Raw genomic sequence first — 115,343 nt, forward strand, 5'->3', positions numbered from 1 at the left:
CGACCTTGGCAAGGTCGTGCTCTACCAACTGAGCTATTCTCGCATTAGCGGTGCAAATATATGTTTTTTTTCGCTTTCCAACAAACATCAGAGACATTTTTTTAGTTATTGCTCCTTACTTTGATTAATTTTTGATAATGTTTCTTTCGAAGCTTCTTGTTGAGATTTCTTCTTGGAAAGCCCTTCCCCTTCGCCAAAAGGCATATCATCTAGATAGACTTTCGTGTAAAAATAAGGTCGCCCATTTTTTTCAGTCTCATCAGTAGAAAAGACCAATTTCTTCTTCTCATGCTGTGCCCACTCTACCAGTTTGCTTTTATAATTTTTGTCATTCTTGATTAAGGCATCAAAGTCAACATATTTTTTGATAATTTGCCGAGAGATGATTTTCTTCGTTTTCTCGTAACCTAAATCTAAATAAATAGCACCAACAAGTGCTTCAATACAATTTCCTAAAACGTTTTCTGCCAAAGTACCATGATAAACCAAAAATTGTTGCACTCCAAGCAAAAAGCCTAATTGATTTAACTGTTTTCGACCCACTATTTTAGACCGCAATTTAGTAAGAAATCCTTCTTTTTGATTTGGATATTTTTCAAATAAAATATCAGCAATGATAGCACCGAGTACAGCATCTCCAAGATACTCTAACCTTTCGTTATTCAATTTCTGCCCCTCTATATACAATGATGCAGACTTATGACGAAATGCCAAAGCATACAGTTCTCTCTTTCGAGGCTTCTGCCCCAGTAATTGAATTAAAAAACCGTAAAAAGCATCTTTTTTAGATTTGCCCTTTACGGTTCTAAATATCTTATGAATTAACAAAACTTATGCTTTGAACTTTTTGAATAGAATTGATGCATTGTGTCCTCCGAAACCAAAAGTATTGCTAATAGCTACATCCACTGTACGTTTTTGTGCTTCATTTGGAGTAAAGTTAAGCTTATCATCAATTTCAGGATCTAAATTATCCAAATTGATGGTCGGTGGAACTATATCATTAGCCACTGCATAAATGGAAGCAATAGCTTCAATTGCTCCTGCACCTCCTAATAGATGACCTGTCATAGATTTTGTAGAACTGATGTTTAAATCATAAGCATGCTCACCAAATGCAAGCTTTATAGCCCGGGGTTCAGCAATATCTCCTAAACCTGTCGAAGTTCCATGCACATTGATATAATCAACCTCCTCAGGTTTCATTCCTGCATCCTCAACAGCTAAAAGCATTACGTCTTTAGCTCCTTCGCCATCAGGATGTGGTGCCGTCATGTGATAAGCATCTGCATTGATTCCTACTCCAGCAACTTCTCCATAAATCTTAGCACCTCTTGCTTTGGCATGCTCATAATCTTCAAGGATTAAAATCCCTGCACCTTCGCCTATAACAAAACCATCTCTATCAACATCGAATGGTCGAGATGCAGACTTAGGATCATCATTTCTTGTAGAAATAGCTTTCATGGAGTTAAAACCACCGACACCTGTTTCATTGATAGGTGCTTCTGCTCCACCAGTAACGATAACATCTGCCTTGCCTAAACGAATATAGTTTACTGCATCTACAATAGCATTTGCTGATGAAGTACATGCTGAAGTTGTTGTAAAATTTGGTCCTTTCAACCCATGTCTTATAGAAATCAAGCCTCCAGCGATATTCCCAATCATTTTAGGAATGAAAAATGGATTAAACTTCGGAGTGCCATCACCTTGAGCAAAATTAGAAACACCATCCATGAAAGTATCAATGCCTCCTAAACCAACACCAAGAATTACTCCTGCTCTTTTGAGATTTATTTTTTCTAAGTCTAACTGAGAATCTGCGATGGCTTCATCTGCTGCAACCATAGCATATTGTGAATAACGATCGTATTTTCGAACTTCTTTTTTATCAAAATAGTCTAAAGGATCGTAATTCTTTATCTCACATGCAAACTGAGTTTTAAATTTTGAAGCATCAAAACGTGTTATTTTTTGAGCGCCACTGACTCCTTTTATAAGATTCTCTGTGTATTCTTTCCAATTATTTCCAATTGGAGTAAGAGCTCCCATTCCTGTAACAACTACACGTTTTAATTCCATAGTTTTTAATTGTTAAATGTCCCTCACCGAACAGTGAGGGACATGAGTTTTCTTGTTTTTAATGACTATGCGTCGATAAAATTAAGCTTTTGCTTTTTCGATATGAGCAACTGCTTCACCTACAGTAGAGATATTCTCTGCTTGATCATCAGGAATTTCAATATCAAATGCTGATTCAAACTCCATGATTAACTCAACTGTATCCAATGAGTCAGCTCCCAAGTCATTGGTAAAGTTAGCATCGTTAGTTACTTCTGACTCATCAACGCCTAGTTTCTCTACGATGATTTCCTTTACTTTTTCTGCAATTTCAGACATAATTTAATTGTTTAGTTCAACTTCTAAAATTTGGGACAAAGATAAACTTTAAATTTTAAAGTCCAATTTTTGAACTTCATCCATAGTGCAAATTTAACTTTTTTTCAGGAAAAACGAAAGAATATTACCTGAATACTCTTAATTTGGACTCTGTAAGTCACTCGGTTTCTTATCAATTAGGTATAATAGGCTATCTCTAGTTTCCATAAAACGCTCTAACAGCTCCCCTTTCAACGGTTTTGAAGGAGGTAATTTCATTGACAATGGATTGATGTATTTCCCATTTTTAATGACACCATAATGCAAATGCGGTCCAGTGGCACTTCCCGTCATACCAACATAGCCGATAACATCCCCTTGGCTGACACGTTGTCCTACTTTTAAGCTTTTTACATGGCGTACAAAGTGCATATAAACCGTCGTAAACGTTTTGTTGTGCTTTATCTTCACATAATTTCCTGCGCCACCTCTTTGGTAAGCCTTTTTTATCACTGTTCCATTACCAACGCTTCTTACGGGTGTTCCTGTTGGTGCGGCATAATCAACGCCTCGGTGTGCTCTACGGTATTTTAATACTGGATGTAGTCGACTGCCTGAAAATTTGGAACTAATGCGTGTAAATTTTAATGGCGCTTTTAAAAATGCTTTGTGCAGACTTGCTCCATTTTCATCAAAATAGCCTTTTGTCTCTCCTTTTTGAAACCAAAAAGCATAATATGTAGAATCTTGATGAGTAAATGATGAGGCTATCGGTTTAATATTTCCAATTGGCTTACCTTCTACATAATCCTGTGTGTAAGCTATTTTATAGGAGTCGCCTTTTTTAATATTGTAGAAATCAATAGCCCACTGATAAACAGATGCCATTTCCATCGCTAGGGCAGGTGTCTCTCCGTTTTCAACAAATGAATGCCACAAACTTTTATTGATTGTATTCCCATAAACATCAGTGTGATTTTCTTTAGGATGTTGCTCTAAAGATACAGTGATAGAATCCGAAAAATCTATAACAGCATATTCGGATAAGCTTTTTTCATAAATCATATATTGAGGCATCGCTGTACTATCATCTGAGCAGAAAAGCAACGAATATTGTTTATCCGCACGGATATTTCTGACATTAAAGATATTCTCAGAACGTTCGACCAAACGATGAACAATAGCTGATGAAACATTATATCTGCCTAAAATATCTGATAAAGTCTCATTGGATCTTACGGTGTCTATCACTACACGATATTCATCTATTGGAAATCCGTATTTTATTCTTGACTGTGACTCTTCTTCAACAATTTCTTCTTTTACTTGACCTTGTTTATTGCAACTGCTTAAAACTGAAACAATTATTATTAGTATAATTGCGATTCGCCAATTTCTATTCATTCGTATTCTCTTTTTTACTATCTTATTAATTCAAATCCATTTCCATAAACTCCATTTACGATATTCATAGAAACAAAAGCTTTATCATCAACTTCCTTTACGACTCTAAAAATCTGTCGGTTCTCCACCTTTCGTGTCAATACCATCACAATCTTCTTGTCTTTTTTAGTGTACCAACCATAGGAATCAATTAAAGAAACTCCCCTACCAATTTCTTCACTAATTCGATTAGCCATCTCTTCATGTTTTTCGGTAAATATAAAAAATTGTACAGATTGTTTACGCCCTTCGATGACTAAATCGACAAAATAAGCCGTCATTGCTAAAGCAACAAATCCATAAATCACCGAAATTGGGTTCTCTACTACGAAAAATGATGAGGATACGATAAGTATATCTACGTATAATATCGTACGACCTAAGGGTACATTCCAGTAATGATTAGCAATAAGAGCAATAATATCTGTGCCTCCTGTACTTCCTCCTTGGGCAATAGCAATTCCCACTCCAGCACCGGTGCACATTCCGCCTATTATGGCAACCAAAAGTGGCTCTGTATTGGCTAAAGTCTGAAAAATCTCAGGCGTAGCAAACAACTGTCCAACAAATAAGAATACGAACGTAACTACGATGGCAAAAACTGTTTTAATGCCAAATTTAGGCCCAAAAAGTTTCATCCCAATTGCAACCAACACTCCGTTGATAATCACAAAAGGTATCGCTACAGGAATAGTTCCTCCGGAATAGAAATAAACGAGCGACGCGATACCCGTGACTCCACCACCAACCACCTCGGCAGGTATTAGGAAGAATATTACACCTGTGGTGTATAACAATAAGGAAAGTGTAATGACTACATAGTCCTTAATTTCTGTAAAGAGATTATTGCTCTTCATTTTCTAAAATACAATATTTATAATTTTTTTAGGCACATAAATGATTTTTTTAGGAGTTTTCCCACCTAGCCATTTTTGTGTTTCCTCATCTGCCAATATTATTGACTCCACATCATCTCTTGAAACTGAAACATCAAGCTCACGTTTAAAACGCATTTTCCCGTTAAATGATACTGGATAACTATAAGTGTCATCTTGTAAATACTTTTCTTCAAAAACAGGGAAAGTTGCATAACTAATAGAATCCTTATGCCCTAGCTTCTCCCAAAGTTCTTCTGCCAAGTGTGGAGCATAAGGCGATATGAGTATCGCTAAAGGCTCTAAAATTGCACGTTTATTACACTTCATTCGCGTAAATTCGTTAACAGCAATCATAAAATGGCTCACTGAAGTATTGAACGAAAAATGATCCATATCATCTTGCACTTTCTTGATCATTTGGTGAAGCACTTTCAATTCTTCTTTTGTAGGCTCAGCATCAGATACTTCAAACTGCTCATTGGTATGATATAATCTCCATAGCTTCCTTATGAATCCTGAAACACCACTCAACCCTTGTGTGTTCCAAGGCTTAGATTGCTCTAAGGGACCGAGAAACATTTCATACAGACGTAAAGCATCCGCTCCATAATCTTCACAGATATCATCTGGATTCACCACATTGTACCAGCGCTTTGACATCTTTTCCACCTCACGACCGACAATATATTTACCGTCCTCTAAAATAAACTCAGCATCTTCGAACTCAGGCATCCATTTTTTCAACCCTTCCACATCAAGAACATCTCCTTGCCCTACTAAGTTTACATCTACACGCAAAGGGTCGGTTTCATATTGCTCTTTTAATCCGTTCGATACATACTGATTCGTTCCCCTCACACGATATACCAATGCAGAAGTTCCTAAAATCATTCCTTGGTTGATTAATTTTTTCGCATATTCATCTTTAGGGACTAAACCACAATCGTACAAGAACTTTTGCCAAAAACGACTGTATAATAAATGCCCAGTGGCATGCTCACTACCTCCGAGATACAAATCAACATCTTTCCAATAATTCAAAGCCTCTTTTGATGCAAACTCTTGATCATTATTGGCATCCATATATCTAAGGAAATACCAAGAAGAACCTGCCCAGCCAGGCATGGTATTCAATTCCAAAGGGAAAACAGTTTTATCATCTATCAGGTCATTGCTAACCACCTTATTTTTATTGGTATCCCATGCCCAATTTTTCGCACGTCCTAATGGTGGATCTCCTGCCTCTGTGGGCAAGTATTCATCAATTTCCGGCAGTACTAAAGGTAAGCATTCTTCTGGGAGCATCTTCGGCATCCTATCAGCATAATAAACAGGAAAAGGCTCGCCCCAATAACGTTGGCGAGAAAAAACAGCATCACGCAGTCGGTAATTTGTTTTTTGTTCTCCAGCCCCTATTTCTTCAAGTTTAGCTATTACTTTTGGCATGGATTCAGTGACAGATAAACCATTTAAGAACTCTGAATTTGCTAAAGTCGCTTCTTTACTGTCACAAGCACCCTCACTTAGGTCTGCCCCTTCAAATATATTTGGAATAGGAATATTGAAATGCTTAGCAAAATCATAATCTCTTTGATCACCCGCAGGAACTGCCATTACTGCACCAGTACCATAACCGGCTAATACATAATCTCCAATCCAAATAGGCACTTCATCACCGGTAAGAGGGTGGATAGCATATGCCCCTGTAAACTGTCCTGTAATACGTTTAACCTCTGCCATTCGCTCTCTTTCAGAACGCTTTGAGGTCTCATAAATGTAGTTTTCTACATCTTCTTTGTACTCTGAGGTTGTTATCTCTCTTACTAGTTCATGTTCTGGAGCTAAAACCATAAAACTGACACCAAACAAAGTATCAGGTCGCGTGGTAAATACTTCTATAATTTCATCGCTACCTTTTATCGAGAAGTTGACGGATGCACCGTGTGATTTTCCAATCCAATTACGTTGTGCATCTTTTAAAGCATCAGTCCAGTCTATGGTTTCCAAGCCTTGCAACAGGCGTTCTGCATAAGCAGAAATTCGCATGCTCCATTGTTTCATTTTCTTGCGAACTACAGGATAACCACCACGCTCAGAAACACCATTTACGACTTCATCATTGGCTAAAACGGTTCCTAATTCTGGGCACCAGTTTACTTCAGTTTCTGCGAGGTATGTCAGTCTATACTGTAGCAAAATCTCTTCCTTCCTTTTTTCGGAGAAATTCTTCCATTCGTTTGCTGAAAATTGGGGAGTATCTGCATCACAGGCTGCATTGATTCTCAAATTTCCTTCTTTTGAAAAGATTTCTGCCAATTCGGCAATAGGACGTGCCTTTTGAGCATTATTATCAAAATAATGATTGTATAGTTGAATAAAAATCCATTGTGTCCATCGATAATATGATGGATCTGATGTCCGATATTTTCGTGACCAATCAAAGGAAAGTCCTAAGCGCTTGAGTTGTTTCTCATACCCCGGAATTTTATTTCCTGCTTTATCAACACCTCCATTAATATTCACCATAGTAGTGATTGCAGGATGTTGACCTGTTTGTATAGCGTATTGTTCTGCAGGAAGTCCAAAAGAATCGTAACCCATAGGATGCAAAACATTGAATCCATGCAGTCTTTTGTATCTTGCATAAATATCTGACGCAATATACCCTAAAGGATGTCCTACATGCAATCCAGCTCCTGATGGATAGGGAAACATATCTAACACATAATATTTAGGTTTTTCAGAATTATTTTCTGCTTGGAAAACTTGATGATTTTCCCAATACTTTTGCCACTTTTTTTCTACTTCAATAAAATTATATTCCATGATTTTCAAAAATATTTCTCATAGTTTCATGCAAAGGTACGTTATTTGTAATATATTTTGCGCTGGATTATGGATATTTAGAGTTTTATAATAATTTTGCAAAATAATAAGGCTCCGTAGTTCAGCTGAATAGAACGTCAGATTCCGGTTCTGAAGGTCACGGGTTTGAATCCCGTCGGAGTCTCACGTTAAACATAAAGTATAATAAAATCATTAATTATGAAAAGAAGTATTTTAATTGCAATTGCATTGTTCGCAGGTCTATCCTTTGCTATTGCACAAGACCAAAACACTAATAAGCCTGCACCAAAGTCAGAATCAAGCTTAGAATGGTTAAACCCTGTTGCTGATTTAGGTGAAATTCCAAGAGGCATTCCTGCTACTGCAACTTATGAATTTATCAATAATGGTGATAGGCCTGTAAGAATTACGAACGTAAGAACTTCATGTGGTTGTACTAGTAAAAAATATACTAAAGAGCCGGTAAAACCAGGTGAAAAAGGAGAGGTATTAGCAACTTACAATGCTGCTAGCTTAGGAACTTTCCAAAAAACAATCACTGTAACTACCAACGAAGGTTCTCAAAGAAAAGTTCTAAGAATCAAAGGAAAAGTAGTGAACAAAACAGACGAAGCTAAGAAGTAACAACTGTAAAATAATTTCGATTAAAGAGAGCATTAAGGTAATCCACTTTAATGCTTTTTTTATTCATAGAAATCAGCTATTTCTTGCAATAAGGAAGCATAAGCTGTACGCATTTTAAGGTTTTGATTCATCATTTGATAAACTTTTTTATCTCTCACTCCAACTTTTAGCAATACACGTTGCATACATTTTTCAAGATAGCTCCCTTTTCTAACCTCTATTCGCATGATGCTTTGTAAAATATGGGTAGAGAATAAGTTGGGCAAATAACCTAAGGATAAAATGGCAAAAATATGCAAGACCTCTTCATCATCATTCAACCACCGATGGATGTACGAATCAATATCAGGCAAACGCCTTAATAATTGTCGGGTAATCTGCTCCCACAGTTCAGGCGTATTCGCAACAAGGATATTAGCCTCCAATTCTTTAACCTCTACTTTATCTGGTTCTTCTAGCATAGCTGCCATAATGGTTTGTTCTCTTCCCCCAAATTCCCAAAATAATCGGGCTAACTCATGAGATGGCGCATAGTCAGATGCTATGGATTCTAAAAATACGATAGGTACTCCAAGTGACTTTTTATAAGTTGCACCATATTCTTTGTGCATTTCACGAATTTCACCATCTCTATGGTTAAAAATCCGTTTATTAATTTCCGTAAATAATTCTCGTAAAGGCTTCATAAGAAACAAAAATAATAAATTATTTGCTCAAAAAACAAGGATCTTTTAATCTATCTAAAGAAAAATATGTATATTTGCACCCGATAAAAATGGTAGGCGTAGCTCAGTTGGTTAGAGCGCTGGATTGTGGTTCCAGAGGTCGCCGGTTCGACCCCGGTCGCTTACCCTCAAAGCTTGTAGCAAAATGTTACAAGCTTTTTTTTATTTCTTTAGCATACTATTTTTTCTTTATTTTGCATTAACGTTTCATTTTTTAAGAAGGCTATGTTGAAATATTATTTTACGAAAAATAAATCCTTGTGGGGATTGTTTCTTCCCATCATACTTATCGGGCTTTATTCCTGTACAGATGATGATTTTGTTAAGGACTTTAACTATGTATCTATCCCTATAAATAGCGTTGACATTCCTGATACAATCTTTCTAGACCAGAAAACCACATTTACTGCGCACTCATTAATAAAGCAAGGTTGCCAGGTATATTTAACTATGGACTACGTAACTTTTGGGAAACAGATAATATCTACGGCTAAAGCAATAGAACATGAGGATCAAGATTGTGGAGAACTTACAGATCTTACGTTAAATATTGACTTCACGCCGAATAACATTGGATCATACACTTTTTTGTTTTGGGCTGGTGAGAATCCCACTACTGAAGTTGACAAGTACATCACTAAAGAAATTTTTGTGAAGGCTAAAAATACACAGGCTGTAGAATAATATTTATAGACTATCAATTCCGATATTTTTTCTGACTTTAGACGCAACCTTTTGCATTTTTTCACGTCTATACTATAGATTTTAATTTTAAAAGCTAAATGATATGAAAAAGTATTTGTTATTGGGAGTAGCTTTAGTAACGGCTACCCTTTTGTTACAGTCTTGTTTTGATGACGATGATGATTATATCAATTATGGTTACTTCGTAACCCCATTTGATAGCATCAGTATGCCTGATACTGCAGATTTTGGAGGAGTCATTAAAATCACTACCTACACTAAGTTAAAGGATAAGTGCCAAGCATTTTATACCTTTGACTACAAACCTCAAGATTCTATACGAACTGTATCAGCTATTGCAATTCAATATGATGAAGAGGAGGTTGCATGTGGTGAGGAAAAAACTATAGCTCCTGTATTGGATTTTAATCCTATACGCTCTGGAAATTACAAGTTTAAATTCTGGGCTGGGAAAGACACGACCACGAATACGGATATCTTTATAACAAAAGACATCCATATTAAAATGAAGTAAGTACAACTGGATCAAGATATAGACATACTCATTGCTCTTTGTTGTAAAAACGACAAAAAAGCACAGCAAGCATTGTACAATAAATATGCAAGTACAATGTTTGCTGTATGTATGAGATATTGTCATTCTAGGCAAGATGCTCAAGACGCCTTCCAAGACGGTTTTATCAAAGTCTTTCAACATATTCAATCTCATAAGAGGTCTGAGTCTATTGAAGGCTGGATACGACGCATTATGGTAAACACTTGTATTGACAAGCACCGTAAAGAAAACTGGATAGTGACAGACACCGTTGAACACCAATACAATGCACAGACTCTAAACCATGTGACTAAGGAAGATAGTCCCGTTACACTTCCGACAAACGAGAAACTTATTGAACTCATTCAGCAACTGCCTAAACAATATCGGACAGTCTTTAATATGTATGTGCTTGAGGAATATACGCACCAAGAAATAGCTAACCAATTGCAAATAAGTGTAAGCACCTCCAAGTCGAACCTCTATAGGGCTAGAAAGTGGTTGCAAAATGCAATAGCTGATGAAAATATATTGAATAATAAATAAAGATGGAAGATAATTTTTTTAATAACGTAAAAAAACAGCTGGGAGAGCATCAGGTTGCTCCGCCAGATACGGCGTGGGATGTCATTGAGACTAGCCTCGACCAAGGAAAATCATCGTCTTCTATCTTTTGGAAAAGATGGATGGGTGTTGCAGCTCTATTAGCGTTTCCAATAGGTATTGGGATAATTTTATTTTTATCTAAACCTAAGGAAGCAAAATACTACACTCAAACTCCTGAAAAACAAGTTTTTCAAAAACGAATCAAAGAAAAGAAAAGAACAGAAATTGCAACAGAAAATGAAGATGAGATTTCAAAACAAACTGATGTTAATAAAAGAACTATCTATCTAGCAAAAAAAAGTGAGCAAATTATTTCCTCCAATTCTATAACAGAAGACATTCCAGAAAAAGAACCCAAGAAGGAACTTCGTAACAAACCTGAAAACCAAAAGGATAATTCCAAAGTAACGCAAAAGAAGTGGAATGAAAATACTCATACAACTGTTGATAATAGAGAAAACATAAAGAAAACAAACAATCTGTCCCCACAGGAAAATGCTCCAAAGGAAATGTTCTCTAAGAAAAATAAAAAAATTCAAATTGAAATTTCACCTTATACTGGGATTACTAGCATTATGCCACTAAGTGATGCCAATCTAATCACAGCCAAAATGAATGATTTTTCTACAACCAATAGGGTGGCAATGACTTACGGATCTAATTTTAGTGTTCAAGTAAATTCTAAATTGAAAATTCGATCAGGTATAGGAGTGTTGAATATAGAACAGCAAACCCAAGATATTCCCCTTGCTTTGACCTATGGGAATGATGTTTCTATAGAAAACAATATAATTTCAGCTTCAAATTTGAAAGTTGCTCTACCTACATCTGGTCTTTATGAAGACATGGTTTACTCGAGTATGGAACTCAAAAACTCTCAACCTATTTACGAAACTTTGTCTTACGAATTACAATTTATAGAAATTCCGTTAGGCGTTGAATACAAATGGCTTGAAACTTCTTCGTTTGATTTGTTTACAACAACTGGAATCAGTACTTTATTAAGAAATAAAAACAATATTTATATTAATGAGAATCAACAATTCGCTGAAAGTACAAATATTAATAAAACATCATTTTCAGCAAATCTGGGTTTAAAATTCAACTACCAACTGAATTCTAAACTCTCTGTAAATCTAGAACCGCAAGTGAAATATTTGCTAAATACTGTTACGAATAATAACAACTTGAAACCATACACCTTGGGTGTTAATGTTGGCTTTTCTTGGAAATTATTTGACGAATGATTTTATATCTGCAAATACATAATAAATAGCTCCCATGAGGAAGTAAATATATTTTAAGAAAATAATTTTGAAACTCCCTTGATTTAAAATGTCTTTTAAAATACGAAAACCTTGTTTTTTGTTAGCGTTTTTACTGAAAAAAAAACGTTTCCCCAACTTCCCGACTTGCAACATATTTTTTTCAATTATCTTTCTATAGAGTTTCTTCTGATTAGATTCAACATGGAAATATCTTTTCTGCAAATAAGAAATAATCTTTTGATACGATTCTATCGATTTTAATGAAGCAGTTGTATGCACTATAGAATTTTCTCTCAATCTCCTTTGATAAAATTTCTTTGGCAAATAATAAATATTATCCAACAACGGCATCAATTGGTAGTGAAACAGAACATCCTCATGAAGTAGACCCTTTACAAAAAGAACTTCCACTAGTTTTTCCTTCTTTACGAAATAGAATGGAGCACTTACGACTACAGATTTTTGAAAAACTTCCCGTTTGAGAAACTCTTGTCCAGAGTAAATTTTTTCTTCTAATTTTTTACTTCTATCGAAATAGCCACCCTCTAATATTTCTTCTGTTCCATTTTTTTCTATAAAATCATAGCCATCAAAGGTGACCGCATCAAGATTATACTTTTCAATTAAGCTGTAGCACTTCTCTATAGTTTCTTTTTGTAATCGGTCATCACTATCTAAGAAAAGAACATACTTCCCCTCAGCCATTTTCACACCTTGGTTACGAGTAGCAGAAAGTCCTATATTTTCCTGGGTAAAGGATTTTATGCGAATATCATTAAACGTTCGTATTACTTCTAAAGTATCATCTGAAGAACCGTCATCGATAACTAAAGCCTCCCATGCAGAAAAGGTCTGTGCTAACACAGACCTTAAACACTCCGCAATGTATTTTTCAACATTGTATGCCGGAATAATTATAGAGACCTTGGGAGTCATTTTTTACAATTTCTCTAACAACGTTCGTAAGTTGACTTGCTTCCCAATAATCTTTTCTAAATCTTGAATTTTCACACGCTCTTGCTCCATCGTATCACGATAGCGTATCGTTACCGTATTATCTTCCATAGTATCATGGTCAACAGTTACACAAAATGGTGTTCCTATGGCATCTTGACGACGATAACGCTTACCAATAGAATCTTTTTCATCGTATTGACAATTGAAAGAATAACGTAATTCTTTGATAATTTCTTTTGCTTTCTCGGGCAAACCATCTTTCTTCACTAAAGGAAGAACTGCTAATTTTACAGGAGCTAAAGGTGCTGGAAGTTTCAATACTACACGCGTATCATTCTTTTCCTCATTTATTACTTCTTCCTCATAGGATGCTGACAAAACCTGTAAAAACATTCTATCCACTCCAATAGAAGTCTCAACTACGTAAGGAACATAACTTTCATTACGTTCAGGGTCAAAGTATTGGATTTTCTTTCCTGAAAATTTTTGATGCTGTGACAAATCAAAATCAGTGCGTGAATGAATTCCTTCTACTTCTTTAAATCCAAATGGAAATTGATATTCAACATCAGTAGCAGCATTGGCATAATGAGCCAACTTATCATGATCGTGATAACGGTAATCTTCATCATTAAAACCTAATGCCTTATGCCATTTCATTCGTGCCTCTTTCCAGTATTCAAACCACTTAATTTCTTCCCCCGGTTGTACGAAAAACTGCATTTCCATTTGTTCAAATTCACGCATGCGGAAAATAAACTGACGTGCCACTATTTCATTACGAAAGGCTTTACCTATTTGGGCAATACCAAAAGGCAATTTCATTCGTCCTGTTTTTTGAACATTCAAGTAGTTTACGAAAATACCTTGAGCCGTTTCCGGACGCAAATAAATAGTATTTGCTCCCTCAGCAGTTGAGCCCATTTCTGTAGAGAACATCAAATTAAATTGACGAACCTCTGTCCAATTTCGACTTCCAGATACCGGACAAGCAATATCACAATCAATAATTAATTGACGCAAGTCAGTTAAATTATTATCTTCCAAGGCTTTTACAAAACGACTGTGCGTTTCATCAATTTTTGCTTGGTTTGCTAAAACTCTTTGATTTGTTGATCGGAACTCTTCTTCATTAAAGGCATCGCCAAAACGTTTTTTTGCTTTATCGATTTCTTTATTAATCTTCCCCTCTATTTTCTGCAAATATTCTTCAATTAAAACATCAGCTCTGTAGCGTTTTTTACTGTCTTTGTTATCAATCAATGGGTCGCTGAATGCATCAAGATGACCAGAAGCTTCCCAAACCTTTGGGTGCATAAAAATAGCACTATCAAGTCCTACAACATTATCGTGCAAAAGCACCATGGCATCCCACCAATATTTCTTAATATTATTTTTTAGTTCTACACCGTATTGACCATAATCATACACAGCTCCCAATCCGTCATAAATTTCTGAGGATTGAAATACATAACCATACTCCTTACAATGTGCTACTACTTTTTTAAAAACGTCTTCTGATTTCATCTTCTTCTTTTTTCGATGCTACAAATGTACGAAAAACACCAATGTTTAGCTAAATTCAGTTTATAAAAAATGCCTCACTTTAAACAAAGCGAAGCATTTTAAAAATTACAAATGGTTTTTGTTTACTCTACAACATAACGAATTTCCATATCAATATTTTTTCCTTCTAACACTTCCCAGCTATCAGTCTCGGGTAATTTAAAATAAATAATATTACCTTTCTTATGTCTAATATCCACGTAAAAATTCCATTCAGTATCTTCATCTAATCTTTTTATTCCCACAAAGAAGTTATTATTTACCTTTAAATTCAGGGGAGATAGATCAATGGTCACTTTCCCATTTTCATTTTTCAACACTTTGAAGATTAATTTCGATTCTGTCAATTTCTCGTTTGGATTGCCGTTTTCATCTCTATCAAACAACAGCAATTCAAATTCAGTTTCTTTTGGATTCAAGCTACGTTGATTACTAAAGAAAAAAGACACATCTTTCAAAACACCTGAAAAACTCTTCTTAACCTCAACTTCTCCAACAAAAGAAATCCCCTGACTTATAGCATAATATCCATTCTGTCTTCCTCGTGTTTTTAATATCTTGTGACTGTCTTTATTGATTTTTTTAGCTACAACAACCTCCTCAAGATAAACTATTGTATCCTGTGCATACAAATTGAAACTTAAAAAGTATAGCACAACAAGCAATAATCCTTTTTTTATATAATACATATGAAAAATTTTATTAAAAAGGAGTCTTAACACCTCCTTTGTTTAATTAGAAAAGACTCTCCTCTTGATTCAGCGTGACAAAACTACTTTTATTTGCAGAGATATTATTTCACTTTTACCAACTCTACATCGAACAATAAGGTAGCATTCGGTGGAATAACGCCTCCAGCACCAGCAGAGCCATAGGCTAAATCTGAAGGAATTACTAATTTAGCTTTTCCTCCTTCGTTCAACAATGCAATACCTTCATCCCAACCTGTTATAACTTGGCCCATTCCAAGCAAGAATTCTATTGGTTGTTTTCTGCTATGTGACGAATCAAAAACACCTCCATCGGTAAACATGCCTGTGTAGTGTACAGCGACGGTTTGTCCCTTTATTGGCTTTTTACCCTCTCCTTGCTCTTCTATTTTGTAATAAAGTCCACTGCTTGTTTTATCAAATCCTTCAGTTAAATTCTTCAAAGCTTCTTCTTGTTCTTGCTTAGCTTTGGCTTCTCGCTCTGCTTTATCAGCATTAAACTTCTCAAAAGTAGCAACTGCATCAAATTTTTCTGCATCTTCGCCAACCCTAACAATTTCAACGCCCTCAATTGTATCCCCTTGGCTTATGGAGTTTACCACATCCATGCCTTCCACAACTTTACCAAAAACGGTGTGTTTATTATCTAACCAAGGTGTTGCTGTATGGGTTATAAAAAACTGGCTGCCATTGGTGCCTGGACCAGCATTTGCCATAGACAATATTCCAGGTCCTGTATGCTTTAATTCTACATGATATTCGTCATCAAATTGATAACCAGGACCACCAACACCAGTTCCTTGAGGACAACCTCCTTGAATCATAAAATCTTCAATTACTCTATGGAATTTCAATCCATTGTAGTATGGAGTACCTGCTTCTTTGGAAGTATTTTTAATTTTACCCTCAGCCAAACCAACAAAGTTTGCAACTGTTCCCGGTGTTTTTTGATATTCTAACTCTAATAAGATTTCACCTTTTGTCGTATTCAATTTCGCGTAAATTCCGTCTTTCATTCTTATTTATTTTAATTTGGTCTATTCTATTCAAAGGTACATTTTTTACGGTAAAATGTAAAAATCCGCTATTTTATCTGAATCCTTTTTTATACAGTAAAGGCAACAAATGCTTTAAAATTGCTGGATTTAAAGATGCTTTATAGAATGATAAAGCATCTTTCCAACGTTTTTGAGATGCAAAATAAAATATCCAGCGATACCAAAGAAAAGCGACAAACCGATGTTGATTAAAAACCTTTTGTTGTCTATTCCTTTGAATTAACTTTTCTATTGTTCCGTTAAGATTCTTCTTGAATATTTTTGAGTTTTCATTATTCTCTAAAAGATTGCCTATTACTATTAAATGAGTCACATCACCTTTTGTGAAATCTCCTCCGAATTCTTCTAGTTGCCTTCTTATGATACTGTCTCGTCTTTCAGCCATTAACTCAGCTTTCTCTTGAGATATATTTTCTGGATGACATCGGTAACCAACTAAATACTCTGGCAAGTTGTGTGCCTTCGGATTCCAGCGTTCGACAAAGTCATAATCTTCTGCTACGGAATAATCCTTATTGTACCTGGAAGCACCTAGAGCTGATTTTCGCATCATCAATGTAGAGTGAACAAAAGAAAATTGAAAAAGCATATTAATATAAATATCTTCATCATGGACTGGAGGTTGCAACTTTCCAATACGTTCATTGCTTTCAGTTATTTTATATGCCCAACTACCGCAAAGATTGCATTCTTTATTGTTGAGAAGATATTGTAACTGCTTTTCCAATCGTTTGGGGTAAGCAATATCATCACTATCTAAATTAGCCATAAAATCACCTTCCGCCAGATTCATTAGCCTATTACGAGTGTAAACAATTCCTTTGTTTTCTTCATTTTCAAAATATTTGATACGACTGTCTTGGAAAGACAACACTGCATTTTTTGAATTATCCGTAGAGCCGTCATTCACAATAAGCAACTCCCAATTCTGATACGTTTGCTGTAAAATGCTTTCAATCGATGCTCCAACATATTTTTCACTATTATAGAGAGGCATCAGCACTGAAACCAAAGGCTGTTTATTCATTATACGATCGATTTATGGGAATTTAGGGAAACGGTCAAAATTTGGCTTCCGTTTTTCCAAGAATGCTTCTTTACCTTCTTGTGCTTCCTCCATTAAATAAAACATCAAGGTTGCATCACCTGCCATTTCCATAAGTCCTCTCTGCCCGTCAAGCTCAGCATTTAAACCGCGCTTAACCATACGCAATGCCATAGGACTAAGTTCAATCATTCTCTGACACCATTCTATTGTTTCATCTTCTAGTCTCTCAAGTGACACAACTGTATTTACCAACCCCATTTCAAGTGCTTCTTTAGCAGAATATTGCTTGCATAGGAACCAAATCTCTCGGGCTTTCTTCTGTCCAACAATACGTGCCAAATATGAAGAACCAAAGCCAGCATCAAAAGATCCCACTTTAGGTCCTGTTTGACCAAAAATAGCATTTTCTGAAGCTATCGATAAATCACAAACTACATGCAATACATGTCCGCCTCCAATAGCATAACCATTAACCATTGCTACTACTGGCTTAGGAATAGAACGTATTTTCTTGTGCATCTCTAAAATATTCAACCGAGGAACACCATCGTCACCTACGTACCCACCAATTCCTTTTACGTTTTGGTCACCACCGCTACAGAATGCCTTATCTCCAGCACCAGTTAGTACGACAACTCTTACATCCGAATTCTCATGAGCTATATCCATCGCATCCAGCATCTCATTTACCGTTTGTGGACGAAATGCATTACGAACCTGCTCTCTATTTATTGTGATTTTCGCAACTCCCTCGAAAAATTCAAACCGAATATCTTTATATTCTTTTATTGACTTCCATTCTCTTTTCATAATATTTATTTTTTTCTTTTCAGTTCGAGTGATTTTGTAAGAAATCGTATCGAGAACTTCATTCTCATCATCTCGATACAAATTTGCTCGTTCCTCGCAAATCCACTCGATGTGACAAATAATTGTTTGTTATTTTATCTTATAAAATCTTTTTTAGACAAATTTACTAAATCTTCAAATTTCCCATCAATTAAAGCTCCTTTCTTTAATCTCGACCACTTCTTCAATTGCTTTTCCTTTTCAATAGCCATATTTATATCTGAAAAATCAGTATAAAAAACCAATTCTACAGGGCGTCTTTTATATGTATAACTATCTTTATGAAAACCTGTTTGGTGTTCTAACAAGCGATTTTCAATATCTGACGTAACACCCGTATAATAACTCCCGTCAGAACATCTTAATATGTAAACATAAAATATAGCCATACTTTATTAAATAGGGTTGTCAGTTCGAGTTATTTTTGAAGAAATCGTATCGAGAACTCTATACTCAACCTCTTCATACAAACTTGCTCGTTACTCACAAACCCACCCAATGTGACAGAATTTCTTAAATACAACATCAATTATTTTTTCTTCATAAATCTAAAATACCCTCGCAATACCTTGGCACTATCTATCTGTGGAGTAAATATCTCTAAAATTCTTGCTTTATTTCCTGTATAAAAATCTTTTAACTTAAGTTCCAAATCATTTTTATTGTCAACACTTTGGTAATTTATTCCCCAATGTGATGCTAAATGCTCATAGCTTTGGTTGCTATGTGTTGTTTCAAAAAATTGTTCCAATTCTTGGTGCTTCGATGAGGCTTCCAAGAAGCGGAAAATGCCACCTCCGCCATTATTGATAACAATAATTCGCAACTTTGGGTTTACATACTGATGCCACAGTGCATTACTGTCGTAACCCAAACTGATATCTCCTGTAATTAAAGTCGTAAAACCATCAAAATTATAAGCAGCTCCAACTGCTGTAGATGTACAGCCATCAATACCACTTACACCACGATTGGAAAAATAACTGACTTCAGCATTGTACGGAAATAATTGATGATAGCGGATTACCGTACTATTTCCTAAATGCAACAGGCTCTGGGCTGGAAGATTTTTTAGTATGACATTAAATGCTTGAAAATCACTCCATAATAAATCTTTTAGATAATTGTGATGTTTCTTATCTGCAATCTTAGCGAGTTCTCTCCATCTAGTAGAATATTCTTCGTCGCTTTTTTTCCATCCTTTTGATATTTGCTCAAAGAAAACTTCTGGTTTCAATGGGATGTTCTCTGACAAACACTGAAATGTATCTACAAAGTAGTCTCTTTTATTTAAATGCCAATGCTCTTTCGGAGGGTCTTTACGTAACCACTGTTTCACCATCTTGGAAATTAATGTTCCTCCGAAAGTTATCAACAAATCAGGCTGAAAAGATGAATTTTCAGGCATAGCTGATAGTAATCTATCGATATTATAATAAAACTTATCACTTTTTTGATTGGCAATGCTCTCAGTTAAAACGACTGCTTTCCCCTTATTTACCATAGAATCAAGCAAATCATTAAGTTTAGAATTTTCTGAAATAAATCCTCCTACAATCAACACACTAGATGCATCATTCAGTTTAGCTAACAATCGGTCTTGTTCATTTTTTGTAAGCTGTTGCGATAATTCTGTTGAGTGAATCACTTTATGCTTGTCATCATCATACTCTGTTTTGTCATATAAAGGCTCCCAAAATGGAATATTAATATGTACAGGGCGGTGTTTTTGTTTGCATAAATTAACAGCTTCATTTGCCATTCGTCTCGCATAAGCAACATCTTTTCGCTCACTCCCTGCAGGTAATTGATAGTGTTTTTCAACAAAATTGTTTAGTATTCCTTTCTGTCTAATCGCTTGCCCTACACCTTGGTCTATAAATTCTTCCGGTCTATCAGCAGAAATTACCAATAAAGGAATATTCTGCTCATAAGCTTCAGCTACAGCAGGTGCATAATTTAACACTGCTGTTCCAGAAGTACAGACTAAGGCAGTTGGCAAGTGTGATTGCTGACTTAATCCTAAGGCAAAAAATGCTGCCGTTCGTTCATCAACAACACTAAAACATTCAATATCAGGTTGTTTTGCAAAAGTAAGAACAAGTGGTGCATTACGTGAGCCTGGAGAGATTACCACCTGTTTCACTCCATTAGCAATACATGCTTGAAGAACTTCATACGCACTTCGATGATTTGAATATTCTGTCATATTTTTATTTTCTTCTTCAAAAATAACATTATCATGCCAAAAAGCATTGTTTTTATTCTAAAAAGAAAAAGAGACACTACAAGGGTAGCATCTCTCTATATCTAAAAGGAATAGCTTGTTATTTCTTTGGCAATTCCTTCACATCCATATTCCACAATATAAAACTGTATATATCAGCATATTGCTGAATGGTTTTGCTTACCGGTGTACCAGCTCCATGACCTGCATTGGTCTCAATACGAATCAAAACAGGATTATTGCCAGCTTGCTTGTCTTGTAACTCTGCAGCAAATTTAAAGCTATGCGCAGGAACTACTCTATCATCATGGTCGCCAGTCATCACCATTGTTGCAGGATACTCAACACCTTCTTTTACATTATGTACTGGAGAATAGTTTTTTAAGTAGTTAAACATCTCTTCACTATCTTGTGCTGTTCCAAAGTCGTATGCCCAACCAGCACCTGCAGTAAAAGTATGGTAACGCAACATATCTAATACCCCAACTTGAGGGATTGCCACTTTCATCAAATCAGGACGCTGTGTCATTGTCGCTCCGACAAGCAAACCTCCATTAGAACCTCCTCGAATTGCGAGATAATCTGATGAAGTATAGTTTTCTTTAATTAAATATTCTCCTGCAGCGATAAAATCATCAAATACATTTTGTTTCTGCATTTTAGTTCCAGCAAGATGCCACTCCTTACCGTACTCACCACCTCCGCGCAGGTTTGCTACTGCATACACACCACCATTATTCATCCAAATAGCATTTGCCACACTAAATGCAGGCGTTAAAGGAATATTGAAACCACCATAACCATACAATATCGTTGGATTTTTTCCGTTTAATTCCAGTCCTTTTTTATAAGTAATAATCATTGGAACTTTTGTACCATCTTTAGAAGTATAAAACACTTGTTTGCTCTCAAAGTTATCAGCATTGTACTCCATATTTGGTTTCCAGTACACTTCGTAGCTACCATCCTCTGGATTAAGTTTGTAAGATGTAGCAGGTGTACTGTAGTTTGTGAAATTGAAATACAATTCCTCAGCATCATTTTTACCTCCAAAACCACCAGCACTACCGATGCCCGGCAAGTCAATTTCTCGCACTAATTTTCCATCATAATCATATTGGAATACTTTAGAAACAGCATCGACCATATATGTTGCAAAAATATAACCGGCACCAGTAGAGATACTCAATACATTTTCTGTCTCAGGAATTAATTCTTTCCAATTTCCTATTGTCGGTTTCGAAGCATCTACGGTAATCATCTTTTGATTTGGAGCATCTGTATTCGTAACTATATAAAGCTTACTTCCTTTATTTTCTGCAACATAAACATCAGTACTTATATCTTCATCTATGGTAGCAATCTTACTGTTCGCTTTAGACAAATCTTTAATAAACAGTCTATTGCCAGAGGTAGAGTTAGCTCCTGAGATAATTAAATATTGATCGTCTTCTGTAACACTGCCGCCCACATAACGGTACTTCTCTTTCTCTCCGAAAATAACTTCATCATTTTTTTGCGATGTTCCTAACTTGTGATAATAAAGTTTATGTTGATCTGTCTTAGCAGAAAGCTCGCTTCCTTCAGGTTTATCATAACTTGAGTAGAAGAAGCCATCATTCCCTTTCCAAGAAATACCGCTGAATTTCACATCGACTAATGTATCTTCTTTTACTTCTTTGGTTTCTGCATCAATAATGATGATTTTTCTCCAATCACTCCCGCCTTCAGAAATTGAATATGCTACAATACTTCCATCTTTAGAAAAGCTCACTTGTCCCAATGAAGTAGTTCCATCATCACTAAAGGTATTTGGATCTAAAAATAGTTCTTCCTTACCATCTTCTCCTTTTTTACGATATAATACATATTGATTTTGCAATCCATCATTTTTGTAAAAGTATGTATAATCACCTTCCTTGAAAGGAGTTGACAGCTTCTCATAATTCCATATTTCTGAAAGCTCATTTTTTAAATTCTCTCTATATGGGATTTGCTCCAAATAGTCAAAAGTAACTTCATTCTGGGCTTTTACCCAAGCTTCCGTTTCTGGACTTCTATCATCCTCTAACCAACGGTAAGGGTCGTCAACCTTGGTTCCAAAGTAGTCATCTGTCACCACCTTTTTCTCTGTCTTTGGATACTTTATTTTTTTCTTTTCTTGCGTACACGATAGTACCATAACACCAACTAATAACATTAAGAATATTCTTGTTTTCATACGAATAAAGATTTTTATTTAGACTGCGTGAAGTTAATCATTTTTCCACGACCGAACAAATTGGTGAAATTATTAATAATTTTTCCCTTCTTTTTTCACTTTTGCATCTAAGCGACTGCCGTAAATCACACCTGCGATAAGGAATGCTGACGCTGTAAGCCCAACCGATGACAACAGAACGGTATCATAAAACAAATAACTCAAAACGGCTCCAACAACAAGCCCTGCAAAGAAGCTGTAACTACTATACCGATAGTTGAAATAAAGATCGGGGAAAACGCCGTGCTTTTCTTTTAAGTGCTCTTTCCAAGCCTCAATTTCTCGCTCAAGTTCTGGACCTTTATATTTTAGCACTTTGGGCAAATTCTCAACAACTCGCTCTATTTCTTTTCGATAAAGCTTGCACTCTGAGCAATTGGATTCATACGTTTTCATGAAAGCTCCCAATGCAGGAATTTTATCAACCTGTCGAAAGCGAGCCTCACGCTTAGATATCTTCGGAATTTGTTCTTTAATTCGTTCCCAAAGCCATTCTTCGTATGCTTTATCTCTACCCATAATTTCTATCTATATTCTTTCAGTAGAGATGCCATTTCTTGTTGCATTTTTTTTGCTTCTGCTCTTGCCGCCTCAGCAAAATCATGTCCACTACCTGCATAAATAATACTGCGAGATGCATTCACTAACAAACCACAATCTTTCGTCATTCCATATTTAGCAACTTCGCTAAGGCTACCACCTTGAGCCCCTACCCCGGGCACTAGTAAAAAGCTCTTTGGAACATGTTTTCGAATTGTTGTGAACATTTCAGCCTGTGTTGCACCCACTACGTACATTAACTGCTGCTCATCAGCCCAATTTTTTGAAGTATCTAAAACCTTCTCAAATAGTTTCTTTTCTTCTCCAGTAAATTGGAAATCAGTAGCTCCATTATTTGAAGTCAGTGCTAAAAGAATAACCCATTTATCCTTAAACGTTAAAAATGGTTGCACAGAATCACTTCCCATGTAGGGTGCTACGGTAAGGGCATCACAAGGTAATTGTTCAAAAAATGCTTTAGCATAACGCTCTGATGTATTACCGATATCACCACGTTTCGCATCAGCAATAACAAACATTTCTGGATATTTTGATTTGATGTAAAGTACTGTCTCTTCAAATGCTTGCCAGCCCGCTACGCCCAAAGCTTCATAAAAAGCAGTATTCGGTTTATAAGCAACAGCTATATCATGTGTAGCATCAATAATTGCTTTATTAAAACGAAAAATGGCATCTGGTGTTTGGTGCAAATGCTTTGGCATTTTTTCTACTGCAGTATCTAATCCTACACAAAGAAAACTTTGTTTTTTCTCAATTTGCCGAACAAGATCTTGGTATTTCATAGTCATTGGAAAATTTTACTTTTATAGGTCTCTAATTAATAAGAACCCATTTTGGGTATAAAGTTACCAAATTAATTCAATTCTAATAGTTGAATTAATCGATTGTGAGACGAAATTTTACTAAGATTACAAAAGAATCAAACTATTTTCAATTAACAATTTCTATACAATTCATTAAAAATTAGTGCATAAAAAAACCACCTCATTTTTGAGATGGTTTCTTAATATACTTATAGTTCTTAAACTATCTTTTCTTTACTCCAAAAAGAAGGTTGATAATAGCAAGAATTACGATGGCACCAATGGCACCAGTTATTATAGCAGGAACCCAACCTGAACCTAGTGATACACCAAGTACTCCGAATAACCATGAGCCTACTGCTCCACCTAAAATACCGATAATAATGTTCCAAAGTAATCCAAGACCACTCCCTTTAAAAATAAGGCTGCCTAACCAACCTGCAATTGCTCCAATAATAATAGCTCCAATAAGTTCCATAATAATCTTTTTTATTTAGTTAATGAATAAATTAAATTAATTCGTTTGTAACCTATTTAACAAGTTACAAGATAAGAAATATTTATATAATATCTATCTATAATCATTAGTTGTTTTTTATAAACTTTAATGTTGCTACATAGGGTAAATGATCAGAAATCATGCCAAAATCCGTAAAAACCTTAGAATTCACGATTTCAAAATCTGATTTGGTATAAAAAATATAATCAAGTCGTTCTTTGGGTGAGTCAGATGGATAGGAGTACAAGCCCTTTGTATCCTCTGTAGTTTCGATTTTTCCACTGCCAATACGTTTATCATTAAGGAATTTCAATACAGCACTGTTTTTATAAGTTGGATCGCTATTAAAATCACCTACTAAAATAACGGGCCCTTTCTTAGCTAATTCCCAGAACTTATCGTATATAAAGTTGATGTGCTGTGCTCGGGTCTGTTGGTCAAAAGCCTCAGCATGCACATTCATAAAAAATATAGTACCAAAAGGATGTTTTATTGTTGCGATTTGCAACAATCGGTTAAGATACATCGCCTTGTAATAAAACGGCTGAGACGCTACATCTTCTAATACAATTCTTTCTGAACTCACAATAGGATACTTAGACATAATAGATTGTCCTGAAACGATTTTACCAAAATGGACACTGAAAGGATAATAGGGAAAAGGCACATACCGTTTGTCCCAATTTACTGCTTTAGCTGTATATGGATAGAGGTTTTCAGCTATCATTTTATGCTGATCAATTTCATAAGAACGTTTGCTCCCATAATCAATCTCTTGAAATCCGACAATATCCGGATGCAAATCAGAAAAATACTGAATTGCTAATGTTTCATTCTCTTTATAAAATTCACGCTTTGGTCTCACTGCCAAGTTGTTAGTCATTCCTGATAAATAACCGATATTATAAGACATTACGGTAATAATACTATCATTTTGTGTAGTCAGTTCTACTTTGTAGCTTATCTCTTGTTTGTATTGCTCATATGGAAGTGTTGGTGATTTCGCCCAAAAATAAAACCCTACAATGGCTAAAATTAGTACTACGAGTGCTATAAGTAAATATTTGAGGATCTTTTTCATTTCATTTACATTTAATTTTTTACTAAAATAATGCTATTCTTTGGTTTTGTAAATTATATTAATATTAATAAAGTAATCTATGGATAGTCACAATTAATTCATACAAAGTTATCCATAGGATAATCTATAGACACTTCAAAACATCTACTTTTAAATTTTGAAACATAAAACCTAAAGGAACATGAAGAAGATTATTGGATTATTACTATTAGTGACATTATCCTCATTTGCTTTCGCTCAAAATTTCATTGTACAAGGCAAAGTGATAGATGAAGAAGGAAATCCTATAGTTGGTGCCAACGTATATATAAAAAATTCATCACTTGGCGCTGTAACAAACATTAATGGCGAATACACTATCGAGAATATTGGTAAAGGAATTCAAGAATTTGAAGCTTCCTATATCGGTTTTGAAACGGTAGCTAAAAGTTTAGATATTCAAAGAAATACTGTTTTAGACTTTCAACTTTCTTCGGGTGTTTTGCTTGAAGGCTTAATTGTTACTGCACAGAAAAGGGAACAATCAATAAAAGAAATTCCAACAGCGCTTACCTCTATTTCAAACAACTTTATTGAGAAAACCGGAAATTCTGAAATAGATCAACTAGCATCATACATTCCTGGTCTTGAGTTTCAAGTGCAAAGTCCAAACAATCCCGGATTTGTGGTCAGAGGAATTACCAGTGATGACGACTCAGCTAATAACGAACCTCGAGTCTCAATTTTCCAAGATGGGGTTTCAATTAGTAAATCAAGAGGTTCTGTGGTTGAAATTTTCGATATGCAACGTGTTGAAGTTCTGAAAGGTCCACAAGGAACATTATTTGGTCGTGGTGCCCAAATCGGAGCTTTGCATTTGATACAAAACAAACCAAAGAATTATTATGATGCTGGGCTACGTATTGGCTTCGGAGACTACAAATACAATCATGTTGAGATTTTCGGGAATGCCCCAATAGTGAAAGATAAGCTTTTTCCACGTATCTCAGGTATTTATAAAAAAAGAGAGGGATTTATTGAGAATCTATCTGGAGGAAAATTGAATGGTAAAGACACAAAAGCAGTATGAGCTTCTTTGAAATGGATGGCTTCTGATCAAACGGATTTTACATTAATCGGGAATTATCAAAAAGATACGCCTCCGGGAACAGCTTTCAAAAGTGGCACTTATGCTCCAAAAAGTGGTGATTTAAGTCCATTTACTTTTGCAGATTTAGAAAGAGGACATGAATTAGGACTCAAAAGAGATGTATAGGGTATTACTTTGCTCGGAGAGCATCAATTTAATGATAAGGTATCATTATCATCAATAACTGCATATAGAAAATTTGATTCTGATGAAGCTTTTGATGCAGACGGAACAGTAGCTCCAGTACTTTTCTTTCATGAAAAATCAAAAGGAGATCAATTCAGCCAAGAACTTCGTTTAAATTTCAAATTAGGTGAGCGATTCAAGGGATTTGCAGGCTGCAATTATTTCTCAGAAGATGGATATCAAGATGTGCCTATGACAACAGATGAGCGCAGTTTTTTAGCTATTCTCTCACCACTTGTAGCGCCATAATTAAATGAACAGCTACTGCCACTAAACCAACTCTATCAAGGAATGCAACCAGGATACCCTAATGTTTCGATAGTGCCAACCCCTCTTTTAATAAATGGTGTGCCAATACTTCCTTCATCACCGAGAGATTTATTGTCAGCACCACTCATTCCTTTTGAATACATTCCTGCTCCATACCAACCACAGGTAGCACCTCTGTATGGATTAATGAGCTTGCCTCTAAGTCCTGAACATCATGAATATTATAAAAACTATGGAGATAATAAGGCTTACGAATTGTTCGCCGATGGAACTTATGACATCACTGAACAATTAAGCATAACTGCCGGAGTTCGCTTTAGTATTGAAAAGATTTCTTCATCTTGCGAGGCTGGTGGTGATAATAAAGCCCACCTAGGTTTTGCAAGAAACGCAGGTTCTAATCTCCTTTTTATGCCAACAGAGAAAATCTCTGAGGAAGACACTTTCAAATCATGGGTTGGACGTTTAGCCTTAAACTATGCACTTACAGAAGACTGGGAATTATATGCAAGTGTCGCTAAAGGTCGTCGTCCTAATGTTATTCAATTTATTTCAACACCTAACAATGATGGCAGTTACACAAGCAACTACAACATCCAGACTTTAAATGATGAGATTGTAAAGAGTTACGAATTGGGTTTGAAAGGATTGACATTAGGCAATCATTTGTACTTTGATATTGCAGCATTCTATTATGATTATACTGATTTTCAAACAAGTACTGTTGACGAAAACTCTCTTCTGATTATTTATAAAGACGCAGGAGACGCTACTGCTTATGGTGCAGAGACATCACTACAATGGCAAATCAACAAAGGTGTTTCTCTTTTTGGAAATTATGCATACATCAATGCTGAATTTGCTGATGAAGATTCTGAGGGTAATCAACAATCCTTGTCAGGAAATACATTCCGACTTACGCCTGAGCATAGTTTCACTTTAGGCACTCATATGAGTTGGAAAATTAATAATAATTTCAATCTATTCCTCAGACCTGTCTATAAATACAAATCAAAGGTTTTCTTCGAAGAAACAAACTTAGAAGTAGAGTCACAAGATGGTTACGGCTTACTAAACGGCAGAGTAGGTTTTGAGATGCCAGAGAACAAACTAACGGTCACTTTCTTTATGAATAATATTTTAAATGAAGAATATTTGATTGATGCTGGTAATACAGGACGTAATTTTGGTATTCCAACATTTATTGCTGGTGCACCCCGCATGTGGGGAATCGAATTAAATGTTAAATTATAATTGAATGAGAAATATAATTGTCCTATTTGTTTTCGTTCTTACTCTTTTATCTTGTATCAACACGCATAAAAAACAAGTTAAAAGTGCTCCCAAAGAAAAATATCATTATGATCTTCAAGGACATAGAGGCGCAAGAGGTTTAGCTCCTGAAAATACCATGCCCGCTTTTGAAAAAGCTCTAGAATTAGGTGTTAAAACTTTAGAGTTAGACGTAGTTCTAAGTAAAGATAAGCAAGTTGTTGTATCGCATGAACCTTGGTTCAATGCGATACTTACGTTAACGCCTGAGAACGAGGAAATGCAGGAAATAACCCCTCCTTCCACTAATTTCTATCAAATGGATTACTCAAATATAAAAGAGTATGATTGTGGAAGTCGTCAGCATCCAAATTTTCCACATCAAAAGTTAAAACGAACTCATAAGCCTTTACTAACAGATGTTTTTGAAGTTATTGAAAAGAAGAGTTTAGAAACAGGTAAATCCTTACACTATAATATAGAGATAAAAAGTATGCCTCAGGGAGATAACATTTACCATCCTGAGCCTAAAGAATATGTTGACATCGTACTGAACACTATTCAGGATAGAATCCCAAACGAACGTTTCAACATTCAAAGTTTTGATTTTCGGATTTTACAATATTTGCATGAAAACTACCCCAAAATTGCCGTTGCCGCATTGGTAGAAAAAGGTACTCTCAATGCTAATCTGACAAATTTAGGTTTTACCCCAGAAATTTATAGCCCTAATTATACATTGGTTGATAGTGAATTGGTCGCAGATGCACACCAAAAAGGCATAAAAGTGATACCTTGGACAGTAAATTCAAAAAAAGAAATGTTAAAGCTTTTACAAGCAGGAGTGGATGGAATAATCACGGACTATCCTGACCGAGCTCTTGAGTATAGGGAGTAAATTATTTCCCTTTTCGGAAACGTCCAAAACGCTTCTTTGGTACGCCCTCAGTCGGAAGGTAACTTAGATTGGCAAAACGGATATCACCAATCGTATAAAAAGCTTTTGGATTATGCTCTTTAACTATTTCCAATACTTTAGCAATCGCTTTGCGCTTGATGATGCAATAAATGATATTCACATCTCCTTTGCCGCCTTTCGCTTTCACATTAGTAACACCATAGCCTGATGTCGTCAATTTGTCGATAAGCTCCTGTCCCGGAAGGCGTGTTATAATTTGAATACCCACATGCCCAAGTGCCATACGCTCTTCGATAAGTAATCCCACATAATTACCTGCAGCAAAACCGCCTGAATAGGCAACATAATAAACCCAATTATCAAGATTTTCAAAAATTTTACTCATCGCAATGAGCCAAATCAGCACCTCAAAAAATCCTAATAATGGCGCTAAGAATTTATAGCCTTTTGAAACAAAAACAATACGGATAGTTCCAATGGTAACATCGGCAATTCTTGATAAGAAAATCAACAAAGGAATCAAAACATATACAAAAAAGAATCCGTCAGTATCTATCAAAAATGCTGTCATTATTTTATGTTTTTAGTATTCAAAAATAAAAGTACAAAAATCTTTAGGGAATACGAAATTACCGACAATCAACTTCAGAAAGAAATAACATAAAATAACGACTTGGAAGTTCCCTAGTCGTTTTATACCTAGTGGAATCTATAGCTTTAAGGGTTCTCCACTGTAAAATTCTAGAATTTTTGTTCGGAATATATATTCATACTTAGCTTGAAGCATATCTGATTTTGCAGTGGTAAGCGTATGCAACGACTCGTTGTAGTCAAAATTGCTGACCTTGCCTAATTGATATTTCTCTTCCACATAGCGAAATGTTTCTTCAAGTGAAGCTAAAGACATTCTTTGAGCTTCGTATTTCTTAATCGCAAGAACTGCATTAGTATAAGCTTGTTGCAATTCTTTATAAAGCCTATTATACTCTATCTCCTGCTGTATCTTCACATCCTCCATTTGTAATTTTGTATTTCTTACAGCAGTACGAGTCTGGAATTTATTGAAAATTGGAATATTCAAATTTAATCCCCACGATTTGCTTAAGTTCAAGTCATATTGGTCTGCAAAAGACATTTTATCGCCTTGAATAAATTGCCCGGGATTGGAGGGGTCAGGAACATAATTATAACGTAAGTTCGAATATCCTGAACCAATATTCGCACTTAATCCCAAAGTTGGATAATAATTAGATTTTGCGATATCAATACTTTTCTCTGCACTCTCAAGTTGGTAATTATATGACTTCATACTTGGTCTTTGCTCAATAATCTCATCATACGTACTCGTATAATTAATTAAAGTTGCATCAGCTTGGTCAATTTCTTCAACATCTGGATCGATGATTGTAAAAGCATTGTCGTATGGAATGTCTAGCGCTTGATAAAGATCTAAATAGGCTAATGAAAGTCTGTTTTCAGCCTCTACGATAGTGCTTTGGTTTTTAGCTACTTGAGATTGCTGTTCCAACAGATCTCCCTTAGGCAATTTCCCGGCTTCAACCAATTGATTGATTCTATTCATCTGAGCCTCTATAATACTCAAATTATCTTTAGCTACTTGGAGTTGCTCTTTGGCATACAATATATTTAGATAATAAGAAGTGATATTTAAAGCAAGATCTTCTCTGGCAGTCTCTATATCCAACAAACTGGCTTGCAAATCAATTTCTTGTTTTTCAATCTCATGTTTTTTCCGAAAACCATTGAAGATATTAACAGACGTTCCTATACCATAATTGATATTTGAGCTATTTTCATCTGTATAAGTGTTTGTTACATAATTGACATTTCTGCCATAGTTATTATTCCACGAGGTAGAACCACTTACTATAGGAAGTCTGTCATATTTTGCTTGTTTCAAATTGTTCTCGCTTATATGAATACGATTTCTGTTGCGCAATAACTGTAAATTATTCTCTTGTGCATATTCAATACAATCTTGAAGTGTCCACTCAGTTTTCTTAGAGGTTTCTTGTGCATTTACGTAAAAAGTAGCTACAGCTGAAAATAGGATTGTTAAGATATATGGGATGATTTTTTGCATGCTTTCCAATTTTATAGGTAATGAGTTAATCTTTCTTTACTCCGGCCTTTACTTCTTCCTCGGGAGATAATCCGTCTAGTATTTCTACGTTAATACCATCAGACAATCCAGTTTCGATAGGGCGTTCTTCAAATTGTTGTTTTTCGCCTCCCGGTTTCAGAACTTCAACAAAAATAGAATCATTTCGGAAAGTCAAGTAGCTTTCTTTTAAAGTATATACGCTATCTCTTTTATCCAAGACAATGTCAGCATTGGCACTATATCCGGCACGAATGGCCTGTCCTTCTTTTAGATTAACTTTTGCTTTTATTTCAAATTTCACTGCGCCTCCATCGTCATTACCTTTAGGAGCGATATGTTCTAATGTCGCCTCGAACTTCTCATTATTTACTGCACCTATAGTCAGCTCCACAGGCATTCCGATATAGAGTTTTGCCACATCTGTTTCATCAATTTTCCCTTCAAAAATAATTTCATCCATATCCGCAACTGATGCAATCGTAGTACCGTCGTTAAAGTTATTCGAAGCAATTACTGAATTACCAATCTTAACAGGAATTTGTAGAATCATTCCATCAATAGTAGAACGAATGGTGGTATTTGAGGATTTATTACCTGACAATGCACCTGTTTTGGTGATTTGCAAATTGCTTTTTGCACCTTCCAACTCTTCTTTAGCATTTAAGTAGCTTACTTCCGTTTTTTCAAACTCCACACTGGCAATCACTCCTTTAGTAAATAAATCTTTATCTCGGTTGTAATTTTTGAGTGCATTATTATAATTAATCTGTGCAACATTGACACGATTCATTGCACTATTCAAATTCACCTCATTAGGTATAATGCTCACTTTGGCAATCTTATCCCCCTTTTTCACAATCTGCCCTTCCTTCACATACAATTCTTCTATGATTCCTGAAATACTTTGCGGTTTTATAGCAACCTCTTTCCTCGGAACAATTTTTCCTGTAGCCATTGTGCGTTTTTTAATGTCTTCTTTAGTCATCGTCGTTGTTTCGTACACAGTGTCTTTTTTTATTCCTTTCAAGAATAACCAACCTAATGTGCCTACGAAAAGCAAGACAGCAAGTACGATAAAAATGATTTTTTTCATTGCGGTATGATTTTTATTGTTTTTTTTATAATTCTAAATTTTTATTCGTCTCTCAGAGCGTCAATTGGTTTTATGCTCGTTGCTCTAGAGGCAGGGAAAAGTCCTGCAAATATTCCTCCTAATATCAAAATAACCAATGCTGCTAAACCCATTCTTAAGTTGGCTTCAGGAACAAAATGTATGAAAGCATCCTTAGTTGCTTCGTCACTAATCATGCTCACTAGTTCTAGAAATGCTACAGAAAAGAATAACCCAAAGAACCCTGCAAAAACGGTAAGTATTGCTGATTCAAAAAGTATTTGGTTTCGTATCATTTTTGACTGTGCTCCTAGTGCTCTTTTAATACCAATCTCTTTCGTCCTTTCTTTAATCACAATAAGCATGATATTACCCACACCTATAATCCCAGCGAGTAGTGTGCCCAATCCAACAATCCATGAAAGGAAACTTACTCCCTTATACACACCATTTAACTTAATAAATTCTTTTTGCATATTGAAACCGCCTATGGCTTTAGTATCTTCTGGGGAAAGGTCATGCTGTTTCAACAAAAAGGCTTTGATATCTTCCTCAACCTCTTCAACCATTACATCTTTCTTAGCAGTGAAGCAGAAAAAGTGCACTTCATTGCCATACCCATAAGTTTTCTGAAGCGTTGTAAATGGGATATAAACAGTAGATTTGGGATTAGACCCAATATTCATTTGCGTCTTTGGATGAGCAACTCCGACTATTTTGAAATAAACATTATCAACTTCAATATATTCGTCTATAGGGTCAGTGCCTCTGAAAATCTCTTCAACTATATCTTCACCTATTACACACACTTTACGCTCTTCGTCAATATCTCTTTGGTTCAATGAACGACCACTGGTAATGTCAATAGGAATGATTTGAAAATACTCTGGATAATCTCCAAAGACGGAATAGCTTCCTTTCATTTCACCATAGACAACATTTTCTCCACTGTCATTAAATGAACCTTGCAATCGTGGTGCTATTAGATCAAGATCAGGAACTAGAGTTTTTATACTTTTGATATCGTAATTATTGATAGTCCATCTGCGTCCTGCATTGTATCCTTTGTAAGGTATAGAAGAGCTCTGTGACCACATAAATGCTGAGTTAGTAGCTATCCCCTCAAAATTTTCATTGAGACCATCTTCAAAGCCTTTACTTGCACCCAACATAATTATAAGAATGAAAATCCCCCAAAACACGCCAAAAGCGGTAAGCACACTGCGGAGCTTGTTACTCTTTATCGTTGACCATATTTCTATCCAGTTATCTCTATTAAACATTTCTTAGTTTTCTTTTAAGGAGTAGCTCTTAATTTATTCATAACGAAGTGCTTCTATCGGTTTTATTTTTGCTGCTTTTCTTGCTGGTAGCCATCCTGCTAAAGCACCTGCTACTATGAGAACTACAGTAGCAATAATTGCAGTTTTTATATCAACAGTCGGATTTAAAAAAGCTGAACTATCTCCTCCCTTTGTTAAGTAATTTATTCCTTCTACAAGGACTGCACCCAGCACTAAACCTATATAACCAGCCAATGAGGTTATAAGAACAGATTCGAAAATAACTTGTTTGATTATACTGTTTGGTCTAGCTCCTAAAGCTTTTCTTATACCAATCTCTTTTGTTCGTTCTTTAACTGAAATAAGCATAATATTACTGATACCCGTTATCCCAGATATTAAGGTCAAAATACCAATAATCATTACAAAAAGTTTTATCGCAATAATAACTCCTTTTGCTCTGCCATATTCTTCAATATTGTTTTGTACACCTAAAGCTCGTTTGTCGTCTTTTCTAAAATCATATTTTCTGCCAAAAAAACCTCTTATCTTATTTTCCAATTTTTTGGAAGCTGAAAGATCGGCATCAACGATTAGGCTAATGTTGTGTATCCGATCACTCCCGGAGTTATAGATATTTTGTGCTGTAGAAATAGGAACTAGCAACCGCCCATTTTCCCAAGGGTTGTTGTATTCTATAACTCCAACAATTAGAAAAGATGAACCATCAATTTTCAGATATTTGCCTTCGATATCTTCGTCTTTATCAAATAATTCCTCATAAGGTGTTTTACCTAGCAAAACAACTTTTCGATTATGTAAAATATCCAAACCATTGATAAATCGACCTTGAAGCAGGTTTAAGTTCTCCATTTCAAGACCATCCGCTCCAATACCGTTAGTCTGGTATGAACCATTCTTGTCTTTATAGTTGGCTGTTTTTGTCCCAAACCAATAGGTCGAAGCATACCCAGTTACTTCATCAAAATATTCTTCTAGGATTTCTGCATCTTCATTGTAGATATGAATAGGACGCCCTTTCTGCAGACCTTTATATTCTTCAGAAGTTGTTCCTCCAGAAACGGAAATTTTATTCTGGGCATCTTTACCAAATCCTTCTTCCATAGCATTCTCAACGCCATTGCCCATCCCTAGTAGCACAACGAATATAAATATTCCCCAAGCTACAGCAAATCCAGTAAGTGCGGTTCGTAATTTGTTTTTGCTGAGCGTATCAATTATCTCTGTTAATGCTTCGCTTTGGAACATAAGGTTTAGTGTTCAGTTATTTTTTCAATAATACCATCAGTAAGATGAATCACTTTTTGAGTCATTTCAGCTATATCATGCTCATGCGTTACTATAACCACAGTCATTCCTTCATGATGAATTTCTTTCAGCAATTCCATTACTTCATAGGAAGTTGTAGTGTCTAATGCCCCCGTCGGCTCATCAGCTAAAATCAGCTTTGGTTTGCTTGCTAAAGCTCTAGCAATAGCAACCCGTTGTTTTTGTCCTCCAGAGAGTTCATTTGGCATATGTTCTGCCCAAGGTTTCAAGCCTACTTTATCTAAATACTCTAATGCAATTGCATTTCGTTCTTCTCTTTTTACTCCTTGATAATATAGAGGGAGAGCTACATTCTCTTGTGCATTTTTAAAGGATATTAAATTAAAAGACTGAAATACAAAACCTAAAAAACGATTTCTGTAATAAGCTGCTTGGTTTTCTGTTAAATTCTTCATTAAATTACCATCAAGATGATAAGTACCCTCATCATAGTTGTCAAGTAGTCCAACAAGATTTAGCAATGTTGATTTTCCGGAGCCTGATGAGCCCATTATGGACACTAACTCACCCTCTTTAATGTGTAAGTCAATACCTTTAAGCACATGAAGACTTTCTTTACCTACATGATAGGATTTGTGAATATTATGGAGTTTTATCATTTTTTAGAATTGCTTATTTCTGTCTTATTAGACGCAAGCTTTCCTAAAAAGTTACAAGATGTGGTGAAAAAAATGAAATAGGACTATTTTAGAACTCTTTTTAGAACCCAGGCAGATGGTGCATCTCCGCTATTTCTAAGTGCATTCATTGTTACTTTTGCTTCCTCAAAGGTTTCATAGGAACCTACTGACACACCTGTCATTTTGTTGCTATAAGGAAACACAATAGCCTCAATATTCTTTGCAGCTAATTGCTTTTGTTGAAATTCTGCATTTCCTTTCATTGAAAAGCATCCAACGATAACATGGTATTTCTTTAAAGTTGGAGCTACTGTGTTTTTTACAGTTGTTTTATTCGCTGTGACTTCTGTGTGAGTCAAGGCAATGCTCTTTTGACTAACTGCAGGAGCAGAAATACTAGTTTCGTAGACTGATGTTGGAGCAATCGCAGAAAGTGTAAGATTTTTATATTCGCCAGGATTCAGCAATAATGAGAGTAAGGCAAAACCAGAAACACTAGCAACCAACACTCTTCTTATCATAGGCAAATTATCTCTCTTTTCTGTAATTTCAGAATGTCTTACAATATCTGGCTGTTTTGCAACCAAAGGAGCCATTTGAAATGCACTTGCACCAAGTGGCGATAGTAAGAAATTTGTTGTCGTGTCAGGTGTGAATAGAATACGATCTTGTGTACCTCTTTCCAGTTTTCCGACAGTAGGAATCATGTAAAATCCCTTAGCTCTCAGTTCTTTTTGGATATCTAACACAAAAGACTCCACGCGTTTCATTGCTTCAGCATAGTTTACTTCTTCAATTTCAACAATTGTATTAGCAAGTAAACCGTCATTTTGTTTTAGCTGGGGATTAAATGCAATTGCTTTACGAGGTGGAGTAAAATAATTCTGCTCTGTTTTTATTGTTGGTTGATAGCTCCCAACAAATCCCCCAAAACCGGGAAGAATCACGCAGTCATGTAAAAATAAAAGGTCTCGTAAATAAGCATTTAACGTTCTCATAATAAACAAAGATATGACTTTTGTAGAATTTACAACTACAAAAATACTACTTTTGTGAAAAATTTAAAAGACGATAAATGTTTTTCCAAAGAGCTAAAATAGGACTAAATGAAACCTGGAGGTATATCGTTGGTAGTTTTTTAATACTGATAGGTTGGCTTAGTATCTCGTCAGCTCCAGTAGTTGTGCTTTACATTTATATTGCTATAAAAGGTGGGACAGTTACTGGTGATATTGCAAATGATGCTTTGTCGGTTGGGCTAGGTAAAAACATTGCATTGCTTTCCATGCTCTCTACATTTGTTTTAGCATGTTTATGCATCTATTTTGTTGTGAAGTATTTTCACAAGAAACCTTTTATGAGCATTATTACCTCTCGCTATACATTTTCATGGAAACGAGCAGGCTTCGGTTTCTTAGTTTGGTTTCTGCTAGCAATGATTCCCTTTTATTTCAGTTACCAACAAAGTCCAGAAGACTATACCTTTTCATTTAATCCTACTACGTTCATTCCTTTGCTATTGATTTGCATTTTTATATTGCCTTTTCAAACGAGTTTCGAAGAATTATTAATGAGAGGCTACGGAATGCAAGGAGTCGGATTAACTACACAGTCCAGCTTATTAGCACTTATAATTCCTGCGGTGATATTTGGCTTACTGCATTCTGCCAATCCTGAGGTGATGGAATATGGTTTTTACAAAATGATGCCATTCTACGTAGGCATGGGGCTTTTTTTAGGCATCATGACGATAATGGATAATGGTTTGGAAATGGCAATAGGCGTACATTTTGCTAATAATTTTACCGCGGCAGTATTCGTGAATATGGAAAACTCAGCTTTAGCCACCGATGCTTTATTTATGGCTAAATCCTACAATCCTACGAAAGATATACCATACGCAGTAGCTACAATGGTCATTTTTCTGATACTCGCTCATTTAACATTTAAATGGGGCAATTGGAATAAATTAATTCGAAAAATAAAATAATTTTTATGGATAGTTATATTAGTTATTTCTTACTAGTTTTTATGTCTTTTTTCACATTGATCAATCCCTTTGGCTCTATGCCAGTTTTTTTATCAATGTCATCAGACTTGCAACCTAAACAACGTAATAGAACAGCTCGGAAAGCAGTTATTGTAGCTTTCTTCACACTTTTGCTTTTTGCATTTGCAGGAAATTATATTTTCCAAATTTTTGGGATTTCTGTAAATAGTTTAAAAGTCGTAGGAGGAATCATTTTCCTTATGGTTGGTCACGATATGCTAGAAGCACGCATTGGTAGAACAAAAATCAGCGACTCAGAAAAGCAAGTAAATGCTTATGTAAACGATATATCTATAACCCCACTGGCTATTCCCATGATATGCGGTCCGGGAGCAATCACAAATGCCATCTTATTAATGCAAGACGCTGAAACAACTGTGAAGAAGGGTGTTTTGGTATTAGCTATTGCGGCGATTATGATGCTCACCTATTTTATTTATTATGGAGGTACTAAAATTCTTCATCGCATTGGAGATACCGGAACTAAAGTGATGATGCGAATCATGGGTTTAATTGTGATGGTAATTGCTGTAGAATTTTTATTCGGAGGTTTAAAACCTATCTTGGTAGATATTATTCAATCTGCTACAAATCCACAATAAAAGCACTATTGAACTAGAATGGTTTGTCCATTGAATGAAACTGTATCTCCAGGATACAGTTTTTTTCTTTTAACGGTAGTAACAACACCATTGACCTGAACTTCGCCCTGACTAATTCGCAACATCGCTTCGCCACCAGTTCCTACCCAAAATAAAGCTTTGAGCAATTGATTGAGTTGAATATATTCTCCTTCTATAATAAATGCTTCCATTAGCCTGCTTATTTTTAAATGAGATACAAAGCTATCGATTTCTTAGGATATTTCCTTGTAATTGTTTAAAACATCATTTTCTTAAATAAGAAAAAAGGCACTTAGGTAATAGTCCTAAATGCCTCTCATTTTCATGTATTAATAATTACAATTAGCTACTTTGAGGGTTATCGTTAAGTGAGGTAAATCCTCTACCTAAAGTTTCATTTGCATCGTTAATCGCAACAAATGCATCAGGATCGGTCTCTTTAATATAGAGTTTCAATATCTCCAATTCACGACGGCTCATCACTGTATAGACTACTTTACGCTCTCCATATGCACCCTCACCCGTAAGAATAGTAGCACCGCGGTTTAGGTCTTGACGAATCTTAAGGGCAATTTCTTTGTATTTGTCGGAAACGATCATTGCCGCCTTATGGTAAGTAGCCCCACCAAGAATCATATCAATCACTTTACCCTCAATAAAAATGATAATTAAAGAATAGATAACAAGCTCCCAAGGCAGTCTGCCATCTGGTTCTAATTGCGTTAGCACCGAGAGCACGATAATCCCATCAACTATCATCACTAATGTCCCCAAGGAGAATTTAGCGTATTTTGAAAGAATCATAGCTATGATATCAGACCCGCCTGATGTGGCTCTAGATTTGAAAATCATTCCAATAGAAATCCCATAAAATACACCTGCAACAAGTGCATTTAACATAGGGTCTAAAATAACTTTTTCATAATCAGGCCAAAGGTGGTTTTCCATCAACCAAACAGTAGCCCAAATAATGAAAATACTTACAATCGTTTTTACTCCAAACCGAGGACCTAAAATCAAAGTTCCAATGATAATCAAAGGAATTTCCATAGAGATGGTACTGACATTAATTTGCCAACCAAAATGTGTATTCAATACTGTTGCCAAACCATACACGCCACCAGGCGCCAATTTGTATGGCACAACAAATAGTATATCAGAAGCAGCAAAAATGATACTTCCTGCAATGAGGAAGAAATAGGCCTGAAACCACTCTAGGGAAAATAGCTTTTCTTTTGTAGTAAATGACATAATTTCGTAGACTTAAGGTTAAAAATTCAAGCCGCAAAAATATGCTTTATTTCCTTATTAAAAAAGCCCAGAAATGTTTCCTTCAACATCTATATCAATTTTCTCTGCAGAGGGTACTTTTGGCAAGCCCGGCATACGCATAATACTTCCTGCTATGGGTATGATAAAACCAGCCCCGGAAGCGATTTCAACATCACGAATCGTAATAATAAAATCTGTAGGTCTTCCTTTTAATTTTGCATCATCAGATAACGATTTCTGAGTCTTTGCAATACAAACATTTAAATCGACACCTAACTTTTCGTATTGTTCTAGATTCTTACGAGCTTTCAAAGAATACTCTACACCTTTGGCACCATACATTTTTGTTGCAATTGCCTCAATCTTCTCCTTAAATGAAAATTCATTATTATAAAGAAACTTAAAGGTATTTTTATAGCTTTCGGCAGCCTCAATAACTTTTTGTACTAAATCCTCAGCTCCTTCACCACCTTTTTCCCAACTAGAATTTAAGGCTACTTTTACACCTTTTTTCTCACAATATTCTTCTAACAAGGCAATCTCTTTTTCACTATCAGTAGCAAACTGGTTGATGCCAATAACCGGTTGGTAACCAAAGTGCTGAATATTTTCAATGTGCTTGTCTAGATTCGCAAAACCTTTTTGTAAAGCTTCGATATCTTCATTGGCTAAATCAGCAAGTTTAGCTCCACCATGATATTTCAAGGCACGGATTGTGGCAACAATAACAACTGCTACTGGCTCTAAGCCTCCACTCTTACACTTAATATCAAAGAATTTCTCTGCACCTAATTCACTGGCAAATCCAGCTTCAGTAATAGTATAATCAGCTAAAGACATTCCCATCTTAGTTGCTAAAACGGTATTGGTTCCCTGTGCAATATTCGCAAAAGGACCACCGTGTATAATTGCAGGAGTTCCCTCTAGTGTTTGTACTAAATTGGGTTTAATCGCCTCTTTCAATAATGTTGCCATAGCACCATGTGCATTGATATCTCTTGCAAATACAGGATCACCATCAAACGTATATCCAATTAACATATTTCCTAAACGCTTCTTCAAATCTTCCAAATCTGTTGCAAGACAAAGAATTGCCATAACTTCAGAAGCTGCTGTAATATTAAAACCTGTTTCTCGAGGTACTCCTTGTGTAGTTCCTCCAAGCCCAATAACGATATTGCGTAGCGCTCTATCATTCATATCCATCACTCGCTTCAGAGTAATCGTACGAGGGTCTATTTCAAATTGATCATTCTTGAATTGAAGTATATTATCAACCAATGCAACTAAAAGATTATGTGCCTTTTCTACTGCAGCCATATCTCCGGTAAAGTGCAAATTAATCTCTTCCATTGGAATTACTTGAGAATATCCACCACCAGCAGCTCCACCTTTAATTCCAAATACAGGTCCTAAAGAAGGTTCACGAATTACCACAATGGCATTTTTCCCTACGCGATTTAGTCCCATAGATAAACCTATAGACGTAGTCGTTTTTCCTTCCCCAGCAGGAGTAGGAGTGATTGCTGTCACCAATACTAAATTTGACTTCTTAACTTTTTCTTCATCAATTAGATTCAATGGTAATTTTGCCTTATTTCTTCCGTATGGCTCATACTGTAATTCATCTATATTTAGCTTTGAAGCTATTTCCTTAATAGGTCTTTGTTCTGCCTCTTGAGCAATTTGAATATCAGATTTCATAATTCTACATTTTTTTTAATTAAAGTCGCTAATTTAGACTAAATTAATGAAAGTTCCAAGATGGAATATTGTGCGTTGAATTTCCTTACCTTTGCACTAATGATACGAGAAATTACGATAGCTGAATACTGTAAAAACGTTGTAAAACTGCCATTAATAGACGTACGTTCTCCGGCAGAATTCCGACAAGGACATATTGTAGGCGCAACGAATATTCCATTATTTTCTAATGAGGAGCGAGCTTCCGTTGGTACAGTTTACAAGAAACAATCTAAAGAAAAAGCTATTGAAATAGGCTATGAATATGTAACACCAAAACTGCAATATTTCTTAGATGAAAGCTCAAAAGTTTTAAAAAACAATGCTATTGCTGTTCATTGCTGGCGAGGAGGAATGCGTAGCCGTTCATTCGCAGAACACTTGTATGCAAATGGCTTTGAAAATGTTTATGTGATTACCGGAGGCTATAAGGCATTTCGAAATTATGTCCTAGATTTTTTCGCTCAAAAATTTAATTTGAAAATTTTAGGCGGTTATACTGGAAGTGGAAAAACATTTATTCTTCAGGAGCTAAAAAAGTTAGGAAAACAAGTAGTTGACTTAGAAGGCTTAGCAAACCATAAAGGTTCTGCTTTTGGTGCTTTAGGAGAGCAGCCTCAGCCAAGCTCAGAACATTTTGAAAATGAATTATTTGAATATTGCCGTCATTTGGACATTGATAAGCCAATCTGGATAGAGGATGAAAGTGCTAGAATTGGTTGTGTGCAGTTACCAAAAACGCTATATCGACAGATTCGTGAGCAACAACTTTATTTTGTAGATATTCCTAAAGAGGAAAGAGCTAAGTTTTTGGTAGAAGAATATGCCGGATTTGATGATACGCTTTTAGCCGAGAGTGTTGAAAGAATAAGAAAACGACTGGGAGGACAGCATGTAAAGGCTGCCATAGAGGCTATAGCACAAAATGATTATTACAACGTAGCGATGATCACTTTACAATATTATGACAAAGCATATCTCAACGGTGTTGAAGACAGAGCAAAAGATAAGGTTATGCGTATTTCTCTCCCTAGAGTTAATCATTTCAAAAATGCTAAGAAATTAATAGAAATAACGAAATAAATGGAACAGATAAAATTAACACAATATAGTCATGGAGCAGGATGCGGTTGTAAAATATCGCCCAAAGTTCTCAGCACCATTTTGCACTCTGAAACAAAAAAAGAGAACTACACACAACTTTTGGTTGGAAATGATAGTCGTGATGATGCCGCTGTTTATGATTTAGGTGACGGAACAGCAATAATTAGTACTACGGATTTTTTCATGCCTATTGTCGATGACCCTTTTTCTTTTGGCAGAATTGCAGCTGCTAATGCGATAAGTGATGTCTATGCGATGGGAGGCGACCCCTTATTAGCGATTGCCATTTTAGGCTGGCCTGTTGACAAGCTGGCTCCGGAAGTTGCACAGCAAGTATTGGAGGGAGGTCGCAGTATTTGTACTGAAGCGGGTATTCCGCTTGCTGGAGGGCATAGTATTGACAGTCCTGAACCTATTTTTGGATTGGCAGTTACCGGAAGAGTTGCTATTAAAGATTTGAAGCAAAATGATACTGCTGAGAAGGGGTGCCAACTCTTTATTACAAAACCCTTAGGAGTTGGTGTTTTAAGTACGGCACAAAAGCAAGGAAAACTCAAAGAAGAAGATGCAAATATCGCCCCAAACACAATGATGGAATTGAATAAAATTGGTCAGAAATTATCTAAAATTTCGGGAATCAAAGCCATGACGGATGTTACGGGCTTCGGATTGCTGGGCCATTTGGTAGAGATGTGTGAAGGTAGCAATTTATCTGCTGAGATCTATTTAGATAAAGTTCCTTTACTTCCTAAAGTACATGAATATTTGGACCAAGGATGTATTCCGGGAGGCACACACCGCAACTGGGCTAGTTACGGAGACAAAGTAAAATTAAGCTCCGAAAAAGATAAATTTATTCTTTGTGACCCACAAACCAGTGGCGGTTTAATGATTGCTGTGGAATCTTCAGCTGTAGAAGAAGTAAAATCGCTATTAGCTAAAGAAAATATTCACGTACAATCTTTTGGTAAATTAATAGAAAGAAAAGAAGATTTAATTACAGTAAAATAATTTATTAGTTCTTTTATATAATTCAAAAATAGCCTATCTAAAAAACTAGATAGGCTATTTTTTTGAATTGTACCAGAATATCAAATTAGAAATTTAATTCTGATAAATCATTGTATTCTTTCGTTTCTTCACCATGTTTGAAGACTTTACAAGGCTGTTCATGTCCCCTTAGCGTATATTTTCCATCTTCTACCCAAATCATACTTCCTTCACGAAGACCAAGTACATAAGTATCAGGATTGGCAATAACGAACTCGTCAAGGCGCATTTCACGAGTTTCTCCACCATGTCCTTGCACTGTTAAGTCTGTATAGTGTGCATTGATTTGGAAAGGCACTAGATTGAAGGTATCAAAACCAAGCGGATCGACAATAGGCATATCATTAGTCGTTTTCAGTGTAGGACAAGCCACGTTGCTTCCTGCACTCCAGCCTATATATGGAACACCATCCTCAATAACACGCTTGCGTACCGCATCAATCAAATCATTTTCATGAAGTAGTCTTGTTAAATGCCATGTGTTACCACCACCTACCATAATCACTTCCGCTTCTAATATTGCCTTTCTAAAATTATCATAGCGGTGTATTGATTTTAACTGATGGCCTGAAGCTACAACACTTTTCTTCACCTTTTGCTCATATTCATCAAAAGTCATGCTTACTCCTGCAAAAGGAATAAATACAATGTGTCTAGGCTCATCACCCAAAAATTCTTTGATATATGGTTGTGGATAGGAGAAGTAAGGTTCTCCTGGCATTGTAGAATTGCTTATTAATAGTAGTTTCATATCAATATATTTTTAATGAGTATTTAAAGTTACGACTTCCTTAAACTCTACGTCTGTTTTATTCGCTTTTTAAATGTTTGTCTAAGAAATTAAAGAACGTACGTTGCCAGATTACACTATTTTGTGGTTGTAATATCCAGTGATTTTCCTCTGGAAAAATTAACATCTCCGCATCCAGTCCTTTTAATTTTGCAGCATTAAACGCTTGTAACCCTTGTGTGTAGGGAATGCGATAATCTTTCTCTCCGTGTATAACTAAAATTGGTGTATCCCAATTATTAACATATTTATGAGGTGAGAATTTAGAGAAAGTACGTTGTGCTTCCTTATTTGATTTGTCCCAATAAGCACCGCCTAAATCCCAATTTACAAAGAACATTTCTTCTGTTCCTAAATACATTGCTTCGAGATTAAACATTCCAGCATGTGAAATAAATGCACTGAAACGCTTATTGTGATTTCCTGCTAACCAGTACACAGAATAGCCACCATAAGATGCACCAATAGCTCCTAAATTTTCTTTATCAACATAAGATTCTTTAGCTGCATCATCAATTGCTGATAAATAATCCTTTTGGTTCTGTCCTCCATAATCTTTTGATATCTGCTCTAACCATTCTCTTCCAAAACCCTGTAAACCTCTACGGTTTGGTGCAACGATGATATACCCTTTTGCTGACATCATTTGGAAGTTCCAACGATAACTCCAAAACTGAGAAACAGTTCCTTGCGGACCTCCTTGACAATACAATAACGTTGGATATTTCTTGTTAGGGTCGAAGTTCGGTGGATAAATCATCCAAACCAACATATCTTTCCCGTCAGTTGTTTTCACCCAACGCTCTTTAACCTCACCCATTTTTAATTGATTAAGCACATCAGCATTTACAAAAGAAATTTCTTTTGCTTCACCAGTTGAAGGATTAACGGTGTACATTTCTGAAGGTTGAGACATAGATTGTTTCGTTGCAACTAAAATATCATTAGCCACCTCTACACTCTTATAATTGTGAACGCCTTCGGTTACTTTTGTTACTTTCTTATCAGATAAATTCAACTTATAAATATCATCTTTCGCATGCCAATCAGAAATAAAATAAATGGCATCACCATTAGAACTCCATGATAAACCATGAGCTAACATTTGTTCGAAATCTGAAGTATAATCCTCTTTTTCACCTGTTGCAAGGTTCATGATGAAGATACGTTCTTTGTCAGCTTCGTAACCGTCACGCTCCATACTTTCCCAAGCCATCTTCGTTCCATCAGGAGAGAAAACAGGATTTTTATCATACCCTAAGTTTCCTTCAGTTACATTTTTTGTCTCTCCTGTTTCGATATTGTAGAAATAAATATCGGTATTTGTTGAAACGGCATAGTCTCTACCTTTTTTCTTACGAGAAACGTAAGCTAACTCTTTACTATTGGGTAGCCAAACGACTTGTTCAGTACCACCGAAAGGACGAACTGGAGATTCCCACTGCTCACCTTCCATAATATCTTTTCCTTCTTCTAGATTATTTGATTCAGAATAAGTTGTGATAAAAATATGTGAGTACTTTGTTACCCAATGATCCCAATGGCGACTCATCATATGATCAGTAAAGTGGGCATTTGCTTTGTCCATATCAGGATGACGCTCTTTCAGCGATTCTCCAAAACTCACATCTTTCAGATAATAGATATGTTTCATGTCTGGTGAATAATTGAATCCATTAATACCTTCTTCGATATCAGAACGCTGTGTTCTTCCAGTACCATCAGGATTCATTTCCCACAGTTGTCCATCAAGGATAAAACCAATCTTCTTTCCGTCTGGTCTCCATTGCATGCCGCCTTCATTTTTTGCAGTATTAGTAATGCGTACGGGCTTCCCATCAGGTAATGCAATGGTGTACCAATCTTTGTACATTTTGTTCTCGTCAATCTTGGGATAAGTCACAGAATACAGGACTGTGTTTTTATCAGGAGAAACAGAAACTCCTCCAATTCGACCTAAAGCATTAAGTACTTCTGGAGTCATAATGTCAGAATCCAATGTTACCTTCTCAGGAACGTAACCTTCTTTGTTATCTCCCTTATCTTTTGCTTCCGCAGTACATGCTAATAAAGCTGTAGCCATAAATGTGATTAAAATTAAATTTTTCATTGTAGATATATTACTTTTTTGGATAATTGATTTATTTCTTATCATTTTTAAGCTTCTCAAGAATCTTTTCCTCTAATTCAGATAATAGCTCCGGATTATCTTGTAATAATGCTTTTACAGCCTCCTTGCCTTGTCCTAATTTTGTATCTCCATATGAATACCAAGACCCTTTTTTATCAATGATATCATGCAATACACCGAGGTCAATGATTTCTCCTACTTTTGAGATACCTTCTCCATACATAATGTCAAATTCTGCTTTCTTAAAAGGCGGAGCCACCTTATTTTTCACAACTTTAACAACCGTCTGGTTTCCGATAGTATCTTCTCCCTCCTTAATAGCTGTTCTTCTACGAATATCTAAACGCACTGAGGCATAGAATTTAAGAGCATTACCGCCAGTAGTGGTTTCTGGATTTCCAAACATCACCCCAATTTTTTCACGCAATTGGTTAATGAAAATACATGTCGTATTCGTTCTACTGATAACTCCAGTCAGTTTACGCAACGCTTGTGACATTAGTCGTGCTTGTAATCCAACATTCGAATCGCCCATCTCTCCTTCTATCTCCTTTTTAGGAGTTAATGCAGCAACAGAATCGACCACCACAATATCTACAGCAGAGGAACGAATCAATTGCTCAGCAATTTCTAAAGCCTGTTCTCCATTATCTGGCTGTGAAATATAGAGGTCTTCGATATTTACACCTAACTTTTCTGCATAAAAGCGGTCAAATGCGTGTTCAGCATCAATAAAAGCTGCTATACCTCCTTGCTTCTGTGCCTCAGCAATGGCATGTATGGCTAAGGTCGTTTTACCGGAAGATTCCGGACCGTAAATCTCAATTACTCTTCCTCGAGGATATCCCCCTACACCCAAAGCAATGTCTAAAGACAAAGACCCTGAACTAATTACAGGAACATCGACCACTGTAGCATCACCCATTCGCATTATGGCGCCTTTACCGTGTGTCTTTTCAATCTTATCCATCGTAAGCTTCAGTGCTTTCAATTTTTCTTTATTCTCTGCCATCTGATTTTTTATTTTAAATATTTCTTTTTTAACTAATAGATTATTAGCCAAACAAAGATACAATTTCTTGACAAATTAAAAATTATAAAAAGTCTTATTTTGAACTACCATTTTTTGTGTAACTTTGGTAGTTCAATTTATTAAAAACAAATGGGAGAATCTACACGAAAACAGCCAGAGAGTACATCCGAGACTACCGAAGCAAAGGGTCGCTCATTGATTTTACATAATGATGATTTCAATGATTTTGACTTTGTAGTAGATACATTGATTGTTGTTTGTGAGCACGAATATGAACAAGCCTTTCAGTGTGCATTAATCACACACCACAAAGGAAAGTGTGAGGTAAAACGTGGAAGTTTAGAAGAATTGAAACCTCTGAAACATCGCATTATCGACAGAGGTATAAACGCAACAATAGATTAAGCTATGGAACTTATCTTTATTATTCTAATACTACTGTTGGGGATTGTTTTTGTATTATTGGAAATCATTGTTTTCCCTGGAGTAACAGTTTCTGGCATTGCAGGTATAGCTTTGCTTACGCTTGGAATTTATTTTGCTTATAGCGATCATGGAAATGTAGTAGGACATCTTACTCTTTCAGGAACCATAGTGATTGCAATAGTTGCAACAGCATTAGCATTTCGATACAGCGCTTGGCGTAAAGTTTCTTTAGAAACCAAAATTGATGGGCAAGTCAATCTGTTAAAAGATTTAGCGATTGAGGTAGGAGACGAAGGCAAAACACTGACTCGATTAGCACCAGTAGGCAGTATTAAAATTCAAGACCGTATCATTGAAGCAAAATCCAGGCAAGGCTATATAAATGAAGGTGTTTCAGTTGAAATTGTTAAAGTAATGAAAAATGCGGTAGTCGTTATTCCAAAGTCTAAATAATCTATTGCTTTTCATTATTGTTTAATTTTTTCAATATCTTAAAATTGATTTTTTTATCTTTGAACCTGATTTTAGAAATTTTTCATTAAAAAAATAAAAATGAAAGCATTTGTATTTCCTGGACAGGGTGCACAGCACGTTGGTATGGGACAAGATTTATATGAAGCTTCTCCTAAGATAAAGGAACTCTTTAATAGGGCTAATGAGGTTTTAGGATTTTCTATTACAGACCTTATGTTCCATGGAACTGAGGAAAATTTAAAGGAAACAAAAGTAACCCAACCTGCTATATTTCTACATTCCGTACTATTGACGGAATATTTAGGGGAACAATTTAAGCCAGCTATGGTTGCAGGTCACTCTTTAGGAGAATTCTCTGCATTAGTAGCAACTAAAGCCATGTCTTTTGAAGATGGTTTGACATTAGTATCGAAGCGAGCTAATGCCATGCAAGAGGCTTGTGATATTACACCCTCAACAATGGCAGCTATAGTAGGATTGGCAGACGAAATTGTTGAAAAAGTTTGTACTGAAACTGATGGTGTAGTCGTTCCTGCAAATTATAATTGCCCTGGACAATTGGTTATCTCAGGTGAGATAGATGCAGTTAAAAAAGCGTGTGAAGCACTGAAAGAAAAAGGCGCTAAGCGGGCTCTTATTTTAAAAGTTGGTGGAGCATTTCATTCACCACTGATGGAGCCAGCACATGAGAAATTGGCACAAGCCATTGAAAAAACAGAAATTCACGAGCCAATCTGTCCCATCTATCAAAATGTGGATGCCAAAGCCCACACAGATGCTAAAACAATCAAGGAAAACCTAATTGCTCAATTGACTTCACCTGTTTATTGGACGCAGACAGTGCAGAATATGGTAGCTGATGGTGCAACTTCATTTACTGAAGTAGGGCCTGGGAAGGCACTTCAAGGCATGATTCGAAAAGTAGATAATTCTTTGGAAATTACTGGTATTGAAAAGATATAGTGGGTTTATTTTTATAACCCACTTTCTTTCAATCTTTCGATATTTTCCTCCGTTTGCAATTTATCTATAATCTCCTGTATATCACCATCCATAACAGCAGATAGATTGTATAGCGTTAAATTAATACGATGATCTGTAACACGTCCTTGTGGATAGTTATACGTACGAATTTTTGCAGAACGGTCTCCAGTTGATACCATTGTACGACGTTTTCCTGCAATCTCGTCCAAATATTTTTGATGTTCCAGGGCATAGATACGTGAACGCAACTCAACCATAGCTTTCGCAAGGTTTTTAATTTGTGATTTCTGATCTTGGCAAGTGACAACAATCCCTGTAGGAATGTGCGTCAAACGTATTGCAGAATATGTTGTATTTACAGATTGACCACCCGGACCCGATGAACAGTAAGTGTCTTTACGGATATCGCTTTCTTTCACATCAATATCGAACTCCTCAGCCTCAGGCAATACTGCCACACTGGCAGCCGACGTATGAACACGCCCTTGTGTTTCTGTTTGCGGAACACGTTGTACACGATGCACTCCAGATTCATATTTCAAAGTCCCATACACGTTGTCGCCCTCTACATTCATTACAATCTCCTTGTAACCGCCCGATGTCCCTTCACTTACGCTACTTATGGAAACCTTCCAGCCTTTTGATTCACAATATTTGGTATACATTCGGTGCAAATCTCCTGCAAAAATACTTGCCTCATCACCTCCAGTACCCGCACGAATCTCCATGATAGCGTTTTTCGCATCTTCAGGGTCAGCAGGAACTAACAACATCTTGATCCGTTGCTCAATTACTGGTAACTTTTCTTCCAATTCATCCAATTCCATTTTAGCCATCTCCCGAAATTCCTCATCGGTTTCATTAGCTATAATATTTTTAGATTCCTCAATACGCTCTATGGTTTCTTTATATTCATCACCCGCTTTGGTGATGTCTTCTAATTCTTTATATTCTTTGGTCAACTTCACGTAACGCTTCATATCCTGCATAATATCAGGGTCGGTGATTTGCTCACCTACTTCTCTGAAGCGTACATACAATCCTTCTAATCTATCTACCAATAAGTTACTCATATATTATCCTCTAATTTTTTGCAAAGATACGAAATTTCAAGTTGTGGTTTATCACTTGAACTAAAAGCTGTTCAGATGTAGCTTTATTCTCCCGATAAAATTTGTCTGATAGCAGAGGCTTTTAACAGGCACTCTTCATATTCTTTTTCTGGATCTGCCTCAGCAGTGATTGCACCGCCGACGGTGTAAGAAAGCTTTTGATTATTGCTATCGTATAGAATTGTTCTGATGACTACATTGAAATCAAAATCCCCATTTTCTTGAATATAACCAATGGCTCCCGAATACAATCCCCGTTTACTTACCTCATACTGCTCTATGAGTTGCATTGCACTTATTTTAGGAGCTCCCGTCATTGATGCCATAGGGAAAGTTGCATTGACCACGTCATTCAAGGTTGCATTAGCTGGGAGTTTGGCAGTAACCGTTGATATCATTTGATGCCATTGCTGAAAAGTATATACCTTACATAACTCAGGAACCTCAACTGTTCCGGGTTTTGCCACGCGAGCAAAGTCGTTACGAACTACATCAACAGCCATTACATTCTCTGCTCTTTCTTTAGGGTTCGTTTGCAATGCCTCAATCAACATTTTATCTTCTTCCAAAGAAGCTCCTCGCTTTGCAGTTCCTTTTATGGGTTGTGAAATGATTTCATTCCCCTCTTTCTTCACATATCTCTCGGGGCTCGAGCATAATGCATACTTACCGTTATGCTTTAGAAAAGAAGCAAATGGAGTCGGAGAAACATCGATTAATTGATTGTAAAGAGAAACCGGACTCAACTTTGCATCTTCTGCTACGAACTCTTGACAAAAATTTACTTCATAGATATCACCTCTGTGAATATGTTTTTGTAATGCCTGGACTCTTGAAAGATATTCTTGTTTTGATAACTGATTCGTAACATCAACTTCGGTTGTATCCGACTTTTCTATAGACGTTAGCAGAATCTGCTCTGTTAAGTTCTCTATGTCAAAATCACTTTTTTGTACAGAAAACTCTGTTCCAGTCAGTATAAACACATTCGCTGGTTGAAAAAAATAAGCGTCATTAAAAGAAATGGTCTCGGGATGTTCCGAAACCAAATCTTCTAATTTATTTTTATAGTCGTAGGAAATGTATCCAAACATCCACTCATTTTTAGGTAATCCTTCAATTGTATTATATTCTTTCTCTACACCTACACCAACTATTATCGTTTTGGTAAAAGTGTCTTCTAAAAATACACAACAATCGAAGTTGCTTGCCCACTGCAAAAGTTTCGCACGAAAGTGCTCATAATTATCAACTCTTACAGCTTGCATTTTTTACTGCTTACCAATATTTTCTGCAATACGCACGATTAACTTTGTGGCTTTTTGCATAGATGGGATTGGTACGTATTCAAATTTCCCGTGGAAATTATGTCCCCCGGCAAAAATATTTGGACAAGGCAATCCCATGAATGATAAGCGAGCTCCATCAGTACCTCCACGTATCGCTTTTACATTAGGCTTTATGCCCTCTTCTTCCATTGCTTGGCGTGCAATGTCAACAATATACATTTGTGGCTCCACTTTTTCTCTCATATTATAGTATTGATCTTTAATTTCAATATCTATATACTCTTGACCATACTTTTGAGCAATCTGGTCTGCCACATTTTTCATGAATTGCTTTCTGTTTTCAAAGTGCTCTCTATCGAAATCTCTTATCATATATTGCAATGTTGTCTTTTCGATAGAACCTTGAATATCTACTAAATGATAAAAACCTTCATAGCCCTCTGTTTTTTGTGGAACCTCACTTGCTGGCAATTGGTTCATATATTCTTGAGCAATAAGCATAGAATTGACCATTTTATCCTTTGCATAGCCTGGATGTACACTGCGTCCTTTACAAGTAACAACTGCTCCTGCGGCATTAAAGTTTTCAAACTCTAATTCTCCTATTTCACCACCATCCATAGTGTAAGCGAAATCAGCACCAAACTTCTCCACGTCGAAATGATCTGCACCCTCACCAATCTCTTCATCAGGAGTAAATCCTATCTTTATAGTTCCATGCTTTATATCTGGATTTTCAACCAAATATGCGACTGCAGACATAATCTCAGCAACACCTGCTTTATCATCAGCTCCTAACAAAGTAGTACCATCAGTTACAATAATATCTTGACCTTTGTATTGTAACAATTCTGGAAAATCTTTCGTTGTCATTACAATGTTTTGCTCTTCGTTTAAAACGATATCTTTACCATCATAATCTTCTATGGTGCGTGGCTTAACATCTTTCCCAGAAAAATCAGGACTGGTATCCATGTGAGCAATAAAACCAACAGTAGGCACTTTCTTATCAATATTTGAAGGAAGTGTTGCCATTACATAGCAATTATCATCCATGTGAGCATCTTCTAGTCCTAAATCTAAAAGCTCTTGTACTAAAATCTTAGCCAAATCTTTTTGACGCTCAGTACTCGGAGTCACTCCTGTGGTTGGGTCTGAATCTGTATATATTTTTACATAATTTAAAAATCTTTTTACTACATCTGTCATGATATCTAATTTTTATTATTGTTTTTATACGTCGTCTGTATTAAATTGAAATCCTAAACGTTTTCCTGTTTGGATTTTATTGTCTTGTGCCTTCTGTTGCATCTGCCCCACAGTAGATAACTTTATCATATCATATGGAGGTACAAGCAAATCAAAATTTATTGTATAATTTATGGCTGTCTCAATAACATGCCTTAAGTTTTCTTTATTCACTTCACATGCTGAGATATCCTTATCGCGGAAAGACATTTGTCTTTTCCCTTCTACCATATAATGATTTTCCCTATTGACGAAGATACGGCCAACCAAATAGCCGATATCATCATTTCGATTGTACACAAAAGAATCTGTCAAAAAATTATAAATAGATATCTGCCCCACATAACCATTGTCCGGATTATTTTTCATATAGGAATGTTTCCAGATAATATTCTCTTTATTGAATTGGAAAACATTTGTGTGCATACTAAAAATGAGGATGTCAGAGCCTAATTTTAATTGCAAATCATAAATTCCTGTTTTATGGTGTAGAACTTTAATGCGATTGTCTTCTCCGTCTAATAATTCATTGTATTCTTGTTCAATCTCAGATATAATTTCTTCAATTAATTTCAGAGTATTGAGTGTTGTATCAAAAACTTTTTGTTTTAGTGTTGCTTTACTCTTTAGCGTATCTATTATTTTATGTGTCAAATTCTCTTCCATAATCTCTAATATGCTTTAGCAAAAAGTACTCTTTGTTTCGACGGCTTACCTGTAAGGATGCATTTCCCTTCTTCTTGTTTATTATCTAACGGAATGCATCTAATTGTAGCTTTTGTTTCTTCTTTTATTTTTTGTTCTGTCTCTACCGTTCCATCCCAATGCGCAGATAAGAAGCCGCCTTTCGTTTCTAACAACTCTTTAAACTCCTCATAATCATCAACTTCTGTAATGTGATCGTCTCTGTACTTTTTAGCATTTCTGAAGATCGCTGATTGTATCTCTTCCAGTAGGTTTTCAATATAATCCACTAATCCATCAAAGGGAACGGTTTCTTTTGTCAAAGTATCACGACGTGCTACTTCAATAGTTCCGTTTTCTAAATCCCTACCTCCCATTGCTAGACGAATAGGAATACCCTTCAATTCGTATTCTGCAAATTTCCATCCTGGTTTTTTTGTATCACTATCATCAAATTTAACTGAAATACCTTTAGTTTTTAACTCATCTAAGATAGGATTTATTTTCTCAGAAATTGCACTTAACTGCTCATTATTTCTAAAAATTGGGACAATTACCACTTGGATTGGCGCTAATTTAGGAGGCAATACCAATCCATGATCATCAGAATGTGCCATTATCAGTGCACCCATCAAGCGTGTAGAAACACCCCATGATGTAGCCCACACATAGTCTTCTTTTCCTTCTTTGTTGGTGAATTTCACATCAAAAGCTTTGGCAAAATTCTGTCCAAGGAAATGCGAAGTTCCTGATTGCAATGCCTTACCATCTTGCATCAATGCTTCAATAGAGTAGGTATCTAATGCACCGGCAAAGCGCTCACTCTCAGACTTAACGCCTTGAATAACGGGCATAGCCATCCACTCTTCTGCAAACTTTGCATAAATATCAATCATTTGCTTAGTTTCATACTCTGCTTCTTCTTTTGTAGCGTGTGCAGTATGCCCTTCTTGCCATAGAAACTCTGCAGTGCGTAAAAACAAACGCGTACGCATCTCCCAGCGCATCACGTTTGCCCACTGATTGCAAAGTACAGGCAAATCTCTATAGGACTGTATCCAATTTTTATAAGTATTCCAGATAATCGTTTCAGAAGTCGGCCTAATAATCAGCTCTTCTTCTAATTTTGCTTCTGGATCCACTACCACTCCTCTCCCATCGTCAGCATTTTTCAGTCGATAGTGTGTCACTACTGCACATTCTTTAGCAAATCCTTCTACGTGATCCGCCTCACGACTCAAGAAAGATTTTGGAATTAATAAAGGGAAATACGCATTTTGATGTCCGGTTTCTTTAAACATGTCATCTAGGACCCTTTGCATTTTTTCCCAAATAGCATATCCGTAAGGTTTTATAACCATACAACCTCTTACTGCTGAATTCTCAGCAAGGTCTGCCTTTACTACCAACTCGTTGTACCAAGCTGAATAATTCTCTTCTCTAAATGTTAAAACTTTTGCCATTCTTATTTATGGTATGGATTTTGTGCTTTTACAAACAAATCATTATATTTACTGCAAAAGTAAAGATTTAATTGTTAAATTACGAATAGGAGAAACACACAATGAAAACATTACTCAAAAAAACCAACGATGCGGTAGTTTTATTCGCATTTTTTCTACTGGGGACAGTAGGAATTTCTGCACAAACCTACCAAGACGATGTGTACTACTCTCCTTCTAAAGATACATCAAAAAAGGTTGAAAAACCTAAGATTGTAAAGAAAAAAGAAGTGAAAAGGACATATCGTGCTAATGATAAAGCAGAAGATTTTTCTGTTGCGCAAGAAAAGTATGCACAGATGCTAAGGGAGAAACAGGAAGATTCAAACTATGCACAAAATACTTATGAAGAAGAAGTTACATGGGTGGAAGATACTCAAGGACTTACGCCAAAGCATGAAATTCAAAAAGAAGTTTCACTTTACAACACTGGCGATGTAAACGCCGACAATCCTCAAGCGGATGCATATTATGAAGATAGTTATGTATTATGGCAACCCACTACAGTAACACGCGTTTATGCTCAGCCTAGGTTCTATTCAAATTTCTATTTTGGATTTAACTTTGGATGGGGAGGAGCTTATTACAGTCCAGTTTATCGCCCTTATTACACTCATTATTACGACCCATTTTATTGGGACTATTACTATAGCCCATACTGGGGTAACCCATTCTATTATGGATATTCACCTTTCTACAGTTCTTGGTATTATCCATATGCAGGATGGAGACATCGTTACTACACTCCTTACTACCGTTATGACAGTTATTATTACACTAAATATTACAGAGATCATTACACCTATTCACAACGTCCTCGTGAATATAGTAACAGGAGTAAAAATTCTAGAAGACAAAGTCTTATTTCTGATAGAAGAACGAATAATAGCAGTGCTAAAGCTCAAAGAGTTCGTGCTGAAAATATGAACAGAAGATACAGTGCATTGGCAGATAATAGAAAGAATACAGACAACAGTAGTTTTAGAAGATCTTCTAAAACGCATGATTCTAGATTGTCAACCAATAAGAATGACATACGAAGAAGAAATCCTAATATTCAAGACAATAAAACGAATAGTGCAGTTAAACGCAGAGTTTCTAGAAATACTGTACACCAAGGCAAAGCGCCATATGTAAGACGTATTGAAAAATCTTCGACGAGTTATAGAAGAAGTACAGCTACACCAAAACAGAGTGTAAACAAGCCAAACACGAACTCAAGGGTTTATAGAAGAAGTACTCCACAAGAATATAGACGTATGAACAGCAATAAAAATATACGAAGGAGTACGCCTACAATATATCGCAAAACGACAAGCCCGGCAAGAAAGAGTAATCGTAGTTCTGTAAGTACTAAAGCACCTAAGCGTACAAGTACGTATAGGACAACTACTCCGAGAAGCAAGGTAAACCGTTCACCTTCGCCTAGTCGTAACACTTCGGTTCGTAGCACTTCAACAAGATCTACAAAAACCAGCACTCCAAGCAGATCTACTAGAACAAGAAATAGACGATAATTTATGTATAATAAAATTCGAAGAGGATTTATAAACATATAAATAAATAGAGCCATATATATTACCTTCTATAATATGTGGCTCTTTTTTTAGCACTTTTAAATAAAAGAACATGAAAAAAATACTTATCATAGCATTCTCTCTTTGCATAGTACAATTAGTCGGTGCACAAACTTACGAAGACGCAATTAGATACTCCAATTTCAACTTTTTTGGAACAGCTCGTTCCTCAGCCATGGGAGGTGCATTCGGGAGTCTCGGCGGTGACCTTAGCGTAACAAGCAATAACCCCGCAGGATTAGCTATCTATCGTAATTCTAGCGCCTCTATTACACCAGGTATGCATTTTAGTGAATATGATGGCAATGGTTTAAGTGGTGATGATAATACGTTTATACTTCCTCAAGTTGGTTTTGTTTTCACAACTATAGACGACTCATCTGATATTAAAAATTGGAATTTTGGAGTCACCTATACACAAGGTGCAAACTACAATAGTGAATATAAACTTGCTAATCTCGGCAGTCCCAATTCAAGGTTAGATGATATTTCACATGCTGCAGAGGGCTTTACACCTGATGAAGTTTATAAAGGTTATGCGGGATTGCTCCCTGCGCTGGCTTATGAAAGTAATCTTATTTATGAGAATCCTGATGTTCCTAATACTTATATGTCTGACTTGTACGATACTGATATTATGAATATTTCTCATTTCATCGAAGATGAGGGAAGTGCAGGTGAAGTTGCTTTTAGTGCTGCCGGAAACTTTGATGACATACTCTATTTTGGTGCCACTGTAGGCTTGCAGTCTATTGAGTTCAAAAGTATTGATAACTATTCGGAGCATATAGCCGATGTTAATAGCGAGTCCATTCTAGATCAGTTTTATTATGACAAAGATCTTCGCACGAGAGGTACAGGTATTAACTTTAAAGCTGGTCTAATCTTCAGACCCATCATTCCATTAAAACTAAGTTTAGCCATTCACACACCTACTTATTTCAGTATGGAAGAAGAATATCTATACCGTATGGAAAGTGTATTTATAGAAGAACCATATGAAGGGGAAGGAAAAGAATTTGTTGCGTTAGAGCCCATCGACGGGACAATTGGAATCTATGAATACAACTTCCAAACTCCATGGAAATTTAGCTTTGGAGGCTCGTATATCTTTGGACAGAATGGTTTAATCAGCATTGACTATGATTTAATTGACTATTCATCTTCAAAATTCACTGATGGTGATTTTAACATCGTGAATGAAGAAATTAAAAATACTTTCAAGATGACAGGAAATTTGAAAGTAGGTGCAGAAGTTCGTTTAAGTAACCAATTTTCACTGCGTGGTGGTTATAATTACTTTGGCAATATGTATGAAGATAACTCAGGCATGGAGCAAGAAGCCTCACAATATTCTGCAGGTGTAGGTTACCGATATAAAAATGTATTTATGGATGCTTCATACCAATATTATAGCCAAGAAAATACTTTCACTGAATACAACAGTTCATACGATTATAATATCAGTACCGTGAAATTCACTATCGGTTACCAGTTCTAAATAGATGCACTAGCATCTTATAAAAAAGTCATATCCACCTCAATAGTGAATATGACTTTTTCTTATAGTCGGAATAACTATATTTTCTATTTCTTTTCTTTATTTGTTGCTGGAGGCACATTTTCAAATCTGACAGGCATCTGATACCAAACATCTACAGCTTGCCCCCGTTGCATTCCCGGCTTAAACTTTGGCAACAGTTTCACTACACGTATCGCTTCATTCGAGAGCAGTTCGTGAGGGCTTCTTAGTACTTGAACGTCGCCAACATCCCCGGTTTTTGTTACGACAAACTTTAGATAAACATTCCCTTCAATATTCTGTTCTACTGCTTGTTTTGGATATTTAATGTTTTCTGCTAAAAAGTTTAACATCGCTTTCTGACCTCCAGGAAATGCAGGCATTTGTTCAACCCTAACAAAGATTCTCTTATCTTTATTATCATTATCAACCTTAGTTCCAGTAGTTTTTAATGCATTTTTTTCATTACTCCAATTTACTGTAAACGACTGAGGATTATCAGTATTGATAGAAAGAATTAATTTTTCTCGTTTCTCTCCAGCTACTCCGCCTATAAGTTTCCTTATCTCCATTAAAATTTTATCATCTCCTGCAAATTTTAAGGTTTGTTTATTTACCATTGTTACCTTTACTGAAACATCTTCATCTTGCATTTCGGGAAACTGGGTTTCGGTTGCAGTCAGCTTATTTTCATATGCAAAGGTCACAATAAGACCTACCGCGAAAAAAACACCCAACAGGTATTTTAGATTCGCTATTTTCGGTGATTTTATTTTGTTCATCATTTTTATTCTGTTTTTAATAAGTGAGTAATTGAATGGACTTGCGATAAATATCGTATCGCCCATACATTGGTTAAGTAATAACAATTTGTAATTTCCGCGCTTTACCCCTGTAGCAAGCACTGCATTATCAGCTAAATACTCGTGGTTTTCATGCACAGCACGCTTGAGCAACCACACAAAAGGATTGCACCATTGTATAATCGTAAGTATTTCTAAAATAAGAATATCATACGAATGGCGTTGCTTTACATGCTCCATCTCGTGCAGAATTATCTGCCGATAGCCTTCCTCATCCATTAAATCTTGAGGAATAAAAATAGTATTCAGAAAAGAGAATGGAGCCATTGATTCATTGGTACTTACCACTTCTACACCGTCAATAAAAAAGAGTTTCCCATTATTTTTTATATTTCGAATTTGCATATATCGATATAAAAAACGGAAAGAAAAAAACAGCATTCCGATAAAATACCCCCACATAATTACCTCCGTAGAAGAAATGGTTTGTTCCAATTCTTTAGAAAATCCTTGCCCGTAAATGGTTACGGCATACAAGAAATTATAATCGGGAGTAACAGTAACTCCCGGTAATTGCACAATTTGAGGCTCATAAATACGGATGTGTAATAAAGGTAAAACCATAGAAAATACTATCGTAACAAAAAGGTAGATGCGATTCTGTAAGAAGAATGTCTCCTTTCTCAAAACAAATAGTAGATTATTCCAAAAAAGGAAAGACTAATCCCCGATTCTATGATAAAATTTACGATTAAACTCATTATTTTTTCTTTTCTAAATCTTTTTTAATGTCTTTCATCAACATTTCTAAGTCAGAAAGACTCATATTATCCTCTTTCGCAAAAAAGGATACCATTTCTTGAAAAGAACCACTAAAGTAGTTGGATATAAAATTTTTCATAAATTTCCTCGTATATTCTTTCTTGGAAATCAAAGGAAAATATTCATGGGTTTTCCCATAAGCTTGATGCCCCACAAAACCTTTTTTCTCCAATACCCGTATCACTGTGGAAACGGTGTTGTAGGCTGGTTTTGGCTCAGGCATGTCTGCTATTATATTTCTCACAAAAGCACGCTGATGCTTCCACAATAATTGCATAACTTCTTCTTCAGCTTTTGTTAATTGTTTCATATCTACTTATCTTTTACATTTCAACTACAAATATAGTTATTCTTCTTGTGTTTTTAGGTGTATTCTCATAGGCAATTTATTTTTGTTAAAAATCTATAATTGGATATCCACTACAAACATAAACTATTTTTGTAGTTACACAACTAAAATAATAGTTTTTCAACGAAATAATTCTACATAAAAGAAATTGACTAAAATCTCCAAAATTTAATTTCATGACAATAGAAACCATTTAGATTTTTATTTTTCACAACTTTAAATAGATTATTATTCATATTGAGCGGAAGTTTTTATCTTTGGGTAAAATAAGAATGACATCATTATGAGCACTTTTTACGACAATATATTTGACAAGGAAATTTTCTTAATTCGCCATCCAAAAACAGTTGCTGGAAATTCTTATTGCTATGGTGCATCTGATGTAGCTGTTGATGACAAAATTTTGGAAGAAACTGCAAAAAAAGTAAAAGCTAAGCTTGAAGGTTTAAAAGCTGATATATGTTATTCCAGTCCGCTGATTCGTGCACACTCTCTAGCTAAATGTTTATTTCCTGAGCAAGAAATTGTTTTAGAAGATAAAATAAGAGAAGTAGACTTCGGTGACTGGGAGGGCGTTTCATGGGAAGAAATTCCCATAGATGCCCAAAAACGATGGGGCGATGATGTACTCAACTTTAAGGAGCATGGCGGAGAGAACTTTAACGATTTGAAAGCTCGAGTCGTTCCATTTTGGGAAGAAATTTTGCACAATGACAAAGAAAAAACGGTAGTTGTTGCCCATGCGGGGGTTATTGTCGCTACGCTATCTCATCTCTTGCAAGCCAATCCTTCTAAAGTTTTTATGCTAGATATCTCTTTTGGTTCTGTAGTAAGAATACAAATAAAAGGAGGAACTTATTTTAAGATAAAAATTTTATAACTGCTTTATCCAATTGGAAATGGTTTCCAAAACTTCCAGACTTATCGTTTCTTCTATTTGTCCATATTCTACAGGCAATCCTGTTTTGGCATTTTGAAAAAGATGATTAAGCCCGTCAAATTTCTTGGTTTCAAACTTTTTATTTCCTGTTGCTTGTAAAGATTTTTCTATTCCATGTAAGTTTTCATCCGCTAAAACCTGTAAATCTAAAGAGCCGTTAAGTGCTAAAACCGGTATTTTTATCTTCTGTAAATAATCATTAGGATTGAATCGGATAAAATATTGAAACCAAGGAGAAGTCAATACTTTTAGTTGCTTTTCATCTATCGGCAAATTCTCTTTCTTCATAAAAGCTCTCATATCTGCTTTTATATTATCACCTTCATAACTGTCAATAAAATCATACATTAATCTATTGATCTTCTTGTTGTGCTCCAAAAGAGAGTCAGGCATACCGTAACCTCTTGCAATAGCATCATTTTGTAAGATAAGTAACTCGGAACAAGGAATGCCCGGAGCTGCCAATAGTACAAGAAACTTTACTCGCACATCATCAACTGCAACTATCGGAGCAATCATGCCACCTTCGCTATGTCCTAACAAACCAATATTCGTATAGTCTTCGGTTGTTAAATATTCTACTGCCGAAGCGATATCCGTTGCAAAGTCCGCAGTTGTTGGGTTAGGTTTTCCTTCATCAGAGCCTCCAATTCCTCTATCGTCCATACGCAAACTACCAATGCCGTACTTTGCCAAATAATTAGCAATCACTAAAAATGGTTTATGTCCAAAGATTTCTTCATCTCTATTTTGCGTGCCACTACCTGTTATCATCACAACGATAGGAAAATCGTTTCCCTCACGAGGTAAGGAAAGTGTACCAGCTAACTTAACTTCTTGTTTTTTATTAAAGACTTCTACTTCTTTAGTAATATAATCGTATGGAGGTTTCGGCGTCTGTGGACGAAGCTCTACTTCGTTATTATTTTTCTTAGCCAAAACCAAAGGAAACTCCATTCCTGCCTGCTTAAAAGTGCCTATTAACTTATCCCCGTCTATTTTCGCCGTATAAACAAGACCTGAGGCTTTCACTTTTAGCTCCAACACTCCTTTCTCATTAATCACTTCATCAACAGGAATCCCTGTAGCACCTTGCATAGGACTATCCATCGTCGCTTTTAGTTGATTTTCTTCTTCTGTAAAATGAAATACAATAGGCAATTTAATAGTTGGCAATTCTAATGTTCCTTGCCAAGTGCCTACTATATCTTGTGCGAATAAATTACTCCAAAGGATAGAAATAAAAATTAATAACCATTTCGTTTTCATATGTAAGTATTTTTAGATAATAAACTTTGTAATTACTTCCGATACAATCAAAACTAAGGCAAACGATAAATAATGTCTCCACCCTTTTGCATTCGTTGCTGTCTTAAAACCATTAAACAATAAAATAATAGCATACACGAGCAATGCTAAAGAAACCATAGAGTAGCCAGAGATGATAAGAATGTTTTCAATTTCAAACTGGAACTCTTTTCCTATTTTTAGTGAGTTTGCAAACTCGTTTAGCGTATTTTTTATAAATGGAATGCTACTCAATAATATCATCAAATAAAAAGGGATTCTAAAAATAAGAACACTTACAAGGACATCATTCCAACGAGTTTTTGCATTTATAAAAAGTCCTAAACCTAACAATAGTAACCAAAGTATAACGATATTAATCGCATTTTGTTTGAATGCATTTAGTAACGAAATCTCACCTACAGTGTGTAAGTCCAAGACGCCATCGAACGTAAAGCCGAAATAAAAGGCAAAAAAGCTCCCGATAAGGAATAATAAGCCTCCAATAATTAGTAGCGTATTTGTTTCAATCTTTTGAAACGGATTAAATAGCAGTTTCCAATTCATCATATTATTTTTTAAGTTTTTGTATTTTTTCAATCAAATCATCCATTTTGTTCCTCATGGTTGGATAAGATACTCCAGCTTGCTTTGCCATAGCTTTAATGCTACCACTTGTCAAAAAAAACGACAGGATGAAATCTTGCTCCTCATTAGTCAATTTCATATACAGTGGGAGATCATAATTTCCATTCACGACAGTCTCACAATGCGAACATTTTAACTGACTTACTTGAAGCGCTTTTTCACAACTCGGACATTTCACAGGTAATTTCATAGAATACTTATCATTTTATTAATTTGATAAAAGTAAAAATATTTTTCATTTAATCAAAATAATTATCAATTTTATTAAATATATATTCATAAAAACGTAAAATGAAGATTAACTGCTTTATCTTAAAATATCGTATTTTTGTAGCATGCCCATAGAGAGAGATTCTATAGAGATAAAAACTGTAATTCCTTATCCTTCCTCCAAAGGAGCAGAAGATAAAGAAGTGACTAAAATCTCTGCACCGAGAAAAACTTTAGAGGAAATTCCTTTGTTTGTGCAGAAATATGATAATGTCATTTTAACTTCTGTATGCATATCGGTGGTTTTATTATTTCTCATGCTCATCTACACTAGAAATAGCAAAGAAAAATCATCTTTAACAACAAAATATCTGGATATGGGCAAACACAAGGATAGTCAGGTATTTCTAGAAGGATTTAGCCTTCTCCAGCATTTATTGAACTATTTTGTCTATGCTACTCTTATTTACTATATTGTTGTGAGTAACTCATCTTATTCTGGGTGGGAAGTTTTTGGGATTTTATCATTAACGTTATTTAGTTTCATTGGCTTAAGAACAATTCTTATAGGCCTAACTGGCTATTTTGTAAATAATACGCGAATCGTTATTGGGCATCATGGGATAGCACGATTTTTTAATAAACTATTAAGCATGCTATTTTTCCCTTTAATTATCGTTATTTTGTTCTACCCAAAGGAAGCATATACACTAGTGTTTTACACCTCATTAGTCTTGCTATTGATTAAAGTTATATTACAGTTATATTTTGTGTATAAACTACTTAAGTCCATAAAATTTTCTAAAATCCACAGTTTTTTGTACCTTTGCACCCTTGAATTGCTACCCTTTGTATATGTAGCTGTTTTAATTGATTTTTTGATGAACAACCACTAAACATCGAAACGCCTTGAAAATAAAGAACATCTTAGTTTCTCAGCCAGAACCACGTAATGGCAAATCTCCTTATCTTGATCTTGCAAATGAAAACAATGTTAAGATAGATTTTCGCACTTTTATTGAAGTTAAAGGAGTTGATACTCGTGATTTCCGAAAACAAAAAATAAATCTAGCTGATTTCCAGTCTGTAATTTTTACTAGCAGAACTGCTATTGATCATTATTTTAGAATTGCTGAACAAATGCGCTATACTGTACCAGATACAATGAAGTATTTTTGTACTTCTGAATCTGTTGCCTTGTATTTGCAAAAATACATTCAGTATCGTAAACGTAAAATCTTTTACGGACAGCGTACAATAGAGGATTTATTACCTACGTTCAAAAAGCATAAGAACGATGCATTTTTATTGCCATTATCAGATATTCATAAAGATACTGTTCCCAACTTTTTGGAGAAACATAAGCTGAAATACACTAAGGCAATACTTTACAGAACGGTGAGTAGTAACCTTTCAGATTTAGGGGATTTAAAATATGATGTACTAGTGTTTTATAGTCCATCAGGAATTAAATCATTATTTGAAAACTTTCCTAATTTTGAACAAAAAGATACGCTGATTGCTTCATTTGGAACTGCAACAGCTGATGCAGTAGAGAAAGCAGGTTTACGTCTAGATATTAAAGCACCGTCGCCGAAAGCTCCATCAATGACGATGGCATTAGAACAATATATCAAAGCGATAAATAGCAATAACAAAAAATAGCTTATGATTTCCCCCTTGAATACATTTACAAAAGGGGAGCGACTGCGAAAAAAACAACACTTAGATGCTCTTTTCCAGTCCAATGAGAGTTTTATTGAGTTTCCATTTCGCGTCGTTTACTGTAAGATACCAACAAACGATATTTCTCCAGTAAAAGTACTGATTAGTGTTCCAAAACGACGAATAAAAAAGGCTGTGGATCGGAATTTGCTAAAACGCAGAACACGAGAAGCATACCGAATAAGTAAAGAAAGTTTGTGCCAGCATATTGGAAATATAGGTGATACTTATGCTATTGGTTTGGTGTATGTAGGTAATGAAATATTACCATATTCAACAATTTTGAAGTCTGTTGCAGTTATTATTCAAGAACTTAAGTCAAGATTATGAAATATTTGGTGCAATTATTCATTTTCCCAATACGAATTTATCAAAAGTTCATTTCGCCTCTCACCCCTTCATCGTGTCGTTACTATCCTACCTGCTCGTCGTATGCTATACAAGCATTACAAAAACATGGTATTTTCAAGGGAAGCTTTTTGGCTATAAAGAGAATTTTATCTTGTCATCCTTGGGGCGGAAGTGGTTATGATCCTGTACCTTAATCGGTTTTTAACCTCATTTAACGCATGCTTAACCCCTATTAACAATTTATCGAAATATATTTGTACCATGAAAATTTTTCATAGTTAGTAAGATTTAGGTTAGTTTTTAGAGGCAATTCATTTTATGAGTTGTCTCTTTTTTTATTATTTAACCTACATTAACGCTTTGTTAACTACCATTAACTATTTCTATAAATACATTTGTAATGTACAAATTTTCATAGTTAGATAAGATTTAGGTTAGTTTTAGAGGTAGTTTTAAGAACTGCCTCTTTTTTTTTACTTCCAACCCTGCGCCTTTAACTCAACCTCAGCACCACCTCTTGTTTGTAAAATATGACCTTTCGTTTCTTCAGTGATATAACCTATTGTTTGGATTTCTGGTGTCTTCTCAATAATATCATGAGCATCTAAAGGCAAAGTAAATAGTAACTCGTAATCTTCCCCTCCATTCAGTGCACAGGTCGTTGCGTTGATATTAAGTTCTTCTGCCATATTATATGCTGTATAATCAATAGGGATTTTATCCTCATAGAGTAAGCATCCAACTTTAGACGTCTTACATATTTGCAGTATATCACTTGCTAGTCCATCAGAAATATCAATCATAGAAGTTGGTTTTAACTTCAGTTTTTTGAGCAATGCAATAATATCTTGTCTGGCTTCTGGTTTTAGCTGACGTTCCAATATGTAATCATGTCCTGCTAAGTCGGGTTGTACTCCTTCTTTCTCAAATAATGCTTTTTCTCTCTCCAGTAGCTGTAAACCTAAATACGAAGCGCCTAAGTCTCCCGATACGCAAATAAGCTCATTAGGTTTAGCACCATCACGATAACACAGCTCTTCTTCTGTAGCTTCCCCAATTGCTGTTACGCTAATTGCGAAGCCTGTAAGTGAGGACGTTGTGTCTCCTCCTACCAAGTCAACACGATATTTTTCACAAGCATAATGAACTCCCTCCATAAAATCCTCTATCATCTCCACTGTAAAACGTTTATCTACAGCAATGGAAAGAAGTATTTGAGAAGGAGTCGCATTCATTGCTAAGATATCAGAAACATTAATGGCAACAGCCTTATAACCTAAATGTTTCAAGGGTGTATACATTAGGTCAAAGTGAATTCCCTCCAATAGCATATCGGTTGTGGTTACAACTTTTTCACTAAATGATAGCACTGCAGCGTCATCACCAACCCCTTTTAGTGTAGAGGTATTTTGGATCTGAATATTTTTAGTGATTTCATTTATTAGAGCAAATTCGCCCAATTTTTCGATAGGAGTTTCTTGCATGGCTTCTATATTTTCCTTTAATTTTATTGCAAAGATACAAACTATTGAATGAAATGCTTTGTAGCAAAGTGATAACAAATTTGAAGAAATTTAATAGATTTGCAAATACTGAAAAACAATAAAAAAATAACAATATCCTAAAACGTCCGTTTAATTATGAAAAGAATATTTGTATTTCTACTATTTTTAAGTCTTTGGGCATGTACTGATAAGAAAAATGAAGAAGCTAAATCTAATGATCTCTCATTAGGAAAAATCCAAGTGGGTGTGTTCGATGGGCATGGTGGTGCTGAAGTCTGTAAATGGGAAGCTAAAGAAGCCATCAAACTAGATAAAGACATGGAAGTAAGAATGATTACTTCTGCGGATATTGCTGGTGGTGTCTTAGACGAATTAGATGCTATTATTATTCCAGGCGGTGGTGGCAGTCGTCAATACCTCAACTTAGGACATGAAAACCAAGAGCGTATCAAAGAGTTTATTAAAAGTGGACACGGAGCCCTTGGAATTTGCGCGGGTGCTTATCTTTTCTCTGATACTCCAGAATATTCATGTATGGGAATAAATGGAGCTTGTGCTATTGATATTGAACATGATAATAGAGGACATGGACTTGCAAAATTCTCTTTAACTGATGAAGGTAAAAAATTATTCCCTGAACTTGCCGATCGTGACTTATCATACGTTGTTTATTATGAAGGTCCGGTAATTGACACAACTAGCAATCCTGCATTCACAACTTTCGCAATGATGGAAAGCGATGTTCATACGGAGGGTAATGCTCCTGCAAACATGACAAATAATAGACCTTTCTTTATCGCAAGTGATTATGGTGAAGGTCGTGTTTTTAGCAGTATCGCACATCCAGAAGCAACTCCCGGAATGCGTTGGATTATACCACGCATCATTCGATGGACTTTAAAGAAAGACTACGTTGATTATTCAGAAAATGCTGTTCGCCCTGATATGTTCAACCAAGAAATACTCTTTACAAAAGATATGCTAAAGAAAGAATCTAACTACTATGATACTTTCCTTTATGGAACTTCTGAAGAAAAAGTTGCTGCATTGGATTGGTTGCATGATCATGTTTCTTGGTCAGCAAAACGTTGGGTACAAGGATTGGTCTACGACAAAGATCCAGCAGTACGTGCTCGTGCTGCATATTACATTTCTGAATCTGAATTTACACATTATTTGCCAGATTTAGAAAATGCGTATGCAAATGAAAAGAATGAAGAAGTGAAGGTAAAAATGAAAGAGGCTCTGGACTTTATGAAGGGCTTATAGTTGTAGAAAAGCAGTATCTTTGCTATATGATGTTCTATAAATTTCGAAAAATAGCAGAGAAATATCGTTTATGGGAGGATACTGATACTCTCTTAATAGCAGTAAGTGGCGGTTTAGATTCTATGGTTTTATTAGAACTTTGCCGCCAACTTTATAATTCTATTGCTGTTGTGCACTGCAATTTCTCTCTTAGAAATGAGGCCTCTGATGATGACGAACAATTAGTTAGAGAAATATGTAAGAATCATAATCTTACTTTGCATACGAAGAAATTTGATACGATTAGCTATGCAAAAGAAAATGCCATTTCTATCGAAATGGCGGCAAGAGATCTGCGCTATGCCTATTTTGATGAGCTCTGCTATAAGAATGATTATGATAAAATACTAACGGCACATCATGCAAATGACAATGCAGAAACCTTACTTTTAAATTTAACCAAAGGAACAGGTATAAAAGGTCTCACAGGTATTCCTAGAAAACGAGACAACATTGTTCGTCCTCTATTAGAATTTACCAGACAGGAATTGAGCGATTATGCGACAAGAAACAAATTAGTATATCATGTGGATGCAACCAATAAAGAAACCATTTATCAACGTAACAAGATAAGACATGATGTAATCCCGCTATTGGAAGAAATTAATCCTAGAGCTGTAAAGACATTGAATGCTGACACTGAGAGATTGCAAGAAGTACGGGATATCTACGAGGAATACATTCAAGAAAAATTAGAAACACTCATTGCTAACAATGAACTCCTTATTGATGATTTAATTTCAGAAAAACATTCCCATTCGCTACTTTTTGAATGGCTCACTCCTTTTGGATTTTCGTCAACAGTTATTGAAAATATTCTATCAAATATAGAGGATACTGAGGAAAAACACTTTAAAACAGCAGAACATAGATTAATAAAAAGCAGAGGTAAGCTCTATCTTACATCATTGAAAAGAAATTCAAAAAAAGACAGTTTTTCTGTAACAAAAAAAGGCATCGAGTCTCCAATTCATTTAAAAATAGAACCATTTGACGGAAAAATACAAGCAGATCTTTGCAAAGCTTATTTTGACTTAGACAAATTACAATTTCCTCTACAACTTCGCCGTTGGAGAGAGGGAGACCGCTTCTTTCCTTTTGGAATGCAGGGTTCTAAAAAAGTAAGCGAGCTATTCAAAGACAAAAAATTGACAACACTAGCAAAAGAAAATACCTGGATTCTGTGTTCTGGTGAAACTATAATTTGGGTAGTAGGACTTCGTTCCGATGACAGATTCAAGATAATGCCTCAAACAAAACAAGCAATAAAAATAACTTGGATAAAATAAAATGCGTAAGAAAGAAAGATACGAAAAAGTTATAGCGTGGTTTCAAGAGCATGCCCCAAGTGCTGAAACGGAATTACATTACTCAAATCCGTATGAGCTCTTAGTTGCTGTGATTCTATCAGCACAGTGCACTGATAAACGAGTCAATATGATAACTCCAGCATTGATAGGGGCATTCCCAACTCCTGAAGTGCTAGCTGAAGCAAGTCCTGATGAGGTTTTTCCCTACATTAAGTCCTGTACCTATCCTAATAACAAATCGAAACATCTGGTAGGAATGGCGAAAGTATTGCACGAAGAGTTTAATGACATTGTACCTTCTGAAATTAAAGATTTAATTAAAATGCCTGGTGTTGGGAGAAAAACAGCTAACGTTATCGCTTCTGTAGTTTATGAAAAACCTGCTATGGCAGTTGACACTCACGTATTTAGAGTAGCAGAACGTATTGGTCTTACCACAAATTCTAAAACTCCACTTGCTACAGAAAAAGAACTCGTTAAGTATATTCCTGAAGAACTTATTGCTAAAGCTCATCATTGGCTAATACTTCACGGAAGATACATTTGTTTGGCACGAAAACCTAAATGTGAAAAGTGCAGACTCACAGATTATTGCCGTTATTTTCAAAAAGAAATAAAAAACCTTATATAACATCAATTAGATGTGTTCTATTACATAATAAAAACCTTACATTTGCAAAAATTTAAGTTTAAAAACCCTAAATTATTATATAATGAAAAAAGTATTAGTCACAGGAGCTCTTGGTCAAATTGGCTCCGAATTGGTAAGAGAATTAGCGAAACGCTATGGGAAAGAAAACATTATTTCCTCTGACATTCGTGATGATTTGTATGAAAAAGTAAGACCTTATTCTACATTTGCGATTGCCGATGCTACTAATGCTTTAGAAGTAGAACGACTCATTGCAAAATACAGACCTGACACTGTCTATCACCTTGCGGCAATTCTTTCTGCCTCTGCTGAAGAACGTCCATTGATGGCATGGGAGATTAATATGAATAGTTTAGTGAACGTATTAGAAAGCTCTCGTGTACATGGTTGCTCTGTTTTTGTACCCAGCTCTATCGGAGCATTCGGCCCCACTACTCCAAAAGAGAATACACCACAAGTAACTATTCAAAGACCTACCAGTATCTATGGCGTAACTAAAGTGGCTGGTGAGTTGCTTTGCGATTATTATCATTATCGTTTTGGAATTGACACCAGAGGCGTACGCTTTCCAGGTTTAATCTCTAACGACACACTCCCAGGTGGCGGAACTACTGATTACGCAGTTGATATATATTACAGTGCAATAAAGGAAGGAAAATACTCTTCTTTTCTAAGTGCAGACACTCGTTTGGATATGATGTATATGCCAGACGCTATCAATGCAATGATTAAAATAATGGAAGCAGATCCTTCAAAAATGAAAAATCGAAATGCTTATAACATCACAGCGATGAGCATTACTCCTGAAGATATTGCTGCTTCAATCAAAAAATTCATGCCTGAATTTGAACTCACTTATCATGAAGACCACATGAGACAAGCTATTGCAGACTCATGGCCAGACAGCATTGATGCATCTGCAGCAAAGGAGGAATGGGGATTTTCTCCGGAGTATGATTTGGATGCCATGACTAAGGATATGCTTGACACAATTTCTAAGAAACAAAAATAAAGTCCACCCTTTTAATTATTAAGGGATGATTATCTTTGTTTTTTAAATAATATCAAAACTATGACACAAAAAGTAAGAGTTCGATTTGCTCCAAGTCCTACGGGAGCTTTGCATATAGGAGGAGTACGGACAGCCCTTTATAATTATTTATTTGCAAAAAAACATGGAGGAGATTTTATCCTTCGAATAGAAGATACAGACCAAACAAGATATGTAGAAGGTGCTGAAGAATATATACAGGAAGCCTTGAAATGGTCTGGCTTGAAAGTTGACGAAGGCGTTGGCGTTGGAGGACCTCATGCCCCCTACAGACAGTCAGAACGTAAAGAATTATATCGACAATATTCAGATCAGCTTTTAGAATCAGGCAATGCCTATTTAGCTTTTGATACACCAGAAGAATTAGCAAAAAAGCGCCAAGAGGCTGAGCAAAATAAAGAGCCATTTATTTACAATTCAGTTTCAAGGAATCAGATGAGGAATTCTATTTCTCTTTCTTGTGAAGAAACACAGAAATTACTTGATGAAGGTGCTCCTTATGTTGTGAGGTTTAAAATTCCTGAGGATGAAACCTTACATCTAAAAGATATCGTTCGCGGAGATATGTCCGTAAATACTTCTACTTTAGATGATAAAGTTTTGTTTAAATCAGATGGGTTGCCGACCTATCATTTAGCGAATATTGTTGATGATCACTTGATGGAGATTTCTCACGTTATTCGTGGAGAGGAATGGCTGCCTTCTTTACCTCTGCATGTACTACTCTATAGAGCATTAGGCTGGGAGAACTCGATGCCAGAATTTGCTCATCTTTCGCTTATTTTAAAACCAGTAGGAAAAGGAAAACTCAGTAAGCGAGACGGTGAAAAAATGGGATTCCCAGTATTCCCTCTAGCTTGGGAAGAATCTGCTGGGTATCGTGAAGATGGTTATTTCCCTGAGGCATTTGTGAATATGCTTGCGTTATTAGGATGGAATCCCGGAACAGAACAAGAGCTTTTTACGATGGAGGAATTAATAGAAGCTTTTGATCTAAGCAGAGTAAGTAAATCGGGTGCTAAGTTTGATCCCGAAAAAGTGAAGTGGTTTAATCATCAATACCTAATCAAAAAAACTGATGAAGAAATCGCCTCTTTATTTATGCCCATTCTTGAGGAAAAGGGTATTAGTATTTCCAAAGATAAACTGACTGCAATTTGTGGAGAGGTCAAAGAAAGAGTTTCTTTTGTTAGTGAACTGTGGGAACAAACGGATTTTTATTTTCAAGCCCCAGAGGAATTTGATGAAAAAGCTGTAAAGAAGCAATGGAAAGAAAATACCGCTAACATTCTTCAATCTTTACTCGACGAAGTAATTGTGGACAGCGATGATTTCAGTAGTGCTAATCTAGAAGCAAAAGTCAAGGAGTGGATTACCAACGAAGAGCTGGGTATGGGCAAAGTGATGGCTCCTTTCCGTATTGCAATGGTCGGTGGTTTACGAGGTCCGCATTTGTTCGATATTACGGAACAGTTAGGGAAAGATGAAACAATAGCAAGATTAAAATATGCTATTGAAAAATTAGCCTAGCTTTAAAAAAGCGAAAAAATACAGCAAAAAGAAAATCCCTTCGACATTAGTTATGGAAGGGATTTTTTCTACAATACCTTTTCGTTAATACTAACAGATAGACTAGCTGATTTACATAAAGCCGAGCTCTAACTTAGCTTCTTCACTCATCATTTCTTTATCCCATGGTGGATCGAATGTAAGTACTACGGTAACATCTGATATACCTTCTAAATTTTTTATTTTATCATTTACCTCTTCAACAATCTCATCAGCCATAGGACAGTTAGGAGCAGTCAGTGTCATTAAAATTCTTACTTCGTCCTCCTCGTAAAAGTCGATTTCATAAATTAATCCTAAGTCGTAAATATTTACAGGAATCTCAGGATCAAAAACGGTACGTAAAACCGCTATAATTGTTGCTTCTAAATTCTTTTTAGTCATAATCCTTTTTGTATTAATTAAGCTTTACTGTAAGCTAAAGCATAAATTTTTATTTGTTTCACCATCGCTGCCAATCCGTTTGACCGGGTAGGTGATAAATGTTCATCTAAACCTATTTCCGAGATGAAATCAGTTTTAGCCTCTAAAATATCTTTAGGTGGTTGTTCAGAGAAAACTCTTAATAATAAAGCGACAATCCCTTTTACGATAACAGCATCACTGAAAGCATAGTATTTCATTAAACCATCATTGTATTCAGCATGGAGCCATACTCGCGACTGGCACCCTTTAATAATATTCTCATCCTTTTGAAAAGATTCTGGCATCGGTTCTAAATCTCCACCTAATTCAATCAAATAAGCGTATTTATCCATCCAATCATCAAAGGCTGCAAACTCCTCAACTATTTCCTCTTGTATCTCTTGTATTTTCATCAACTCAAATTTTTTACAAACTTAGGAAAACATCTCTCGAATGCGTAACAAAGCCACATAAAATTGATCGATTTCCTCAAAAGTATTATACGGTGCAAATGAAATCCGCATCATACTCTGCACTCCATAATGATCCATAATCGGATCAGCACACATGCGCCCAGTACGAATCGCAAAACCCAGCTTGTCTATCAAAGTTGCCGTATCGAATGGATGCATTCCTTCAATCGTGAAAGACAGCAGTGAAGCTTTATTAGCACTTGTCCCATAAAACATAATTCCTTCTATATTTTTTAGTTTCTCTTCCGCATACCTCAGCAATTTGTTTTCATGAGAAATACATGCCGATAAATCTATAGAATTTATAAAGTCTATCGCTTTACTGAAAGAAGCTACGCTGGTGAAATCTGGTGTTCCGGCTTCGAATTTAGTCGGCAAGTTGCCATAAGTTGTTTCTTTAAAAGTCACCTCACTTATCATCTCTCCACCACCTTGGTAAGGTTGCATTTGCTCCAGTAGGTCTTCTTTCCCATATAAAACTCCAACTCCAGTAGGACCGTACATTTTATGTGCAGAAAATGCGAAAAAGTCACAGTTTATCTCTTGAATATTAATTTTCTTGTGCACAATAGCTTGTGCACCGTCAATTAATACATGAGCACCCTTTCTATGTGCTTTTTCAATGATCTTCTCAATTGGGTTTATGGTTCCGAGTACATTGGAAATCGCAGTTACTGCTACTAATTTTGTGCGTTCTGTCAATAAAGAATCGTATTCATCTAACAATAGATTTCCCTCATCATCAAATGGAATTACTTTTAAGATAGCTCCTTTTCGTTCACACATCATTTGCCAAGGGACAATATTTGAATGATGCTCCATCTCAGAGACAATAATTTCATCTCCTTCATTTATAAACGTTTCTCCGTAGGAAAAAGCGACTAAATTGATAGCCTCAGTAGTTCCTCTGGTAAAAATAATTTCATGTCTATGCTTAGCATGTATAAACTCTTGAACTTTATCTCTGGTATTTTCAAAAGATTTTGTTGCCATCTGTCCTAAATAGTGAGGACTTCGATGAACATTCCCATTAGAACTTATAATTAAATCTGAATAAGCATCTATTACACTTTGGAGACGATGGGTGGTCGCTGCATTGTCAAAATAAACCAAAGGTTTTCCATGAACTTTCTGAGAAAGTCCTGGAAAATAGTTTCGGATATTTAGCACATCTTGCATCTATTGGTCTACACATTTATTATTACAAGCCTCGCAATACGTAATTTTACCTAACATCTTGTTGGTAATCAATTTTTCTATACGTTCCTTCAATTCTGGAATCTGGATCTTTTCAGTCACCTCATTCATAAAAGCAGTCATCATAAGACGATAAGCTTCATTATACGGAATACCACGAGTTTGTAAGTAGTAGATAGCTTCCTCATCGAGCTGACCTACAGTGGCGCCATGGCTACAGCTAACATCATCAGCTTCTATGATTAACTGCGGTTTTGTATTTGCTTTGGCGTTATTACTCAATACTAAGTTATTATTCGTCTGATACGCTTCCGTTTTCTGTGCATCTTTATAAACATGGATACGTCCGCAGAAAGCTGTAGTAGCTTTACCATTTAGAATTCCCTTAAAATGTTCCCAACTATTACAATGAGGAGCAATATGATTTATAGCAGTAAAATTATCCACATGCTCTTTGGCTCCAGCCAAGTACAGTCCATAGGTATGGTTGTCACAATTCTCATCTTCTAAATCAACCGCCACATTATTTCTAATCTTTTCGGCATGAAGTGATAGAATAGTTGTGATAACCTCTGAGTCTCTCTTCTGTCCTACAAATAGATTTAGTAAAATTGTTGACTTGTCAAATTGATTCTGAAGATTATAATATTCTGCTTTTGCATTTTTCTCAGCAAACAATTCAACAACAGTATTCGTTAAAAATTTTCTGCAATCTAACGCATGGGTACAATCTAAAAACTGCACCTTAGCTTGACTTTCAACAATAAATAAATGTCTCGCATTTATCAACAAATCACTTGTAGCATGAAGGAAGTTCAACAGCTGTATCGGTTTATCTAATTCCGTCTTTTCTGGCACAAAAATAAACAAGCCATCTTCTGCAAAAGCTGTATTTAACGCGACGATACTATGGTCACTCTCTCCAGCTTTCTTATTATAGTATTTAGTAAAAAGATCTTCATGTTTTAGAGAGGCTTCTTGTAGTGTACAAACAATTATGCCTTTTTTTTCTAACTCAGTTAAATCTTCGTTTGGAATAAAATAGCCATTACGAAGATAAAGAGTATAAGCATCTTTTACAGGTATATCACACTCATTTTTAAAGGGTAATTTTGATGATAGATTCTTTAGATCAATTCCATAATCATAGCCAAAGATGCTATCAATGTTTGTATATTTATAGTCTTCAACTTTTGTGGTCGGAAAACCACCTAAGCTTTTGAACTTTTCTATCGCCTCTTCCCTATATTGATTCAGTTTATTAGAGCTATTTTCATCTATTAGAGATTTTACTTCTCTGAACAAATCGTAATATTCTTGGCTATTTGCTGCTAATTGTGTCATATATCTATTTTTTTAGCGTGTAAGCCAATCGTATCCTTTCTCTTCTAGCTCAAGGGCTAGCTCTTTGGGCCCTGACTTCACAATCTTTCCGTCAGCTAAAACGTGAACAAAATCAGGCACAATATGCTCCAACAAACGTTGGTAGTGTGTTATGATGATGGTAGCATTATCCTTTCTTCTCAATTTATTAACACCGCCAGCAACGATACGCAATGCATCGATATCCAAACCAGAATCGGTTTCATCTAGAATTGCCAATTTGGGATCTAACATCGCCATTTGAAAGATTTCATTTTTCTTTTTCTCTCCTCCTGAAAATCCTTCATTTACCGAACGGTTTGTCAACTTAGAATCAATCTCTACCAAAGCTTTCTTTTCTTTCAAAAGCTTCAAAAACTCTGATGCACTTAGAGGTTCTAAGCCTCTGTATTTTCTATGCTCTGCATGAGCAATTTTTAGAAAGTTAATCATGCTTACACCTGGAATCTCCACCGGATATTGGAATCCTAAAAACAAACCTTCTTTTGCTCTATCTTCAACCGATAAGTCTAATAAATCTTTGCCTTCAAAAAGAACTTCACCTTTGGTCACTTCATAAGCTTCGTTACCGGAAAGCACATTGGCTAATGTACTTTTACCAGCACCATTAGGTCCCATAATGGCATGAACTTCTCCTGCCTTTACTTCCAGACTAAGTCCTTTGAGAATCTCCTTTCCATCTATCTCTGCATGTAAATCTGTTATCTTTATCATCTTTGTATATATTTCTTTGCTGTACGCTTTTTATCTTTATTTCTAATCTAATAATATTATCCTACACTACCTTCTAAGCTGATAGCCAACAACTTTTGTGCTTCAACGGCAAACTCCATCGGCATCTTATTAATAACCTCTTTTACGTAGCCATTCACAATCAATCCTACTGCCTTTTCGGTATCCATACCTCTTTGGTTACAATAAAAAATCTGATCTTCTCCAATTTTAGAAGTAGTTGCCTCGTGTTCCACTTTTGCCGAATTATTTGATATCTCCAAATATGGAAAAGTATGTGCTCCACACTTATCGCCCATCAATAAGGAGTCACATTGTGAGAAATTTCGTGCATTTTCTGCATTTTTTGCCACTTTAACCAATCCACGATAGCTGTTTTGGCTCTTTCCGGCTGAAATTCCTTTCGAAACAATTAAGCTACGGGTATTTTTCCCTAAGTGAATCATTTTTGTACCCGTGTCAGCTTGCTGGTGGTGATTCGTTAATGCAACGGAATAAAATTCTGACGAAGAATAATCTCCTTTTAATATCGTACTTGGGTATTTCCACGTAACAGCAGAACCAGTTTCTATCTGTGCCCATGTAAGTTTTGAATGATCACCTTTGCAAATTCCGCGTTTGGTTACGAAGTTATAGATTCCGCCCTTCCCTTGCTTATCGCCTGGGAACCAGTTCTGTACCGTTGAGTATTTTACTTCGGCATCTTTTTTCACCACAATTTCTACAACAGCAGCGTGTAATTGATTTTCATCACGTTGTGGAGCTGTACATCCTTCTAAATAGCTTACATATCCACCTTCATCTGCAACAATAAGAGTACGCTCAAACTGTCCTGTATTGGCTGCATTTATCCGGAAATAAGTTGATAACTCCATAGGGCAACGCACTCCTTTGGGAATGTAACAGAAAGAACCGTCACTGAAAACAGCAGCATTTAAGGCAGCAAAATAATTGTCAGTATAAGGTACCACCGAACCGAGATATTTTTTTACTAAATCGGGATGATCTTGTACTGCTTCACTAAATGAGCAGAAAATTATTCCTTTCTTAGCCAACTCTTCTTTGAATGTTGTTTTCACAGAGACACTGTCTATTACAGCATCAACTGCTACACCTGACAAGACTTTTTGTTCCTCTAATGGTATTCCCAATTTATTAAAAGTCTCCAAAAGTTCTGGGTCTACCTCATCTAAGGAATTCAATTGTGGCTTTTTCTTGGGAGCTGCGTAATAACTTATCTCCTGAAAATCTATTGGAGGAATGTCTAAATAAGCCCAATCTGGCATTTCCATTTTCTGCCAATGTCGAAATGCTTTCAATCGATATTCTAACATGAACGCTGGCTCATTTTTCTTTTCGGATATTAATCTAATTACATCCTCATTTAAGCCTTTTTCAATGGTATCACTATCGATATCACTGACAAACCCATACTCATATTCCTTACTCGTAACTTCCTCGAGTATTCTATCTTGTTCTTCTTTTGCCATATACTGTTTAACTAAGCTCGAAAGTCAGTTTATATTTCTATTTCGATGCAAATTTAACAATTACAAACGCAATAACCGAAATATTAGACTAAAAAGTCTTTTTTTATTTATAGATTTTTCTAGATAGCTCATTGTACTTCTCTATAATAATGAAATAGAAATGTTTACATTTGTGGTGTTATATATGGTTTCCAACTATGATTTACAAGAAAACGGATAAACTTTCTCCAGTAATTCGTAAAGAAATACGTGCTATTTGGAATGAAGAATATCCTAAGGTCATTATTGAAAAATCACAAGACAAATTTGATGAATATATCAAAAGCTTGAAGGATGCTAAACATGTTATCGTTATTGATGAATCAGGGCATATTCAAGGCTGGTATGCCGATTTTATAAGAGATGATGATAGATGGTTCTTAATTTTACTTAGTTCAAAAATTCAAGGCAAGGGCATTGGCAAAGAACTAATAACGAACGCAAGACAAAATAATGATAGACTCAATGGTTGGGCAATATTTTCTAATCATTATAAAAAATCGGACGAAACTTTATACAAAAGCCCAATAGCTTTTTATAAAAAATTAGGTTTTACAATTAGGAAAGACATTATTTTTCGTACAGAAATTATGGAAACCGTAAAAATAGAATGGAGAAAACAATAAACATATAATACAACATCGCTTTATGAAAAAATTAATTATTGCACTTTTGATTCTAATGACAAGTATTAGTGTTGGTCTAGCTTGTACTACTGCTGTTATTTCTGGCAAGAACACTAAAGATGGTCGTCCTATAATATGGAAATTGCGAGATACAGAAAGTTACAAAAATGATGTGCGCTATTTTTCAGACGGTAAATACGCTTATGTGGGTTTAATGGATTCACGAGATACCAATGGAGAGAATGTATGGGGAGGAACAAACAATGTTGGATTTTCTATCATGAATAGTGCTTCCTTTAATGTTAATGAAGCTGATACCACAGATTATAAAGATCAAGAGGGGCGTTTTATGAAAAAAGCATTACAGCAATGTGAAACTTTAGAAGATTTAGAGAACCTGTTAGTCACCTTACCAAGACCTATGGGACTTGCAGCCCATTTTGGAGTTATTGATGCAAAAGGTGGAGCTGCCTTCTATGAAGTAAATAATCAGACCTATACCAAATTTGATGCGAATGATCTTGAAACTGCTCCTAATGGTTACGTAATTCGTACAAATTATTCAAAAACAGGAACAAAAGATGTGGGGTATGGATATATTCGTTGCCAAACTGCAGAGATGCTATTTAAAGAAGCGGCAGCTAAAGACAATTTGAATTCTCAAACAATTATCCAAGACTTTTCTCGTTGTATGATTCATCCCGTACTGAAAAGAGACTACCGCAAAGAATACTCTCAAAAACCAATGACCGATGATTTTGTTAATTCTGATGATTTAATTACTCGCCATGGTTCTGCCTCTGCAGTTATCATCCGTGGCGTACGCACCGATGAATCTCCAAACCTCTCAACAATGTGGACAATGGTAGGCTTCCCCAATACAAGCCTTACGCTTCCTGTATTTCCATTAGTAAATACTGTTCCTTCTGTATTAGCAAAAGACGAGACTGGAACCGCTCCCCTGAATAGATTTTCACTTGCATTAAAAGACGAGTGTTATCCAATAAAACCATCTTCTGGCTACAAATATTTAAAAATATCCAAACTGTATAACGCAGAAGGTACCGGATATGCTGAAATTCTGGAAAAAGCAGAAAAAGAAGTCTTTGAAAAAACAGAGTCAACACTTTCAAAATGGAGACAAAATCCCCCTTCTAACAAAGAAGTCAAAGATTTCTATGATTGGTTAGATAGTTATACGCTATCGCTTTACAAAAACGAATTCAACTTGGAATAACCTACAGAATAAATAAAAGACCTAATAATCTTATATTTAGCACGTTGTCAAGATAACTTCTAAATAAGAAACAAATGTATGTTTTTTAACGTATTTTTATAAATTTGTTTTCTACAAACATAGTTAATAGCTACTTTTAAATGGATAAAAAACCGAATATTGGTGCACGAATCGTGAACTTTTACATAGACGGATTTAAAAATATGGGAAAAACAGGCAAGCAATTATGGCTGTTAATACTCATCAAACTGTTTATCATGTTTGCAATATGGAGATTGGTTTTTTTCCCTAATGTATTGAAAACAGACTTTGATAGTGATGAGGAAAGAAGCGAACATGTAATAGAACAACTTACTAACCCTGAATAAGAGATAATTAACCTAAGCAATATTAACCTAAAACAATTTATCTATGATTGAACAATTTGACAGTTCAGCAGTTGATTGGTCCAGGGCACAATTTGCACTTACAGCAATGTACCATTGGATATTCGTTCCGCTTACTTTAGGTTTAGCGTTTATCATCGCCTTTATGGAGACGATATACTATAAAACTAAAAACCCGGAATGGAAAAGTATCACAAAATTTTGGATGACCATTTTCGGAATCAATTTCGCCATCGGTGTTGCCACCGGTATTATTCTGGAGTTCCAATTTGGGACAAACTGGTCTAGTTACTCATGGTTTGTTGGAGACATTTTTGGTGCTCCACTCGCTATTGAAGGGATTATGGCTTTCTTTATGGAGTCAACCTTTATTGCCATCATGTTTTTTGGATGGAATAAAGTAAGTCCTAAATTTCACTTAACAGCAACCTGGCTTACAGCCCTCGGAGCTAATCTTTCAGCACTATGGATATTAGTAGCTAATGGATGGATGCAGGCTCCTGTAGGCATGAAATTTAATCCAGAAACAGCTCGTAATGAGATGGAAAGCTTTTGGGATATAGTTTTATCACCTACTGCTGTTCATAAATTTATTCATACCATTACCTCTTCTTATACCTTAGCTGCAGTAGTCGTAGTTGGTATTAGTGCTTGGTATCTTTTAAAGGGTCGTCATTTATTGATGGCTAAGCGAAGTATCGTTGTCGGCTCAGTGTTTGGATTATTAAGCATCCTTTTCACTATTTTATCAGGTGATGGATCGGCTACTGCTGTAGCAAAACATCAACCTATGAAGTTGGCAGCTATGGAAGGATATTATGAAGGTTCAACTAATGCAGGAGTCATTGCGATTGGTGCATTATCATCAGATCCAGTAGATCCTAAGTATCCAGAAGTCAATGATTTTCTCTTCAAAGCTGAAATCCCCGGAATCATTTCCTTTTTAGCATTTAATGATTTTGATGCTTTTGTTCCTGGAGTAAAAGACATTATGGAAGGATATACAGATCATGAAGGCAATGTAGTTTTACCTGTAAAAGAACGTGCTGAAAGAGGATTGATAGCTAGAAATGCTTTAAAAGACTTCACTAAAGCTAAGAAAGAAGGTAATGAAGAAGCAATGGCTACAAACCTAAAGCTTTTAGAAGAAAATTATGAGCATTTTGGTTACAGCTATTTCATCGATAATCCTAATGGTATAATTCCAAATATTCCTATCACATTTTACAGTTTCCATATTATGGTCATATTAGGATTTTGGTTTCTGCTGTTATTTCTGCTCTTCCTTTGGATGGCAAGTAAAAACAAGCTGACTAACTCAAGATTATTATTACGTTTAGGTATTATTACTATACCTCTTGCTTATGTAGCTAGTCAGGCTGGCTGGGTTGTTGCAGAGCTAGGTCGCCAACCTTGGGTAGTTCAAGACCTAATGCCTACTATGGCTGCAGTCTCAAAGGTAAGTGCTAGTTCTATCCAGATTACTTTCTGGATGTTCGTTGTCGTATTCACAGCCTTACTCATTGCGGAGTTGAAAATTTTGTTTAAACAAATCCATATTGGACCTAAAGAAGGAGGACACTAATTATGTTTGAATCATTATCACATTTAGCATTACAACAATATTGGTGGTGTATTATCGCACTACTTGGAGCTCTCCTAGTATTTTTAATGTTTGTACAAGGCGGACAGACTTTAATACATACTTTAGGAAAAAATGATCTGGAACAAAAGATGATTATCAATGCACTAGGTCGCAAGTGGGAATTTACTTTTACAACCTTAGTGACATTTGGAGGGGCTTTCTTTGCATCGTTTCCGCTATTTTATGCAACCAGTTTTGGTGGGGCATATTGGGTTTGGATTGTCATTTTGTTTGCCTTCATCGTACAGGCTGTATCTTATCAATATCGCTCAAAACCAAACAATCTTTATGGAAAGGGATTTTATGAAGCGATGCTTGTTATTAACGGTGTGCTTGGAACAATTCTAATTGGAACTGCTGTAGCTACATTTTTTACAGGTTCTGAATTTAGTCTTGATGAAGTTACTCGCCAAGTACAGTGGCAAGGACCTGCTTATGGTTTAGAAGCTGTGCTTAATCCTTTAAATCCAATTTTAGGAATAGCGGTATTTTTCCTTGCAAGGGTATTAGCCATTCTTTTCTTTATGAATACTATTGATAATGAAAATATCTTTAGAAGAGCTAAGAAAAGACTCGTTCCTGAGGCAGGATTATTCTTAGTATTTTTCCTTACATTCTTAATTTGGGTACTATTAAAGGACGGCTTTGCTGTAAATCCTGAAACTAAGGAGGTTTATATGGAGCCTTACAAATACTTTAATAACTTACTAGCGATGCCTGTAAATACAATCATTTTGCTAGTAGGAGTAGTTTTAGTTCTTTGGGGAATTATTTCTTCGATTATTAAAGACTCGCGCAAAGGAATATGGTTTGCTGGTTCTGGTACTGTCTTAACAGTATTTGCATTATTTATCCTTGCAGGATTTAATAATACAGCATTTTACCCATCAACCTATGACTTACAAGCTTCTTTAACTATTGAGAATTCATCGTCAAGTCATTTTACACTTACTGCAATGAGTTACGTATCGCTAATGGTGCCATTTGTAGTAGCATATATATGGTATGCATGGAAAGCACTTACCAGCAAGCGAATTACTGAAGAAGAAATGACGGATGGTTCTTCTCACGCTTATTAACCTTAAAACTTAAGAAATAATGGAACATTTAACAGAAATTTGTTGGTACCTTTCTTGGCCAGTGTTTATATACGTAAGCTACTTGTTAGCCAAGTTTACTTTGAAAAAATTCAAATTATACGAATAATAAGAACGGAGGGCGATATGAAAGTGTCGCCTTCTTTTTTGTTATTAAGTTACTGAAAGCCCTTTTTTATCGCTCAGATATTGTGAAGTATATTCAAAATCGTTACTCCCAGGTATTGAAAGGATTTTGAGAAATAAACGAATTTCTATAACGAAAATCATGAGTAACTTCTTCTCCTAACCAATTGGGCAATGCGAATGCTTCCTCTTCACTTTTAAGCTCCAATTCTGCCACAAATAGCCCCTTATTTTCTCCTATAAACTCGTCGACTTCCCAGCGTTTGCCTTCAAACCACACAATATGCCGATATTTCTCCATCTTATTCCCACAAAGATTGGTCAGCATTTCTTGGGCATCAGTGAGAGGAATTTCATACTCATATTCATATCGGGTAAAATTTACCGATTTGCTTTTAATTGTAATATAGCCAGTATCTTCTATAATTCTAACACGAACTGTAGCCATAAAAGGTCCTTCAATATAACCTTGTTGATATAAATGTTTTTCAGATGCATCCTTCTTGAAAGAATCATCTTTGACCAAAAACTTTCGTTCTATTTCAATTCCCATATTATTTCCCTAAAACTAATTCACCTATTATTCGTATGCCTTTTAAAGTAAGATCAGGCTCTCTTTCTGTAAACACGTCTTTTAGCAAAGGATACATCACTACACTCAACCCTCCTGTCGCAATCACATTCAAATTATCATCCCCAATTTCTTTCTTCATGTCATTTACAAGTGAAGCTATTAGTCCTTTATATCCTAGAACCACACCTGCCTGTATGGCGTGTACGGTGTTTGTTCCTAATACTGATGGTGGTGCTTCTATATTTACATGGGGCAACTGTGCTGTCTTTTGTGAAAGTGCACTCATTGCAGTCTTCAATCCCGGACAAATAGTGACCCCTAAAATTTTCCCTCTGCCATCAACGGCTAAACAAGTTAATGCTGTACCCATATCTACCACAATAGAACCACCGTCATAGCACTCACTTACCATGGTTGCATTAGCAACTAAATCCGATCCGATTTGGTATGGATTGCGGATTTCTATAGGCAATTTATTGTATATTTTTGGAGCGATGACTAGCGGATCAACCCCAAAAAGATTACCTATCATATTTCTCATTGCAAAATTCAATGAGGGTACCACACTACTGATAACTACCCTTGAAATGGAATCGATCTTTATATTTCGACTTGCTAAGAAAGTCCTGAAAATGGCTTCGTATTCGTCTGATGTTTTATTTACCACCGTATGAACACGCCACATATCAATGAGCTTATCCTTATCGAATAATCCAAAAACTACATTAGAATTTCCTATATCTATGGCTAATAGCATATCTTGAGAATGATTTAGTTTACAACATTTTGAGGTTTGCCTTCAAAGAAAGCAATAATATTTTCTGCCGCTTCTTTACCCGTCAGAATTCTATCTTCAAAAGTAGCACTACCTGTATGTGGAGTTAATGTTACGTTTGGCAAATCCAATAAAGCTTCTGGAATATGCGGTTCTTCTTCAAAAACATCTAAACCTGCCCCTGCAATTCTTCCTCGTTCCAATGCCTCAATCAATGCGCTTTCATCCACCACAGGTCCACGTGCAGTATTTACCAAAAATGCTGATTCTTTCATCATCTTTAAAGCTTTTTCATCAATCAAGTGATGTGTCTCATCTGTGAGGGGGACATTTAAACTTACAGCATCAGAGGTTTTTAGCAATTCTTTCAAGGAAACATACTTCGCTTCATATTTATCCTCAATAGATTTCTTTAATTGATTTCTATTATGATAAACCACCTCCATTCCAAAAGCTAAAGCTCTACGAGCAATTGCTTGCCCTATATTTCCCATGCCGATAATACCCAATCGCTTGCCTACTAGAGTATTTCCTAGATTTTCCATGATTCCCCATTTAAAGTCAGGGTCGTGTCGCAAACCTAAATTGACTCCAGAGATATTCCGCATCGTTGCCAAAAGCAAGCCAAAAGCCAATTCAGCTGTGGGCTCACATACGGACACCGGTGTATTAGTTACGGCAATATCTTTATCACGAGCTACTTTAATATCTATATTATTAAAGCCAACTCCATAGTTACTTATGATTTTTAAGTTTTTCCCTGCTTGGATGATTTCTTTGTCAACCTCTCTAACAAAAACTGCTAACAAAGCATCATATTCGGGAAGTTTCTCTATTAATTCCTCTTTGGTAAAATACGTCTTTTCAGGAAAATCTACCTGAAACCCTTTTTCTTCAAGAATAGCTAATCCTTTCTTAGGTATGTCATAGGTTACTAAAACTTTCTTCATGAGTATTTTAATTTTTAAAAATTCAACTGATAAATCGAACTGCAAGCGACTACAGCAGCAGTTTCTGTTCTTAATCGACTATTTCCAAGATGAATGCTCTGAAATCCTTTATTAATAGCATATTGGATTTCTTCTTTTGAAAAATCACCTTCCGGACCTATCATTATGGTTGCCTCTTTCCCTTTCTCATAGCTTGCTACAAGGCTTTCCCGAGAAAACTCTGTATCACAGTGGGCAAGATATAAAAGCCCTTTCTGCTCTTTCGTCACAAATTCATTGAACATGGTCATTTCAACTAGTATTGGCAAATAGGCTTTTTGTGATTGTTTCATCGCCGCTACCAATATTTTTTCGAGTCTTGCAAGATTAACATTTCTGCGTTCTGAATGAGATGTAAGTATGGGTGTTATAGTGCTGACACCTATTTCAGTAGCTTTCTCTAACAACCATTTGTACCTATTGATGTTTTTGGTAGGTGCTATTGCCATATGCAATTTATATGGTTGCTTCCGTTTTTCTGGCGCTTCATCAAAAGTAACAATACACTTTTTCCCCTCAATAGAATTGATGCGGGACTTTATGAGATATCCTTTCCCATTGGTCAAGAGTAGAGAATCTCCCTCTCGCATTCGTAACACACGGATAGCATGTTTTGCTTCTTCTTGAGGCAAGATGTGTTCTTTATTTTCTAGGTCTATGTCTGGGAGATAAAATATTGCATCCATTACTTACAAAGCTACAAAAAAACAATATCTTCGTGGAACGGATTGCAAAAAATATGAATAGATAGTCTTTTTTGTAACCTATTTGTCACTAACTGCGTCTTAATAGACAAGAAACCAATAAAAATAGATAAAATGGAAGTGTTTTTAGTTTTTTTAGGCATAGCAACAATAGTAGGCGTGTCAAAATATTTCAGCTACAAGAAGCAATTATTAGATCGTGTTGCATTAAACCCTGATGATGTTAAATTAGTAGGACAAATGAACATGGGGAATGAAGCACTACGCTTTGGATTATTATTCATAGGCATAGCTTTAGGGATTATCATCGGTGCAATACTTACAAAGCTAAATCTTTTTAATGATGAACTTTTTGCCTATCTCACAGGGATATTCCTTTGTGGCGGTTTAGGGTTAGTGGTAGGCTACCTTTTAGAAAGCAAAAAGAAAGATAAGAATAGCCCCAATGAATAAATGAGCATTCCAATAGTGTATTTATCCTATTGGAGCTCTTTAATTTCTACTTTGAGAACGTCTTTTATCTCCAAAAAGGCGTTTTCTAATTTAGTCATATATACTATGAAAAAGTTGTGGATTTCATCCCAATACTTCTGTTGCAGATAATCTACATTATCAAGCTTGTAATAAACAGATGGCATTCCCGATAATTCTTCTAATGCTCCATACTTGTCCCAAACTGGAGGTTCTTCAGCTATATCAGCTATTACCCGATGATATTGCTGTAAAATATCATAAATCCACTCTCTTTTTTCTAAAGATGAAGAATAACATTGCAATACTACAAGTGCAACATCGCGACTAATCTCAAACTTCAGTTGAATTCCCCTAATCCCAGTGTTTTTTAAAACCCACGAATGTCTTTTCCCAAAAGCTCTTTTGCTTTTATATTTCAACTGTTGCCAAAACTGTTCTGTTATCAGCGCTTTTTCCTCCTTTGAAAACATTTTTCACTTTTAATTATATAAAATCACTTTCTCTAATTATCCAAAGATAGGTTTCTTTTTGAAAGTAGCTGCAATACCTAGTAGAATGAGACAACCACCCATGACCATTTGTAAAGTAATATGTTCATCTAAAAAGACTACTGCTAAAAGTGCAGTAACTAAAGCTTGTGAAAGCATACTCAATGATACTCGGGTAGGTCGCATATGCTTCATTGAAAAGCCCAATAATAACCAAGCAGCCAATTGACAAAGTAAGCCTTGTACTAAAAAAGAACTCCAAGCTTGAGTATTATAACCAAAAAATTGTTCTCCAAATCTAATGTTTAGGAACAAAAGATAAACACTGGCAGCTAAGGTGCTGTATGCCATAAAAGGAATGACTTCTACTTTCTCTAAGGTATATTTACTTACTAAAAAGTAGCATGCATAGAATATTCCTGATAAAACCGCCAAGCCAAATGCCATATCAAAGGACAAATTGATGAAAACAGTGTAGCCTATCAAAATGACTAAGCCTATGAGCGCTAAAACAACCCCCACCCAGAAATTGGAGGCTGGTCTTATTTTCAGAAACACCAATGAAAATATGCCTACCCAAAGTGGTGAAAGGTTGGTGAGCAAGGTCGCTTGTGTTGCAGTAGATGATTGTATCGCAATATTCCAGACGGTAATGTCTGAAGCGAAAATTAAGCCACAAAGACATGAGAGTAAGAAATATTTTATCGAAGTCACTTTATATTGACCTGTAAAAAGGGCATAAGGAACTAAAATACACGCAGCTATCGCCATCCTATAAAAGGCAGATATCAGACCAGATGCTAATTCCATCTTTATCAAGATAGGAAATACTGAAACTAAAATGATTCCTAAAAAAAGAGCCAATCGAACTTTAACTATTTGTGTCATAATCTTAAGAGGAACATTTAGGACATACGCCGGATAGCGTCAATAAAACGTCACTTACTTTATAATTTTTTGGAAAATCTTGCAATGGAATGTTAGTCTCTGGAAGGCAATGCGTTTCTCCACATTTCTGACAAGTAAAATGGGGATGCACGTGATGCTGGTGTTCTGCATGCTCGCAGAGCGCATATTTCGTTTGTCCATCAGGCAATAGCACTGAATGAATAATATGATTGTCTAAAAAAGTCTTAATCGTACGGTAAATAGTCACTTTATCAGCATTAGGAAGTGCCTCTTCCATATCTTGCAAACTTTTGGCTTCGTTATTTTTCAGAAGCTCTTCCGCTACCAAAATCCTTGTCGGAGTTGGTTTTACACGTTTTTTCTCAAGTAATCTCTCACTAATCTTCACTTTTCTCATCAATTATAACCTCTATTTGCTTAATCCTTCGCTCTCCAAAAGCTGTAGGTATAAAAGTAAACCCTTTATAGATAATCTTTTCATCCTTAGCCGGGAAGGCTCCCTTTAGTTCTAAAAGTAATCCTGCTAAACTGTCTGCCTCCATATCTTCTTCCAATAAATAACCTTCATCTAAGCCCATAATTTCTTCAAAATCATCAATTGGTGTTTTCCCCTCAAAGGCATATTTTTTTGGTCCTTTTTTGCTATACCATTTTTCTTCTTCGTCATACTCATCGGTAATTTCGCCAACCACTTCCTCCAAAACATCTTCTAATGTAATAATTCCGGAAGACCCTCCGTATTCGTCAATTACAATAGCCATATGCATCTTCTTGGTCTGGAAGTCTTGCAATAAATCATTGATTTTTTTATTCTCCGGCACAAAATAGGGTTGCCTTATCAGCGTCTGCCAACGAAAGCTTGCAGGTTTATCTATATGTGGCAATAAGTCTTTGACATAGAGCACACCTCTGACATCATCGAAAGTCTTCACAAAAACTGGAATACGCGAAAAACCTGAATCTATAATTACAGCCTTGAGTTTAGTAAAAGTGGTGTTAATTTCTACAGCAACCACATCCATTCGCGAGCGCATGACCTCCTCAGCATTGATGTTGGCAAAGCGAACGATGCCTTCAAGCATATCGCGTTCCTCTTCTATTTCATCAGATGCAATCTCAATAGCATGTGACAACTCATCTAATGAGACTGAGCCATCTTTTTTCACCTTTTTCTCAAACATTTTCAATGAGCGAATAAAAATACTCGCCAAGGGATAAAAAAGTTTCTCTAAAAAACGAATAGTTCGAGCCATAAAACTCGCAAATAGTACTGGCTTTTTATTAGCATATACTTTAGGAATAATCTCACCAAAAAGCAAGATAAGCGAACTTATCGCTATTATCTCAATCAGTAAACGAAGTGTAGCTGTTGCATTCGGAAATGTAAAAAGCTGATCCGAAATATATTTGGATAGAACAACAATCCCAATGTTTACAAAGTTATTTGCAATAAATATCGTCGCAATCAGTCGACTGGGATTTTCCAAAAGACGACGTACGATATCGTGTTTGCTTAAAGGATCATCTTGCTCTATCCTTTTCTTATCCTTAGAATAGATTGCGAAAAAGGCAACCTCAGAACCTGAAATGAGTGCTGAACAAATTAGTAGAATTGCTAATATTACAATAATAATTGCCATTCCAGTATTTACCATGGATATAGAAAATATTCGTATTTCTTTATGAAAACTGCGTTAAAAAGGTAAATCATCAGCGTCATCAAGTTCAGGAGCAATATCTTGTTGCTTCTTTTCTTCTTGTTGAGAACTATTATCATCTTTGCGCGATAGCATCTTCATTGAATCTGCTACAATTTCAGTAGTATAGCGCTTGTTGCCCTCTTTATCATCCCATGAGCGAGTACGTAGTCTCCCCTCAATGTACAGTTGCATACCCTTTTTTACATATTTCTCTGTAATTTCAGCCAACCCTCTCCAAAGTACAATGTTGTGCCATTCTGTTTGTGTTATACGCTCACCGTTTTTATTCTTATAGGTTTCACTTGTGGCTAAACGAACAGTTGCTACTGCTGTACCGCCTTCTAAATAACGCACTTCTGGGTCTATCCCTACATTTCCAACTAAAATTACTTTGTTTACTGACATCTCATTAATTATTTTGATTATTCTGTAAAGATACTATTTTTATACAAATTATTAATAAACAGCTCCTACAGATGCAGTACCCTACTTAACTGTGTTTTGCAACTACTTTTTTTCTTTTATATCTCTCACTACTTGGCAATTATGTATTTATGTTATATCTTTGTGTCCGAGTTTTCAATTTTTGAATAAAAATATATAATATAATACATTATGACTAAGGCAGATATAATCAATCAAATATCAAAGGAAACAGGTATTGAGAAGGTTGCAGTGCAAAAGACCATTGAAGGTTTTATGGATGTGGTAAAAGACTCATTAGAAAAGGGAAATAATGTTTACCTAAGAGGATTTGGAAGTTTTATTGTAAAGGAAAGAGCCGAAAAAACAGCTCGTAATATTTCTAAAAACACTTCTATTATTATTCCAGCACACAATATTCCTGCTTTCAAGCCTTCAAAGAGTTTTGTAAATAGAGTTAAAAACAAATAAATAAAGAATTATGCCAAACGGAAAAAAAAGAAAAAGACATAAGATGTCAACACACAAGCGTAAAAAAAGATTACGTAGAAACAGACATAAAAGTAAAAAATAGTCTATTGGCTTAAAAACGATGGATTATTTATGAATTTTGAGCCCGGGCAGTACGAGTTACTTTGTTCGGGTTATTTATTTAATAGAAGATATGTGTAGTGAGTAAAGAATTAGTTATAGATGTACAATCTGATGAAATTCACATTGCACTCCTAAAAGATAAGAAGCTTCAAGAGCTCAATCAAGAAAAAAAGGACAATCAGTTCGCTGTAGGGGATATTTACCTTGCTAGGGTAAAAAAACTTATGCCCTCACTTAATGCTTGCTTTGTAGAAGTAGGCTTTGAAAAAGCAGGTTTTCTCCACTATTTAGACTTAGGAGGACAATTTAATTCTATCAACAAGTTTTTGAAGATAGTACAGAAAAACAAAAACACACTTTCCCATCTTTCGAAGATGCAGCTTTTGCCTGACATTAGTAAAGATGGAAAGATTAGTGAAGCGGTAAGTGAAGGACAACAACTTTTAGTGCAAATAGCCAAAGAACCTATTTCAACTAAAGGACCTAGACTTACCAGCGAAATTTCTATTGCAGGGAGACATCTCGTATTGATTCCCTGTGGTAATAAAGTTTCTATTTCCCAGAAAATAGATTCAGCAGAAGAGAGAAAACGTCTTAAAAATCTCTTAGAAAGTATCACACCTCGTAATTATGGTATTATCGTACGTACGGTCGCCGAAGGGAAAACGGCATCAGTACTGGATAAAGAGCTAAGAGGATTGGTAAAAAAGTTCGAAAATTCATTGATGGATATTTCAGCTTCAACGAAGGCGCCCAAGCTAGTACTCAGTGAAATAAACCGTACAGAAACCATCCTCCGTGATATTTTGGACGATTCTATTGAAGGAATCTATGTGAATGACAGAGAGACCTACTATGATGTCAAAGATTATATTCAAGGCATCGCTCCAGAGATGGAGAAAGTGGTAAAACGAGAAAAAGGCGATATCCCTATTTTTGAAAAATATGATATCAACAGCCAACTTAAAAAAGGATTTGGACGTACCGTCTCCTTTGGAAAGCAAGGCTATTTGGTTATTGAGCATACCGAAGCTTGCCACGTGATTGATGTAAATAGCGGTAACCGTACTAAAGCGACTGACCAAGAAACGAATGCGCTGAATACCAATATGGCAGCAGCCGAAGAAATTGCTAGACAATTACGACTGCGTGATATGGGTGGAATCATCGTCGTGGACTTTATTGATATGAATGACAGTCAGCACCGTCAGAAACTTCATTCAACGATGAAAGAAGCCATGAGCGGTGATAGAGCACGACATAACATATTGCCTCTCAGCAAGTTCGGACTGATGCAAATTACCCGTCAACGAGTGCGTCCTGTACAAAAAATTGATGTGCGTGAGGCATGCCCCACATGTAAGGGCACTGGAAAAATAGAGCCTACGATATCCATCGTAGATGATATCCAAAACAAAATAGAGCAAAGTCCATTAAAAAATATTATTCTGCAAGTACACCCATTTATTGAAGCGTATTTGAATAGAGGATTTTGGAAAACAATACGGAAAGAATGGCAAAAGAAATACAATAAAAAGATTGTATGCCAAGCTCTTAGTACATTAGATATCAGCAGTTTCAATATTATTGATCCTAACGAGATCAAGAAGAAGTAACACAATAAAAATTTTGAGAGAGAAAGAGATACCGATGCTATATAGTGTCGGTATTTTTTTAGGTTTTAAATAAAAGGTTCATTTAAAATACTTTACTCATTCTCACATTAAATAAGAAATTAGCTTTTGCAAACCAAATCTTACAAAAAAGCCTCTAAACAAAATGCTTAGAGGCTTAGACTATATTGCTAAGAAATATTTATTCTACAGCGGCAAAACTCTTATCATTATAAAAGCCTGATGCTAATTTCTCGCTCACCTCTTTGAAGCATTTAACCGTGTAGTCCACATCCTCTATGGTATGTGCTGCAGTAGGTATTAGGCGTAATAACAATTCGCCTTTCGGAATTACCGGATAGACCACAATAGAGCAGAAAATTCCATAATTTTCTCGTAAATCCATCGTTACTTGGGTTCCTTCATTTACACTACCAGAAAGATAAACCGGAGTAACAGGTGATTCTGTATGTCCAATATTCAATCCAGCTTCTTTCAATCCATTCTGTAAGGCTTTAGCAATCGTCCAAAGTTGGTCTTTTAATTCAGGCTTAGAACGCAACAAATCCAAACGCTTTAAGGCACCTTCTACCATTGGCATTGGCAGTGATTTGGCAAATATCTGTGAACGTAGTGTATAGCGTAGGAAATTACAAACCTCTTCACTACAAGCGATGAAAGCACCAATTCCTGCCATAGATTTAGCGAAAGTCGCAAAGTGTAAATCTACTCCGTCTTCTACACCAAAGTGCTCAATAGTTCCAGCACCGGTCTTACCCATTGTACCAAAACCATGCGCATCATCCACTAACAAACGGAAATCAAATTCTTTTTTCAACGCACAAATTTCATCCAATTTACCTAAGTCGCCAGCCATTCCAAATACACCTTCGGTAATAACAAGAACAGCTCCTTTTTGCTTTTCAGCCAAAGCTGTAGCACGTTTCAACTGCTTCTTAAGGTTCTCCATATCATTATGTGGAAATACATAGCGTTTTCCCATATGCAATCTAACTCCATCAAGAATACAAGCATGTGATTCTGAATCATAGACAATGACATCATGACGGTCTACCATGGCATCAATTATAGATACCATTCCTTGGTAACCAAAGTTCAATAGGTATGCATCTTCTTTCCCTACAAACTCAGCTAACTCGCCTTCCAACTTCTCATGCAGACTGGTTTGTCCACTCATCATGCGCGACCCCATTGGATAGGCAAGTCCCCATTTCTCAGCACCTTCAGCATCTGCTTTACGTACCTCAGGGTGATTCGCTAATCCTAAGTAATTATTTATACTCCATGTTAAAAGCTCTTTCCCTCTAAACTTCATTCTTGGAGCAATTTCTCCTTCTAGTTTTGGGAATGCATAATAACCATGGGCTTGGCTGGCATATTGTCCAATATTGCCTTTTCTTGTTTTAATTCGTTCGAATAAATCCACTTTATTTTAATTTTTTAGATTTAGAGATGCAAAGATACTCATTATTAAATAATAATAGAAATGCTAAAAAGCATCACTTATAAAAAAGAAATAGAGAACCCCCAACTAAGAGATTCTCTACTTCTTCCTTTATACAATTATCACTTATTTAATTCATCTTCGAAAGCTTCACTACTTGCAATAAAGAAATCTCGTAATGATTTCACTACGTTACCTGTCTGTAAGACTAAGTTCTTTGTTTCATTGAGTATTGACAAGTACAACATAGAGTTTCTCGTACCAACGATATTCTTTTTAATTCTCTTTATTTGTTTTTTACGTATCTGGGTAAGATAAGCAAGAATCTTTTCTTGTCTATCTTGCACAATTTCAAGTTCTTCATCATCTAAAATATTAGGCGAATTTGAAGCTAGTATTTTCACATCTTCGTACAGCTCATGAATTAAAGCACCTAGTTCACGAAGTTCATCTGCTTGCTCCTCATTAAATGGCTTATGATTGTTTGCTAAGTACTGTTTCATCGGATCTACTATAAATGAAATAGAATGTCCAATCTCCCTCAAATAGTCAGCTACTTGTACATAATGATTACCCGTCTCTAAAGAAACAGCATTCAAATCGTGTATCACGTGGTGAACGTTGTCTCTTAAGCCTTTCGCCTTTCTATCAACCGAACCGGCTTTTTCAGTGACTTTCTTCAACATCTTTAAATCTTCCTGAACGAATGCCTTTACTGACCGTCCATAAATATCAGAAATATGTTTTAAGATCGATGAGATATCTCGAGTTGCCTTAGCTATAAATTCTTCTTTGTTAGCTACAGCTACAGCTAAGTCCTCCATCGCTAATACTTCATCACTAGTATTTTTCTTAAAGAAAATTCCATATATAATAATACCTCCGGCGATCAGTGCTAAAACTATTACTACTATCAGCATTCCTAATTCACCACCAAATGCTTGACCTAGATGAATAATATAAGCTATAAGTGCTGAAGCTGAAAATGCTACTAAAGCTGTTAAAAACCATCCTCCAATAACGTTTACTACACCAGCAATTCGATACACAGCACTTTCTCTATTCCAAGCTCTATCTGCTAGCGAGGTACCCATTGCAACCATAAACGTAACATAAGTCGTAGAAAGTGGTAATTTTAGTGAAGTACCTATTGAAATAAGTATTCCGGCTACAACAAGGTTTACAGAAGCTCTAATCAAATCAAATGCCGGCTCCTTCTCCATTTCTTCCTTGCTTAAATTCCTATTCTTCTGCTCGAATCTGTTTTCCATTTTATCCAGAACAGTATCTGGCACTGCTTTTTTGATAGCTCCGCCCATACCAATAGAGATACGAACAACCCCCCTAGAAAATGCATTCGGATGAAAACGCTCAGTACCATCACCTTGTCTTGATAGGTTAACCCCAGTAGCAACTACAGCTCGTGCCTTTTTAGAAAACCATAAAGTCAGTACCATTACCCCCCCAGCTAATATCAAAAATAATGTTGGCGTCGGTACTTTCCCTGCTAGTCCTTCCATCGAAAACTCTGATGCTGGAACACCTGAAGCTACCCATTGCTCAAAAGACTGAAAAGCAGCTATAGGCACACCAATAAAGTTCACCAAGTCGTTACCCGCAAATGCCATAGCTAAAGAAAATGTACCTATGAGAATGATAAATTTTAAAATATTAAAATGGAAAAGCTTATACAGCAGTTGACAAATCACTGTAACAGCAATAAAACTGACGACAATCCCAATAAATAGATAATTGTCTAATATGTGTTTTACATCCCCATAAAAAGGAGTTCCTTTAATACCTTTTATAATAATGAAGTATAAAATTGCAGTGATAGCAAACCCACCAAATAAGGCTCCAAAGTAAGGAACATTCTTTTCAAATTGAAACGAGAAAAGTAAACGGGAAAGATACTGAACTATCGCACCGATAGAAAAGGCGAATACTACAGAAAGCAAAATACCACTAATAATCATCAAGGCTTTTCCTGTGTTGATAAACTCACCGAGTTGCTCAATATAAATGGCGTCTGAATTATTAATCTTAATCAAAGCCATAGCTACCGATGCACCTAATAATTCAAACACAATAGAAACGGTCGTAGATGTAGGTAAGCCTAATGTGTTAAATAAATCTAACAACAGCACATCAGTAATCATTACTGCCATAAATAGGATGATAATTTCATCAAACTGAAACATTCCTGGCATGAAAACACCTTTTCTTGCAACTTCCATCATACCACTCGATGATACTGACCCTGCCAAGACTCCAACGCTAGCAACAATCATAATCACTCGCATTGTATAAGCTTTTGATCCTATGGCAGAATTCAAGAAGTTTACCGCGTCATTACTTACTCCAACTATAAGGTCTGTTATCGCTAAGATGAACAATACCCCAATCATAATCATATAGTAGCTTTCCATAGTGCTATTGTTAGTTTACTAAATTTTCGTCCAAAAATACAAAACAGTTGACGGCTTCATATTAAGGAAATGTTAAGACACAACCAGGAAAAGCCGAACTTAACATTGAATTTACATTTCGTCTTAGGAGTCCAGAAATAGGTCTTTAAAGTATTTTAGTATCTTTACGGCTACTAAACCAACTATAATTACTTAAAGATTTTAACATGAAAAAAGTATTTTTATTCGTATTTTTCTGTTTTGCAGTCTCTTACACCTATGCTGGTGGCTATGGTGTATCATTACAAAGTCAGAAATTTTTAGGAATGGCTCATGCCGGTACAGGATTGTATCTAGATGGCAGTGCTATCTTTTTTAATCCTGGAGCACTAGCCCAGCAACAAAACAAGTGGGAATTTACCTTTGGTGGAAATGCCCTTTTTGCGAAAGGATATTATCAAAATCCGGAAACAAGAGCAAAAAGCGAAACAGATAATCCGGTAGGTACGCCAATTGAGTTTTATGCTTCATACAAGATTAATCAAAAATTAACCGCAGGAGTTGGATTTTATACTCCATTTGGAAGTGGCATCGAATGGCCAGAAGGTTGGGAAGGTCGCGCATTGATTACCAATATAGAACTTAAAACGTATTTTGTACAACCCACACTGTCTTATGCTATCAATGATTGGTTGAGTGTAGGTGCTGGTCTAGTTATCGTAATGGGTGAAGAGGTGGTTGAAAAAGATATTCCTGCGATAAACGGACATCTGAAATTAGAAGGTAAAGCTAATCCTTCTTATGGATATAATTTAGGAGTTTATTTACAGCCTACAGAAAAGCTTAGTTTAGGAATCAATTATCGCTCTAAAATAGACGTGACTGTGGATAATGGAGACGCTATTTTTACAGTGCCTTCTGCCTTAGCAGGAAGTTCATTTATAACCAATGACACTTTCAGTGCTTCCCTTCCAATGATTTCCTCGCTTAACTTAGGTGTTGCCTACAGAATCAATCCGCAATTAACGATTGCTGGTGATGTAAATTTTAACAATTGGAGTGAGTATGAGCAACTTCTTTTTGAATTTAATGAAAATACTCATTTAATCAAAGTTCAAGAAAGGAACTATAAGAACTCAATAACTGGTCGTATCGGTGCGCAATACTTAGTCAATGATCGGTTGACAGCCCGAGCAGGATTTTATTATGACCCCACGCCAGTGCGTGAAAATTTCTTCTCTCCTGAGACACCGAGTATGAACAACTTAGGATTTACTATGGGAGGATCTTTCCAAGCGTCAAAAAGATTGGGAATTGATTTCTCCCTGTTAATCATCAACGGACAAGAACGCCGAGTTGGCTACAAAGCAGACAATTTCTGGGGAGACTTTCGCTCTTTTGCAATTTCTCCAGGTATAGGAGTCACCTATAGTTTCTAAATTCCAAACAATTTTATAAAAAATACAATATGAAAAAGATATTAATCTACTTAAGTATCATCTTAGGAACACTATTGATAACATCTTGTGATTTTTCAGATGATGTACAAGATATACAGACACAGTCAGGCAGTGCAGATTTTACAACTTACGTTGCACTTGGGAATTCATTATCCGCAGGATTTCAGGATGGAGCATTATATAAAGAAGGACAGATAAATTCTTACCCAGCAATGATTGCCCAAGGCATGGAGCTCTCTTATGAGTTCACTCAACCACTTATGGCTGATGACTTAGGAGGAATTCCAATGATCGGAGTGCCTAACAAAAGGATTCTCGCTAAAACAGCCAATGGGTTATTCCCGGTAACAGCTGAAGGAACTGGTGCCACCACAATTGCTAATATATACAACGATGGTCCATACTATAATTTAGCTGTTCCTGGAGCTAAAGTTGCCCATTTATTAGCCCCTGGATATGGAAATCCTGTGAATCTACTAACCGGGACAGCCAATCCATACTATGTCCGCTTTGCCTCAACAACGAATAGCTCAGTTATTGAAGACGCTCTAAAATTGAATCCAACGTTCTTTTCCTTATGGATAGGTAATAATGATATCCTTGGATTTGCCACTAGCGGTGGTGATGGTAGTGAGCCTATGACTGCAGAAATAGCATTTGCGCAATACTATGAAATGTTAGTCCAGAAACTCACAGCTAATGGAGCTAAAGGAGTCGTAGCTAATATCCCATTTGTAAGTTCTATCCCATTTTTCAATACCGTCCCCAATAATGCATTAGCATTAGATGCTGAAACGGCACAAAGCTTGACGAGTTTCTTCGCTGCAGTGCAAGGTATATTTACCCAAGTACTTATGGGGCAAGGAGTCCCAGCAGAACAGGCTCAAGCTTTAGCTTCACAATATGGCATTGCATTTACAGAAGGTGAAAATCGATTTCTAATTCAAACTGAAAAGACACAAGCCAATCCTTTAGGTTTTCGTCAAATGTCTGAAGATGAACTTCTATTACTCACTATTGACCAAACTGCTATGAAAACAGAAGGATATGGCAGTGTTAGCCTATCAGCGGAAGTAATGGCTGTACTGGGGAAATTAGGAGCAGGGCAACAGCTATCACCTGAAGAAGCACAAAAGGTTTTGGATGCAGTAAATCCAATCCACGATAAAGATGCACTTGATGTAGAAGAGCTCGCTTTGATTAAAAACAGTACTGATGCCTTCAACACGACAATTAAAAACATTGCAGAAATTAATGAGTTAGCTCTTTTCGATGCTAATGCTCTGATGCAAGACCTAGCCACTAACGGCTTACACATAAAGGGAGTTTCTTACAATTCTACGTTTGTAACTGGTGGCGTCTTTTCCTTAGATGGCATACATCCTAACCAAAGAGGATATGGTATCATAGCTAATGGATTTATAAAAGCTATCAATAAGAAGTATGATGCTAACCTGCCAGAGGTCGATCCAAACAAGTATAAAGGCATAGAATATCCTTAATAACATTGTTTAACAACCATTATAACGACTTAACAATATGAACGCTTACTTTTGTAAGTGAAGGTAAAAAGTTAGTTTTTTTCATAGTTTAAGTATTTAGTTAATTTAAAAGAAGGCAGTCTGAAAAAGATTGCCTTTCTTTTTGACTCAAGAAAAAATGATATCTTTACCCAGAATTTTTAACTGACAGCAACGAAGCTATGATTCTATCTGGTAAAGAAATCCAAAAAAGAATAGGAGACGACATTATTATAGAACCTTACTCTCCTACTCAAATAAACCCAAACAGTTACAACCTCCGCTTAGCCAATGAACTGTTAGTATACGATGAGTCAATTTTGGATATGAAGGAAAAGCACAATGCCAGTAAAATCATTATTCCAGAAGAGGGTTTACTGCTTGAACCTAATAAACTTTATCTTGGCAGAACTTTAGAATATACAGAGACACACAATCTTGTTCCCATGCTTGAAGGCCGTTCCTCTATTGGAAGGTTAGGCATGAGTATCCATGTAACCGCAGGTTTTGGTGATGTGGGTTTTAAGGGATTTTGGACCTTAGAAATATTCTGCATTCAACCCGTTCGTATCTATCCTAATGTGGAAATCTGTCAGATATATTATCATAGTATATTGGGAGAAACAGACGAATACAAAAGCGGGAAATATCAAAATAATAAAAGCATTCAAACCAGTATGCTGTACAAAGACTTTGAATAATATGTCTTAATATACCTACTATTAGGTATTGTCTCATATTTAGATTCAGTCTACTTTTGCGCCTATAAATGAGAGTAGCTGTAATAAATATACTTAGAAAGGCACTAGCATTCACGCTATTAGGAATCATATTACTGTTTGCAGTAAGTAAATCCTCTTATACGCACTCGCATATTTTAGCTGATGGCACTGTAATAACACATGCTCATCCTTATGATAAAGGAAGTGATAAAGAACCTTTTAAAACACATCATCACAATTATTTTGAGTTTCTAATTTTTAAAACATTTAGTTTCTTAAATGCGTCTATTCTTATATTCTCTTCATTAATTATCCTGAAGAGCTATACTTCATATTTCCCATTTCCAGAAAATTTTGACTACTCTGTTTTTTGGAGATACTGTCCAGGTCGGGCGCCCCCTATAGTTATTAGCTAAAATACAAATTACATAAAACCTCGCGAAAGCTATTAGCTGTAATTTCCATATTGGCTTTCGCAGGAAATAAGCTGAATCTATACCATAGATTTAGCCAAAAGAACGTATTTACATTCAATAATATTCTATAAAAAACTAAATAAATCAAATTATGAAATTAATAAAATTTAGTTTCGTTGTGCTGTTATTATGCACAGTGAATAACATTATGGGAGCCAATATTCCCAATGAGCATGATAAGAAAACAGGAAACATCACTGGTGAGGTGATAGATGAAGATGGAGAACATCTTCCCTTTGCATCTGTTTCTTTAGTTGGTACCACCTTAGGTGCAACAACTGACCAAACAGGACATTATCTTTTAAAGTTTATACCCTCAGGAGAAGTCACTCTTGAAGTTCAATACTTAGGCTATAAACCACAAACTAAAGTCATTAACGTTGAAGCATTGAAATCAGCACAGGTAAATTTTCAGCTAGAAAAAGATGCTCTAGGTCTAGATGAGATTGTAGTAACTGGTGATAGAACGCAAAGAAATAGACAAGAAGCAACTACAATTGTGAGCACGATTTCACCTGAGATATTTAAAATCACACAATCCGCTACTTTCGGAGAGGGGCTAAATTTCACTCCTGGTCTTCGTCTGGAAAATGATTGTCAAAACTGCGGTTTCTCACAAGTGCGAATGAATGGAATGGAGGGACCATACTCTCAGATTCTCATCAATTCTAGACCTATATTTAGTGGTTTAGCGGGAGTATATGGTTTAGAATTAATTCCATCTAACATGATAGACCGAGTAGAAGTTGTACGCGGTGGTGGTTCTGCACTCTATGGTAGCAATGCAATAGCAGGAACAATCAACGTTATTCTAAAAGATCCTATTGGAAATACTTATGAAGCAGGTTTCAGCAGTTCGTTCATTGGTATTGGGTTAGATGATTCTGGTGATGTAGCCCAAGATTATGATGCACACTTCAATACGTCTCTAGTTTCGGATGATCATAAGACGGGTTTGGCCATTTATGGATTTTGGAGAGATCGAGAACCTTTTGATGCAAATAATGATACCTTTTCAGAAATCGCAGAGTTGAAAAACACTACAGTAGGAAGTCGCCTATACCACCGCTTTGGGAATAGAAGTAAGGTAACTGCAGATTTTTTCAACATTAAAGAAAACAGAAGAGGTGGTGACAAATTTGATTATGTTGAACATGAGGCTGGTATCGCTGAGTCTGTAAAACATGACATCCTTACAGGAGCATTATCTTATGACCAGTTTTTCAGAGAAAAAGATCTTTGGTCTGTTTACGTATCAGGACAGAGCGTAAAAAGAGACAGCTACTACGGTGCCGAACAATCTTTAGCTGATTATGGAAATACTGAAGACTTTACTTACACGATCGGTACACAATACAGTGCTCATTTCCATGGAGTCGGTGAACTCACTTTTGGTACGGAATTCGTAAAATCAGAATTAGAAGATACAAAGTTAGGCTATCTTGACTATGAAAATGCAGTAATAAAAGATGGGGCTATTGAATCTATCCCGCATACTGACAATACAACAGTTGCAGACCAAGAATCCACAACTTTCGGGGCATTTGCACAGTATGAAATGACATTTAACAAATTTAAGGCATCTGCAGGAGTTCGTTATGATCATTATAGCATAAAGGATAATACTGATAAAAGTGATGAGAAATCCGGCGATGTTTTTAGTCCACGTTTAACTTTAAAATATGATCCTGTAGATTATATTCAGCTACGTGTAAGCTACTCACAGGGTTATCGTGCTCCTCAAATTTTCGATGAAGACTTGCACATTGAAACTTCTGGTGCAAAAAAGATCATTCACAAAAACGATCCAGATTTAGAACAAGAAACCAGTCAGAGTTTTATGGCTTCCCTAGATTTCAATAAAGAAATAGGTAATGCTTTCGTTAATTTCCTTGTCGAAGGATTTTATACCAAATTAGATGATGCATTTGCTAATGAATTTAGCGCACCTGATGCTGATGGTGTTGTTACTTATACCCGTATTAATGCTGAAGGAGGTGCTAAAGTACAAGGCTTGAATATGGAGTTAAATGTTGTGCCTTCTTCTCAATTAAATTTCAAAGCTGGTTTTACGATTCAAAAAAGCGAGTACGAAGAAGAACAAGAACTGGGCGAGAAGAAATTCTTCCGTACACCTGATAATTATGGTTATATGACCTTGAACTATACACCTACCAAAGCATTAGGAGTGGCAATTTCAGGAAACTACACAGGTTCTATGTTAGTACCATACAATGAAGAGGTTTTAAAAGAATCTGATTCTTTCTTCGACTTGGGACTTAAAATAAATTATGATATTAAAATAAACGGAGCAAAACTTCGACTATTTACAGGAATGAAAAATATATTTAATTCATATCAAGAAGATTTTGATACCGGTATTGACAGAGATCCCGCATATATCTACGGACCTATGCAACCACGTACGGTTTACTTTAGTATCAAAATAGGAAACAATTTATAATAAATTAGTTAGACTTTAAAATTTTATAGTTTTTTCAAAAGAGCCCTGCAGTCTTTATTGGTTGTAGGGTTTCTTTTTTACAAAAGATTGACTATTTCTCTCGGATAAGATATAAAATAACGCACATCAGTAAAATTAAACTGATTATCATTCAACAGTGTTGAAACCTCGGCAATGTTTACTAATTCTCCATTTTTGTTTTTAAAAACTATGGGCGTATCCATACTGTGATAAGAGCGTGTTCCAATTTTGTGATGATACACAAAGTAATCTACTTCATCAGCTTGCAAGTCTAGCGTCTGCTCTGTTAGTTTGTTGACTTTCTGAATATATTCCTCACTGAATTCCTTTATTTCAACACTTATTTTATTCAAATCTCTAGTAATGAGGCGTTGTGATAAGGATTGCAATATGAAATCATCAGCATAGCACCACTCTTTCACACAGCAAAAAATGTCACTATCATCTAGTCTAACAAACATCTCTAAGGCTTCATCCGTAACTTCCTCTACATGATTTACTAAAAAATACTTCAAAGGCTCTGTTATAAAAAGTGCTACTTCTCCTCTCTCTAAGAGATAGCGAGCCCTTGCTATGATTTGTAAGAGCATCTCCTCAGCACTTAAAACCGTTTTGTGTAAATAAACTTGCCAATACATCATCCGGCGAGCCAGTAAAAATTTCTCTATTGAAAAAATGCCTTTACTGTCTATAACCAACTCATCATTTACGACATCGTACATTTTTATGATACGTTCACTGCCCACAGCCCCTTCGGCTACTCCCGTGTGAAAACTATCTCTTTTCAAATAATCTAATCGATCTACATCTGCCTGACTGCTCACCAACTGATGCAAAAACTTCCGATGATAGGTGTTTTTATAAATCGCAATAGCCGTGTCTAACCTTCCAGACAGTTCCTCGTTAATCTTCTCCATTATTTTCAAGGAGAAATTCTCGTGACTGCATTTTACCAAATGATACTCTAAAGTATGAGAAAAAGGGCCATGACCAATATCATGCAATAAAGAAGCTAATAATACTCCTTCCTCTTCCTCCTTATTAATGGGCACATCTTTTTTACGGAGCACCTTTACAGCAGTTCTCGCAAGATGGTAACAACCTAATGCGTGTTGGAAACGCGTATGTTCAGCTCCCGGATAAACCAGATAAGTCAATGCTAATTGCTTAATATTACGGAGCCGTTGAAAATAAGGATGATCAATAATCTTCCGTACAATATCCGTTTCTATATCAATCAATCCATAAAGAGGATCACTTATAATCTTATAACTCATCGTCATTTATTTTTTACGTGCAGTAGCAAAATAGGCTAATTGTTCTAATGCTCTTTTTTCTGGAGAATCTTCGAATCCATCTAAGAAAGACAGTGCTTTATCTCTATAAATATCCATTTGTTTTTCAGTGTAATCAGTTCCTCCATTTTCTCTTATGAATGTTGCTAATTCATCTAATTCAGTAGCCGTTTTCTTTTTCTTTTTAAACAACTTGAGATACCTCTTTGAATCTTCGGTTTGCGTTAGAGCAAAGATAAACGGCAAGGTCATTTTCCGCTCTTTCAAATCATTGTAAAGCGGTTTCCCTAATGCATTGGTCTTATCAAAATCTAATAAATCATCTTGCATTTGAAAAGCAATACCCAAATTAAGTCCATATTGATAGAGCTTTTCAATCTTCGCTTCATCGTCGGTTGCTGAAGTTGCACCTGCCTTTGCACAGGCTGCAAAAAGAGAGGCTGTTTTCTTTTGGATAATCGTTAAATATGCTCCTTCTGTATTCTGCAACTTGCGGACTTTATCTAATTGCAACAACTCGCCCTCACTGATTTCCTTTACTGCATTAGAAATGATTTCAAGCAAGTCAAACTCTTTGGCTTCCAAGGCAACAAGCATACTTCTTGACAATAAAAAATCACCTGCGAGTATAGCAATTTTAGATTTCCAAATAGCATAGACAGAGGCAATTCCTCTGCGTTGTTTGGCATCATCGACGACGTCGTCATGCAACAAAGTGGCTGTATGAAACAATTCCACCAACGTAGCCGAAGTATAGGAACTGGATGTGATATCTCCGCACAGTTTAGCCGACAACAACACTAAAACAGGGCGTAATTGCTTTCCTTTTTTCCGAAAAATATAAGCATTGACTGCATTTAAAAGAGATATATCCGTTTTGGCAGAATTCTTGAAAATCTTTTGAAAAACCTCGAGTTCCTTTTTGATTGGAGCTTTTATGGTGTTAATCGTTATCATAAATATATTGTAGGCTAATATTTAGCTAAAATACTGTTTTTTGCAGTACGAAAAAATTCAACATTTGTGTATATCCTATTTTTGCAGTAAGTTCGTAGTCTGTCTAATAATAGAAAAATATGTCTAAGGAGTCAGTAAAAAAGCTCAAAGCAAGACTTAGTAAAACTATTTTTGGGGTTTCTACTCCCGCAGGTAAAGCATTTGACATTACGCTTATTATCCTTATCATTTTGAGTATTCTTATGGTCATTTTGGAAAGTGTTCCAAGATATCATAAAAATTATGGGGATTATTTCTCTGTGATAGAATGGATAATTACCATCTTTTTTACGATTGAATACATTTTACGAATCTGGATTGTAGAAAGACCTTCCCGATATATTTTTAGTTTTTATGGAATAATCGATTTCCTTTCCATATTACCCTCATTCTTAGGTCTTTTCATTAGAGGCACTCAAGGCTTAGCGGTAATAAGAGGTGTCAGATTACTACGTATTTTCAGAATCCTAAAATTAAATAGATACACCTCAGCAGGTACTTTCCTTATCCGTGCATTGAAGGCTAGCACATCAAAAATTTCAGTATTCCTTTTTGCTGTTATCATGGCAGTTATAATTATTGGAACGTTAATGTATCTTATCGAAGGTCCTGAAAGTGGCTTCACAGATATTCCAACTGGAATATATTGGGCAGTTGTTACACTCACAACTGTTGGTTATGGAGACATTTCACCACTTACGCCCATTGGTCAATTTCTTGCGAGTGTAGTGATGATTCTCGGTTATGGAATTATTGCTGTACCAACGGGTATCGTCACTTCAGAGATTACAATGAAAAAACTCAATCCTTCAGAAGGAGATATTGACAGTTCTGAATTTGAAGGTAGAGAATGTCCTGAATGCGGTACAGTAGGTCACCGAAAATCAGCTGCGTATTGCTACAATTGTGGCGGACATTTGCAAGATCATTTGTTAGATTAAAACTGACATTCTGTCACTAAAAATCCCCTGTTTTATAATCTTTTCTCCTAAATGTGGCATTTTTCATTGTTTCGCAACTGCCATCCAAGTTTTGGTATAGCTATTGCATTTAAGGGAGTGTAAACTTGAAAAATAAATAATTAAAATAATAAGAATAATGGGAAAAATTATTGGAATAGACTTAGGAACAACCAACTCTTGCGTTTCCGTAATGGAAGGTAATGAGCCGGTAGTAATTCCTAATAGCGAAGGAAAAAGAACAACTCCATCTATCGTAGCATTCGTTAAGGATGGCGAACGAAAAGTAGGTGATCCTGCTAAACGTCAAGCGATTACCAACCCTGAAAAAACGATTAGTTCTATTAAACGTTTCATGGGTGAAACTTACGACCAAGTAAGTAAGGAAGTGGAAAGAATGGCGTATAAAGTGGTCAAAGGTGATAACAATACGCCACGTGTGGTTATTGATGACAGAAAATATTCTCCTCAAGAAATCTCTGCAATGATTCTTCAGAAAATGAAGAAAACGGCAGAAGACTACTTAGGACAAGAAGTAACGGAAGCAGTTATTACTGTGCCTGCTTACTTTAGTGATTCTCAACGTCAAGCGACTAAGGAAGCCGGACAAATCGCCGGATTGGAAGTTAAACGTATTATCAACGAGCCAACTGCTGCTTCTCTTGCCTATGGATTAGATAAGAAGAGTGATGATATGAAAATTGCAGTCTTCGACCTTGGTGGTGGTACTTTCGACATCTCTATCCTTGAGTTGGGAGATGGTGTGTTTGAAGTAAAATCAACGAATGGTGATACACACCTTGGTGGTGACGATTTCGACCAAGTAATCATTGACTGGTTAGCTGAAGAGTTTAAAGCTGATGAGAATATTGATTTGCGTAAAGACCCAATGGCTTTACAACGTCTAAAAGAAGCTGCTGAGAAAGCTAAAATTGAATTATCAAGCAGTTCAAGCACAGAAATCAACTTACCATACATTATGCCAGTTGATGGTGTACCAAAACACTTAGTACGTACATTGTCAAGAGCTAAATTTGAGCAATTAGCAAGCTCACTTATCGAGGCGGTAATACCTCCTTGTAAAGCAGCTCTTAAAGATGCAGGATTGTCTAATTCTGACATTGACGAAGTAATTCTTGTAGGTGGATCAACACGTATCCCTGCTATACAAGAAAAAGTAGAGAAATTCTTTGGAAAGACTCCATCAAAAGGAGTAAACCCTGATGAAGTAGTAGCTTTAGGAGCAGCAATTCAAGGTGGTGTGTTAACAGGAGAAGTAAAAGATGTGTTGTTACTTGACGTAACTCCTCTATCTCTTGGTATTGAAACTATGGGAGGTGTAATGACGAAGCTCATTGAAGCAAACACTACAATACCAACCAAAAAGTCAGAGACATTTACTACTGCTGCAGACAACCAACCATCTGTTGAGATTCACGTATTGCAAGGTGAACGTCCAATGGCAAATGGCAATAAAACGATTGGTCGCTTCCACTTAGACGGTATTCCACCAGCACGTAGAGGTACTCCACAGATTGAAGTTACTTTCGATATTGATGCTAACGGTATCCTTAACGTTTCAGCCAAAGATAAAGGAACTGGTAAAGAGCAGAGTATCCGTATCGAGGCATCTTCAGGATTATCTGATGATGAAATCAACAGAATGAAGGACGAAGCTAAAGCTAACGAAGCTGCCGATAAAGAAGCTAAAGAAAAGGTGGATACTATCAACCAAGCAGACAGTTTAATTTTCCAAACAGAGAAACAACTCGAAGAGCTTGGAGATAAAATACCTGCTGATAAGAAAAAGCCTATCGAGGATGCATTAGCAAAATTGAAAGAAGCACACAAGTCACAAGATGTACCTGCTATCAAAACAGCGATGGATGAATTGAACAAAGAATTCCAAGCAGTTTCACAAGACATCTATAATGCACAGGCTCAAGCACAAGGACAGCCTGGCGAAGCTGGACCACAGCCTGGAGGAAATCCACAAGCTAATGAAGGAAATGCTTCACAAGGTGGTGACGATGATGTAACTGATGTTGACTTCGAGGAAGTGAAATAATCACTGTTAAAAAATTAAAATACAATCAAACCCCGATATCTCAAAGTTATTGGGGTTTTACTTTATGATTATATACACCTTTACTACAACTCAAAAAGTTGAAATAAGTAATACGAAGCTCCTAGAAAATTGCATCAGAATGGTTACTAAGTCGAAGATGTATTAGTTTCGAAAGCTATAAGACTGCTTAATATTTATTTTTATTTAATTGATTATGTGTTGATAAAAAAACTTCTCCAAATAAAATATGATAACTCACCAAATTAATAGACAGAAAGAGAGGATATAAATGCTCTGTCTAAAAAATTGTGTGAGTTATCACATTAATAATTTTGAGAAGTATCTTAACACACTTTTTTCTTGCAATATAACTTTTCCTTTAAGCGAAGTAGCTATTATGGAGTGATAACTTATTTCAACTCGTACGTTGAATAAATTTGACCTTGTTGGTATAAGATAGATTTGGGAAATCTGTCCGTTAATTTGTTGTCCGAAATCGTCTAAAAGTTCAACCTTTTGCCCTTTATTTAGCATTGCTTTTTGTGAGGCATTCACTTCACATTCTCCATAAATGCTTGTTGCTACTTGAGGAACGACCAAACAAAGTAAATCTCCTTTTTTCACCTTATCATTATTCTGTACATTCCAAATAAGTTTTCCCTCTGTAGGTGCTTTTATTGGTAAAAGTGTATCATTTTGTAATAATTTACCCACCACTTGTTCTGCTTTGACCATTTTAGGGAAACTGTCAATCAGCAAAATGCCGTTGGTAGAGGCGTGTATCTTTTCTATTGCAGGAACTCTTTGAATTGTTACCTCTATGGGTAAGGTCTTTTTGTAAGGAATAAATGCAGAAACACCTACCAAAATAAGTAATGCCAAACCAATAATTAAAATCCCTTGACGAATGAGTAAAGAAGGAATTTGTCCCACGATATTACGCACTTTCTCACTACGTAACTCTATGCTTTTTTCTGTATGTTGCGTCTTATTATCCATTTTGTTAATTTCCTAATTCCAACTGATTCTTTACTAATTCGTAATATTTTCCTCGCTTGACAGTTAATTCTTCGTGGTTGCCTACTTCTGCAATTTTGCCTTTATCCAACACTACGATTTGGTCGGCACTTTTTACTGTACTCAATCGATGTGCTACAACAATTACAGTTTTATCCTTATAAAACTGTTCCAAATTTTCAACGATTGCTTTTTCATTATTGGCATCAAGAGCGTTGGTTGCTTCATCTAAAAAGACAAATTGTGGATTTTTATAAGCGACCCGTGCAATTAAAATCCGTTGGCGTTGTCCTTGACTTACCCCCTGTCCGTCTTGTCCTATTTTGGTATTATAGCCTAAGGGCAAGTTCTCAATATAGTCGGCAATATTGGCAACTTGTGCTGCATATCTGATTTTTTCTAAATCCAGAGTGTCATCGGAAATGGCAATATTATTGGCAATAGTATCAGAAAATAAATAGCCTTCCTGCATTACTGCACCGCAAACAGTTCGCCACCAAGTCAAATTAAATTCTTCCAAATTTTGTTTACCTATTAAGATATTCCCTTCATTGGGCGAATAATAGCCCAGAAGCAATTTTACAAGCGTTGTTTTTCCGCTACCACTTGCACCAACGATAGCAGTAGTTTTACCTTGTGGTATTTGTAAATTGATGTTATCCAAAACATATTCGGGGTGAGTTCCATCGTATTTAAAGCACAAGTCTTTAATATTGATTGTTTTTTCATCTTTTTGTAACTCTGTAAGCGTTCTATTTTCGTTTTCCTCATTCTTCTGAGTATGTATTTCATTCATACGGTCAAGGCTGATGCTTACATCTTGCCATTGTTAGATAAACGACATTATTTGCTCTATGGGACTATTTAATTGTCCGATAATGTACTGAATTGCCAGCATCATACCAAGCGTTAGGTTCCCATTAATTACAGCCGTGGCAGCCACTACGGTTATTAGAATGTTTTTGAGTTCATTAATGAGAATACTGCCTGCCTCTTGTGTTTGTTGTAAGGAGAGCGATTCCATATTCACATCGAAAAGGTCAGCCTGTACATCTTCCCATTCCCAACGTTTACGTTGTTCACAACCTTGCAGTTTTATTTCCTGCATTCCGGTAATCATTTGATAAACCACGTTACGATTTATCCCTTGTTGCTCGAATAATTTATAATCTAGCAAACGGCGTTTTTTCAAGAAAAACAGTATCCAAATTCCATACAGAACACTACCTATAAGGAAGATGCAGAAAATAAGTAAGTTGTAATAGAACAATACCACACCAAAGACGATAAAAGTAAAAATGGAAAACAGCAAATTAAGGGTTTGTGCAGTAAGGAAGCGTTCTATTCTTCGGTGGTCTTCTATACGTTGAATAAGGTCGCCTGTCAATTTGGTATCAAAAAACTTCATCGGTAGTTTCATCAATTTAATAAAAAAGTCAGAAATCAATGAAATATTGATACGAGTGCTGATATGCAATAGTATCTTTCGGCGAATAAAGTCAATAGCAGTCCTGCTGAAAAGTAGCATCAATTGTGCGATTAATATCAACCAAATGAAACCGATGTCTTTTCCACTAATTCCGGTATCTACAATGGCTTGGGTAAGGAATGGGAAAATGAGTTGCAAAATACTGCCTATAAAAAGCCCCAAAATAAGCTGGGTAAAGTAACGTTTGTAACGCACAAGGTATTTCCATAGGAATTGTAAGCGTTTTTTTCCGTGTAACTCGTCGCCCTCTTGCTCATAAAATAGATGCGTAGGCTCTAAAAGCAGTGCTACTCCTTTTTCTTCTCCATTAGTTTGTGTGCTTATCCAATGTGAGCAAAATTCTTCTTTATTGTAGGTAATAAGTCCTTTGCCTGGGTCAGCAACATAAACGTTGTATTCTTTTCGAGTTTTCTTTACCTCATAAACGACTACAAAATGGTCTTGATTCCAATGAACAATGCAAGGTAAAGGTGCTTTTTCTACCAGCTTTTCAAAAGTAAGTCGTCCACCCACAGTACGAAAACCTATTTTTTCGGATGCTCGACTAATGCCCAGCAAGGAAACTCCATCACGCCCAATAAAGGACTGTTGTCTTAATCCATCTAATGTATAATTTTTCCCATAGTGTTTGGCTATCATACATAGACAGGCAGGACCACAGTCCATTGCATCGGGTTGTTTTATGAGGGGAAAAGGTTTCATAGTAATTAAAATGTAGCTGCATCAGTGTCTTTATTTTCTAACTTTCGTTTCACATTGTATGATTTTCCTTTATGGAAATTCCAACTAAAGCCGAAAACAAACATTGTTTTGTTATCCCAAATTTTTGAGTCTGAAGTGTAAGCAACCAAACTTTTGTCCAAAGTTTCTGAGTGGTATTTTGATGGCTGTCCTGCCCAATAAAGTCCCGAAGAAAAACTAAAGTTCTTGTAACGATAACGAGCCATAAAAAGGGAATGATTTTCATCATCATTTAAGTATGCTCCATTCAGTTCATCAGAAACAAAGGAATGACTGTAAGAAACAGATAAGTCTTTCCATTTGAATATTCCTTCCAAATATAATGGAGTGTACCAATGTGAAATTTTGCCTACTAAATCACTATTGACAGACTGTTTTAATGCTTGGTAACTTCCTTTTACTGTAAAAACATTTGAGCCAAATGGCATAATGGCTCCACTAATATACGCACCATAATAGTTGGCACTATTTGCATTTTCTTTAGTCAAAGTGATATAAGAATCATTCCTTTCATAACTAAAATACTGATTAATGGGATTCTCTGTGTGTACATAAAGCACAGCTGTGCCTATATCAAAATATTTCCCATCAAAGGAATGCACCAATGCAATACTTGAGTTAATTTCTTTTTCTAACATAGGATTTCCTTTGCTTACAATATCAGGAGTTAGAAGTTGTGCATTTTTACTTAAATCTGCAACAGAAGGCAAGTCTGTATCTCGTTCAGCAATCAAACGAAAAGTGTGGTTATTATTTAATGTATAACCTAACATTAATTGAGGTGTAAATACGAATTTATCGTATTCATTAGAAAAACTATTATTATGAATTAGTGTTCCTCCAAGACTCAAGCGATAAAGTAAATTATTCTTTTTACCTGTAAACTCACTATATAAGTATTGTTCGCTGTAACGAGAGTCATAATTATAATTTCCAAAAACATTAGAAATATCAGATTTTAACCAACTCGAAGTAATTTTATATCCTGCATTAAATTGACCAATTTCTGTATTTTTCGCATAGACAACTTCCCCAATTAAAGATTTTTTACGATTATTTAAGCGCATAATATCCGTTAAACTTTCATTCATATTAGGAAGTTCAAACTCTCGGTTTTCGTTATCTACTTCCGTACGAAACATCGTTCCTACCACGTTCAGCGAAATATCGGAAGTTTCCGTTAGTTTTCGCCAGTAATAAATATCAACAACAGGGGTAATGATTTTTGTGTCATTATTAAACTTTCCCGTATAATTTTGTTGAGTTGTTCCAAAATGATTGAAGATGTTTTTTGTACCATTCGAGAAAGAAGTCTTAAAGTTAGGACTTATTCCAATTTGAAAAACGTATTTATCTTGTACTTGGTTGGTAAATTTTAATCCAATTTTATGATTCGTATAGCCAAAAGCATCTTTCTCAAGATAGTTACTTTCCCTATCTTCATTATTTAGCGTGTATTTATACGTTTGTGTTTTCTCTCTATCATCATAATCCCGATAATTTACAGCATACTCCATCGTGAATTGATTATGTCCTTTGTTATATTTGAAATAGATATTATCATTTCCGAACCCTGTGGTAAATGCGTGAGAGACATCTATGCCACCACCATAACCATCATCAAGTGTTTTGGTTATAATATTTATTACACTACCACTTTTTGCATATCGTGCCGGAGGAATATCATAATATTCTACTTTTAGCACTTTATCAGGAGGTAAGAGTTTTAATTCATTGTCCGTAGCACGTACTCCATTTATCAAAACTTGCATAGACCCGCCACGAATATCTTTCAATTTCCCTGATTGTCCATCAATGGTAAGTTGTGGCATTGTAACCATTAAGTCTTTGGAATAACGTGCTGATTTTATTTCCTCTTGGGTAAATGTACGTACTGTTTTATCTACATATTGAGCAGTGCGAGAGCCTTCCACTACTACTTCCGAAAGCATCTGTGCATCTTCTTCTAATTGAAAATTTCGCTTTAATGTATTTCCTACTGATGGTAATGAAATACGCGTTTCTTTCTTAATTGTTTTGTATCCAATACAAGACACTTCCAATAGATAGCGTCCCATTTTAAGATTTTCGAAGAGATAGTTTCCCTCAAAATCAGTAACTTCTCCTGTTACTACTTTTGTAGTATCCGCAAGGTCATACAAGGTAATATTAGCAAAAGGAACAGGAACTATTTTTTCATTTTCCTTCGTTGTTATTGTACCTTGTACTTTTACTTGTGCAAATATATTTGTAAGCAAAAAACAACAACATATTATCAATCCTATTTTTTGAATTAAATTCTTCATACAGTACCATTTTTTATTTATCCTGTTCTATTTTCTTTATTGGAACTAATCGCCAACTTGGTTTTTCTGACCTATCACCTACTTTTAACATTATATTTAAAACTCCATCATATATAGGATTCTCTGTTTCTGAAACGTTAAAATATTCCATGTATTCTACTAAGTCTTTTGCTCGAAAATTTTTAATCTTTTCATAGGTCTGCATATCAGCTTCTCCTCCATTAAGCCACAACTTCACAGAGCCACCATTCAAAGTGGTAAATTCGCCATCTTCTTCCTCAATCATTGGTAGTTGAAGTATCATTTGTTCTAAAAGAGTTTTTTTATTAAAATCATAAGGCTTAAATTTTTGAGAAGAAACAGTTTGTTCGTTATAATTCTCTGGAACTTCCAATTTTGCATCTATATTGATATTGTATTTTTTTATGCGACCATTATTTCGTGGTACTTTAAACCATTGCTCTTTAACATTTGGTGCATATACTTTTAAGATATACTCTTGCTCCACGTCAATATTTCTAATGATATATCGTCCTTTAGCTTCCGATAATCTTACGGCTAAAACATTCTCTGGATTTTCCACTTCACACAATTTCACTACTGCAAAAGGTACCATATGTTGCACTCCATTAGCATCTTCATAATAAGAATGCCCCATGTAATACAACTCGTCATTTTGTTGTGCATTCCCTATTATAATTACTGATATTAAAACTATTATTGTTAAAAGTGTTCTTTTCATAACTTATTTATTTATTTATAATTTTGATATTCTAGACAATACCATTTGATTATTAAAGTTCTGTATAATATAAT

Annotated in this window: 110 protein-coding genes, 3 tRNA genes and 1 pseudogene (1 of these 114 cut by a window edge); 46 read left to right on the top strand and 68 right to left on the bottom strand. The window is 35.8% G+C overall.

Translation table 11 applies throughout. The features are described from left to right. The 7 genes from C7377_RS00550 to leuS all read right to left on the bottom strand — a co-directional run. Positions 1 to 43: transfer RNA gene (locus C7377_RS00550), tRNA-Gly, on the bottom strand (it extends 30 nt beyond the left edge of the window). Between the two features lie 62 nt (positions 44 to 105). Beyond that, positions 106 to 828, bottom strand: coding sequence for a ribonuclease III (gene rnc / locus C7377_RS00555; protein ID WP_116495400.1), 723 nt, complete (start codon positions 826 to 828; stop codon positions 106 to 108). A gap of 3 nt (positions 829 to 831) precedes the next feature. After that, positions 832 to 2,085 carry a beta-ketoacyl-ACP synthase II gene (fabF, locus tag C7377_RS00560; protein WP_116495401.1) on the bottom strand — a complete coding sequence of 418 codons (1,254 nt, stop codon included), beginning with the start codon at positions 2,083 to 2,085 and terminating at the stop codon, positions 832 to 834. Positions 2,086 to 2,166: 81 nt separating this feature from the next. Beyond that, positions 2,167 to 2,403 (bottom strand): acyl carrier protein, encoded by a 237-nt coding sequence (locus C7377_RS00565; protein WP_116495402.1) that lies wholly within the window; start codon positions 2,401 to 2,403, stop codon positions 2,167 to 2,169. Between the two features lie 138 nt (positions 2,404 to 2,541). Continuing rightward, on the bottom strand, positions 2,542 to 3,786 hold the full coding sequence (locus tag C7377_RS00570; RefSeq protein ID WP_116495403.1) for a peptidoglycan DD-metalloendopeptidase family protein: 1,245 nt from the start codon (positions 3,784 to 3,786) through the stop codon (positions 2,542 to 2,544). A 17-nt stretch (positions 3,787 to 3,803) separates the two neighbouring features. Further along, positions 3,804 to 4,682 (bottom strand): YitT family protein, encoded by an 879-nt coding sequence (locus tag C7377_RS00575; RefSeq protein ID WP_116495404.1) that lies wholly within the window; start codon positions 4,680 to 4,682, stop codon positions 3,804 to 3,806. 3 nt (positions 4,683 to 4,685) lie between these two features. Beyond that, positions 4,686 to 7,529 (bottom strand): leucine--tRNA ligase, encoded by a 2,844-nt coding sequence (leuS, locus tag C7377_RS00580; RefSeq protein WP_116495405.1) that lies wholly within the window; start codon positions 7,527 to 7,529, stop codon positions 4,686 to 4,688. 110 nt (positions 7,530 to 7,639) lie between these two features. On the opposite strand from leuS, the gene C7377_RS00585 reads away from it, so the two are divergent. Both C7377_RS00585 and C7377_RS00590 read left to right on the top strand, forming a co-directional pair. Continuing rightward, positions 7,640 to 7,713 (top strand) — tRNA-Arg (locus tag C7377_RS00585). A gap of 35 nt (positions 7,714 to 7,748) precedes the next feature. Next, on the top strand, positions 7,749 to 8,174 hold the full coding sequence (locus C7377_RS00590; protein ID WP_116495406.1) for a DUF1573 domain-containing protein: 426 nt from the start codon (positions 7,749 to 7,751) through the stop codon (positions 8,172 to 8,174). 59 nt (positions 8,175 to 8,233) lie between these two features. On the opposite strand, the gene C7377_RS00595 is transcribed toward C7377_RS00590, so the two are convergent. After that, positions 8,234 to 8,860, bottom strand: a complete 627-nt coding sequence (locus tag C7377_RS00595; protein ID WP_116495407.1) for a hypothetical protein — start codon at positions 8,858 to 8,860, stop codon at positions 8,234 to 8,236. A 92-nt stretch (positions 8,861 to 8,952) separates the two neighbouring features. On the opposite strand from C7377_RS00595, the gene C7377_RS00600 reads away from it, so the two are divergent. From C7377_RS00600 to C7377_RS00620, 5 genes are all read left to right on the top strand, one after another. Further along, positions 8,953 to 9,026 (top strand) — tRNA-His (locus C7377_RS00600). A 98-nt stretch (positions 9,027 to 9,124) separates the two neighbouring features. Then, entirely contained in the window at positions 9,125 to 9,583 is a 459-nt protein-coding gene (locus C7377_RS00605; RefSeq protein WP_116495408.1) for a hypothetical protein, read from the top strand. Positions 9,584 to 9,686: 103 nt separating this feature from the next. Continuing rightward, positions 9,687 to 10,118, top strand: coding sequence for a hypothetical protein (locus tag C7377_RS00610; RefSeq protein ID WP_116495409.1), 432 nt, complete (start codon positions 9,687 to 9,689; stop codon positions 10,116 to 10,118). A gap of 72 nt (positions 10,119 to 10,190) precedes the next feature. After that, complete coding sequence (locus C7377_RS00615; protein WP_262494775.1) at positions 10,191 to 10,685, top strand: RNA polymerase sigma factor; 495 nt, start codon at positions 10,191 to 10,193, stop codon at positions 10,683 to 10,685. A gap of 2 nt (positions 10,686 to 10,687) precedes the next feature. After that, complete coding sequence (locus C7377_RS00620; protein ID WP_116495411.1) at positions 10,688 to 11,992, top strand: hypothetical protein; 1,305 nt, start codon at positions 10,688 to 10,690, stop codon at positions 11,990 to 11,992. Here the strand turns inward: C7377_RS00620 and C7377_RS00625 are convergent. From C7377_RS00625 to C7377_RS00685, 13 genes are all read right to left on the bottom strand, one after another. Then, positions 11,978 to 12,949, bottom strand: a complete 972-nt coding sequence (locus C7377_RS00625) for a glycosyltransferase family 2 protein (RefSeq protein ID WP_116495412.1) — start codon at positions 12,947 to 12,949, stop codon at positions 11,978 to 11,980. The two genes, C7377_RS00620 and C7377_RS00625, sit on opposite strands and share 15 nt — an antisense overlap. Positions 12,950 to 12,952: 3 nt before the next feature. Continuing rightward, complete coding sequence (locus tag C7377_RS00630; protein WP_116495413.1) at positions 12,953 to 14,497, bottom strand: glycine--tRNA ligase; 1,545 nt, start codon at positions 14,495 to 14,497, stop codon at positions 12,953 to 12,955. A 122-nt stretch (positions 14,498 to 14,619) separates the two neighbouring features. Next, on the bottom strand, positions 14,620 to 15,225 hold the full coding sequence (locus C7377_RS00635) for a hypothetical protein (protein ID WP_116495414.1): 606 nt from the start codon (positions 15,223 to 15,225) through the stop codon (positions 14,620 to 14,622). A 104-nt stretch (positions 15,226 to 15,329) separates the two neighbouring features. Next, positions 15,330 to 16,262, bottom strand: a complete 933-nt coding sequence (locus C7377_RS09860; protein ID WP_116495415.1) for a peptidylprolyl isomerase — start codon at positions 16,260 to 16,262, stop codon at positions 15,330 to 15,332. Between the two features lie 73 nt (positions 16,263 to 16,335). Continuing rightward, the gene (locus tag C7377_RS00645; protein WP_116495416.1) at positions 16,336 to 17,331 is read right to left on the bottom strand and encodes a glycosyltransferase family 2 protein; all 996 of its coding nucleotides are present in this window, start codon (positions 17,329 to 17,331) and stop codon (positions 16,336 to 16,338) included. Positions 17,332 to 17,343: 12 nt separating this feature from the next. Then, positions 17,344 to 18,165, bottom strand: coding sequence for a 1,4-dihydroxy-2-naphthoyl-CoA synthase (gene menB / locus C7377_RS00650; RefSeq protein WP_207778413.1), 822 nt, complete (start codon positions 18,163 to 18,165; stop codon positions 17,344 to 17,346). Positions 18,166 to 18,296: 131 nt separating this feature from the next. Then, entirely contained in the window at positions 18,297 to 18,590 is a 294-nt protein-coding gene (locus C7377_RS00655; RefSeq protein WP_116495417.1) for a GIY-YIG nuclease family protein, read from the bottom strand. A 140-nt stretch (positions 18,591 to 18,730) separates the two neighbouring features. Beyond that, entirely contained in the window at positions 18,731 to 20,410 is a 1,680-nt protein-coding gene (gene menD, locus C7377_RS00660; RefSeq protein ID WP_116495418.1) for a 2-succinyl-5-enolpyruvyl-6-hydroxy-3-cyclohexene-1-carboxylic-acid synthase, read from the bottom strand. Positions 20,411 to 20,528: 118 nt separating this feature from the next. Next, positions 20,529 to 22,649, bottom strand: a complete 2,121-nt coding sequence (locus tag C7377_RS00665) for a prolyl oligopeptidase family serine peptidase (RefSeq protein WP_116495419.1) — start codon at positions 22,647 to 22,649, stop codon at positions 20,529 to 20,531. A gap of 72 nt (positions 22,650 to 22,721) precedes the next feature. Then, on the bottom strand, positions 22,722 to 23,207 hold the full coding sequence (locus tag C7377_RS00670) for a hypothetical protein (protein ID WP_116495420.1): 486 nt from the start codon (positions 23,205 to 23,207) through the stop codon (positions 22,722 to 22,724). A 5-nt stretch (positions 23,208 to 23,212) separates the two neighbouring features. Continuing rightward, complete coding sequence (gene pyrF, locus C7377_RS00675) at positions 23,213 to 24,031, bottom strand: orotidine-5'-phosphate decarboxylase (RefSeq protein WP_116496185.1); 819 nt, start codon at positions 24,029 to 24,031, stop codon at positions 23,213 to 23,215. Positions 24,032 to 24,275: 244 nt separating this feature from the next. Then, complete coding sequence (locus C7377_RS00680) at positions 24,276 to 24,530, bottom strand: GlsB/YeaQ/YmgE family stress response membrane protein (RefSeq protein WP_116495421.1); 255 nt, start codon at positions 24,528 to 24,530, stop codon at positions 24,276 to 24,278. A gap of 106 nt (positions 24,531 to 24,636) precedes the next feature. Then, positions 24,637 to 25,632, bottom strand: coding sequence for an endonuclease/exonuclease/phosphatase family protein (locus C7377_RS00685; protein WP_116495422.1), 996 nt, complete (start codon positions 25,630 to 25,632; stop codon positions 24,637 to 24,639). Between the two features lie 181 nt (positions 25,633 to 25,813). On the opposite strand from C7377_RS00685, the gene C7377_RS09450 reads away from it, so the two are divergent. The 5 genes from C7377_RS09450 to C7377_RS00695 are packed head-to-tail and all read left to right on the top strand — an operon-like array spanning position 25,814 to position 29,387. Continuing rightward, the gene (locus C7377_RS09450; protein WP_207778372.1) at positions 25,814 to 26,701 is read left to right on the top strand and encodes a TonB-dependent receptor; all 888 of its coding nucleotides are present in this window, start codon (positions 25,814 to 25,816) and stop codon (positions 26,699 to 26,701) included. A gap of 15 nt (positions 26,702 to 26,716) precedes the next feature. Continuing rightward, entirely contained in the window at positions 26,717 to 26,887 is a 171-nt protein-coding gene (locus C7377_RS09455) for a hypothetical protein (protein WP_207778373.1), read from the top strand. Between the two features lie 9 nt (positions 26,888 to 26,896). Beyond that, complete coding sequence (locus tag C7377_RS09460) at positions 26,897 to 27,196, top strand: hypothetical protein (protein WP_207778374.1); 300 nt, start codon at positions 26,897 to 26,899, stop codon at positions 27,194 to 27,196. Positions 27,197 to 27,238: 42 nt separating this feature from the next. After that, positions 27,239 to 28,471, top strand: coding sequence for a TonB-dependent receptor (locus C7377_RS09465; protein WP_207778375.1), 1,233 nt, complete (start codon positions 27,239 to 27,241; stop codon positions 28,469 to 28,471). Positions 28,472 to 28,475: 4 nt separating this feature from the next. Then, positions 28,476 to 29,387 (top strand): glycerophosphodiester phosphodiesterase, encoded by a 912-nt coding sequence (locus tag C7377_RS00695; RefSeq protein ID WP_116495423.1) that lies wholly within the window; start codon positions 28,476 to 28,478, stop codon positions 29,385 to 29,387. Between the two features lies 1 nt (position 29,388). Here C7377_RS00695 and C7377_RS00700 read toward each other — a convergent pair whose 3' ends face one another. The 7 genes from C7377_RS00700 to C7377_RS00730 all read right to left on the bottom strand — a co-directional run bounded on the left by C7377_RS00700 (position 29,389) and on the right by C7377_RS00730 (position 36,895). Then, complete coding sequence (locus C7377_RS00700) at positions 29,389 to 29,979, bottom strand: DUF2179 domain-containing protein (protein WP_207778376.1); 591 nt, start codon at positions 29,977 to 29,979, stop codon at positions 29,389 to 29,391. Between the two features lie 138 nt (positions 29,980 to 30,117). Then, positions 30,118 to 31,512 carry a TolC family protein gene (locus tag C7377_RS00705; protein ID WP_116495424.1) on the bottom strand — a complete coding sequence of 465 codons (1,395 nt, stop codon included), beginning with the start codon at positions 31,510 to 31,512 and terminating at the stop codon, positions 30,118 to 30,120. Between the two features lie 25 nt (positions 31,513 to 31,537). After that, positions 31,538 to 32,626, bottom strand: coding sequence for an efflux RND transporter periplasmic adaptor subunit (locus C7377_RS00710; protein ID WP_116495425.1), 1,089 nt, complete (start codon positions 32,624 to 32,626; stop codon positions 31,538 to 31,540). 41 nt (positions 32,627 to 32,667) lie between these two features. Further along, entirely contained in the window at positions 32,668 to 33,927 is a 1,260-nt protein-coding gene (locus C7377_RS00715; protein ID WP_116495426.1) for an ABC transporter permease, read from the bottom strand. Positions 33,928 to 33,960: 33 nt separating this feature from the next. Beyond that, positions 33,961 to 35,196 (bottom strand): ABC transporter permease, encoded by a 1,236-nt coding sequence (locus tag C7377_RS00720; RefSeq protein WP_116495427.1) that lies wholly within the window; start codon positions 35,194 to 35,196, stop codon positions 33,961 to 33,963. A gap of 5 nt (positions 35,197 to 35,201) precedes the next feature. Then, complete coding sequence (locus tag C7377_RS00725) at positions 35,202 to 35,876, bottom strand: ABC transporter ATP-binding protein (protein ID WP_116495428.1); 675 nt, start codon at positions 35,874 to 35,876, stop codon at positions 35,202 to 35,204. Between the two features lie 83 nt (positions 35,877 to 35,959). After that, entirely contained in the window at positions 35,960 to 36,895 is a 936-nt protein-coding gene (locus C7377_RS00730; RefSeq protein ID WP_116495429.1) for an HU domain-containing protein, read from the bottom strand. A 77-nt stretch (positions 36,896 to 36,972) separates the two neighbouring features. On the opposite strand from C7377_RS00730, the gene C7377_RS00735 reads away from it, so the two are divergent. Both C7377_RS00735 and C7377_RS00740 read left to right on the top strand, forming a co-directional pair. Next, on the top strand, positions 36,973 to 37,887 hold the full coding sequence (locus C7377_RS00735; protein WP_116495430.1) for a CPBP family intramembrane glutamic endopeptidase: 915 nt from the start codon (positions 36,973 to 36,975) through the stop codon (positions 37,885 to 37,887). A gap of 5 nt (positions 37,888 to 37,892) precedes the next feature. Further along, the gene (locus C7377_RS00740; RefSeq protein WP_116495431.1) at positions 37,893 to 38,549 is read left to right on the top strand and encodes a MarC family protein; all 657 of its coding nucleotides are present in this window, start codon (positions 37,893 to 37,895) and stop codon (positions 38,547 to 38,549) included. Positions 38,550 to 38,554: 5 nt separating this feature from the next. Here C7377_RS00740 and C7377_RS00745 read toward each other — a convergent pair whose 3' ends face one another. The 3 genes from C7377_RS00745 to C7377_RS00755 form a co-directional block, all read right to left on the bottom strand. Further along, positions 38,555 to 38,761, bottom strand: coding sequence for an RNA-binding S4 domain-containing protein (locus tag C7377_RS00745; RefSeq protein ID WP_116495432.1), 207 nt, complete (start codon positions 38,759 to 38,761; stop codon positions 38,555 to 38,557). A gap of 151 nt (positions 38,762 to 38,912) precedes the next feature. After that, positions 38,913 to 39,821 (bottom strand): YitT family protein, encoded by a 909-nt coding sequence (locus C7377_RS00750; RefSeq protein ID WP_116495433.1) that lies wholly within the window; start codon positions 39,819 to 39,821, stop codon positions 38,913 to 38,915. 57 nt (positions 39,822 to 39,878) lie between these two features. After that, positions 39,879 to 41,546, bottom strand: a complete 1,668-nt coding sequence (locus C7377_RS00755; protein ID WP_116495434.1) for a formate--tetrahydrofolate ligase — start codon at positions 41,544 to 41,546, stop codon at positions 39,879 to 39,881. Between the two features lie 60 nt (positions 41,547 to 41,606). On the opposite strand from C7377_RS00755, the gene mnmH reads away from it, so the two are divergent. Then, complete coding sequence (gene mnmH / locus C7377_RS00760; RefSeq protein WP_207778377.1) at positions 41,607 to 42,668, top strand: tRNA 2-selenouridine(34) synthase MnmH; 1,062 nt, start codon at positions 41,607 to 41,609, stop codon at positions 42,666 to 42,668. Beyond that, the gene (gene selD / locus C7377_RS00765) at positions 42,669 to 43,700 is read left to right on the top strand and encodes a selenide, water dikinase SelD (RefSeq protein WP_116495436.1); all 1,032 of its coding nucleotides are present in this window, start codon (positions 42,669 to 42,671) and stop codon (positions 43,698 to 43,700) included. 85 nt (positions 43,701 to 43,785) lie between these two features. Here selD and pepE read toward each other — a convergent pair whose 3' ends face one another. The 3 genes from pepE to recA are packed head-to-tail and all read right to left on the bottom strand — an operon-like array spanning position 43,786 to position 47,672. Next, a complete protein-coding gene (gene pepE / locus C7377_RS00770) occupies positions 43,786 to 44,490 on the bottom strand; it encodes a dipeptidase PepE (protein WP_116495437.1) in 705 nt (234 codons plus the stop codon). Positions 44,491 to 44,548: 58 nt separating this feature from the next. After that, positions 44,549 to 46,639 (bottom strand): S9 family peptidase, encoded by a 2,091-nt coding sequence (locus C7377_RS00775; protein WP_116496187.1) that lies wholly within the window; start codon positions 46,637 to 46,639, stop codon positions 44,549 to 44,551. A gap of 31 nt (positions 46,640 to 46,670) precedes the next feature. Then, the gene (gene recA, locus C7377_RS00780) at positions 46,671 to 47,672 is read right to left on the bottom strand and encodes a recombinase RecA (protein WP_116496188.1); all 1,002 of its coding nucleotides are present in this window, start codon (positions 47,670 to 47,672) and stop codon (positions 46,671 to 46,673) included. Between the two features lie 150 nt (positions 47,673 to 47,822). Here recA and C7377_RS00785 point away from each other — a divergent pair, with 150 nt between their 5' ends. The 3 genes from C7377_RS00785 (at position 47,823) to fabD (ending at position 49,556) form a co-directional block, all read left to right on the top strand. After that, entirely contained in the window at positions 47,823 to 48,098 is a 276-nt protein-coding gene (locus tag C7377_RS00785; protein ID WP_116495438.1) for an ATP-dependent Clp protease adaptor ClpS, read from the top strand. A gap of 3 nt (positions 48,099 to 48,101) precedes the next feature. Next, positions 48,102 to 48,572 (top strand): NfeD family protein, encoded by a 471-nt coding sequence (locus C7377_RS00790; protein ID WP_116495439.1) that lies wholly within the window; start codon positions 48,102 to 48,104, stop codon positions 48,570 to 48,572. 99 nt (positions 48,573 to 48,671) lie between these two features. Then, entirely contained in the window at positions 48,672 to 49,556 is an 885-nt protein-coding gene (fabD, locus tag C7377_RS00795) for an ACP S-malonyltransferase (protein ID WP_116495440.1), read from the top strand. Between the two features lie 11 nt (positions 49,557 to 49,567). Here fabD and prfA read toward each other — a convergent pair whose 3' ends face one another. The 5 genes from prfA to proS form a co-directional block, all read right to left on the bottom strand. Beyond that, on the bottom strand, positions 49,568 to 50,650 hold the full coding sequence (gene prfA / locus C7377_RS00800; RefSeq protein WP_116495441.1) for a peptide chain release factor 1: 1,083 nt from the start codon (positions 50,648 to 50,650) through the stop codon (positions 49,568 to 49,570). Between the two features lie 83 nt (positions 50,651 to 50,733). After that, positions 50,734 to 51,957, bottom strand: a complete 1,224-nt coding sequence (locus C7377_RS00805; RefSeq protein WP_116495442.1) for an anthranilate synthase component I family protein — start codon at positions 51,955 to 51,957, stop codon at positions 50,734 to 50,736. 3 nt (positions 51,958 to 51,960) lie between these two features. Then, positions 51,961 to 53,187, bottom strand: coding sequence for a peptidase T (gene pepT / locus C7377_RS00810; protein ID WP_116495443.1), 1,227 nt, complete (start codon positions 53,185 to 53,187; stop codon positions 51,961 to 51,963). A gap of 24 nt (positions 53,188 to 53,211) precedes the next feature. Then, on the bottom strand, positions 53,212 to 53,892 hold the full coding sequence (locus C7377_RS00815) for a hypothetical protein (RefSeq protein WP_116495444.1): 681 nt from the start codon (positions 53,890 to 53,892) through the stop codon (positions 53,212 to 53,214). Between the two features lie 5 nt (positions 53,893 to 53,897). After that, positions 53,898 to 55,373, bottom strand: coding sequence for a proline--tRNA ligase (gene proS, locus C7377_RS00820; protein ID WP_116495445.1), 1,476 nt, complete (start codon positions 55,371 to 55,373; stop codon positions 53,898 to 53,900). 101 nt (positions 55,374 to 55,474) lie between these two features. Between proS and C7377_RS00825 the strand changes: the two genes are divergently transcribed. Together C7377_RS00825 and C7377_RS00830 are read left to right on the top strand one after the other, a co-directional pair. Continuing rightward, the gene (locus tag C7377_RS00825) at positions 55,475 to 56,929 is read left to right on the top strand and encodes a hypothetical protein (protein WP_116495446.1); all 1,455 of its coding nucleotides are present in this window, start codon (positions 55,475 to 55,477) and stop codon (positions 56,927 to 56,929) included. A 112-nt stretch (positions 56,930 to 57,041) separates the two neighbouring features. Then, a complete protein-coding gene (locus tag C7377_RS00830) occupies positions 57,042 to 58,490 on the top strand; it encodes an OmpP1/FadL family transporter (RefSeq protein ID WP_116495447.1) in 1,449 nt (482 codons plus the stop codon). An 86-nt stretch (positions 58,491 to 58,576) separates the two neighbouring features. Here the strand turns inward: C7377_RS00830 and C7377_RS00835 are convergent, their stop codons facing one another. After that, positions 58,577 to 59,938, bottom strand: coding sequence for a M56 family metallopeptidase (locus C7377_RS00835; RefSeq protein WP_116495448.1), 1,362 nt, complete (start codon positions 59,936 to 59,938; stop codon positions 58,577 to 58,579). A 136-nt stretch (positions 59,939 to 60,074) separates the two neighbouring features. Continuing rightward, positions 60,075 to 60,446: a BlaI/MecI/CopY family transcriptional regulator gene (locus C7377_RS00840; protein WP_116495449.1), complete on the bottom strand. Its 372-nt coding sequence runs from the start codon at positions 60,444 to 60,446 to the stop codon at positions 60,075 to 60,077. 322 nt (positions 60,447 to 60,768) lie between these two features. Here C7377_RS00840 and cobC point away from each other — a divergent pair, with 322 nt between their 5' ends. After that, on the top strand, positions 60,769 to 61,365 hold the full coding sequence (cobC, locus tag C7377_RS00845; RefSeq protein ID WP_116495450.1) for an alpha-ribazole phosphatase family protein: 597 nt from the start codon (positions 60,769 to 60,771) through the stop codon (positions 61,363 to 61,365). Here the strand turns inward: cobC and C7377_RS00850 are convergent. From C7377_RS00850 to C7377_RS00860, 3 genes are read right to left on the bottom strand one after another with little or no spacing between them, the layout of a single operon-like run. Further along, a complete protein-coding gene (locus C7377_RS00850) occupies positions 61,360 to 62,694 on the bottom strand; it encodes an alpha/beta hydrolase family protein (RefSeq protein ID WP_116495451.1) in 1,335 nt (444 codons plus the stop codon). The genes cobC and C7377_RS00850 overlap by 6 nt on opposite strands. Before the next feature lie 12 nt (positions 62,695 to 62,706). Beyond that, the gene (locus C7377_RS00855) at positions 62,707 to 63,282 is read right to left on the bottom strand and encodes a hypothetical protein (protein WP_116495452.1); all 576 of its coding nucleotides are present in this window, start codon (positions 63,280 to 63,282) and stop codon (positions 62,707 to 62,709) included. A gap of 1 nt (position 63,283) precedes the next feature. Continuing rightward, a complete protein-coding gene (locus tag C7377_RS00860; protein WP_116495453.1) occupies positions 63,284 to 63,550 on the bottom strand; it encodes a DUF2089 family protein in 267 nt (88 codons plus the stop codon). A 145-nt stretch (positions 63,551 to 63,695) separates the two neighbouring features. Here C7377_RS00860 and C7377_RS00865 point away from each other — a divergent pair, with 145 nt between their 5' ends. Genes C7377_RS00865 through yidD form a run of 4 tightly spaced genes read left to right on the top strand, consistent with a single transcriptional unit; the run spans position 63,696 to position 65,840 of the window. Continuing rightward, the gene (locus C7377_RS00865; RefSeq protein ID WP_116495454.1) at positions 63,696 to 64,466 is read left to right on the top strand and encodes a DUF4271 domain-containing protein; all 771 of its coding nucleotides are present in this window, start codon (positions 63,696 to 63,698) and stop codon (positions 64,464 to 64,466) included. A 13-nt stretch (positions 64,467 to 64,479) separates the two neighbouring features. Continuing rightward, positions 64,480 to 65,235, top strand: a complete 756-nt coding sequence (locus C7377_RS00870; RefSeq protein ID WP_116495455.1) for a uroporphyrinogen-III synthase — start codon at positions 64,480 to 64,482, stop codon at positions 65,233 to 65,235. Between the two features lie 3 nt (positions 65,236 to 65,238). Further along, a complete protein-coding gene (gene rnpA / locus C7377_RS00875; protein ID WP_116495456.1) occupies positions 65,239 to 65,625 on the top strand; it encodes a ribonuclease P protein component in 387 nt (128 codons plus the stop codon). Beyond that, complete coding sequence (gene yidD, locus C7377_RS00880; RefSeq protein ID WP_116495457.1) at positions 65,622 to 65,840, top strand: membrane protein insertion efficiency factor YidD; 219 nt, start codon at positions 65,622 to 65,624, stop codon at positions 65,838 to 65,840. Before rnpA ends, yidD begins: the two co-directional genes overlap by 4 nt. Positions 65,841 to 66,119: 279 nt before the next feature. Here the strand turns inward: yidD and thiL are convergent, their stop codons facing one another. Next, a complete protein-coding gene (gene thiL / locus C7377_RS00885; RefSeq protein WP_116495458.1) occupies positions 66,120 to 67,130 on the bottom strand; it encodes a thiamine-phosphate kinase in 1,011 nt (336 codons plus the stop codon). Between the two features lie 153 nt (positions 67,131 to 67,283). Between thiL and C7377_RS00890 the strand changes: the two genes are divergently transcribed. The 5 genes from C7377_RS00890 to gltX all read left to right on the top strand — a co-directional run bounded on the left by C7377_RS00890 (position 67,284) and on the right by gltX (position 73,002). After that, on the top strand, positions 67,284 to 68,420 hold the full coding sequence (locus C7377_RS00890) for a BPL-N domain-containing protein (protein ID WP_394336357.1): 1,137 nt from the start codon (positions 67,284 to 67,286) through the stop codon (positions 68,418 to 68,420). A 26-nt stretch (positions 68,421 to 68,446) separates the two neighbouring features. Further along, entirely contained in the window at positions 68,447 to 69,748 is a 1,302-nt protein-coding gene (gene tilS, locus C7377_RS00895; RefSeq protein ID WP_116495460.1) for a tRNA lysidine(34) synthetase TilS, read from the top strand. 1 nt (position 69,749) lies between these two features. Then, entirely contained in the window at positions 69,750 to 70,400 is a 651-nt protein-coding gene (nth, locus tag C7377_RS00900; protein ID WP_116495461.1) for an endonuclease III, read from the top strand. A gap of 82 nt (positions 70,401 to 70,482) precedes the next feature. Continuing rightward, complete coding sequence (locus C7377_RS00905; RefSeq protein WP_116495462.1) at positions 70,483 to 71,433, top strand: NAD-dependent epimerase/dehydratase family protein; 951 nt, start codon at positions 70,483 to 70,485, stop codon at positions 71,431 to 71,433. Between the two features lie 60 nt (positions 71,434 to 71,493). After that, the gene (gltX, locus tag C7377_RS00910) at positions 71,494 to 73,002 is read left to right on the top strand and encodes a glutamate--tRNA ligase (RefSeq protein ID WP_116495463.1); all 1,509 of its coding nucleotides are present in this window, start codon (positions 71,494 to 71,496) and stop codon (positions 73,000 to 73,002) included. A gap of 111 nt (positions 73,003 to 73,113) precedes the next feature. Here gltX and C7377_RS00915 read toward each other — a convergent pair whose 3' ends face one another. From C7377_RS00915 to sufB, 6 genes are read right to left on the bottom strand one after another with little or no spacing between them, the layout of a single operon-like run. Next, positions 73,114 to 73,425 carry an iron-sulfur cluster assembly protein gene (locus tag C7377_RS00915; protein WP_116495464.1) on the bottom strand — a complete coding sequence of 104 codons (312 nt, stop codon included), beginning with the start codon at positions 73,423 to 73,425 and terminating at the stop codon, positions 73,114 to 73,116. A gap of 17 nt (positions 73,426 to 73,442) precedes the next feature. Beyond that, a complete protein-coding gene (locus tag C7377_RS00920) occupies positions 73,443 to 73,859 on the bottom strand; it encodes a SufE family protein (protein WP_116495465.1) in 417 nt (138 codons plus the stop codon). A 21-nt stretch (positions 73,860 to 73,880) separates the two neighbouring features. Next, positions 73,881 to 75,098, bottom strand: coding sequence for an aminotransferase class V-fold PLP-dependent enzyme (locus C7377_RS00925; RefSeq protein ID WP_116495466.1), 1,218 nt, complete (start codon positions 75,096 to 75,098; stop codon positions 73,881 to 73,883). After that, complete coding sequence (sufD, locus tag C7377_RS00930) at positions 75,099 to 76,460, bottom strand: Fe-S cluster assembly protein SufD (protein WP_116495467.1); 1,362 nt, start codon at positions 76,458 to 76,460, stop codon at positions 75,099 to 75,101. Positions 76,461 to 76,472: 12 nt separating this feature from the next. Next, positions 76,473 to 77,213, bottom strand: coding sequence for a Fe-S cluster assembly ATPase SufC (gene sufC / locus C7377_RS00935; protein ID WP_116495468.1), 741 nt, complete (start codon positions 77,211 to 77,213; stop codon positions 76,473 to 76,475). Positions 77,214 to 77,269: 56 nt separating this feature from the next. Next, the gene (gene sufB / locus C7377_RS00940) at positions 77,270 to 78,721 is read right to left on the bottom strand and encodes a Fe-S cluster assembly protein SufB (protein ID WP_116495469.1); all 1,452 of its coding nucleotides are present in this window, start codon (positions 78,719 to 78,721) and stop codon (positions 77,270 to 77,272) included. Positions 78,722 to 78,918: 197 nt separating this feature from the next. Between sufB and C7377_RS00945 the strand changes: the two genes are divergently transcribed. The 5 genes from C7377_RS00945 to cydB all read left to right on the top strand — a co-directional run bounded on the left by C7377_RS00945 (position 78,919) and on the right by cydB (position 83,733). Next, complete coding sequence (locus C7377_RS00945; RefSeq protein WP_116495470.1) at positions 78,919 to 79,386, top strand: GNAT family N-acetyltransferase; 468 nt, start codon at positions 78,919 to 78,921, stop codon at positions 79,384 to 79,386. 22 nt (positions 79,387 to 79,408) lie between these two features. After that, the gene (locus tag C7377_RS00950; RefSeq protein ID WP_133241444.1) at positions 79,409 to 80,623 is read left to right on the top strand and encodes a hypothetical protein; all 1,215 of its coding nucleotides are present in this window, start codon (positions 79,409 to 79,411) and stop codon (positions 80,621 to 80,623) included. Between the two features lie 140 nt (positions 80,624 to 80,763). Further along, on the top strand, positions 80,764 to 80,991 hold the full coding sequence (locus C7377_RS00955; RefSeq protein WP_116495472.1) for a DUF4492 domain-containing protein: 228 nt from the start codon (positions 80,764 to 80,766) through the stop codon (positions 80,989 to 80,991). A 43-nt stretch (positions 80,992 to 81,034) separates the two neighbouring features. Continuing rightward, the gene (locus C7377_RS00960; protein WP_116495473.1) at positions 81,035 to 82,594 is read left to right on the top strand and encodes a cytochrome ubiquinol oxidase subunit I; all 1,560 of its coding nucleotides are present in this window, start codon (positions 81,035 to 81,037) and stop codon (positions 82,592 to 82,594) included. Positions 82,595 to 82,596: 2 nt separating this feature from the next. Continuing rightward, the gene (cydB, locus tag C7377_RS00965; protein WP_116495474.1) at positions 82,597 to 83,733 is read left to right on the top strand and encodes a cytochrome d ubiquinol oxidase subunit II; all 1,137 of its coding nucleotides are present in this window, start codon (positions 82,597 to 82,599) and stop codon (positions 83,731 to 83,733) included. Between the two features lie 229 nt (positions 83,734 to 83,962). On the opposite strand, the gene C7377_RS00970 is transcribed toward cydB, so the two are convergent. From C7377_RS00970 to C7377_RS00985, 4 genes are read right to left on the bottom strand one after another with little or no spacing between them, the layout of a single operon-like run. Continuing rightward, positions 83,963 to 84,430 (bottom strand): CYTH domain-containing protein, encoded by a 468-nt coding sequence (locus C7377_RS00970; protein WP_116495475.1) that lies wholly within the window; start codon positions 84,428 to 84,430, stop codon positions 83,963 to 83,965. 1 nt (position 84,431) lies between these two features. After that, complete coding sequence (locus C7377_RS00975; RefSeq protein WP_116495476.1) at positions 84,432 to 85,208, bottom strand: type III pantothenate kinase; 777 nt, start codon at positions 85,206 to 85,208, stop codon at positions 84,432 to 84,434. Positions 85,209 to 85,222: 14 nt separating this feature from the next. Continuing rightward, positions 85,223 to 86,176, bottom strand: coding sequence for an NAD(P)-dependent oxidoreductase (locus C7377_RS00980; protein ID WP_116495477.1), 954 nt, complete (start codon positions 86,174 to 86,176; stop codon positions 85,223 to 85,225). A gap of 14 nt (positions 86,177 to 86,190) precedes the next feature. Then, entirely contained in the window at positions 86,191 to 86,901 is a 711-nt protein-coding gene (locus tag C7377_RS00985; protein ID WP_116495478.1) for a 16S rRNA (uracil(1498)-N(3))-methyltransferase, read from the bottom strand. 132 nt (positions 86,902 to 87,033) lie between these two features. Between C7377_RS00985 and C7377_RS00990 the strand changes: the two genes are divergently transcribed. Next, complete coding sequence (locus C7377_RS00990) at positions 87,034 to 87,372, top strand: DUF6249 domain-containing protein (RefSeq protein WP_116495479.1); 339 nt, start codon at positions 87,034 to 87,036, stop codon at positions 87,370 to 87,372. A gap of 26 nt (positions 87,373 to 87,398) precedes the next feature. Here the strand turns inward: C7377_RS00990 and C7377_RS00995 are convergent, their stop codons facing one another. The 5 genes from C7377_RS00995 to C7377_RS01015 are packed head-to-tail and all read right to left on the bottom strand — an operon-like array spanning position 87,399 to position 90,895. Then, positions 87,399 to 87,863, bottom strand: coding sequence for a DUF4268 domain-containing protein (locus C7377_RS00995; protein ID WP_116495480.1), 465 nt, complete (start codon positions 87,861 to 87,863; stop codon positions 87,399 to 87,401). Between the two features lie 36 nt (positions 87,864 to 87,899). Further along, positions 87,900 to 88,769, bottom strand: coding sequence for a DMT family transporter (locus C7377_RS01000; protein ID WP_116495481.1), 870 nt, complete (start codon positions 88,767 to 88,769; stop codon positions 87,900 to 87,902). Positions 88,770 to 88,773: 4 nt separating this feature from the next. Beyond that, on the bottom strand, positions 88,774 to 89,187 hold the full coding sequence (locus C7377_RS01005) for a Fur family transcriptional regulator (protein WP_133241445.1): 414 nt from the start codon (positions 89,185 to 89,187) through the stop codon (positions 88,774 to 88,776). Next, entirely contained in the window at positions 89,168 to 90,445 is a 1,278-nt protein-coding gene (gene gldE / locus C7377_RS01010; RefSeq protein ID WP_207778378.1) for a gliding motility-associated protein GldE, read from the bottom strand. Before gldE ends, C7377_RS01005 begins: the two co-directional genes overlap by 20 nt. A gap of 39 nt (positions 90,446 to 90,484) precedes the next feature. Beyond that, a complete protein-coding gene (locus tag C7377_RS01015; protein WP_116495483.1) occupies positions 90,485 to 90,895 on the bottom strand; it encodes a single-stranded DNA-binding protein in 411 nt (136 codons plus the stop codon). 210 nt (positions 90,896 to 91,105) lie between these two features. On the opposite strand from C7377_RS01015, the gene C7377_RS01020 reads away from it, so the two are divergent. Continuing rightward, positions 91,106 to 91,384 carry an HU family DNA-binding protein gene (locus tag C7377_RS01020; protein ID WP_116495484.1) on the top strand — a complete coding sequence of 93 codons (279 nt, stop codon included), beginning with the start codon at positions 91,106 to 91,108 and terminating at the stop codon, positions 91,382 to 91,384. 200 nt (positions 91,385 to 91,584) lie between these two features. After that, on the top strand, positions 91,585 to 93,123 hold the full coding sequence (locus C7377_RS01025; RefSeq protein ID WP_116495485.1) for an Rne/Rng family ribonuclease: 1,539 nt from the start codon (positions 91,585 to 91,587) through the stop codon (positions 93,121 to 93,123). Between the two features lie 199 nt (positions 93,124 to 93,322). On the opposite strand, the gene C7377_RS01030 is transcribed toward C7377_RS01025, so the two are convergent. Both C7377_RS01030 and C7377_RS01035 read right to left on the bottom strand, forming a co-directional pair. After that, the gene (locus C7377_RS01030; RefSeq protein WP_116495486.1) at positions 93,323 to 94,567 is read right to left on the bottom strand and encodes an aminotransferase class I/II-fold pyridoxal phosphate-dependent enzyme; all 1,245 of its coding nucleotides are present in this window, start codon (positions 94,565 to 94,567) and stop codon (positions 93,323 to 93,325) included. Between the two features lie 140 nt (positions 94,568 to 94,707). Next, the gene (locus tag C7377_RS01035) at positions 94,708 to 97,014 is read right to left on the bottom strand and encodes an inorganic phosphate transporter (RefSeq protein ID WP_116495487.1); all 2,307 of its coding nucleotides are present in this window, start codon (positions 97,012 to 97,014) and stop codon (positions 94,708 to 94,710) included. A 206-nt stretch (positions 97,015 to 97,220) separates the two neighbouring features. On the opposite strand from C7377_RS01035, the gene C7377_RS01040 reads away from it, so the two are divergent. The 5 genes from C7377_RS01040 to C7377_RS01060 all read left to right on the top strand — a co-directional run bounded on the left by C7377_RS01040 (position 97,221) and on the right by C7377_RS01060 (position 103,635). Further along, the gene (locus C7377_RS01040) at positions 97,221 to 98,432 is read left to right on the top strand and encodes an OmpP1/FadL family transporter (protein WP_116495488.1); all 1,212 of its coding nucleotides are present in this window, start codon (positions 97,221 to 97,223) and stop codon (positions 98,430 to 98,432) included. 29 nt (positions 98,433 to 98,461) lie between these two features. Further along, positions 98,462 to 99,955 carry an SGNH/GDSL hydrolase family protein gene (locus tag C7377_RS01045; RefSeq protein WP_116495489.1) on the top strand — a complete coding sequence of 498 codons (1,494 nt, stop codon included), beginning with the start codon at positions 98,462 to 98,464 and terminating at the stop codon, positions 99,953 to 99,955. A gap of 200 nt (positions 99,956 to 100,155) precedes the next feature. Beyond that, positions 100,156 to 100,674, top strand: coding sequence for a dCTP deaminase (dcd, locus tag C7377_RS01050; protein WP_116495490.1), 519 nt, complete (start codon positions 100,156 to 100,158; stop codon positions 100,672 to 100,674). Positions 100,675 to 100,742: 68 nt separating this feature from the next. Continuing rightward, entirely contained in the window at positions 100,743 to 101,111 is a 369-nt protein-coding gene (locus C7377_RS01055) for a hypothetical protein (RefSeq protein ID WP_116495491.1), read from the top strand. 151 nt (positions 101,112 to 101,262) lie between these two features. Beyond that, positions 101,263 to 103,635, top strand: coding sequence for a TonB-dependent receptor (locus tag C7377_RS01060; protein WP_116495492.1), 2,373 nt, complete (start codon positions 101,263 to 101,265; stop codon positions 103,633 to 103,635). Positions 103,636 to 103,712: 77 nt separating this feature from the next. On the opposite strand, the gene C7377_RS01065 is transcribed toward C7377_RS01060, so the two are convergent. Both C7377_RS01065 and C7377_RS01070 read right to left on the bottom strand, forming a co-directional pair. Further along, positions 103,713 to 104,933 (bottom strand): HD domain-containing protein, encoded by a 1,221-nt coding sequence (locus tag C7377_RS01065; protein ID WP_207778379.1) that lies wholly within the window; start codon positions 104,931 to 104,933, stop codon positions 103,713 to 103,715. 6 nt (positions 104,934 to 104,939) lie between these two features. After that, complete coding sequence (locus C7377_RS01070) at positions 104,940 to 105,908, bottom strand: polyprenyl synthetase family protein (protein WP_116495494.1); 969 nt, start codon at positions 105,906 to 105,908, stop codon at positions 104,940 to 104,942. Between the two features lie 119 nt (positions 105,909 to 106,027). Here C7377_RS01070 and C7377_RS01075 point away from each other — a divergent pair, with 119 nt between their 5' ends. Together C7377_RS01075 and dnaK are read left to right on the top strand one after the other, a co-directional pair. Beyond that, complete coding sequence (locus C7377_RS01075; RefSeq protein ID WP_116495495.1) at positions 106,028 to 106,888, top strand: ion transporter; 861 nt, start codon at positions 106,028 to 106,030, stop codon at positions 106,886 to 106,888. Positions 106,889 to 107,045: 157 nt separating this feature from the next. Beyond that, a complete protein-coding gene (gene dnaK, locus C7377_RS01080; RefSeq protein WP_116495496.1) occupies positions 107,046 to 108,974 on the top strand; it encodes a molecular chaperone DnaK in 1,929 nt (642 codons plus the stop codon). A gap of 318 nt (positions 108,975 to 109,292) precedes the next feature. Here the strand turns inward: dnaK and C7377_RS01085 are convergent, their stop codons facing one another. From C7377_RS01085 to C7377_RS01100, 4 genes and pseudogenes are all read right to left on the bottom strand, one after another. After that, positions 109,293 to 109,973, bottom strand: coding sequence for an HlyD family efflux transporter periplasmic adaptor subunit (locus tag C7377_RS01085; protein WP_116495497.1), 681 nt, complete (start codon positions 109,971 to 109,973; stop codon positions 109,293 to 109,295). Between the two features lie 4 nt (positions 109,974 to 109,977). Next, positions 109,978 to 112,182: pseudogene (locus C7377_RS01090) on the bottom strand (peptidase domain-containing ABC transporter). Between the two features lie 5 nt (positions 112,183 to 112,187). Further along, complete coding sequence (locus C7377_RS01095; protein WP_116495498.1) at positions 112,188 to 114,527, bottom strand: TonB-dependent receptor; 2,340 nt, start codon at positions 114,525 to 114,527, stop codon at positions 112,188 to 112,190. 13 nt (positions 114,528 to 114,540) lie between these two features. Continuing rightward, complete coding sequence (locus C7377_RS01100) at positions 114,541 to 115,269, bottom strand: hypothetical protein (protein WP_116495499.1); 729 nt, start codon at positions 115,267 to 115,269, stop codon at positions 114,541 to 114,543. Positions 115,270 to 115,343 lie beyond the last annotated feature (74 nt).

The sequence above is a fragment of the Balneicella halophila genome (assembly GCF_003096835.1).
Taxonomy (GTDB): domain Bacteria; phylum Bacteroidota; class Bacteroidia; order Bacteroidales; family Balneicellaceae; genus Balneicella; species Balneicella halophila.

Excerpts from the sequence above, each read along its gene's own strand:
- fabF (WP_116495401.1), bottom strand. The coding sequence starts at position 2,085 with ATGGAATTAAAACGTGTAGTTGTTACAGGAATGGGAGCTCTTACTCCA.
- C7377_RS00565 (WP_116495402.1), bottom strand. The coding sequence starts at position 2,403 with ATGTCTGAAATTGCAGAAAAAGTAAAGGAAATCATCGTAGAGAAACTA.
- C7377_RS00570 (WP_116495403.1), bottom strand. The coding sequence starts at position 3,786 with ATGAATAGAAATTGGCGAATCGCAATTATACTAATAATAATTGTTTCA.
- C7377_RS00575 (WP_116495404.1), bottom strand. The coding sequence starts at position 4,682 with ATGAAGAGCAATAATCTCTTTACAGAAATTAAGGACTATGTAGTCATT.
- leuS (WP_116495405.1), bottom strand. The coding sequence starts at position 7,529 with ATGGAATATAATTTTATTGAAGTAGAAAAAAAGTGGCAAAAGTATTGG.
- C7377_RS00590 (WP_116495406.1), top strand. The coding sequence starts at position 7,749 with ATGAAAAGAAGTATTTTAATTGCAATTGCATTGTTCGCAGGTCTATCC.
- C7377_RS00595 (WP_116495407.1), bottom strand. The coding sequence starts at position 8,860 with ATGAAGCCTTTACGAGAATTATTTACGGAAATTAATAAACGGATTTTT.
- C7377_RS00605 (WP_116495408.1), top strand. The coding sequence starts at position 9,125 with ATGTTGAAATATTATTTTACGAAAAATAAATCCTTGTGGGGATTGTTT.
- C7377_RS00610 (WP_116495409.1), top strand. The coding sequence starts at position 9,687 with ATGAAAAAGTATTTGTTATTGGGAGTAGCTTTAGTAACGGCTACCCTT.
- C7377_RS00620 (WP_116495411.1), top strand. The coding sequence starts at position 10,688 with ATGGAAGATAATTTTTTTAATAACGTAAAAAAACAGCTGGGAGAGCAT.
- C7377_RS00625 (WP_116495412.1), bottom strand. The coding sequence starts at position 12,949 with ATGACTCCCAAGGTCTCTATAATTATTCCGGCATACAATGTTGAAAAA.
- C7377_RS00630 (WP_116495413.1), bottom strand. The coding sequence starts at position 14,497 with ATGAAATCAGAAGACGTTTTTAAAAAAGTAGTAGCACATTGTAAGGAG.
- C7377_RS00635 (WP_116495414.1), bottom strand. The coding sequence starts at position 15,225 with ATGTATTATATAAAAAAAGGATTATTGCTTGTTGTGCTATACTTTTTA.
- C7377_RS09860 (WP_116495415.1), bottom strand. The coding sequence starts at position 16,262 with ATGAAAGACGGAATTTACGCGAAATTGAATACGACAAAAGGTGAAATC.
- C7377_RS00645 (WP_116495416.1), bottom strand. The coding sequence starts at position 17,331 with ATGAATAAACAGCCTTTGGTTTCAGTGCTGATGCCTCTCTATAATAGT.
- C7377_RS00655 (WP_116495417.1), bottom strand. The coding sequence starts at position 18,590 with ATGGCTATATTTTATGTTTACATATTAAGATGTTCTGACGGGAGTTAT.
- menD (WP_116495418.1), bottom strand. The coding sequence starts at position 20,410 with ATGACAGAATATTCAAATCATCGAAGTGCGTATGAAGTTCTTCAAGCA.
- C7377_RS00665 (WP_116495419.1), bottom strand. The coding sequence starts at position 22,649 with ATGAAAACAAGAATATTCTTAATGTTATTAGTTGGTGTTATGGTACTA.
- C7377_RS00670 (WP_116495420.1), bottom strand. The coding sequence starts at position 23,207 with ATGGGTAGAGATAAAGCATACGAAGAATGGCTTTGGGAACGAATTAAA.
- pyrF (WP_116496185.1), bottom strand. The coding sequence starts at position 24,031 with ATGAAATACCAAGATCTTGTTCGGCAAATTGAGAAAAAACAAAGTTTT.
- C7377_RS00680 (WP_116495421.1), bottom strand. The coding sequence starts at position 24,530 with ATGGAACTTATTGGAGCTATTATTATTGGAGCAATTGCAGGTTGGTTA.
- C7377_RS00685 (WP_116495422.1), bottom strand. The coding sequence starts at position 25,632 with ATGAAAAAGATCCTCAAATATTTACTTATAGCACTCGTAGTACTAATT.
- C7377_RS09450 (WP_207778372.1), top strand. The coding sequence starts at position 25,814 with ATGAAGAAGATTATTGGATTATTACTATTAGTGACATTATCCTCATTT.
- C7377_RS09455 (WP_207778373.1), top strand. The coding sequence starts at position 26,717 with ATGGCTTCTGATCAAACGGATTTTACATTAATCGGGAATTATCAAAAA.
- C7377_RS09465 (WP_207778375.1), top strand. The coding sequence starts at position 27,239 with ATGCAACCAGGATACCCTAATGTTTCGATAGTGCCAACCCCTCTTTTA.
- C7377_RS00695 (WP_116495423.1), top strand. The coding sequence starts at position 28,476 with ATGAGAAATATAATTGTCCTATTTGTTTTCGTTCTTACTCTTTTATCT.
- C7377_RS00700 (WP_207778376.1), bottom strand. The coding sequence starts at position 29,979 with ATGACAGCATTTTTGATAGATACTGACGGATTCTTTTTTGTATATGTT.
- C7377_RS00705 (WP_116495424.1), bottom strand. The coding sequence starts at position 31,512 with ATGCAAAAAATCATCCCATATATCTTAACAATCCTATTTTCAGCTGTA.
- C7377_RS00710 (WP_116495425.1), bottom strand. The coding sequence starts at position 32,626 with ATGAAAAAAATCATTTTTATCGTACTTGCTGTCTTGCTTTTCGTAGGC.
- C7377_RS00715 (WP_116495426.1), bottom strand. The coding sequence starts at position 33,927 with ATGTTTAATAGAGATAACTGGATAGAAATATGGTCAACGATAAAGAGT.
- C7377_RS00720 (WP_116495427.1), bottom strand. The coding sequence starts at position 35,196 with ATGTTCCAAAGCGAAGCATTAACAGAGATAATTGATACGCTCAGCAAA.
- C7377_RS00725 (WP_116495428.1), bottom strand. The coding sequence starts at position 35,876 with ATGATAAAACTCCATAATATTCACAAATCCTATCATGTAGGTAAAGAA.
- C7377_RS00730 (WP_116495429.1), bottom strand. The coding sequence starts at position 36,895 with ATGAGAACGTTAAATGCTTATTTACGAGACCTTTTATTTTTACATGAC.
- C7377_RS00735 (WP_116495430.1), top strand. The coding sequence starts at position 36,973 with ATGTTTTTCCAAAGAGCTAAAATAGGACTAAATGAAACCTGGAGGTAT.
- C7377_RS00740 (WP_116495431.1), top strand. The coding sequence starts at position 37,893 with ATGGATAGTTATATTAGTTATTTCTTACTAGTTTTTATGTCTTTTTTC.
- C7377_RS00745 (WP_116495432.1), bottom strand. The coding sequence starts at position 38,761 with ATGGAAGCATTTATTATAGAAGGAGAATATATTCAACTCAATCAATTG.
- C7377_RS00750 (WP_116495433.1), bottom strand. The coding sequence starts at position 39,821 with ATGTCATTTACTACAAAAGAAAAGCTATTTTCCCTAGAGTGGTTTCAG.
- C7377_RS00755 (WP_116495434.1), bottom strand. The coding sequence starts at position 41,546 with ATGAAATCTGATATTCAAATTGCTCAAGAGGCAGAACAAAGACCTATT.
- mnmH (WP_207778377.1), top strand. The coding sequence starts at position 41,607 with ATGGAATATTGTGCGTTGAATTTCCTTACCTTTGCACTAATGATACGA.
- selD (WP_116495436.1), top strand. The coding sequence starts at position 42,669 with ATGGAACAGATAAAATTAACACAATATAGTCATGGAGCAGGATGCGGT.
- pepE (WP_116495437.1), bottom strand. The coding sequence starts at position 44,490 with ATGAAACTACTATTAATAAGCAATTCTACAATGCCAGGAGAACCTTAC.
- C7377_RS00775 (WP_116496187.1), bottom strand. The coding sequence starts at position 46,639 with ATGAAAAATTTAATTTTAATCACATTTATGGCTACAGCTTTATTAGCA.
- recA (WP_116496188.1), bottom strand. The coding sequence starts at position 47,672 with ATGGCAGAGAATAAAGAAAAATTGAAAGCACTGAAGCTTACGATGGAT.
- C7377_RS00785 (WP_116495438.1), top strand. The coding sequence starts at position 47,823 with ATGGGAGAATCTACACGAAAACAGCCAGAGAGTACATCCGAGACTACC.
- C7377_RS00790 (WP_116495439.1), top strand. The coding sequence starts at position 48,102 with ATGGAACTTATCTTTATTATTCTAATACTACTGTTGGGGATTGTTTTT.
- fabD (WP_116495440.1), top strand. The coding sequence starts at position 48,672 with ATGAAAGCATTTGTATTTCCTGGACAGGGTGCACAGCACGTTGGTATG.
- prfA (WP_116495441.1), bottom strand. The coding sequence starts at position 50,650 with ATGAGTAACTTATTGGTAGATAGATTAGAAGGATTGTATGTACGCTTC.
- C7377_RS00805 (WP_116495442.1), bottom strand. The coding sequence starts at position 51,957 with ATGCAAGCTGTAAGAGTTGATAATTATGAGCACTTTCGTGCGAAACTT.
- pepT (WP_116495443.1), bottom strand. The coding sequence starts at position 53,187 with ATGACAGATGTAGTAAAAAGATTTTTAAATTATGTAAAAATATATACA.
- C7377_RS00815 (WP_116495444.1), bottom strand. The coding sequence starts at position 53,892 with ATGGAAGAGAATTTGACACATAAAATAATAGATACGCTAAAGAGTAAA.
- proS (WP_116495445.1), bottom strand. The coding sequence starts at position 55,373 with ATGGCAAAAGTTTTAACATTTAGAGAAGAGAATTATTCAGCTTGGTAC.
- C7377_RS00825 (WP_116495446.1), top strand. The coding sequence starts at position 55,475 with ATGAAAACATTACTCAAAAAAACCAACGATGCGGTAGTTTTATTCGCA.
- C7377_RS00830 (WP_116495447.1), top strand. The coding sequence starts at position 57,042 with ATGAAAAAAATACTTATCATAGCATTCTCTCTTTGCATAGTACAATTA.
- C7377_RS00835 (WP_116495448.1), bottom strand. The coding sequence starts at position 59,938 with ATGGTTTTACCTTTATTACACATCCGTATTTATGAGCCTCAAATTGTG.
- C7377_RS00840 (WP_116495449.1), bottom strand. The coding sequence starts at position 60,446 with ATGAAACAATTAACAAAAGCTGAAGAAGAAGTTATGCAATTATTGTGG.
- cobC (WP_116495450.1), top strand. The coding sequence starts at position 60,769 with ATGAGCACTTTTTACGACAATATATTTGACAAGGAAATTTTCTTAATT.
- C7377_RS00850 (WP_116495451.1), bottom strand. The coding sequence starts at position 62,694 with ATGAAAACGAAATGGTTATTAATTTTTATTTCTATCCTTTGGAGTAAT.
- C7377_RS00855 (WP_116495452.1), bottom strand. The coding sequence starts at position 63,282 with ATGATGAATTGGAAACTGCTATTTAATCCGTTTCAAAAGATTGAAACA.
- C7377_RS00860 (WP_116495453.1), bottom strand. The coding sequence starts at position 63,550 with ATGAAATTACCTGTGAAATGTCCGAGTTGTGAAAAAGCGCTTCAAGTA.
- C7377_RS00865 (WP_116495454.1), top strand. The coding sequence starts at position 63,696 with ATGCCCATAGAGAGAGATTCTATAGAGATAAAAACTGTAATTCCTTAT.
- rnpA (WP_116495456.1), top strand. The coding sequence starts at position 65,239 with ATGATTTCCCCCTTGAATACATTTACAAAAGGGGAGCGACTGCGAAAA.
- yidD (WP_116495457.1), top strand. The coding sequence starts at position 65,622 with ATGAAATATTTGGTGCAATTATTCATTTTCCCAATACGAATTTATCAA.
- thiL (WP_116495458.1), bottom strand. The coding sequence starts at position 67,130 with ATGCAAGAAACTCCTATCGAAAAATTGGGCGAATTTGCTCTAATAAAT.
- tilS (WP_116495460.1), top strand. The coding sequence starts at position 68,447 with ATGATGTTCTATAAATTTCGAAAAATAGCAGAGAAATATCGTTTATGG.
- nth (WP_116495461.1), top strand. The coding sequence starts at position 69,750 with ATGCGTAAGAAAGAAAGATACGAAAAAGTTATAGCGTGGTTTCAAGAG.
- C7377_RS00905 (WP_116495462.1), top strand. The coding sequence starts at position 70,483 with ATGAAAAAAGTATTAGTCACAGGAGCTCTTGGTCAAATTGGCTCCGAA.
- gltX (WP_116495463.1), top strand. The coding sequence starts at position 71,494 with ATGACACAAAAAGTAAGAGTTCGATTTGCTCCAAGTCCTACGGGAGCT.
- C7377_RS00915 (WP_116495464.1), bottom strand. The coding sequence starts at position 73,425 with ATGACTAAAAAGAATTTAGAAGCAACAATTATAGCGGTTTTACGTACC.
- C7377_RS00920 (WP_116495465.1), bottom strand. The coding sequence starts at position 73,859 with ATGAAAATACAAGAGATACAAGAGGAAATAGTTGAGGAGTTTGCAGCC.
- C7377_RS00925 (WP_116495466.1), bottom strand. The coding sequence starts at position 75,098 with ATGCAAGATGTGCTAAATATCCGAAACTATTTTCCAGGACTTTCTCAG.
- sufD (WP_116495467.1), bottom strand. The coding sequence starts at position 76,460 with ATGACACAATTAGCAGCAAATAGCCAAGAATATTACGATTTGTTCAGA.
- sufC (WP_116495468.1), bottom strand. The coding sequence starts at position 77,213 with ATGATAAAGATAACAGATTTACATGCAGAGATAGATGGAAAGGAGATT.
- sufB (WP_116495469.1), bottom strand. The coding sequence starts at position 78,721 with ATGGCAAAAGAAGAACAAGATAGAATACTCGAGGAAGTTACGAGTAAG.
- C7377_RS00945 (WP_116495470.1), top strand. The coding sequence starts at position 78,919 with ATGATTTACAAGAAAACGGATAAACTTTCTCCAGTAATTCGTAAAGAA.
- C7377_RS00950 (WP_133241444.1), top strand. The coding sequence starts at position 79,409 with ATGAAAAAATTAATTATTGCACTTTTGATTCTAATGACAAGTATTAGT.
- C7377_RS00955 (WP_116495472.1), top strand. The coding sequence starts at position 80,764 with ATGGATAAAAAACCGAATATTGGTGCACGAATCGTGAACTTTTACATA.
- C7377_RS00960 (WP_116495473.1), top strand. The coding sequence starts at position 81,035 with ATGATTGAACAATTTGACAGTTCAGCAGTTGATTGGTCCAGGGCACAA.
- cydB (WP_116495474.1), top strand. The coding sequence starts at position 82,597 with ATGTTTGAATCATTATCACATTTAGCATTACAACAATATTGGTGGTGT.
- C7377_RS00970 (WP_116495475.1), bottom strand. The coding sequence starts at position 84,430 with ATGGGAATTGAAATAGAACGAAAGTTTTTGGTCAAAGATGATTCTTTC.
- C7377_RS00975 (WP_116495476.1), bottom strand. The coding sequence starts at position 85,208 with ATGCTATTAGCCATAGATATAGGAAATTCTAATGTAGTTTTTGGATTA.
- C7377_RS00980 (WP_116495477.1), bottom strand. The coding sequence starts at position 86,176 with ATGAAGAAAGTTTTAGTAACCTATGACATACCTAAGAAAGGATTAGCT.
- C7377_RS00985 (WP_116495478.1), bottom strand. The coding sequence starts at position 86,901 with ATGGATGCAATATTTTATCTCCCAGACATAGACCTAGAAAATAAAGAA.
- C7377_RS00990 (WP_116495479.1), top strand. The coding sequence starts at position 87,034 with ATGGAAGTGTTTTTAGTTTTTTTAGGCATAGCAACAATAGTAGGCGTG.
- C7377_RS00995 (WP_116495480.1), bottom strand. The coding sequence starts at position 87,863 with ATGTTTTCAAAGGAGGAAAAAGCGCTGATAACAGAACAGTTTTGGCAA.
- C7377_RS01000 (WP_116495481.1), bottom strand. The coding sequence starts at position 88,769 with ATGACACAAATAGTTAAAGTTCGATTGGCTCTTTTTTTAGGAATCATT.
- C7377_RS01005 (WP_133241445.1), bottom strand. The coding sequence starts at position 89,187 with ATGAGAAAAGTGAAGATTAGTGAGAGATTACTTGAGAAAAAACGTGTA.
- gldE (WP_207778378.1), bottom strand. The coding sequence starts at position 90,445 with ATGGTAAATACTGGAATGGCAATTATTATTGTAATATTAGCAATTCTA.
- C7377_RS01015 (WP_116495483.1), bottom strand. The coding sequence starts at position 90,895 with ATGTCAGTAAACAAAGTAATTTTAGTTGGAAATGTAGGGATAGACCCA.
- C7377_RS01020 (WP_116495484.1), top strand. The coding sequence starts at position 91,106 with ATGACTAAGGCAGATATAATCAATCAAATATCAAAGGAAACAGGTATT.
- C7377_RS01035 (WP_116495487.1), bottom strand. The coding sequence starts at position 97,014 with ATGGAAAGCTACTATATGATTATGATTGGGGTATTGTTCATCTTAGCG.
- C7377_RS01040 (WP_116495488.1), top strand. The coding sequence starts at position 97,221 with ATGAAAAAAGTATTTTTATTCGTATTTTTCTGTTTTGCAGTCTCTTAC.
- C7377_RS01045 (WP_116495489.1), top strand. The coding sequence starts at position 98,462 with ATGAAAAAGATATTAATCTACTTAAGTATCATCTTAGGAACACTATTG.
- dcd (WP_116495490.1), top strand. The coding sequence starts at position 100,156 with ATGATTCTATCTGGTAAAGAAATCCAAAAAAGAATAGGAGACGACATT.
- C7377_RS01055 (WP_116495491.1), top strand. The coding sequence starts at position 100,743 with ATGAGAGTAGCTGTAATAAATATACTTAGAAAGGCACTAGCATTCACG.
- C7377_RS01060 (WP_116495492.1), top strand. The coding sequence starts at position 101,263 with ATGAAATTAATAAAATTTAGTTTCGTTGTGCTGTTATTATGCACAGTG.
- C7377_RS01065 (WP_207778379.1), bottom strand. The coding sequence starts at position 104,933 with ATGAGTTATAAGATTATAAGTGATCCTCTTTATGGATTGATTGATATA.
- C7377_RS01070 (WP_116495494.1), bottom strand. The coding sequence starts at position 105,908 with ATGATAACGATTAACACCATAAAAGCTCCAATCAAAAAGGAACTCGAG.
- C7377_RS01075 (WP_116495495.1), top strand. The coding sequence starts at position 106,028 with ATGTCTAAGGAGTCAGTAAAAAAGCTCAAAGCAAGACTTAGTAAAACT.
- dnaK (WP_116495496.1), top strand. The coding sequence starts at position 107,046 with ATGGGAAAAATTATTGGAATAGACTTAGGAACAACCAACTCTTGCGTT.
- C7377_RS01085 (WP_116495497.1), bottom strand. The coding sequence starts at position 109,973 with ATGGATAATAAGACGCAACATACAGAAAAAAGCATAGAGTTACGTAGT.
- C7377_RS01095 (WP_116495498.1), bottom strand. The coding sequence starts at position 114,527 with ATGAAGAATTTAATTCAAAAAATAGGATTGATAATATGTTGTTGTTTT.
- C7377_RS01100 (WP_116495499.1), bottom strand. The coding sequence starts at position 115,269 with ATGAAAAGAACACTTTTAACAATAATAGTTTTAATATCAGTAATTATA.